83 protein-coding genes and 1 pseudogene (2 of these 84 only partly in view) are annotated in these 115,343 nt (G+C 52.7%); 41 read left to right on the top strand and 43 right to left on the bottom strand.

All coding sequences use genetic code 11. The annotated features are described in order from the left end of the window. Nucleotides 1-2,508 carry the 5' portion of a SusC/RagA family TonB-linked outer membrane protein gene (locus ACQ4MZ_RS18190; RefSeq protein ID WP_430847026.1) on the bottom strand. 729 nt of this gene lie to the left of the window's left edge, so only the first 2,508 of its 3,237 coding nucleotides appear in the window; its start codon is at nt 2,506-2,508; its stop codon lies beyond the left edge, outside the window. 281 nt (nt 2,509-2,789) lie between these two features. Here ACQ4MZ_RS18190 and ACQ4MZ_RS18185 point away from each other — a divergent pair, with 281 nt between their 5' ends. Genes ACQ4MZ_RS18185 through ACQ4MZ_RS18175 form a run of 3 tightly spaced genes read left to right on the top strand, consistent with a single transcriptional unit; the run spans nt 2,790 to nt 11,039 of the window. Continuing rightward, a complete protein-coding gene (locus tag ACQ4MZ_RS18185) occupies nt 2,790-6,902 on the top strand; it encodes a hybrid sensor histidine kinase/response regulator transcription factor (RefSeq protein ID WP_430847023.1) in 4,113 nt (1,370 codons plus the stop codon). A 35-nt stretch (nt 6,903-6,937) separates the two neighbouring features. Next, nucleotides 6,938-8,890: a sialate O-acetylesterase gene (locus tag ACQ4MZ_RS18180; protein ID WP_430847021.1), complete on the top strand. Its 1,953-nt coding sequence runs from the start codon at nt 6,938-6,940 to the stop codon at nt 8,888-8,890. Nucleotides 8,891-8,921: 31 nt separating this feature from the next. Further along, entirely contained in the window at nt 8,922-11,039 is a 2,118-nt protein-coding gene (locus ACQ4MZ_RS18175; protein WP_430847714.1) for an alpha-glucuronidase family glycosyl hydrolase, read from the top strand. 4 nt (nt 11,040-11,043) lie between these two features. Here the strand turns inward: ACQ4MZ_RS18175 and ACQ4MZ_RS18170 are convergent, their stop codons facing one another. The 11 genes from ACQ4MZ_RS18170 to ACQ4MZ_RS18120 form a co-directional block, all read right to left on the bottom strand. After that, nucleotides 11,044-12,684 carry a GH39 family glycosyl hydrolase gene (locus ACQ4MZ_RS18170; protein WP_430847712.1) on the bottom strand — a complete coding sequence of 547 codons (1,641 nt, stop codon included), beginning with the start codon at nt 12,682-12,684 and terminating at the stop codon, nt 11,044-11,046. Nucleotides 12,685-12,805: 121 nt separating this feature from the next. After that, on the bottom strand, nt 12,806-14,389 hold the full coding sequence (locus tag ACQ4MZ_RS18165) for an SLC5 family protein (RefSeq protein ID WP_430847019.1): 1,584 nt from the start codon (nt 14,387-14,389) through the stop codon (nt 12,806-12,808). A gap of 6 nt (nt 14,390-14,395) precedes the next feature. Further along, nucleotides 14,396-15,406: a GntR family transcriptional regulator gene (locus ACQ4MZ_RS18160; RefSeq protein WP_430847017.1), complete on the bottom strand. Its 1,011-nt coding sequence runs from the start codon at nt 15,404-15,406 to the stop codon at nt 14,396-14,398. A 133-nt stretch (nt 15,407-15,539) separates the two neighbouring features. Further along, nucleotides 15,540-16,976: a trehalase family glycosidase gene (locus tag ACQ4MZ_RS18155; protein WP_430847015.1), complete on the bottom strand. Its 1,437-nt coding sequence runs from the start codon at nt 16,974-16,976 to the stop codon at nt 15,540-15,542. A gap of 155 nt (nt 16,977-17,131) precedes the next feature. Beyond that, the gene (locus ACQ4MZ_RS18150; protein ID WP_430847013.1) at nt 17,132-18,817 is read right to left on the bottom strand and encodes a RagB/SusD family nutrient uptake outer membrane protein; all 1,686 of its coding nucleotides are present in this window, start codon (nt 18,815-18,817) and stop codon (nt 17,132-17,134) included. 17 nt (nt 18,818-18,834) lie between these two features. Further along, the gene (locus ACQ4MZ_RS18145) at nt 18,835-21,888 is read right to left on the bottom strand and encodes a SusC/RagA family TonB-linked outer membrane protein (protein ID WP_430847011.1); all 3,054 of its coding nucleotides are present in this window, start codon (nt 21,886-21,888) and stop codon (nt 18,835-18,837) included. A gap of 339 nt (nt 21,889-22,227) precedes the next feature. Then, a complete protein-coding gene (gene bioA / locus ACQ4MZ_RS18140) occupies nt 22,228-23,502 on the bottom strand; it encodes an adenosylmethionine--8-amino-7-oxononanoate transaminase (protein ID WP_430847009.1) in 1,275 nt (424 codons plus the stop codon). Beyond that, the gene (gene bioD, locus ACQ4MZ_RS18135) at nt 23,499-24,170 is read right to left on the bottom strand and encodes a dethiobiotin synthase (protein ID WP_430847007.1); all 672 of its coding nucleotides are present in this window, start codon (nt 24,168-24,170) and stop codon (nt 23,499-23,501) included. Before bioD ends, bioA begins: the two co-directional genes overlap by 4 nt. Next, nucleotides 24,160-25,278 carry an aminotransferase class I/II-fold pyridoxal phosphate-dependent enzyme gene (locus ACQ4MZ_RS18130; protein WP_430847005.1) on the bottom strand — a complete coding sequence of 373 codons (1,119 nt, stop codon included), beginning with the start codon at nt 25,276-25,278 and terminating at the stop codon, nt 24,160-24,162. The genes bioD and ACQ4MZ_RS18130 overlap by 11 nt, the downstream gene beginning before the upstream one ends. Then, complete coding sequence (locus ACQ4MZ_RS18125) at nt 25,271-25,879, bottom strand: hypothetical protein (RefSeq protein ID WP_430847003.1); 609 nt, start codon at nt 25,877-25,879, stop codon at nt 25,271-25,273. The genes ACQ4MZ_RS18130 and ACQ4MZ_RS18125 overlap by 8 nt, the downstream gene beginning before the upstream one ends. Nucleotides 25,880-26,038: 159 nt before the next feature. After that, nucleotides 26,039-28,240, bottom strand: coding sequence for an alpha-galactosidase (locus tag ACQ4MZ_RS18120; protein WP_430847001.1), 2,202 nt, complete (start codon nt 28,238-28,240; stop codon nt 26,039-26,041). A gap of 191 nt (nt 28,241-28,431) precedes the next feature. Between ACQ4MZ_RS18120 and ACQ4MZ_RS18115 the strand changes: the two genes are divergently transcribed. Next, the gene (locus ACQ4MZ_RS18115) at nt 28,432-28,857 is read left to right on the top strand and encodes a hypothetical protein (RefSeq protein WP_430846999.1); all 426 of its coding nucleotides are present in this window, start codon (nt 28,432-28,434) and stop codon (nt 28,855-28,857) included. Between the two features lie 10 nt (nt 28,858-28,867). On the opposite strand, the gene ACQ4MZ_RS18110 is transcribed toward ACQ4MZ_RS18115, so the two are convergent. The 5 genes from ACQ4MZ_RS18110 to ACQ4MZ_RS18090 form a co-directional block, all read right to left on the bottom strand. Further along, nucleotides 28,868-31,171 carry a glycosyl hydrolase family 95 catalytic domain-containing protein gene (locus ACQ4MZ_RS18110; protein WP_430846997.1) on the bottom strand — a complete coding sequence of 768 codons (2,304 nt, stop codon included), beginning with the start codon at nt 31,169-31,171 and terminating at the stop codon, nt 28,868-28,870. Next, a complete protein-coding gene (locus tag ACQ4MZ_RS18105; RefSeq protein ID WP_430846995.1) occupies nt 31,158-32,612 on the bottom strand; it encodes a RagB/SusD family nutrient uptake outer membrane protein in 1,455 nt (484 codons plus the stop codon). The genes ACQ4MZ_RS18110 and ACQ4MZ_RS18105 overlap by 14 nt, the downstream gene beginning before the upstream one ends. A gap of 36 nt (nt 32,613-32,648) precedes the next feature. Then, on the bottom strand, nt 32,649-36,053 hold the full coding sequence (locus tag ACQ4MZ_RS18100; protein ID WP_430846993.1) for a TonB-dependent receptor: 3,405 nt from the start codon (nt 36,051-36,053) through the stop codon (nt 32,649-32,651). 204 nt (nt 36,054-36,257) lie between these two features. After that, nucleotides 36,258-37,331 (bottom strand): FecR family protein, encoded by a 1,074-nt coding sequence (locus ACQ4MZ_RS18095; RefSeq protein WP_430846991.1) that lies wholly within the window; start codon nt 37,329-37,331, stop codon nt 36,258-36,260. Nucleotides 37,332-37,409: 78 nt separating this feature from the next. Further along, nucleotides 37,410-38,003: an RNA polymerase sigma factor gene (locus ACQ4MZ_RS18090; RefSeq protein ID WP_430846989.1), complete on the bottom strand. Its 594-nt coding sequence runs from the start codon at nt 38,001-38,003 to the stop codon at nt 37,410-37,412. Between the two features lie 153 nt (nt 38,004-38,156). Here ACQ4MZ_RS18090 and ACQ4MZ_RS18085 point away from each other — a divergent pair, with 153 nt between their 5' ends. Further along, nucleotides 38,157-39,356, top strand: coding sequence for a PQQ-binding-like beta-propeller repeat protein (locus ACQ4MZ_RS18085; protein WP_430846987.1), 1,200 nt, complete (start codon nt 38,157-38,159; stop codon nt 39,354-39,356). A gap of 25 nt (nt 39,357-39,381) precedes the next feature. On the opposite strand, the gene ACQ4MZ_RS18080 is transcribed toward ACQ4MZ_RS18085, so the two are convergent. The 3 genes and pseudogenes from ACQ4MZ_RS18080 to ACQ4MZ_RS18070 form a co-directional block, all read right to left on the bottom strand. Continuing rightward, nucleotides 39,382-41,454 carry a tetratricopeptide repeat-containing sensor histidine kinase gene (locus ACQ4MZ_RS18080; protein WP_430846985.1) on the bottom strand — a complete coding sequence of 691 codons (2,073 nt, stop codon included), beginning with the start codon at nt 41,452-41,454 and terminating at the stop codon, nt 39,382-39,384. A gap of 223 nt (nt 41,455-41,677) precedes the next feature. Further along, a pseudogene (locus ACQ4MZ_RS18075) lies at nt 41,678-42,700 on the bottom strand (alkaline phosphatase family protein); the annotation flags it as partial. A gap of 58 nt (nt 42,701-42,758) precedes the next feature. Next, nucleotides 42,759-43,031 (bottom strand): hypothetical protein, encoded by a 273-nt coding sequence (locus ACQ4MZ_RS18070; protein ID WP_430846983.1) that lies wholly within the window; start codon nt 43,029-43,031, stop codon nt 42,759-42,761. Between the two features lie 100 nt (nt 43,032-43,131). On the opposite strand from ACQ4MZ_RS18070, the gene ACQ4MZ_RS18065 reads away from it, so the two are divergent. From ACQ4MZ_RS18065 to ACQ4MZ_RS18040, 6 genes are all read left to right on the top strand, one after another. Beyond that, nucleotides 43,132-43,596, top strand: coding sequence for a GNAT family N-acetyltransferase (locus ACQ4MZ_RS18065; protein WP_430846981.1), 465 nt, complete (start codon nt 43,132-43,134; stop codon nt 43,594-43,596). Nucleotides 43,597-43,639: 43 nt separating this feature from the next. Beyond that, complete coding sequence (locus ACQ4MZ_RS18060; RefSeq protein ID WP_430846979.1) at nt 43,640-44,116, top strand: group II truncated hemoglobin; 477 nt, start codon at nt 43,640-43,642, stop codon at nt 44,114-44,116. 100 nt (nt 44,117-44,216) lie between these two features. Beyond that, nucleotides 44,217-44,795: an RNA polymerase sigma factor gene (locus tag ACQ4MZ_RS18055; RefSeq protein WP_430846977.1), complete on the top strand. Its 579-nt coding sequence runs from the start codon at nt 44,217-44,219 to the stop codon at nt 44,793-44,795. A gap of 168 nt (nt 44,796-44,963) precedes the next feature. Further along, complete coding sequence (locus ACQ4MZ_RS18050; protein WP_430846975.1) at nt 44,964-45,971, top strand: FecR family protein; 1,008 nt, start codon at nt 44,964-44,966, stop codon at nt 45,969-45,971. Between the two features lie 160 nt (nt 45,972-46,131). Further along, entirely contained in the window at nt 46,132-49,617 is a 3,486-nt protein-coding gene (locus ACQ4MZ_RS18045; RefSeq protein ID WP_430846973.1) for a SusC/RagA family TonB-linked outer membrane protein, read from the top strand. Nucleotides 49,618-49,647: 30 nt separating this feature from the next. Next, nucleotides 49,648-51,243, top strand: coding sequence for a RagB/SusD family nutrient uptake outer membrane protein (locus ACQ4MZ_RS18040; RefSeq protein ID WP_430846971.1), 1,596 nt, complete (start codon nt 49,648-49,650; stop codon nt 51,241-51,243). A gap of 74 nt (nt 51,244-51,317) precedes the next feature. On the opposite strand, the gene ACQ4MZ_RS18035 is transcribed toward ACQ4MZ_RS18040, so the two are convergent. Then, nucleotides 51,318-51,824 carry a DUF1569 domain-containing protein gene (locus tag ACQ4MZ_RS18035; protein ID WP_430846969.1) on the bottom strand — a complete coding sequence of 169 codons (507 nt, stop codon included), beginning with the start codon at nt 51,822-51,824 and terminating at the stop codon, nt 51,318-51,320. Nucleotides 51,825-51,950: 126 nt separating this feature from the next. On the opposite strand from ACQ4MZ_RS18035, the gene ACQ4MZ_RS18030 reads away from it, so the two are divergent. The 6 genes from ACQ4MZ_RS18030 (at nt 51,951) to ACQ4MZ_RS18005 (ending at nt 59,546) form a co-directional block, all read left to right on the top strand. Further along, the gene (locus ACQ4MZ_RS18030; RefSeq protein WP_430846967.1) at nt 51,951-52,946 is read left to right on the top strand and encodes a GlxA family transcriptional regulator; all 996 of its coding nucleotides are present in this window, start codon (nt 51,951-51,953) and stop codon (nt 52,944-52,946) included. A gap of 81 nt (nt 52,947-53,027) precedes the next feature. Further along, nucleotides 53,028-53,414: a BlaI/MecI/CopY family transcriptional regulator gene (locus ACQ4MZ_RS18025; RefSeq protein WP_106593925.1), complete on the top strand. Its 387-nt coding sequence runs from the start codon at nt 53,028-53,030 to the stop codon at nt 53,412-53,414. 12 nt (nt 53,415-53,426) lie between these two features. After that, the gene (locus ACQ4MZ_RS18020; protein WP_430846965.1) at nt 53,427-55,073 is read left to right on the top strand and encodes a M56 family metallopeptidase; all 1,647 of its coding nucleotides are present in this window, start codon (nt 53,427-53,429) and stop codon (nt 55,071-55,073) included. A gap of 94 nt (nt 55,074-55,167) precedes the next feature. Further along, nucleotides 55,168-57,615, top strand: a complete 2,448-nt coding sequence (locus tag ACQ4MZ_RS18015) for an outer membrane beta-barrel protein (RefSeq protein WP_430846963.1) — start codon at nt 55,168-55,170, stop codon at nt 57,613-57,615. 20 nt (nt 57,616-57,635) lie between these two features. Continuing rightward, nucleotides 57,636-58,634 (top strand): 2-hydroxyacid dehydrogenase, encoded by a 999-nt coding sequence (locus tag ACQ4MZ_RS18010; RefSeq protein ID WP_430846961.1) that lies wholly within the window; start codon nt 57,636-57,638, stop codon nt 58,632-58,634. Nucleotides 58,635-58,748: 114 nt separating this feature from the next. Next, nucleotides 58,749-59,546: an SDR family NAD(P)-dependent oxidoreductase gene (locus ACQ4MZ_RS18005; protein ID WP_430846959.1), complete on the top strand. Its 798-nt coding sequence runs from the start codon at nt 58,749-58,751 to the stop codon at nt 59,544-59,546. Between the two features lie 99 nt (nt 59,547-59,645). Here ACQ4MZ_RS18005 and ACQ4MZ_RS18000 read toward each other — a convergent pair whose 3' ends face one another. Beyond that, the gene (locus tag ACQ4MZ_RS18000) at nt 59,646-60,197 is read right to left on the bottom strand and encodes a TlpA family protein disulfide reductase (protein ID WP_430846957.1); all 552 of its coding nucleotides are present in this window, start codon (nt 60,195-60,197) and stop codon (nt 59,646-59,648) included. Nucleotides 60,198-60,256: 59 nt separating this feature from the next. Here ACQ4MZ_RS18000 and ACQ4MZ_RS17995 point away from each other — a divergent pair, with 59 nt between their 5' ends. Beyond that, nucleotides 60,257-61,378 (top strand): alpha/beta hydrolase family protein, encoded by a 1,122-nt coding sequence (locus ACQ4MZ_RS17995; protein WP_430846955.1) that lies wholly within the window; start codon nt 60,257-60,259, stop codon nt 61,376-61,378. A gap of 16 nt (nt 61,379-61,394) precedes the next feature. On the opposite strand, the gene ACQ4MZ_RS17990 is transcribed toward ACQ4MZ_RS17995, so the two are convergent. Then, complete coding sequence (locus ACQ4MZ_RS17990) at nt 61,395-62,579, bottom strand: thioredoxin family protein (RefSeq protein WP_430846953.1); 1,185 nt, start codon at nt 62,577-62,579, stop codon at nt 61,395-61,397. Between the two features lie 191 nt (nt 62,580-62,770). Between ACQ4MZ_RS17990 and ACQ4MZ_RS17985 the strand changes: the two genes are divergently transcribed. Further along, a complete protein-coding gene (locus tag ACQ4MZ_RS17985) occupies nt 62,771-63,145 on the top strand; it encodes a hypothetical protein (RefSeq protein WP_430846951.1) in 375 nt (124 codons plus the stop codon). A gap of 47 nt (nt 63,146-63,192) precedes the next feature. Here the strand turns inward: ACQ4MZ_RS17985 and ggt are convergent, their stop codons facing one another. The 3 genes from ggt to ACQ4MZ_RS17970 all read right to left on the bottom strand — a co-directional run bounded on the left by ggt (nt 63,193) and on the right by ACQ4MZ_RS17970 (nt 67,380). Continuing rightward, the gene (ggt, locus tag ACQ4MZ_RS17980; RefSeq protein ID WP_430847710.1) at nt 63,193-64,917 is read right to left on the bottom strand and encodes a gamma-glutamyltransferase; all 1,725 of its coding nucleotides are present in this window, start codon (nt 64,915-64,917) and stop codon (nt 63,193-63,195) included. 55 nt (nt 64,918-64,972) lie between these two features. Then, nucleotides 64,973-66,370, bottom strand: coding sequence for a Gfo/Idh/MocA family protein (locus ACQ4MZ_RS17975; RefSeq protein WP_430846949.1), 1,398 nt, complete (start codon nt 66,368-66,370; stop codon nt 64,973-64,975). Nucleotides 66,371-66,558: 188 nt separating this feature from the next. Continuing rightward, nucleotides 66,559-67,380, bottom strand: a complete 822-nt coding sequence (locus ACQ4MZ_RS17970; RefSeq protein ID WP_430846947.1) for a helix-turn-helix domain-containing protein — start codon at nt 67,378-67,380, stop codon at nt 66,559-66,561. A 211-nt stretch (nt 67,381-67,591) separates the two neighbouring features. Here ACQ4MZ_RS17970 and ACQ4MZ_RS17965 point away from each other — a divergent pair, with 211 nt between their 5' ends. From ACQ4MZ_RS17965 to ACQ4MZ_RS17910, 12 genes are all read left to right on the top strand, one after another. After that, the gene (locus tag ACQ4MZ_RS17965) at nt 67,592-68,899 is read left to right on the top strand and encodes a TolC family protein (protein WP_430846945.1); all 1,308 of its coding nucleotides are present in this window, start codon (nt 67,592-67,594) and stop codon (nt 68,897-68,899) included. Nucleotides 68,900-68,934: 35 nt separating this feature from the next. Beyond that, the gene (locus ACQ4MZ_RS17960; protein WP_430846943.1) at nt 68,935-69,987 is read left to right on the top strand and encodes an HlyD family secretion protein; all 1,053 of its coding nucleotides are present in this window, start codon (nt 68,935-68,937) and stop codon (nt 69,985-69,987) included. Beyond that, nucleotides 69,956-71,575 (top strand): MFS transporter, encoded by a 1,620-nt coding sequence (locus tag ACQ4MZ_RS17955; protein WP_430846941.1) that lies wholly within the window; start codon nt 69,956-69,958, stop codon nt 71,573-71,575. Before ACQ4MZ_RS17960 ends, ACQ4MZ_RS17955 begins: the two co-directional genes overlap by 32 nt. A gap of 282 nt (nt 71,576-71,857) precedes the next feature. Further along, complete coding sequence (locus tag ACQ4MZ_RS17950; protein WP_430846939.1) at nt 71,858-72,106, top strand: acyl carrier protein; 249 nt, start codon at nt 71,858-71,860, stop codon at nt 72,104-72,106. 14 nt (nt 72,107-72,120) lie between these two features. Continuing rightward, nucleotides 72,121-73,329, top strand: a complete 1,209-nt coding sequence (locus ACQ4MZ_RS17945; protein WP_430846937.1) for a cytochrome P450 — start codon at nt 72,121-72,123, stop codon at nt 73,327-73,329. 6 nt (nt 73,330-73,335) lie between these two features. Continuing rightward, nucleotides 73,336-74,745, top strand: a complete 1,410-nt coding sequence (locus tag ACQ4MZ_RS17940; RefSeq protein ID WP_430846935.1) for an MBOAT family O-acyltransferase — start codon at nt 73,336-73,338, stop codon at nt 74,743-74,745. 25 nt (nt 74,746-74,770) lie between these two features. Then, nucleotides 74,771-75,730 carry a hypothetical protein gene (locus ACQ4MZ_RS17935; RefSeq protein WP_430846933.1) on the top strand — a complete coding sequence of 320 codons (960 nt, stop codon included), beginning with the start codon at nt 74,771-74,773 and terminating at the stop codon, nt 75,728-75,730. Between the two features lie 31 nt (nt 75,731-75,761). Then, a complete protein-coding gene (locus ACQ4MZ_RS17930) occupies nt 75,762-76,373 on the top strand; it encodes an RNA polymerase sigma factor (RefSeq protein ID WP_430846931.1) in 612 nt (203 codons plus the stop codon). Further along, nucleotides 76,370-76,849: a hypothetical protein gene (locus ACQ4MZ_RS17925; protein ID WP_430846929.1), complete on the top strand. Its 480-nt coding sequence runs from the start codon at nt 76,370-76,372 to the stop codon at nt 76,847-76,849. The genes ACQ4MZ_RS17930 and ACQ4MZ_RS17925 overlap by 4 nt, the downstream gene beginning before the upstream one ends. A 19-nt stretch (nt 76,850-76,868) precedes the next feature. Continuing rightward, nucleotides 76,869-77,291 (top strand): hypothetical protein, encoded by a 423-nt coding sequence (locus tag ACQ4MZ_RS17920; protein WP_430846927.1) that lies wholly within the window; start codon nt 76,869-76,871, stop codon nt 77,289-77,291. Nucleotides 77,292-77,311: 20 nt separating this feature from the next. Further along, nucleotides 77,312-78,703, top strand: coding sequence for a S41 family peptidase (locus ACQ4MZ_RS17915; protein ID WP_430846925.1), 1,392 nt, complete (start codon nt 77,312-77,314; stop codon nt 78,701-78,703). Nucleotides 78,704-78,918: 215 nt separating this feature from the next. Beyond that, the gene (locus ACQ4MZ_RS17910) at nt 78,919-79,665 is read left to right on the top strand and encodes a hypothetical protein (protein WP_430846923.1); all 747 of its coding nucleotides are present in this window, start codon (nt 78,919-78,921) and stop codon (nt 79,663-79,665) included. Here ACQ4MZ_RS17910 and ACQ4MZ_RS17905 read toward each other — a convergent pair. Genes ACQ4MZ_RS17905 through ACQ4MZ_RS17895 form a run of 3 tightly spaced genes read right to left on the bottom strand, consistent with a single transcriptional unit; the run spans nt 79,640 to nt 81,800 of the window. Then, nucleotides 79,640-81,064, bottom strand: a complete 1,425-nt coding sequence (locus tag ACQ4MZ_RS17905; RefSeq protein ID WP_430846921.1) for a TlpA family protein disulfide reductase — start codon at nt 81,062-81,064, stop codon at nt 79,640-79,642. The two genes, ACQ4MZ_RS17910 and ACQ4MZ_RS17905, sit on opposite strands and share 26 nt — an antisense overlap. Nucleotides 81,065-81,090: 26 nt before the next feature. After that, entirely contained in the window at nt 81,091-81,318 is a 228-nt protein-coding gene (locus tag ACQ4MZ_RS17900; RefSeq protein ID WP_430846919.1) for a helix-turn-helix transcriptional regulator, read from the bottom strand. Nucleotides 81,319-81,329: 11 nt separating this feature from the next. Further along, nucleotides 81,330-81,800, bottom strand: coding sequence for a hypothetical protein (locus ACQ4MZ_RS17895; RefSeq protein ID WP_430846917.1), 471 nt, complete (start codon nt 81,798-81,800; stop codon nt 81,330-81,332). A gap of 152 nt (nt 81,801-81,952) precedes the next feature. Here ACQ4MZ_RS17895 and ACQ4MZ_RS17890 point away from each other — a divergent pair, with 152 nt between their 5' ends. After that, entirely contained in the window at nt 81,953-82,411 is a 459-nt protein-coding gene (locus ACQ4MZ_RS17890) for a DinB family protein (protein ID WP_430846915.1), read from the top strand. A 29-nt stretch (nt 82,412-82,440) separates the two neighbouring features. On the opposite strand, the gene ACQ4MZ_RS17885 is transcribed toward ACQ4MZ_RS17890, so the two are convergent. The 3 genes from ACQ4MZ_RS17885 to ACQ4MZ_RS17875 are packed head-to-tail and all read right to left on the bottom strand — an operon-like array spanning nt 82,441 to nt 85,164. Then, on the bottom strand, nt 82,441-83,406 hold the full coding sequence (locus ACQ4MZ_RS17885) for a hypothetical protein (RefSeq protein WP_430846913.1): 966 nt from the start codon (nt 83,404-83,406) through the stop codon (nt 82,441-82,443). Between the two features lie 18 nt (nt 83,407-83,424). Then, on the bottom strand, nt 83,425-84,606 hold the full coding sequence (locus tag ACQ4MZ_RS17880; protein ID WP_430846911.1) for an FAD-dependent monooxygenase: 1,182 nt from the start codon (nt 84,604-84,606) through the stop codon (nt 83,425-83,427). Between the two features lie 30 nt (nt 84,607-84,636). After that, nucleotides 84,637-85,164 carry a transposase gene (locus ACQ4MZ_RS17875; protein ID WP_430846909.1) on the bottom strand — a complete coding sequence of 176 codons (528 nt, stop codon included), beginning with the start codon at nt 85,162-85,164 and terminating at the stop codon, nt 84,637-84,639. A 106-nt stretch (nt 85,165-85,270) separates the two neighbouring features. On the opposite strand from ACQ4MZ_RS17875, the gene ACQ4MZ_RS17870 reads away from it, so the two are divergent. The 3 genes from ACQ4MZ_RS17870 to ACQ4MZ_RS17860 all read left to right on the top strand — a co-directional run bounded on the left by ACQ4MZ_RS17870 (nt 85,271) and on the right by ACQ4MZ_RS17860 (nt 89,752). Next, nucleotides 85,271-85,969, top strand: a complete 699-nt coding sequence (locus tag ACQ4MZ_RS17870; RefSeq protein WP_430846907.1) for a MarR family winged helix-turn-helix transcriptional regulator — start codon at nt 85,271-85,273, stop codon at nt 85,967-85,969. A gap of 219 nt (nt 85,970-86,188) precedes the next feature. Next, on the top strand, nt 86,189-87,205 hold the full coding sequence (locus ACQ4MZ_RS17865; protein ID WP_430846905.1) for a zinc-binding alcohol dehydrogenase family protein: 1,017 nt from the start codon (nt 86,189-86,191) through the stop codon (nt 87,203-87,205). A gap of 48 nt (nt 87,206-87,253) precedes the next feature. Continuing rightward, nucleotides 87,254-89,752 (top strand): glycoside hydrolase family 95 protein, encoded by a 2,499-nt coding sequence (locus tag ACQ4MZ_RS17860; protein ID WP_430846903.1) that lies wholly within the window; start codon nt 87,254-87,256, stop codon nt 89,750-89,752. Between the two features lie 101 nt (nt 89,753-89,853). Here the strand turns inward: ACQ4MZ_RS17860 and ACQ4MZ_RS17855 are convergent, their stop codons facing one another. The 6 genes from ACQ4MZ_RS17855 to ACQ4MZ_RS17830 all read right to left on the bottom strand — a co-directional run bounded on the left by ACQ4MZ_RS17855 (nt 89,854) and on the right by ACQ4MZ_RS17830 (nt 103,591). Next, nucleotides 89,854-92,037, bottom strand: coding sequence for an alpha-N-acetylglucosaminidase (locus ACQ4MZ_RS17855; RefSeq protein WP_430846901.1), 2,184 nt, complete (start codon nt 92,035-92,037; stop codon nt 89,854-89,856). Nucleotides 92,038-92,220: 183 nt separating this feature from the next. Then, complete coding sequence (locus ACQ4MZ_RS17850) at nt 92,221-93,837, bottom strand: RagB/SusD family nutrient uptake outer membrane protein (protein ID WP_430846899.1); 1,617 nt, start codon at nt 93,835-93,837, stop codon at nt 92,221-92,223. A 15-nt stretch (nt 93,838-93,852) separates the two neighbouring features. Further along, on the bottom strand, nt 93,853-97,209 hold the full coding sequence (locus ACQ4MZ_RS17845) for a TonB-dependent receptor (RefSeq protein WP_430846897.1): 3,357 nt from the start codon (nt 97,207-97,209) through the stop codon (nt 93,853-93,855). 146 nt (nt 97,210-97,355) lie between these two features. Beyond that, on the bottom strand, nt 97,356-98,561 hold the full coding sequence (locus tag ACQ4MZ_RS17840; RefSeq protein ID WP_430846895.1) for a FecR domain-containing protein: 1,206 nt from the start codon (nt 98,559-98,561) through the stop codon (nt 97,356-97,358). Between the two features lie 125 nt (nt 98,562-98,686). Then, nucleotides 98,687-99,283, bottom strand: a complete 597-nt coding sequence (locus ACQ4MZ_RS17835) for an RNA polymerase sigma factor (RefSeq protein ID WP_430846893.1) — start codon at nt 99,281-99,283, stop codon at nt 98,687-98,689. 171 nt (nt 99,284-99,454) lie between these two features. Beyond that, the gene (locus tag ACQ4MZ_RS17830; protein WP_430846891.1) at nt 99,455-103,591 is read right to left on the bottom strand and encodes a hybrid sensor histidine kinase/response regulator transcription factor; all 4,137 of its coding nucleotides are present in this window, start codon (nt 103,589-103,591) and stop codon (nt 99,455-99,457) included. Nucleotides 103,592-103,826: 235 nt separating this feature from the next. On the opposite strand from ACQ4MZ_RS17830, the gene ACQ4MZ_RS17825 reads away from it, so the two are divergent. Then, entirely contained in the window at nt 103,827-104,237 is a 411-nt protein-coding gene (locus ACQ4MZ_RS17825; RefSeq protein ID WP_430846889.1) for a hypothetical protein, read from the top strand. 66 nt (nt 104,238-104,303) lie between these two features. On the opposite strand, the gene ACQ4MZ_RS17820 is transcribed toward ACQ4MZ_RS17825, so the two are convergent. Together ACQ4MZ_RS17820 and ACQ4MZ_RS17815 are read right to left on the bottom strand one after the other, a co-directional pair. Beyond that, nucleotides 104,304-105,647 (bottom strand): hypothetical protein, encoded by a 1,344-nt coding sequence (locus ACQ4MZ_RS17820; protein ID WP_430846887.1) that lies wholly within the window; start codon nt 105,645-105,647, stop codon nt 104,304-104,306. 28 nt (nt 105,648-105,675) lie between these two features. After that, a complete protein-coding gene (locus tag ACQ4MZ_RS17815) occupies nt 105,676-107,103 on the bottom strand; it encodes a S41 family peptidase (RefSeq protein WP_430846885.1) in 1,428 nt (475 codons plus the stop codon). Between the two features lie 104 nt (nt 107,104-107,207). Between ACQ4MZ_RS17815 and ACQ4MZ_RS17810 the strand changes: the two genes are divergently transcribed. The 3 genes from ACQ4MZ_RS17810 (at nt 107,208) to ACQ4MZ_RS17800 (ending at nt 109,473) form a co-directional block, all read left to right on the top strand. Further along, nucleotides 107,208-108,356 (top strand): helix-turn-helix domain-containing protein, encoded by a 1,149-nt coding sequence (locus ACQ4MZ_RS17810; RefSeq protein WP_430846883.1) that lies wholly within the window; start codon nt 107,208-107,210, stop codon nt 108,354-108,356. Nucleotides 108,357-108,372: 16 nt separating this feature from the next. After that, nucleotides 108,373-108,960, top strand: a complete 588-nt coding sequence (locus ACQ4MZ_RS17805) for a Crp/Fnr family transcriptional regulator (RefSeq protein ID WP_430846881.1) — start codon at nt 108,373-108,375, stop codon at nt 108,958-108,960. A gap of 78 nt (nt 108,961-109,038) precedes the next feature. Then, complete coding sequence (locus ACQ4MZ_RS17800; RefSeq protein WP_430846879.1) at nt 109,039-109,473, top strand: DoxX family protein; 435 nt, start codon at nt 109,039-109,041, stop codon at nt 109,471-109,473. Here ACQ4MZ_RS17800 and ACQ4MZ_RS17795 read toward each other — a convergent pair. From ACQ4MZ_RS17795 to ACQ4MZ_RS17785, 3 genes are all read right to left on the bottom strand, one after another. After that, nucleotides 109,465-110,679, bottom strand: a complete 1,215-nt coding sequence (locus ACQ4MZ_RS17795) for an epoxide hydrolase family protein (protein WP_430846877.1) — start codon at nt 110,677-110,679, stop codon at nt 109,465-109,467. The genes ACQ4MZ_RS17800 and ACQ4MZ_RS17795 overlap by 9 nt on opposite strands. A gap of 76 nt (nt 110,680-110,755) precedes the next feature. Continuing rightward, nucleotides 110,756-111,298, bottom strand: a complete 543-nt coding sequence (locus ACQ4MZ_RS17790) for a Crp/Fnr family transcriptional regulator (RefSeq protein ID WP_430846875.1) — start codon at nt 111,296-111,298, stop codon at nt 110,756-110,758. A 19-nt stretch (nt 111,299-111,317) separates the two neighbouring features. After that, entirely contained in the window at nt 111,318-111,536 is a 219-nt protein-coding gene (locus ACQ4MZ_RS17785) for a hypothetical protein (protein WP_430846873.1), read from the bottom strand. Between the two features lie 100 nt (nt 111,537-111,636). Between ACQ4MZ_RS17785 and ACQ4MZ_RS17780 the strand changes: the two genes are divergently transcribed. Both ACQ4MZ_RS17780 and ACQ4MZ_RS17775 read left to right on the top strand, forming a co-directional pair. Next, entirely contained in the window at nt 111,637-112,722 is a 1,086-nt protein-coding gene (locus tag ACQ4MZ_RS17780; RefSeq protein ID WP_430846871.1) for a substrate-binding domain-containing protein, read from the top strand. 121 nt (nt 112,723-112,843) lie between these two features. Then, nucleotides 112,844-115,343, top strand: partial view of a glycoside hydrolase domain-containing protein gene (locus ACQ4MZ_RS17775; RefSeq protein ID WP_430846869.1) — the 5' portion only. Its footprint extends 494 nt past the window's final position; 2,500 of the gene's 2,994 nt are visible here — the first part of the coding sequence; its start codon is at nt 112,844-112,846; the stop codon falls past the right edge of the window.

Here is a 115,343-nt window from a genome sequence, read left to right as displayed (position 1 = left end):
GTAATCATAAATCACTGAAAGCGGCTGTCCGACAAACCATCCCGCGCCAAGATTGGCTTTTTCCTGCGGTGTGGTCAGCTGGGTGATTTTCTCGCGGTTGAAGAAATAGGTCGCGTCCACGCTCCAGTTGAACCCTTTCGGTTTTCTGGCAATCTCAAAAGTAACGGCCACTTCCAACCCCTTACCTTCGGTTTTCCCCAGGTTTTTCAGGGTAGAACCGGCGCCATTGCTCGGCGGAAGCGGTACCGACAGCAAAATATCCTTGGTTTTTTGGTGGTACCAATCCACCGAACCGGTAATGCGGTTATTCAAAAAACCGAAATCGACTCCAATATCGACCTGTGATGTCGATTGCCAGCTCAGGTTGCTCGCCGGGAGGCTCGTAACGGTGTAGGCCAGCTGCTGCCCGGCGGTACCCGTTCCGAAATTGTAGTAACCGGCCGATAATGCACCCAGTGTCGCATATGCGCCCACGTTGCGGTTACCCGACACGCCCCAGCCGCCACGCAGTTTCAGGTTCGAAACAAAATCCACACTTTTCATGAACCGTTCCTCGATCACATTCCAGCCAAGGCCGATGGCCGGGTAGTTGAAATACTGGTTACCGGGCGACAAAGTGGAAGAACCGTCCCTGCGCAAGGTCAAAGTCAGCAAATAGCGGTCGTCATAGCTATAATTGAGCCTTCCCATGTACGAAAGCAGCCCGGTTTCCGAAAAAGAGTTACCAAAATCCGAGTTCGCGACGGGCTGACCGGACGCCAGTGAGAAGTTGGATGTTTTGATGTAATCCGCCGGTACGCCCGTCACGGTGAAACGGCTGCCCAGTGAGTGGTTTTTGGTATATTCATACAATGCGGTGAAGCCCAGTTTGTGCTTATCGGCAAAGGTCTTGTCATAATAGAGCAAATGTTGGAGGTTCACATCCCAGTACTCGGTATTGCTGATCTCGGCGGTGGACGAGGATTGAACCGTTGCCGAATTGAAGTAAGTCAGTGGGCCGTTATAGCCATTGTAGTTCGACTGGCTGAAATTCAAACCTGCATTGAACCGGTATTTCAGACCCGGCAGAATGTTCACTTCCGCGTACAGGCTGTTAAATGTACGCACCGAGCGTGTGCGGCCAAGATACGAATCCTTCTTGGTTATGATCGTGAGCGGGCTCACGCCGGCGGCATCGATGGAGCCTTCGGACGGGAACATATTTACACTTCCATCCGCATTGTAGGGCGAAGCCAGCGGCGTCAGGCGCACGAGCCCACCCGGCACACCGCCCCCGCCGGGCGTGTTCTGGTAGGTAAGGGTATTGAGCGTGTTCAGTCCGATCTTGATATTCTTCCCGATCCGCTGATCGATGGTAGCGCGAAGGTTGAAGCGCTGGAAATTCTGATTAGGGATAATACCCGTTTCATTGAAGTACCCCAAACCCAGCGAGTATTGCGTGTTTTCAACGCCGCCCTGCATACCCAACTGGTGATTAGACATGAAACCGGGCTTGTAGATCAGGTCCTGCCAATCGGTGGACACGCCTTTGTCGAGGGCTTCCTGTTCTTTCGGCGTGAGCAAATAGCCCGACGTTCCCGGACTGGTACGGTTATATTTGGCCGCATCCGCTTTAAACTGGGCATATTCGGCGCCATTCATCACGTTGAATTTGCCCATGATGCGTGTCTCTCCGTGATAGCCGTCGTAGCTGAACACCGGCTTGCCGACCTTTCCTCTTTTCGTCGTCACGAGGATCACCCCGCCCGCGCCGCGCGAACCGTAGATCGCCGTTGCGGAAGCGTCTTTCAATACTTCCAGGCTCAGGATATCGTCGGGGTTGATGTCGTTCAAACCTCCGAATGGTATCCCGTCGACCACCACGAGCGGGCCGTCAAGACCATCGCTCGATCCGGAGCTGGTCGTGAGTGTACGGTTACCCCGGATCCTGATCTGTCCCTGGGAACCGGGCGTGCTGCCATTACTGATAATGGACACCCCCGCCGCGCGGCCTTTGAGCTGGCTGATCAGGTTCGGCGCAGGCACCTCTTTGAGCGTCGACTCGCTCACCGAAACTACCGAGCCGGTTACGTCCCGCTTACGCTGCGTTCCGTAGCCGACCACTACCACTTCTTCGAGTACTTTATGATCGGGTGCGAGCGATACGTTGATGACCTTCTGGTTTCCTACCACCACCTCTTTGGAGGCATAACCTACCAGCGAAAACACGAGCACCGTTTGCTCATTGTCCGGGATGGTAATCCTGAAATTCCCATTCTCGTCGGCGATCGTTCCGCGCGTGGTGCCTTTAATAAGGATACTCACTCCCGGCAGTGCATCGCTGGCCTCCCCGGTAACCTTTCCGGTTACTTCCACATCGGCAACGGCCTGGCGGACGTGCCTGTTCAAATCAGTTTCCGATGCACGGGCGCCGTCGGTGGGTGCCAACGTCATTGCCAGCATCAGCGGCCATCCCATGGTCGCTAATGTGCAGAGCCGGTTTCTCTTGTTCAGTAAAAAATAGCGCATTGGCTTGCAGGGTTTTTGTTGAAAATTTTTATTTGTCATTTTGACAATATATTTTTAGAACATAATGATTCCAATAATTTATGGTAACCTGACAATGGACAAAAGTAGTATGACCGCCACGCCGGCCGTGAGCACATTTGTTTAAACTATGGGAACAAATGTTCAAAAACGGGCTAAAAGTGGCGGATTCAGGGACAAAGTTGCATTTAACCCATCCCGGAGGATGGAGAAATACCCGTTTTCCTCGTCTTTACAGTAAATCACCTTTCATTGCACAAACCTTGATACGAATCCGGCCGTTGCTGCACTTTCTGATGAGCTTGCCGTTGCTGTTTGTATGCACCGGACGGGTGGCCGTTGCCCAAAACGAGCCGCCCCGTTTCACCGCCATTACCTCCATGGACGGGCTCTCTTCCAACACTGTAACCGCGGTCCTCAAAGACCGCTACGGACTGCTCTGGTTTGCGACCGACGACGGCCTCAGCAAGTTCGACGGTACGGGCTTTACCGTTTACCGGCATCGGAAAACCGACTCGACTTCGCTGAAATCAAACGACGTTTCGGCACTCTACGAGGACCGCGCAGGCCGCATTTGGGTAGGAACGATCATCGGGTCACTGCATTTGTACGATCGCCGGAAGGACTCATTCGTCAGGATCAAGACTCGTCACAGCATTAACTCCCTATGCGAGGATGCACAGGGCAAAATCTGGGCAGGTACTACACAAGGCCTTGTTATGATTGACCCGAATACATTGCAGATCCTGCCATTCACTTCCGTCCCGGGCACCCCGCCGCAGGTGGCAGGCAAGCACGTCCACCGGATTTTCCGCGACCGGGACCGGCAAATGTGGGTCGGGACCGGCAATGGGCTTTTCAGATTTGTAAGTAGACAAAACCGGTTCATCCCCGTCGATTACCGTGGTACCGAGGTCTATCAGGATGGGGCCGACTTCGTAACGGCCATCAGCCAGGATAGCTCTGGCAATATGTGGATCGGGACGCAGCGTGGCCTGTTTACCCTTTCTGCGGATGGCAAACCAGCACGGCGGTTCAGTTACCAGCCAGGAAGCAGCCATTCGATCAGCAACAATATGGTCTTTGCTATCGCCGCGCAAAGCAGGAACGAGGTATGGGTCGGCACGGACGGCGGGCTGAATATCATCGACCCGCGCACGGGGCACGTCACGCACCACACGCCCGACCCGCGTACGCCGTTCAGTATAACGAATAAGTCTATACGTGCCATCTTCACCGACCCCGCCGGTATTACCTGGTTGGGCACTTACAAAGGCGGCGTCAACAAATACGATCGTAACCTGACGCTCTTCGGGCTGAAACGCTGCGATCCCTACGACCCGTATGGCCTCAGTGCACCCTTTGTGACGTCGTTCGCAGAACATCCCGACGGCCGTATTTTTGTGGGAACGGACGATGGCGGCGTGAGCCTCTACGACCGCAAAACCAATCTTTTCCGCCAATATGCCATTCATGCCCGCAACAAGGCTGCATCGGCGGGCCTGGCTGTTCTTTCCCTGAAACTGACGTCACCGAATGCGCTCTGGATCGGCACATTTCAGGACGGACTATTCCGGCTGAACCCCGCGACGGGCGGGTACGATCAGTTCCTGCAAGGTCCGGAAGCCAATTCATTGAGCAACAACAACATTTTTTCACTGACTCTCGATAAAAAAGGGAAGCTGTGGATCGGTACAAATGGCGGAGGCGTCAACATATATCACCCTGAAACAAAGCAATTTGAAAGGCTTTTCACCCCCAACACCTCCCTGCTGAAACGCATTATCCCGCTGAATGCTTACATCCGCGACATTTTAGAGGACCGGCACGGAAAAATGTGGATAGCCTCTCACGGCACCGGCATCGCCGTTTTTGACCCTGAAAAACGGGTTTCGATCCTGCTCGACCGCGAAACAGCAGCACTTCCCAGCAACAATGTCCTCTCACTCCTGGAAGACAGCCGCGGCAACATCTGGGCAGGTACCGGCGGCGAAGGGCTCGCGCTATTCGACCCGAAAACACGCAAATTTGTCACATTCGGCGTCGACAACGGGCTGCCGAGCGGGATGGTCAACAAGGTGCTGGAAGACGCGCAGGGACGTATCTGGGTGAGTACCAATGAGGGAGTCAGCCTGTTGGATATGCATACAAAGAAATTCACCAACTACACTGCGCATAATGGCCTGCAAAACAACACTTTCGCATTGGGCGCGGGCCTGCGAACGTCCGACAATGTGCTGTTTTTCGGTGGTATCGCGGGTTTTAACTACATCGATACCCGCAGCCTGAAAAAGCACCAGGGCCAAAACCATGTTATACTCCGGGAGCTGAAAGTCGGGAACCGGGCCGTTACATCCGCCGATGCGGGCATGATCGACGCCGATATTTCCGTCGCGCAATCGATCCGGCTCGATTACAAGCAGAACTTTTCGATCGGTTACGGGGCGCTTAACTATACCAATCCCGAACAGACCAGCTACCGGTACCGCCTCGTGGGACTGCAAAATGAATGGCAGCAGGCCAGCCACGCTACCACGGCCAGTTACACCAACCTCAGCCCCGGCGATTACCGTTTCGAAGTACAGGCCAGCAGCGACGGCAGCGATTGGGGCTCTCCCCCCACGACCGTTGCAGTGACCGTGAAGCCGCCTTTTTACCTCACCGTTTACGCCTACATGCTCTATGTGCTGGCGCCCATTGTGGCCGTGTACCTCATGCGGCGACGTGGTATCCGCAAGCTGCACCGGAAGTTCAGAGACGAGCAGGCGCGGCGCGAGACCGAACGCAAACAGGAGCTCGACAGGTTGAAAATCAAGTTCCTGACCAATCTTAGCCACGAATTCCGGACGCCTATTTCGCTCATTCTCGCACCGGCGGAAAACCTGCTCGCGCAGGAATCGCCCCATCAGCCCCAGATTTCGGCGATCCGGCGCAATGCCAAACGGCTGCTCAATCTCGTGGACCAACTGCTGGATTTCAAGAATTTGCAGGAACAGGAATTGAAAGCCGATCTCCGCCGCGCCGATATTGTGCCTTTCGTCCGCGACGCCTGCGACTCGTTCAGCGACCTTTCGCAACGGAAACGCGTCCGTTTCACGTTCGACAGCTCCGTCGCGCATCTGCTGATCGATTTCGATGCCGACAAGATGGAACGCATTTTGTTCAACCTGCTTTCCAACGCATTCAAATTCACGCCGGAAGGCGGCGAAGTGGCGTTACAGCTGAATTGCGGAACCGACGACACGCAGCAAAACTGGCTGTATATCAAGGTATCCGACACTGGAATCGGCATTTCCCCGGAGCATTACGAGAAAATTTTCGAACGCTTTTTCCAGGACGATGCCGACGCCTCCGTGCTCAACCAGGGCAGCGGGATTGGCCTGTCGATCGTGAAGGAATTTGTGCAAATGCACGGCGGATTCATTACAGTTGGCAGCAATGGCGGCAGAGGCAGCGTTTTCACGGTCGGGCTTCCGTGCGAAACCTGGGTGTTCGACCCCGTCGAAATTGCGCCTGCCACCCCGCCCGCCGAACCTGCTTCCGCTGAAAACGTCCTGAAAACGACAAGCAAAGCCCTGCAAACCGGTTTCGACGAAGTGCCCCGGATACTGATCGTGGAGGACAATGCGGAATTCAGGCATTATCTTAAAGAAAACCTCGAACCGCATTACCGTGTGCTGGAAGCGGCCGACGGCAAAGAAGGCTGGCAAAAGGCATTGAGCTGCCATCCTGAACTGATCGTGAGCGACATCGCCATGCCCGAAATGGATGGGCTCGCGATGAGCGAAAAGATCCGGTCCGACAAACGGACGAGCCATATCCCGATCATCCTACTCACGGCATCGAGCGGGGAAGAGCAGCAGTTGAAAGGGCTGAGCTCCGGCGCGAACGATTACCTGACCAAGCCCTTCAATTTTGAAATACTGAATGTAAAAATCAATAACCTGCTGCTGCTCAACAGGCTCCTTAAAAATGTGTATTCGAGGCAAATACAAATGACAGGCCACGACGAGGCGATCGAATCCGGCGATGTGAAACTGCTGCGCGATATGCTTTCCTACATCGAGGACAACCTGAATTCGGCCCAGCTCAGTGTCGAAAATCTCGCGCGGCACGTGGGTATGAGCCGCGGCACGCTCTACACCAGGGTGCTGGAAATCAGCGGACAGAGCCCGATTGAATTCATCCGGTCGATCAAACTGGAAAAGGCAGCGCTATTGCTCGAAAAAAGCGATATGAACGTTTCGCAGATCTCGTACACGGCCGGGTTTGCTACGCCCAACTATTTCACGAAGTCGTTTAAGGCCAAATTCAATATGCTGCCTTCGGAATACAAGGCGATGAAACGACAGTCTATTTTACAAGTATCCCATTGAATTATAACACTTTAAATACCTTCGGACTGTTCCGCATGAAGCTTTCAAAATTACTGACCCCGCTCCTCCTGTGCACGGTCATGCCCCTGTACGCGCAGATCCGCCTGCCCAAGTTGATTTCTGATCACATGGTTTTACAACGTGACCAGCCGCTCAAAATCTGGGGCCGGGCTTCGCCGAAAGAGCATATTACCCTTCAATTTGACCGAAAAACCTATAAAACCTCGGCAAATCCAGCCGGAAAATGGGAAATAGCGCTTCCAGCGCACAACGCAGGTGCGGGTTACACGATGGTTTTGAAAGGCAGGAATGAAATCCGCCTGACCGATATCGCATTCGGGGATGTGTGGCTGTGCAGCGGGCAGAGCAATATGGTGATCAACATGGAGCGCGTAAAGGAGCGTTTCCCGAACGATATTGCTTCGGCGAACTTTCCTGATATCCGCAACTTTTTCGTGCCGACACTCACCAACCTGAATGGCCCGACGGAGGATTTCCCGAAAGGCGAATGGAAGACGGCCAGTCCCGAAAACGTGCTTAGCTTCGGGGCGGTCGCCTACTTTTTCGCCCGTGAAATTTATGAAAAACACCAGGTCCCGATCGGTATTGTCAATAGCTCGGTGGGAGGAACGCCCATTGAGGCATGGATCAGCGAGAACGGTTTCAAGGATATTGAAGACATTAAACAAATCATCTCGCAAAATAAGGACACGAGCTACGTGAATGCATTCGCCCGCGTCATGAACGCGGTCCCGCAGGAGCGCACAGTGACGGACGCGGGCCGGACGGAGCATTGGGAGAGCATTGAATATCAGCCCAAAGGATGGCGGAACTTCAATATCCCTGGTTACTGGGAAGATCAGGGCTTGAAGGCATTGGATGGCGTGGTGTGGTTCAGGCGAATAATCAATATTCCGCAAAGTTGGGCCGGGAAGCCCGTGAAACTGTACATGGGGCGCATTGTGGATGCCGACGAAATGTACGTTAACGGCCGGAAAATCGGCAATATTACCTACCAGTACCCACCCCGCCGGTACGAAATCCCGGGTGATTTGTTTAAAGCAGGGCAAAATGCGTTCGTGATCAGGGTTACCAATTCATCGGGCAAAGGCGGCTTCGTGCCCGACAAGCCGTATTTCATGACGACAGGCAGCGATACCATCGACTTGAAAGGCACCTGGCAATACAAAGTCGGGGCTGTTTTCCCTCCGGGACAAGGTACGCCGCCAGCGAGGCTCGTGCACCAGAACCAGCCGACGGCGTTGTATAATGCAATGGTCGCCCCGGTTCTGCCGATGAAAATCAAGGGATTCATATGGTATCAGGGCGAATCCAACACCGGAAACCCGGAGCCTTACAATGCATTACTCCCGGCGTTGATCCGTGATTGGCGGACGCTTTGGCACGACGACAAGTTACCTTTCCTCGTGGCGCAGCTGCCCAATTTCCAGGACATCGACTACACCCCGGCGGAAAGCAATATCGCCTTGCTTCGGGAAGCCCAGAACAAGGCACTCACATTGCCCAATACCGCCGTGGCCGTCACCATCGACCTCGGCGAATGGAACGATATTCACCCGCTTAACAAGAAAGATATCGGTAAACGGCTGGCATTGGCCGCCCGGAACCTGGCTTATGGCGAAAAGGATATCATCTATTCCGGACCCATGCTGAAATCATACGACATTGCAAACGATAAGGTCGTATTGACTTTCGATCACGTGGGCGAGGGCATTGTTGCATCTGACAGCGAGCCATTACGCTGGTTTGCCGTCGCGGGCGACGACCGAAAATTCTATTGGGCCCAAGCAGAAATACTGGGAAAAGACCGGATTACTTTGCGCAGCGAGCAAGTCAAGGCGCCGAAGCATGTCCGCTATGCCTGGCAGGATAATCCCGAAGGTGTCAATTTTTACAATGCAGCGGGGCTTCCGGCGTCTCCTTTTCGCACAGATGGCCAGGATGTGAAACATGCTCAAAACCATTGACCATACCAAAAAACTCAAAACCCGACCCACGATGTTTTCTCCACGCTTGCTCATTACCCGTTGCCTGTTATTTCTGATTTTTGCATTAATCTCAAACAATCACGCCTCTGCCGATGACGGCTACCGGCTCTGGCTGAAATACGACCGGATCTCAGATAATACGGCACGAACCGCTTACACCAAATCCTTCAATTTCATAGCCCTGTCCGGCAACAGCGACATCCTGAACAATGCGGCCAAAGAGCTTCAAACCGGCCTGACCGCCCTGCTCGGCAAGCAAATTTCGGTTGTAAAAACTCCGGTAGGCAATCAAAACGGCATCATCCTTACCGTCTCAACCAGCGCCGCGCCCGGCGACGGCTATTCGATTCAAATGCAATCGGGAAATACAGTAATTACCGCTTCGAAGGATGCAGGCGTATTGTACGGCAGTTTTGCATTGCTCCGGCATTTGCAGCAGCATTTGCCCCTCGAAAAAGCCGTGGGCCAAACCAGCCCGAAGATCCAGTTACGCATGCTGAATCACTGGGATAACCCCGAAGGAACGATCGAGCGCGGGTACGCGGGATCGTCGCTGTGGAAATGGTACGAGTTGCCCGAAACGGTAGATCCACGCTACACCGACTACGCGCGGGCCAATGCGTCGATTGGGATTAATGGTACGGTCGTGAACAATGTGAATGCGAGTGCGCGGTTTCTGACGGCCGAGTACCTGCACAAAGTGGCTGCATTGGCCGGTGTTTTCAGGAAATATGGTATTAAAACTTACCTGTCCATTCATTTTGCAGCGCCCAAAACGCTCGGCGGGTTGAAAACTTCCGACCCGCTCGACCCGGAAGCCAGGAAATGGTGGATTGAAAAAACAAAGGAGATTTACAGTATCATTCCCGATTTCGGAGGGTTTCTGGTGAAAGCCAATTCCGAAGGCGAACCGGGCCCACAGGATTACGGCCGTACCCACGCCGACGGCGCCAACATGCTCGCCGAAGCGCTTGCGCCGTTCAACGGGGTGGTGATCTGGCGGGCGTTTGTGTACAAGGCGGATCCTAATGCAGATCGGTTCAAAGCCGCTTATGATGAATTCGCCACGCTCGACGGGAAGTTTGCCAAAAATGTGATTGTACAGGTCAAAAACGGCCCGATCGATTTTCAACCTCGGGAACCATTTTCGCCGCTGTTCGGCAATATGCCCCGCACGCCGCTTGGCATGGAGTTCCAGCTCACGCAGGAATACCTCGGCTTCGCGACCCATTGGATTTACGAAGCCCCGCTCTTCAAGGAATGCCTTGATGCGGATACTTATGTAACAGGAAAGGGCTCGACCGTCGCCAGCATTGTCGACGGTTCACTGCACCATTATCCATTAACCTGCATAGCCGGGGTGGCCAATACCGGCTCCGACCGCAACTGGACGGGCCACCCGATGGCCCAGGCCAACTGGTACGCATTCGGGCGGCTGGCCTGGGACCATACCCTCAGCCCGGAAGCCATCGCACGCGAGTGGACGCAGCTCACCCTCACCACCGAAAGCAGGGCCGTGGCCACGATCGGCGATATCATGCTGCGTTCCAGGGAAATTTATGTGGATTACAACACGCCGCTGGGCCTCTCGCGCCCGTGGACCGGCAGCCATTACGCCCCCGAACCCTGGCAGAACCGCAGTTCCCGCCCCGACTGGACGGCCATCTATTACCACCGGGCCGATACCCTGGGCCTGGGATTCGACCGGACGGCCACCGGCAGCAATGCGTTGCAGCAATACCGGCCGGAAGCAAGCCGCGCCTGGCTCGATGCCGAAACCTGCCCGCTCCCCTATTTACTCTGGTTCCATCATATTTCGTGGGCTAAGAAGCTAAGCTCCGGCAGAACGCTCTGGGATGAGCTTTGCCACCGGTTCTATACCGGCGCCGATTCGGTATTGTGGATGCAAAAACAATGGGCCGGCCTGAAAACTTCCATCGACCCGGCCATCCATGCCGACGTTTCCGGTCGCCTTGCAAAGCAGCACAAAGAAGCGATCTGGTGGCGGGACGCCTGGGTGCTGTATTTGCAGACGTTCTCCAAACGGCCCATCCCCGCCATTCATCCCAAACCGGAAAGGACGCTGGAAGAGGTAAAGAGAAGTGTGAACACCTATTTAATGAGATAATAACTTACCATTTGAAATGCAGAAGCGATACGCCCTGGCGAGGTAGCAGCATTTCCACTGTGGCCTGGCCGTTTTGGGGTTCGATCCATTGCGGAGAGGTCAATAGTGCAAGCTGCCCGGCCTTTTCGAGCAGCCTGATTTGTTCTGCTGTCGGCTGTTTAGGTGAGCCCATCGCTTTCCAGGCTTCGTAAGAATTGCTGTTTTCTTTGTCGATACGGTAGTGGTAGAGTATCATTTTCTGCGAGGGTAAACCTTGCACCAGCACTTTGACGGCCGCGTCGGGTGCTGGTACATTGTCGTCGTGGTAATTCCACACCATAACCGCCGCTGAATTGGCACTTTTGGAAGCAATACCGTTGATATCGGCCTCTTTGCGGACGCTTTCATCCCTTACCCGTTTAAAATCGTAAGCCAGGTTCTGCTTCACTTCCACGCGGTTTCCTTCCATCATTCCAAACATCCGGAACACGTTCAGCACCGGCTTGTCGACGCCGTTGGTGGCCAGATCGCGGAAACCGCGGAACCAGGCCTGATCCTCAAACTCGAACGACCAGCTCACCGCACCCAGCAGATTCACGCCCCGCCCCTCGGCCAAGTCATATTTGCGGGCAAACGAAGCCGCCGTGTAGCTCGAATACATCGTACCGTTGCGGTATGCATTTTGCGGGCTCACATCCTCCGAACATGCCGCGCAGCCTTCCGGGTCGGATTCCCCGATGATGATCGGCAGCTTTTTGAGCGCCGGGTAGGATGCCACAATTTCGAAACCTTTGTCAAGGTCGCGCAGTTGCGTGCCCATGTTCATTTGCACATGCCCTTCCACGATCTTGGGTGCGCCTTTGGCATGGTAGGTGATGAAATCGATGGGCGTACCGGTTTTGCCGGTCACGTAGTTTTTGCCTGCTGTAACGTGGTCGAGAAATTTCCGCATAAATGTCTCGGACTTGTCCCAGGAGGGACCTGTTACTTCCGGACCGCCAATTTTCGCGGTAGGTAATGCCCGTTTGACGGCATCGGCCGTATAGTCGTAAAGTTTAATGTATTCGTCGACAGTTCCTTTCCAGTAGCCGATATTCGGTTCATTCCAAAGCTCCCAATACCAGCTTTCCACCTCCTTTTTGCCATAGCGGGCCACCGAATGCTTTACCCACTGATACACCAGTTCTGCCCATTTGTTGTAGTCGTTGGGAGGATAGGCCCAACCCAGGTAAATGTCATTGTAATTATCACCCGGCTTCCAGTGGTGACGGTACGGCTCGGGTTTCGAGGAAAGTGCCTGCGGCATGAAACCGATCTGGGCAATGGGTTTCATCCCTCTTTCAATATAAGTATCAAAGATTTTGTCGACGATCTTCCAATCGTACACCGGTTTTCCCTGCGCGTCTTCGGTGTAGGCATTGGTGGAGCCCCATTTGAGTGCCGCTTCGCCGTCGCCCGTCACGAGCAGGCTATGCGCACGTACGTAGACGGGTACCTTGCTCAATTGCGAGATTTCGGTAAGCAGCTTTTTCCCGTCCTTCATATAGGTATAGTTCGGCTCGTCGTAGCCAAAAAATGCCCAGACAGGTTGCATGGGGGCTTTTACCTTCGCCAGGTTCACATCGATCACGACGGGCTGCTGCTGGCTGAGAACGGGCGTGGACATTACTGTACCCAGAATAGCGGCACGGAACAGGGTAAATTTGGTTCTTTTGAAAAACATATGACGGCATTTAAAGCGATAAGGAAAGCGGAACGGGCACAAAATCTATCGGATAAAAACTGGTTTATCTGAATAGAAAATAAAGACACCCCATCACCACCCCAATGCTCGCCCAGCCCAGCCATACCTTGCTGCGGTTGTAATGCGGCTGGGAAGCGTAAGTTTCAGACAAAGTTGGCAACGATGGAACGGTTTGTTTTTCCGGGAAAAGCAGCGAGATCGCGGCCATGAAAATCATGAGAAAGGCGGTCAGCAGGAAGGTAAGCAGCATAAAATGCGGCCAGAATGCTTTGTGGGGAAAGTCGGACAGCTGCATTACGCCCACGCAAAGGCTGAGGGGTGAGCCGAGGTATAATGTAAGGTTGGCGGCGCGGCTGGTAGCTTTTTTCCAGATTACTCCCATTAAAAATACGGTGGTAAGCGGCGGCGCAAGATAGGTTCCTACGGCCTGCGAGAGGTCGAACAGCCCTTTATCGACGGTCGAGAGCAGGATCGACACCAGCATGGCAATGAACGACGAGCCGATGATCACCAGCCGCCCCACCGTCCTGAGTTTCCGCTGCGACGCATTCGGTTCGATGATTTTGGAATAAACATTCAATGAAAACACCATGCTGAATGCATTGATACCGACGGCGACATCATAGATCAATGCGGCAATGAGTGCGGCGAGGGTAATGCCTACCAGCCCTGCGGGCAGCAGGTTGGCCGTCATCACCAGGTACGCATGGTCCGGATTGGTGAGGTTTGGAAACAGAATGTAACAATAAATGCCGGGGAGCAGAAAAATGAAGGGTACCAGGGCTTTGAGGGCGGCCACGAGCATGGTTCCGTACTGGCCGTGTTGAATGCTCTTAGCAGCGAGGGTTTGCTGGACGATCGTCTGATCAGTGCACCAGTACCAGATTCCTACCACCGGATAGCCGAGCAGTACCGCATGCCAGGGGTACACGGGGTCGTCGGACGGGCGGAATATGGTCCAGAATTCCTTTGGGGACCGGCTGACCACCTCCTCTACTCCGCCGATGCGGTCGATGGCGATCACGCCCACGATCACCGCCGCGAGCGTCACCACAATGGATTGCAGCACGCCCGTCTGAGCAATGGCGCCAAGGCCGCCCGTGGCCGTGAAGCTCGTGGCGAGCACGGTAACCCCTACCGCCGCCATCCAAAACGGCACATCGAGGAGCTGCGCGATGACGAGCCCGCCCGTGAGCAGCACGAAGCTCACCGAAACGATGAGCGTCGAAATCATGGAGTAATAGGTTAGGAAAGTAAATGACCGCTGCCCGTAGCGTCGGAGGAGAAATTCGGGCATGGTACTCACTTTCGTAGCAAAATAATGGGGCACAAACACCATCGCGAGCAATAGTAGGAACCACCAGGCCAGCCAGTCGAAGTTGGCGGCCACCATGCCGGTGGTGTAAGCCATGCCGCCGTAACCGACGAGCATGACCGGGCTTACATTACTACTGAAAATGGACAGACCTACATTATACCATTTCAACGACCGGCCGCCGAGGAAAAGGTCGCTGGCCGTGTCTATTTTGCGTTTCCGCGAAAAGTAAATCCCTACTCCAACCAGAACGGCCAGGTAGAGCACGATAATGCCGGCATCGATACCGCTGAGAGCCACCTTTTCGCGCATGGGCCGTCACAATGTTTTTCTGCGGATGAGCACATTGGGCAGAATCACCTGTATCCGCTGCTTTTGCATGATCGATTGCCCGGCGAGCTTGCCCATCAATGCAAAGTCGGTGGAGTAAGTGGTAATGTCGACGAACTCCTTGGCCGGCTCGTCGTTGGCGGATAGCAGGCCGACGTCCACGCCCATGGTGAGCTTCTGGGCCTTGCATTCTTTCAGGATCGCCCACATCGTGTAGTTGTCGAGTGTGAAATAGGCCTTTCCTTTCTCCACCGAACCGGGCACGAACTCACTGACAATCTGCCCCTTAATAGCATAGTCTTGCAGGAACCGCTTGAATGAGGAAACGATCTCTTTCGGGTCGAGGGATTTGGGGGAATGATAGAAAATGATCTCGTCGAACTCCCTGATCTTGTCCACGAGCGCTTCGAGTACCGCGTAGGTAGAGCGCTCGAATTCCTGCGCGATGTAACTCACCTCACCGTCGAGCTGCTCGAACCGGTCGAATATGAGGAGGTTGCTGCGGGGAATCGTTTCGAGGATTTCCTTTGTTTTGCGGTGCGGGATCGGCGCCACCACGTACATGCCGTATTTCCCTTTGATCTGGAACAGGGTGCTTTCGAGCACATCAATGCTGCCGTGGTGGAAGAACACATCCAGATGCACTTTGCTGCCGAGCTCTTTCCGGAAATTCCGGTAGAAAAGCTCTTCGAATGTATCGAGATTATACATGATCAGGGCCACTTTCATGAACTGGCTGGTCTGCGCATTGGTAACATAGTACCCGATCCGGTTCTTGGATTCGACCACGCCCCTATCCACCAGTTCGCCGTACCCTTTGCGGATGGTTTCGCGGGAGAAGTTCAGTTCCTGGATCATCTGGTTTACCGACGGCAGCAGGTCATTCGGTGAAACGATCTTCTGGTCAATCGCATTGATGATCCCTGTGACGATCTGGTCGTGTTTGGAATAGGATGTTACTTCCCGCAATTCCCTTATTTTATCAAATATGCTCTCCATTCGGCGGTCATTACTGCGTAAAGCTAAAAAACTTATTTATTCACTAATGAGGTTGTATCACTTCGTTGTCACCCGGAGCGTACCGGTCCGCTCCGGGTGACGGCTTATTCACAATTTTGTACAACCTCGGAGATCACTCGATGCGCACCGTAACCTCCCGGTTACCAGCCACCGGAACATCCACGAACGACACCGTTCGCGATCCTTTCACGACAGTCTGGCTGGCTTTTTGCCTCTTGCCGTTCACGATGATAAACGGGTGCTTTCCTGCAAACATCACCCGCCATTGCAAAGTACCGTTGCCTGCATTGCGAAGCGAGGCCGTTTTAGCACTTTCGCCGACGGAAATGCTCCGTTGTAAAACAGGCAGATTTTCAATGGTATGCGTATCCTCCGCCCGTCCGTTGAACAAGGTCGTAACCCGGTTCACACGAGCATCGGCATCTATCCCCATGATACCCTGGACAACGCCCTGCACCGCTCCGTATGAAACCTCGGGATACTCGCGGCGCTTCGTGGCCGGGTCGGTCAAGTGCAGAATCTGGCTGCGGATTTGCTCAGGATAACCGTATTGCCCCAGTACATAGGGGAAATACGACTGGTTTTCCATGTTCCAGTCCCGCGCGAGGATCTGGTCAATCGTCTTGCGGGTGCGGGTGGTGTCTTTCAACACATCGAACCAGAGCAGGAAAGTTTCGCCCTCTGTATAGCCAAATACGCCTTTCGACGAATAGTAGGTGAAATATTTGCCCTCCTTTTCGCTCCACCATTTGTTTTCGATATGCTGCCGGTATTGTTCGGCTTTTTTATCAAAAGCAGCTGCTTCGGCGGTTTTGCCCTCCACACGCAGCATGTCCGCATAGGTTTGCATGCCGCGCGAAAGGGACGCAATCAGATCGACGCCCATTTTCAGGTCGCGGACGCCTTCGGAATAGGACGCGAGCCCGCGACAGCGGTGAAATGAATCGTCGTCATTATAGGCCGCCTGCGCATTCGGGTGCAGCGGCCGTGAAAGCAGGGAATCCGGCTGCAATACCCAACGCTCTACATATTCGCGGACCGACTTCCGGTGAAAATTGGCAAACTCGGGGCCGTTGATATAGCGCTTGTCGCCCGTCCACAAATAGAGTTTCCACGCCGCCTGCATCACATCGAAATTCGCATTGAGGTTATACCAGAATTCATCGTCGTTCCGGTAATCGGCCGGCGCAGGTTTCCCTTCTTTGTTGATCTCCCAATACGAGCACCAATCCTTGCTGTCGGAAATGTTTTTGGCAAAAAGTGAAAACATATTGCTGTTCGCTTTGCCGAGGCCGAGCATTTCGGCGGACATGCTCTGGTGCGCCACGTCGCGCATGCAGAATGCGAAGCGCGAAGGCAATGCGGCCTCGTACCAGTCGCCTACCGGGTCGGCCGGGTTGCCGCGGTGGCTCAGGGCCATTTCCTTCGCCCGGTCGAATGCGGTTTGCAATGCGGCGTCGGTCGACCGGAATTTTAACGTTTCGCTTTGCGCCATACAGCCGGGTTGAGAAGCCAGCCAAATGGCAGCCGCTGCGATGAATCTGATCATTCGTTTTGTTTTTGAATTAAAATACAATGTCCTGCTAAAATCTCCTCTTCTATAAAGTCGCGTCGGTGTATCGGGCCGACACCTATTGTCATCCTGGACGGACCGGTCCGCTCAGGCTGACAATAGGTGCAAATTCGCTCCTTACTAATACAACCTCAGTTATAATTCGGGTTCTGAACCAATGCAGGGTTCCGCTGCAACTCCGTCCGCGGTATCGGGTAAAAATACAACGCGGGAATCCATGTCCGTTTCTGCACAGTGGCCGATTGATAGGTAAATGTACCATCAGGCTGCCTGGTAATAATCACGCCCAAAGCGTCTTTCGACCCTATCTCGGCAATCCCCCAGCGCCGGATATCGAAATACCGGTGGCCTTCGAAGCAAAGCTCGATGCGGCGCTCCTGGCGGATCTTGTCCATCAATGCGACCCCGGATGCATTTACCGGCGGCATACCTGCTTTTTGGGCGCGTAATTTGTTCAGGTATGTTAGCGCTTCCCCGTCCTCACCCAACGCTGCGCAGGCTTCGATGTAGTTAAGGTAAATTTCGGAAAGCCTGAAACCGACCCATTGCGATGCGGCATAGTCCTGCTTCTGCCAGTCGACCGACTCATCCACCATTTTGCGGACCACATAACGCGTCTTCGAGGCGTTCCATGGCGAATACGGGCTCTGCGGTGAATCGTCCCCGCCTTCGAAAAACTGCGTCGGACGGCCTTTGAACTGCTGATTGTTAGCCAGAATCGTGGCATAAAACCGTGGATCGCGGTTGGCATAAGGATTCTTGGCATGTGCAGGGTTAGCCCAGCTGAATGCGGTCCCGTCGGCCATTTCGAATGCATCCACCATTTGCTGCAATACATTATAAGCGCTGTACCCTTCATAGCCATTCGGACTGAGGTCTCGGCTCACGGTATTGTACCGGTCGGCTCTTGCCAGGCCGCTGTAAACCCGTGCAAAAATCACTTCCGGGTTGAAAAAATCCAGGTAGGTCTTATTATAGGTACCACTGGCGGCGCTGCCATACAATGCATACGGCGCATCTTTGAAATCGATCACGGCCCTGGCGGCTTCTTTGGCCTGCTGCCAGAGCTTTTTGTCTCCCGAAGTGTTGAAATAGGGACTCGCCGCGTATAGCAGCAACCGTGATTTGAGAGCTAATGCCGCTCCCACCGTCGCCCGGCCTTTGTCGAGATCGGCCGGATAGGCCGCCGGCAACAGCTTGGACGCCTGCTCGATGTCGGCGAGGATAAAATCTTTCGTTTCGGTCCAGGTGGCGCGCTTTTCATTGAAATCCTTGTCGTTGACGTCGTACACCCTGGTGATTAGCGGTACGCCGCCAAACCGTTTCAAAAGCTCAAAATAGGCCAATGCCCTCAGAAAATGTACTTCCCCGCGCATGGTGCGTACGACCTTGCCATTGGAAACGGTATCCAGCTGACCTACGTTTTTCAGGAATACATTACATCTCCGGACAGCACCGTACAAATCCCCCCAGCGGTTCAGGGAATTGGAAGTCTGGTTATCCGGTGTGGCTTCGCCCTGCACGTAGCTGTTTTCGTTGGTCCAGTTAAAATTGCCGTACAGTTCGTCGGTCTGCGCGCCCCATCCGAAGCCGCCGTCCTTGTAGGCCAGTACGGTTTGGTCATAAATGCCGTTCACAAATACCTGTGTCAGGTTCGGATCTGTCCATACGTCCGAATCTGAATAGGCATTCAGCGGTTTCAGGTCGAGGACGTCCTTGCAGGAGTTCATGACCAGCATGCCGGCCGCGATGGTCATGCCTGCGAGCAGCCTTCCGGTCCAGCCGGATTGCGTTTTATGGTTAGTTTGAGATTTCATATATTAAATAATAAGGGTTAGAAGCTGATGTTGGCGCCCAGGTTCACGACGCGCTGCTGCGGATAATAGTAACCCGAGTTGTTGGGTATCTCAGGATCAAACGACGGCCCGAATTTGTCGATCGAGAACAGGTTGCTGCCATTGATATAGATCCGCGCGCTGTGCATTTTGGCCTTTTTCAGCAAGCTGGAAGGTACAGTAAAGCCCAACTCGACATTTTTCAGCCGCACAAATGCCGCATTGCGCAGCCAGAAATCGGAAGTGAGCGTGTTCACGCCTCGGGAAGCGCCGGTAGGGCCATTGAAATTGCGCGGGAACTGGTTATCCCCTTCTTTTTGCCAGCGGCCGTCGAAAAACTCCCTGGCCATGTTCAGTCCCGCGGGTGCGAGGTACGACTGCGCACGCGCCTGCCCCTGCACAAAGAGCGAAAGGTCCAGGTTCTTCCATGAAAGTCCGAGCGAAGTACCGTAGATCAGCTCTGGCGTCCGCACGGAAGATTGTCTAACCTGATCCAGTCCATTGATAGCACCGTCGCCATTGATATCCTTGTAGCGGATATCACCGGGCGCGGTATTGGCCGGGTGCGGGCTGGCGTCGATCTCGGCCTGGTTCTGGTAAAGGCCGTCGGATTCGTATACGAGCCAGGTGTCGATCGGGATGCCGGTTTTACGCTGGTAGGAAGGTACGCTGGCGGCTTCATCCATGAAAATGACCTTGTTGCGGGCGAAGGTGAGATTACCCCGGATATTATACCCAAAGCTCGTCCCGATCGAACCATTATAATAGGCTTCCAGCTCGATACCCCTGTTCAGCACCTTTCCGAGGTTCTGGTTGGGCAAGGTTAATCCCGTGTATGCGGGTACGGACTCGCTGCGTGTAATGAGGATACCCGACCGCATGGAACGAAAATAATCAATGGTCAGGCCGAGTTTGCCTTTGAGAAACTGCGCATCCAGCGCTATGTCGGTGGTGGTGGCTACTTCCCAGGTAATGTCCTTATTAGGCGTCGGGCCGGGCACGAGCGAACTTACCTGCGAAGCAGTCGGGCCGAGCGAATAGCCATAGCCGGTGCCGAGGAGGTAGGTTTGAATGTAGTTGAATGCCGAAACGACATCATTTCCCGTCTTACCCCACGAACCGCGCAATTTCAGCTCGGTAATGCTTTTGGAATTGAAAAAATCCTCCTGCGAAATGCGCCAAGCCGCCGAAACCGCCGGAAAAAAGCCGTAACGTTTTCCTTCGGGAAAGTTCTGCGAGCCATCGTAGCGCATGTTGTAGTCAAAAAGGTATTTGTTCTTGAAACCGTAGGAAGCGCGTGCGATGAAATTGTTGCGGCCGGTTTGAGCCGCGGTGGAATTGTTCTGCTGACCTATCAGACTGCCCGCCGAAAGCTGATCGAGCGAATTGCTGAGAAAGTTCGAGCGGAATGCGCTGATTTCGTCGGCATTTCCTTCGAAACGCTCGTATGCCGCAAAACCTTCCACGGAATGGTCGCCGAACCGGTTGTTATAGCCGAGCCGGATGTTCATCAGGTTTTGTTTCAGCGTACCCCGCACCTCCGACAGGCTAGGTTTAATGGCCGAGTTGATCTGCACATAGTTACCTGTCGCGCCATCGTAGCGGAACGAAGGGGGTGGTGTTTTGGTAAATGCCTTTGTTTTCGAAAAGGTAAGGTCATAGGCATAATAACCATCCACAAACAGGCCGTCGACCACTTTGGACAGATCCCATTTAAAATAGGTTTTGGTTTGCAAAAAATCGTTGGTAGCGCGGTTGTAGCCCGCTTCTCCGCTGGTGATGTACACCATGCTGTTGTTAGGCCCGCCGCCGATCCCCGGCCCCACGAGGCCGTTCGGGTAAATAGGCACGAGGTACGGGTAAGCGAGCCACAGCTCCCGGAATATCGCCCCGGCATTGTAGTTGCCCACTGCCGAGTTGCGGAACTCGTTTCGGTACAGCACGTCCACGCCGATTTTCAGGTTGTCGATAACGGCAATATCCACGTTGGCGCGCGCCTGGGCCTGCTTGTAAAAGGCGGCGTCTTTTTTATAAATGCCATCCTGCTTCTGGTACTGGCCCGAAAGGAAATAGGTAACCTTGTCGGTACCACCGCGGAGAGAAATGACCTGGTTGTGCTGCAATGCCTGCTTTTTCATGGTCGCGTCCCACCAGTCGGTGCTCGGGAACGATAGCGGGTCGGAGCCGTCGCGGAACTTCTGCAACGAGGCGTCGGGCCAGGTGGGTTTCTGCCCGATCATCTGGTCGTACTCGTTGGTCGCCAATGCGTATTCGTAGGAATTGAGCATTTGCGGCACGCGCGTCGCCTGTGTGAGTGACCAGTTGGTACCAATGGACAATACCGGTTTGCCGGCCTGACCGCGCTTGGTCGTGATCAGGATCACACCGTTGGCCGACCGCGCCCCGTAAATCGCCGCAGTAGCGTCTTTGATCACCGTAAACGACTCGATATCCGCCGGATTGAGCCGCGCAAAGCCCCCCGAGCGATCGGGAATACCGTCGATCACGACCAGCGCGCCGGTGCTGCCGAGCGTCGCCTTCCCGCGGACGAAAATCTCCGCATTGTCGTTACCCGGCTCGCCGCTCCTTGTGTTGGCGATCAGGCCGGGTACACGACCGGCAATGGAGTTGGTGAGGTTACTCGCGGGCGATTTTTCAAGTTCAGTGCCTTTGATCGTCGATACCGAACCGGTGAGGTCCGCGCGGGTTTTGGTCCCGTACCCTACCACCACCACTTCGTCGAGCGCTTTGGTGTCGGCTTCCAGGAGCACGTCGAGTTTGGTCTGCCTGCCTACCTGTATTTCGCGGGGAATATACCCGATGTAGGAAAAGACCAGGACCGCATCGGCGGAGGGCACATTAATCGTAAAATTTCCATCGGCATTAGTTGACGTGCCGCCATTGGCACCCTTGATGATCACACTCACGCCGACTAGCGGGCCGGAAGCATCCGTTACCCGGCCCGAAACCGGAACCTGGGCCCTGACCGCCGAAGCGCCGAACAACAGCAGCACGGCCAGAAGCAGTGGAGAAAAGCGGGTAGAAAAAATCATGTTAAAAAGGGTTATGAAGTGAGACACGAGCCGTTCAGGCCGACCTCCGGATGCCGCCCGACACAACTACTGTCTAATTTTTTATCAAAAGAACACAATTTTTAACTAACCTATACTATTCTATACTATTTTTTATAAAAATATTTTTAGAAACGACCAACATGTTGCCTACGCAGCATTCAAAGATTAAACACCTGTCAATTAGTATGAAAAAGACACTTTTAGCTAACGCACTACCAAAATCTCAACCACTATACTATTCTATACTCGAATACAAGCATGAACCGACTTGTGAGTTGAAGGAAAATAGCAGCGTACAGTCCCGTACGCTGGCGAAGGCTATTCCAATACCTCAATAATGGAATTATAGATGTATTGAAGATCGGCATTACTGATGCAATACGGAGGAACGAGGTACAGTACGCATCCTAGCGGACGCAGCAAGATACCCTTGCCGAGCAATGCCTCGAAAACATGCCGGCATTGATTCCGGAAGTACGAATCCTTCCCGTCATGACCCAGGTTCATAGCCAGGATCGTCCCGCATTGCCTTACTGTATGGATGGTCGCGTGCGACGCCACCCGTGTGCGAAACGCTTCGTGCCGGGCGGCAATTCGTGCAATGGAAGCTTGTGTCTCTGCACTTTTGAGCAAATGCATACTGGCCAACGCTGCCCTGCATGCCAGCGGGTTGGCGGTAAAAGAATGCCCGTGGAACAATGTGCCGTATACGTTGTCGGTGCAAAATGCCTGGTGAATAGCCTCCGTGCAGGTAGTCACGCCCAAAGGCATAGTGCCGCCCGTGAGTCCCTTGGAAAGGCACATGATATCCGGTTTTTCGGTGAGATGGTCGGCCGCGAACATGCGCCCGGTACGTCCGAACCCGACGAATATCTCATCCTGGATTAGCAGGATACCTTTGGAGCGGCAATAGCGCATCAGCGCATCCAGGTGGGCGGCCTCGTACATCAGCATTCCACCCGCGCCCAGCACGAGTGGCTCGTACACAAAGCAGGCGATCTGATCCGCATGCTGATCGATTAATGCCCTAATTTCCGGCAGGTTATCAGTGGTGGGAAGGTCGATATGGACGACGTCGAAGAGCAAGTCTGCGAAGGGTTCCGTCCAGCCGCTGCGGCCGCTTACGGCCATCGCCCCGAAAGTATCGCCGTGATATCCCAGCCTGAAGGCCAGGACTAGAGGCTTCCGTTCGCCCCGGTTGTAAGCATATTGCAAAGCCATTTTCAATGCTACTTCCACTGCGGTAGAGCCGTTATCCGAGTAAAAAACCTTGTTTTGATTTCCAGGCAGCTCCGCTAGCAATGCTTCCGCGAGCGCTATGGCCGGCGGGTGGGTAAAGCCCGCGAAAATAACGTGTTCCAGCGTACGCAACTGCTCCGATACCTGGTCGGCAATATAGGGATGGGCATGGCCGTGCAAATTAACCCACCACGAAGAAATGGCGTCGATGTAGCGCTTGCCGGTTTCATCATATAAATGCGCCCCCTCGCCGCGCACGATGGCCACGGCTTCGCCGGCTGTCTTGATGGCTGTAAACGGGTGCCAGTTCACCGCACGGTCGCGCTGCCCCCAGGTAAGGTTTTGGGTATTCATAGGTTAATTGTTTTAATCAAAGGGTAATCGGTGGTCGGACTACCGTGCTCACGGCTTAAGCGGCGGGCGGCACGGGCAATGCTTTGCGCATTCAGCGTTTTGAAATCGGGAATATCGATTGCGGTAGTCTGAATATCCGGGTAAGAAAGCAGCACACGGCGGGTGTCTTCATCAAACGGGCCGTTGAAAATCAGGTATTTTAAGGGAATAGACCTTTGTTGGAGGGCTTGAATAGACAACAAGGTGTGGTTGATACAGCCGAGATAATTCCGGGCGACCAATGCGACCTCCACGCCAAGCTGCTCTATCCAGTCGATCATGCATAAGTGGTCGTTGACAGGCACATACAATCCGCCGGCGCCTTCTATAATCAGGTTGTTCCGGGTTTCGGGGAGTACCAGGTTTTCCGCAGAAATGAATTTCTGTTCCTTCCGGGCCGCTTTGTGCGGTGACGCGGCCAGTTTCAGCCGGACCGCTTCCGGGTGCGTCACGGTGCCCGGGCTTGTCAGTTCCGAAACCGTTTTCCGGTCGGTTTGATCCAGCCCTCCCGCTTGCACAGGTTTCCAGTAATCAGCTTTCAACCATTCCGTCAGTACGGCGGAACAGACTGTTTTCCCTACATCCGTGCCGATTCCGGTAACAAAAAGGATTATACGGTCAGTTGTCATGGAGTTCTTTTAAAATGGCTGTGAGCTGTCGGATCTCTTCGTTTGTATTGAAAGCGTGCAAACTCACCCGCAGACGTTCGGAACCTTCCTTAACGGTAGGTGGCCGCACCGCAAACGTGAACAGCGATTGACTTTCGAGCATTTCCTCCACGGCCGCCAGTCTGGCAATGCCCGGGCACGGGACCGCCTGAATCGGGCTCCGCGCACCCGAAAACGTGGGTAGTCCGGCTGCGGAAAAGTGCCGGATCCGGTCTTGCAGGTCTTCGTGCAGGTGCGGATTCATTTTCAGAAAAGTATAATTGTTCCTGATAGTGACCGCAAAAAGGTCGGGCAGGCCAGTGGTGTAAATGAACGGGGCCGCGAAGTTAATTAGGTAATCTATGACCGTTCCGTGGGACAAAATGGCTGCCCCATGTGCGCCCATGGCCTTCCCGTACGTAACAATGGTCGCGAATACGCGCTCCTGCAAATGCGCGTCGCACACGAGACCGTACCCGAAAACACCCATGGCATGCGCTTCGTCCACAATCAGCGAAGCCCCGTAACGCCCGGCGAGCGCGACCAGGTCGTGAAGCGGCGCAAAATCACCTTCCATCGAATAGAGGCTTTCCACGGCGATCCAGCATTTGCCTTTCGCTTTGGCCAGCCGGTTTTCCAAATGGTCCAGGTCATTGTGCTGAAACCGTATTTTACCGGCAAACGAAAGCCGGCACCCGTCCAGCACCGAGCGGTGAACAAACTCGTCGAGCAGGATGGTATCATTCCTTTTCGGGAGGCAGGAAAACAATGCCAGGTTGGCCATATATCCCGACGGAAACAGCAGTGCCCGTTCGGTTTGGTGTTCCGCAGCGATAAAATCCTCGACGGACAACGTCAATGCCGAGTTCCCGCTCACGAGCCGCGACCCGGTGCCGCCGCGGAGCCATTGCGGATTATCATGTAGGGAAGCCAGCAGCATTTCGTGGCAGGCATTGTTCGATGCAAGGCCCAGATAGTCGTTGGAATAAAAATCGGCCCCCGGCTCCCTCGTTCGGAGCGTTCGCAACATTCCTCGTTCCTCCCGGTCGGAAAGGGCCTGCGACAGGCGTGCCAGCAAGTCGTCACGCATCGGCCAGCTCGCTTTCCAGCCGGCTCAGCCACCGGTTAAACAGCCCTTCCTCCATTTGCTGCAATACTTCCGCGTGTGTCTGCCAGTCTTCCGAGAATTGGCTCAACTGCGAAGTCATTTCTTCCAAATGCCCCTCCTCTTCCGCGATGATCGATTTTACCGTCACCGGATGGGAAGCCGCCGAGAGCGCATGCTGGTAAACCGGATACAGTTCATCGGCCCTTATCTCAATAAGATAGGTAACAAACAGATAAGCCGCATAGCGAAGCTGCGCTCCCTTCAAACCGAACACGCTTTTGATATATCGGCTGCATTGAATATCCAGCATGGCGAGGTATTGGCGGGTGGATACCGCTGCAAACAGGTAAGCATCCGAATAGTCGGGGCAGGATGCCGGAGCGAGTTTCGAGATCTGCTTCTTTAAAATATAGGCGTGCCTGTGCTCCTCGGCGGCGTGTTTTAACTGTATGATCTCCACCTGCGTACGGTCTTCACAAGCGGATATCTTTCTCGCACCGGCATTTTCAAGATATGAAAGGGTGTTCAGCCAGCGGGCATGCAGATGGTCCTGCTGTACTATTCGTTGGATCAGGTTATACATAGCTCATTTTTGAGCCAAAAGTATATCCCAACCGGACGCTCCGGGTGTCCCGGTTTTGATTTTAAAGGTAGTCCGGAATTGTTCAAAACAAAGGGACAAGCCCGCACAACCGGCGAACCTGCCCCTTTCATCGAATGTACCGCTGTCGGCAGGTATGCTCTATTCTACCACCAGCCAGGTATATCCCTCCGCCGGGATCTCCACCTGGTAATCTACCTCGTAGTTCCGGCCCACCTTATAGGATTGCGACGCACCTTCCTTGACGCGAATTTTCACCGATTGATCCTTGCCCGTGTAATACACAGGCAGTTTCACATTCCTGGTCATCTTCTCGCCGGTCGGATTGTAGAGCATTACCAGCGCTTTCACCGGCAGCTCCGGGTTCACGTGCATGATACCATCCCAGTCGCGGCCATCGGCACGACGCAGGTGGATGATGTCGGAATTGAGGATATCGCGGTACTTTTTATACCAGCTGATCACATCGCTGACAGTCTTTTTGGTTTCATCGGTATCGTACAGGCGGGGACCACGGTAACACGCCTGCACCCCTGCGCCATAATATTGCATCATCAGCTGCTCATACGCATCGAGATGTTCCGACAACGGTTCAAGCACCGCCTCCGGCCCACCGCCCTGGTATTTGGTCAGCGGCACAAAGCCCCACACCATGGAAGGCGTTTCGTTCCAGGTAGCATCGAAGATATTCTGGCGGTTCAGGATCTTCTGCTGCTCGCGCGGGAGTGAGAAGTTCACCTCCCGGTAGCCGAGCGCTACTTTGTTGGTACCGTCCAGGAAATACCAGTCGGGTGCATTTACGTAAATACCGTTTTCGGCGCACCAGTGGTAAAGCCCTTTTTGAAGCGCCATTTGTTTCCATTGAGAGTCGGCCAGACCTTCGTGGCCCGGGTGCGAGGTGGATGCACAGACGTCGCCCGGGTAAGGTCCGTCATTTTCAAAAATATCAAAACCGGTGTAGCTCATGAATTTTTTGAGTTTGTCCAGGTAGGCCAACCCCCATTTGCTGCCGAGGCAAGGCGCATTACCGAAGAATGCACCGCCGGTTTTGCCGGTTTTGGGATTAATCACATCGTCCTCTTCGCTGATCTTCCGCGAACTGAAAAGCGAATAGCTGCCGATCAACACCTTTTTACTGTGGGCATAATCGGCCAGGTCTTTCCATTTTTTGAGGTTTTCGGCAGAAATGTCCTCCATATTGCAATGGCTCCCGAAGCTGAGGATCAATGCTTCGTAACCGGTCGCGGCGCATTGGTCGATCGCTGTGCGCACCTGTTCGTCGTTTTTGCTCACCAGGTGCATAAAAATCGGGTTAACCGTCGTCCAGGGCGCGATGGTCCTGTACATCTTACGCACGGCCATTCCCTTGCGCTCGCGGTCGTAGCTGTCCATCAGCAGCTCGTAGGTGCGGATTGATTCCAGCTTTTCCCCGGCTTTGAGCCGTGTCCCCATCGGCACTTTCGGATGTACTTCCAGCAGGCAGGGCGTCTGGTAGTCGTAGTTGACCTGGGAGGTGTAGCTTTTATCCACTTTCCAATGCGTCGCCTGGTCGCTGAGCCCGTAGCGCATGGCATTGTTGAATGCGAAGTTGTTTTCGATGTACAAACCATTCGGCTTGGCCATTTCTTCCGGCTTCCCCACTACAGCGCTCTCCTCTTCCGTCACGGCCAGGATCTCGTTCACGACCTGGTCCACCGTTACATCTCCCTTGCTTTTATTTTCAATCGTCACCCATTTGGACACCAGCGGGATACCGTCAAAAATCGCGTAATGCACGTACACATCCACGCCCGCCAGCGCAGGAAGTGATGAGCCGAAACGAAATGTCACTTCGCTTCCCGTTGCATTTTTCCTGCTTCCGGCCCACATCGAGGTCTTCCATTGCAGGTAAGGCACTATGGGCGAGATTTTAAAATCGACATAGTGAAAGGCGCTATCCGACACTCTCAGCTGGTCGATCCACTGCGGGAGCAGGTATGCGTTCTCTTTTTGGCCGTATAAACCACCCACGTTGTAGGCGACGCCATTCAGTACTACTCTCGCCTCGGGTTTCACCGCGCGGAGGAGCTGCTGCCCGTTGGTCAGGTTCTTGTATTCAATGCAAGCCAAGTCGGGCTTCAGGCGGAACACTCTGCGGACCAGTCCGTTGGACATCACAACATCGCTACCATTGGCCGACTGGTCGATACGCGCTTGGGCAGTGCCAGCGTTGATGAGCCAGTCGCCGGGCGCGGGGGCGCCGGACGCCGGAACGCCGGCCGCCGAACTGACCGTTTGCGCCCCGGCGGCCGGCGCCCCCGCGGAAAAACTGAGCAAACCGAGTGCTAAAACAAGGTATTTCATAAAAGGTAATTGGGAATTTGGTTAAGGGTGGTTTAGCTATTTCACTGACAAAGTGAATGAGAAATATGCCAAATACAAAAGATTCCCACGATTTACGGAATTCCCCGTTTTTCTCCCGGCATGATTTTTGTGTTAAAATAGATCTTGCCGATTGCCACCTGCCATTTTAACTTCTTTCACGTCAGACACTTATGAAAAATCTATCCATTTGGCTTGCATGTGCCAGTTTGCTGGTACCGGCTGCCGGTATGTGCCAGGTCGCCCAGGGCCTGTTGGTTTCCGCCGCCGATGAGCGGCCTGTTAAGGGAGATGCCGGGTATTTCTTCGCTTTAAGGCAGGTACCCTTGTCCGAAAAACATTACATTTTCCTGGCGGATCCGCTGAAAAGAGCTGTTTATGTAGACGGCGGCAAGAAAATCCTGTTAGGCCACACTATGACCGTCCGCAGCGCCAAAGGCTTCGATATGTACTTTTCCGCAGCCGATTACAATCTCATTCTGACGGTGAAGGAAGCAAAGGAAATTGTGGAGGGAAGTATCGGATATAAGGGTACGTTATCAGTCCGGCACGGTTCTGAAAAACACAAACTGGCCGTCCATGGTTTTCAGAACCACTGATAAATGTGGTTTAATGCACCAACTCGACCTTCCCTCCCGCCGGTGCACTGAACGTGATCACCTTTCCGTCGTCTTTTATCTTACGCACGCCTTTGGTCATCGTTAATTTGAGACCCGAGGCTGGCAATTTCAATGAAAACGTTCCCGCTTTCTCGGCCACAAGGCTGATTTGGACAATCTTTCCTTCTTTCCTCCGAGCACTCACCAGCACCGCACCCTCGGCACGGAGGTTGCTGAACGCGGCATTCCTCCAATCCGCCGGCAATGCAGGCATAATCTCGATCGCATCGCCGTAGCTTTGCAGCATCATTTCCTGTAAACCCGAGGCAAATGCGAAGTTCCCTTCCAGCGTGAACGGGCGGTAGGTGAATTTGGAAAGTCCGGATTTTGTCTGGTCACCATTGGCGTGGAAGCTGTTCGGTAAACAGAATGCCCTTGCAAAAGTTGCGAGTGCGTCCCTGGCCCCCGCTCCGTCCCTGGCGCGCGCTTTCAGGTTGGCGAGCCAGGAGTAGGAATACCCGCACCACCAGTCGGGCCCCACTTTATCGAGCAGGGCAATCGTGTTCGTAATCGTTTTTCGGGCCTGCTCCCCGTCTTCCCATCGGATCAGCCCCAGAGGATGAATGGCCATCAAATGCGAAAAATGCCGGTGCGACTCGTTGTAAGGCAAAGTGCGGGCAAACATCAGTTCATGATTTTCTGTCCGGGCAAAATCCGGGAATTCAGCCAGAAGCTTGCGCCATTTTCCGGCCTGCTCCTTATCGCCTAAAACCTCTGCCAACTCGGCACCGGCCTGGAATGTGAACTTGATGATCGCCAGATCATAGTTGGTCGTTTCGGGGAACCACGCTTCCAGGCGATTGTCCCTGATCTCCGGGCTCGAACTGATCGGCAGGTGCCGTTCGCCTTTTTCGTTTTTGATCGTAATATTTTCAAACAGCATACAAGCCTGTTTGAACCACGGATAGGCACGTGTTTTCAGGAAAGCCTTATCCATTCCATACCGCCATTGCAGGTAATAATGGTGGGCCAGCCAGCCCGAAACCGTCGGCGAAAGCGAATACTGGATCCAGCCGCCCATCTCGGTACCGTCCAGGGTCGTGACGCCGGGTACGGCTAGTCCATCGACCCCAAAGTACAGCTTCGAATAACGCAGATAGTTCTCCTTGTTTTCGTCGAGGTGGTCGAGGTAACCCAGGGCTTCTTCCAAATGGTTACCGCTGTATGCGGGCCAGTAACTCAGCTGCGTGTTCAGGTCGTGGTGGTAATCTCCTTTCCAGGGTGGAATGCGGCCGTTATCGGCTGTCCAGACGGCCTGCAAGGAGATCGGGGGCGCACCGCGGCGGGCCGCCGCTCCGAATTTGTACTGTTCCAGATACCATTGCTTTTCGATGAGCGGGTCGGGCACGGCAATGGACGACATCCCCCAAAAACGCTTCCACCAGGCCTGATGCGACGTCATCGCCGTAGCATAGGTTTGTGTCATCGCATTTTGGGTTAAGGTAGCCGCCCCGGGTTTTACAGGGGCTTTGGGATAATGCGAAGAAACACTCCATACGCCCTCCACTACCCCATTTTGCAATGGCTTCCAACGCACCGCAACCTCATAGCGGAACCCGCCCCAGCCTTCCTGCCGGTAGGTGATGCTGCCCGGCCCGGGGGTAATCGTACCCTGCTTGTAGCCCAGGCGCACGAGGTCGTCACCCACGAGGGAGTTTACCATACCACCTTCCTTCACCGCTCCGGTATACTTCGGCGCCACGATCTGCGGCAGCATTTCCTGCTGCACGTTTTCAAACCGGAACCAGCCCACCGGCTCGGTGGCGTGCACAAATGTTTTCAATACAACCCCATTCGACCATTCCACCTCGGCAGTGGCCAACGCGAGCAGCACCTCGGCCCGTTTCACCTCCCATCCGTCGGGCAAATCGAACTCCAAAGCTCCCGCCGGAATCTTGGACGGAGCGGGCTCCCGGTCGTAGGGCGCATCGAAATACTGCTGGACCGGCTTGTAATCCTTTTTACGGACCTGTTCCTGAACCCATTTATACCTGAACTCCTCCCGGTGGAGACCGGCCATTGGGCGCATATCCCACACATCGGCTCGATCAAGCGAAAAGCGCAGCTTGCCTTCCCGCTCCCAGATCAACGCCCCGATGGTACCATTGCCCAGCGGAAGCGCCTCGTCCCATACTTTGGCCAGTTGTTCAAAATGAAGATTATGCTGCTTCACCGGTTGCGCGTGGACCGTGGAAAACGGCCACACGCACGCCAGCAGGATCGGAAGACAAATTCGGCGCTTAATATCCCTCATTTTGTTTCAATGCTTTGTTAATATCCATTTCGCTTTGCGAGAACGGCCAAATATAGAATTTATCGTCCCATTTCAACCGGATGTTGCTATGGATCAGCTTATCGTTGATGTCCTTCCCAATGCGCCAGCGAACGATGTCGAAAAGCCGCAGGCCTTCGAATGCGAGTTCCCGCCTGCGCTCCTTACGTACGAGTGCGCGGGTGAGCGTGGTGAGTGCCGGGACGCCCGCGCGGCTGCGGATCGCGTTCACGTACGAGAGCGCCTTGGCGTCGGTAGTGGTGCCCCCCGCCTTTTCCATTTGCGCCTCGGCGTTCATCAGATAGATGTCCGAAAGCCGGAAAAGCACAATGTCGTGGCCGGTCAGAATGTCGCGCTCGCTGGGAATGAAGCGCCCGGGATCCCAGATCGCCGCAAATTTGATCAGGCCGTAATTGGTAGCTGTGAACTCGGTCTGGAATTTAAAACCGTCCTCCCGTTCGAATGTCGTTTTATTGGGTGAATAGTAATACCACTTTTTCAGACGAAGGTCGCCGGTTTCATATTCGTCGATCAGGTCCTTGGTCGGTGCGAGGCCGCCCCAGCGGAAAAACTCCACTTCCTGCCCCCCGTCGCCCGACTGACGCCCATCCCGGGTTTCGATGTATTTAATGGAGAAAATGATTTCCGGACAGGATGCCTGTCCTTTGCCTTTAATGAACTGGGATTCCAGGTCGGTCGCCAGCGAATATTTGTTCGACAAGATGATAGAAGAGGTCAGGGAAATCACATCATCCCATTTATTCTGAAACAATGCAATGCGCGCCTGCAATGCTTTGGCACTTGTTTTCACGGCATGTCCCGATTTGTACGCGTCATCGGGCAGGTTGGCCACGGCGAAATTCAGATCCTCCTCGATGAATTTGTACACCTCCTCTTTGGTCGATTTGGCGATGTTTAACTGCGCTATGTCCGAAGGCACTTCTTTATAAATCACCACGCCGCCCCAATGCTGCACCAGCTCGAAATAGAACATCGCCCGCAGGAACCGCGCCTCGGCTTCGTAGGCCTTGGCCGCCGCGTCGGGCAGGGCCACTTTTGTGAAGTTTTTGAGGAAAGTGTTGCAGCTGGCAATGCCCGTATAGCACGACGTGTACAGCGCCCTCGGTGCACCCGAGTTGGCCGGATCGAGCGTCCCGGACTGCATAAGGCGGATATCGCCGTAATGCTGTGCCCAGCCGTTGTCGGCCGCGGCATCGAAATAGCTGCGGTGCCAGGTGAGGTAAGTGCCTTTCAAACGGGCATAGCATCCTGCCAACCCCATTTGCACATCGCCTTCCGACGTCCAGAACTGCCCTGCGGCGATTTCCTGCGGCGGGTTTTTATCCAGAAAATCATCGCTGCAACCGGTCAGCGTGGCTACTAACAAAGCCGGCAAGAGAATATGGTTCAGAAAAGTTTTCATATGGTGTATATCTTTTAAATCATCTTTTTATACCAATCAGAATCTCAGGTTCAGGCCCACCGAATAAACTTTCAGCTGCGGATACTGCGCATGCCAGCCGTCTCCCGCCCGCTCAGGATCGAGGTCGGGGTATTTGGTGAATGTGAGGATGTTGTCGCCTGTGACGAACACTTTCAGGTGATTGATACCCACCTTTTTCGTAACCGACGCCGGGATGGTGTAGCCGATCTGCAAGTTTTTCAGGCGCAGGTACGACGCGTCTTTGAGAAAATACGTCGAGTTCTGGGCCGTTCCGCCTGTCATAGGCGCATATCCCCAGCCATAGATGGCCGGCACGTCGGAATTTGGGTTGGTGACCGGATCGTAGGCATTGAGGAACTTGGGATGCGGGGACGAGCCCTGCGAGAATGGGTCCTCGCCAAAGAAATAAGTCCTGACCTTCTGGCCCTGAACACCCTGGAAGAAAACTGCGAGATCGAAATTTTTCCATCGTACATTTCCTCCGAAAGAATAAATAAAGCCGGGATAAGCGCCTTTCACACGAATGCGGTCGTCGCCGTCGATCTTGCCATCGTTGTTCTGGTCTTTGAATTTAATATCACCCAGTTGCGGGTTACCAGGCGTAACCACCGCTTTGAGTTCTTCTTCGGACTTAAAGAGGCCTATGTATTCGTACAAATAATAGTCGCGGTAAGGCAAGCCTTCCTTGATAATGCGATCACTGTACGCCGGTGCGGGATATTTCACAACTTTGTTGCGGTTAGCCGATACCTGCGCATTAATACCATATTCCACCGAACCAAACTTGCCTTTGTGCCCGAGTTCAACCTCCATACCATAATTCCGCAGAGCACCGTAGTTGATGGTAGGGGCCGACATTCCGGCGCTGGCAGGGATAATGGCTCCCGCCAGGATTCCGGTCGTCGATTTGTTGTACCAGTCGATCGTACCGTAGATCAGGTCATTTTTAAGGTTAAAATCGAGTCCGATGTCTGCGGTTTTGGTTTCCTCCCATTTTAGTTCGCGGTTGCGATAGGCATTCTGCTGAACGCCCTGATTTAAAGCTTCGTTAAATGCGTAAGTTGTTGTTGCATAAGTCTCCTGCCACGGATATTCCCCGATATTGGCATTACCCAGTAATCCGTAAGAAGCCCTGAGTTTCAGATTGTCGATCCAGCTGGCTCCGTCACGGATAAACGCCTCTTCACTGATCCGCCAGGCGGCCGAAGCCGAAGGAAAAAAGCCCCATCGACTGTCTTTGTAAATCCGTGAGGTACCATCATACCTGAAATTGGCTTCGAGCAAATACTTCTGTGCGAATGCGTAAGTAGCGCGCCCGAAAAGCGACTGGAAGGCCCATTCGGTCAAACCGCCGGTGGTAGTTTGGTTCAAAGGCCCCATACCGTCGAGCTCATACATATTTTTCACAGGAAATACGCTGCGGGTACCGCCCAGCCAGCGGTATTTCTGCTCTTCCTGGCTGTAACCTACCATGAGCGAAATGTCCTGCCGGTCGGGGTTCCAGTTCCAGTTTACCGACGAGTAAAAGGTATTCAGCAGCGTCCGGTAATTGCCGTTGGTCACGCCTAACGCTTCTGGCCCAAACGGGGTGCCTTTCTGGTATACATTGGCCCCGCCGGCCGCGTATTCGCTTTCGGGAAGATAATAATAGGCATCGGCGCCATAATGATAAATATTGCGGAACTGCTCGGCAAACCGGGAAGCATATTTAGAACTCCATTTCAAACCCATTTTTTCCGTTTGCAGGAAATTCACGTCCAGCCAGCCTTGCACGTTGGCTTGCCAGTCTTCATAATCCCGGTAGGTTTCGTTTGCGATCCAGAAAGGGTTCCGGTTGTTCTGCGTTCCACCAACGCCGGTCGGCACCGCTTTGTCGGTATAACGGCCGCTGCCGTCGGGGAGATAAGGCTTCACGAGCGGCGCCTGGGTCATGGTCATGAGCACAAAACTCTGGTTTTCATAATAGGGAGAAACCGATTTGCCTTTCATGTAACTCACGTTGGTACCCACTGTAATGTACTTGTTGATCGTCGTCGATAGGTTGGCCAGCCCGTTGAAACGCTTGTAGTTATGACCCATCAGCACCCCTTTCTGGTCGATAATCCCGGCCGACATATTGTATTTAAATGCATCGGAACCGCCATTCACGCCGACATTGTGCTCCTGCATCGGGGCCGATTTCCAAACGGCATCCGCCCAGTTGTAATCCGGGAACATGTCCCTGTTGCGGTTGGGATCCTTGTACTTGTCGATCAGCGACTGCGGAAAAGGCACCGCGCTGACGGCATTACGGGCTACGGCCTTATTGAAAAGCTCCATATACTGCGCCGAGTTCCAAATCTGGTTGGGCACACCTGTGGGCGACTGCGTGCGAAGCGACATATTGTAGGTCAGCGCCGGTTTGCCCTTCTTTCCCTGTTTGGTGGTTACGAGTATTACGCCGTTCGCCGCCCGTGCCCCGTAAATGGATGCCGATGCGGCATCTTTCAGCACCGAAATGCTCTCGATATCCGACATAGGCAACACGTCCAGCGAACCGACCACGCCGTCCACCAGCACCAGCGGGCTCGTGTTGGTTCCCCAGGAACTCGCCCCGCGGAGTTGCAGCGAAACACTCTCGCGGCCGGGCATACCCGTGCCCTGGCTAATGCGCAAGCCCGTAACCTGTCCCTGCAATGCGGCAAGGCTGTTGCTTACCTGGCGGCTCTGCATATTGTCGACGTTGACAGTCGCAACTGACCCGGTGAGGTTTACTTTCTTTTGCGTTCCATAACCCACCACGACCACCTCTTCCAGTGCTTTTTCGTCTACCTTCATGGAAACGTCCAGGGCTGTACGTTCCGCGGAAACCAGTATTTCCTGCGAAATATAGCCCACCGATGAGAATACAACCGTCTGCGCGCCATCGGGTACCAGGAGGCTGTAACTGCCATCGGCATTCGTTACGGCACCGCGCTGGCTGCCTTTGATCACGATATTAATTCCAGGCAGACCTTCCCCTTTTTCGCCCGTCACCTTACCTACCAGCGACCTGTCTTCCACCACTGTGGCATACGTCGGCGCATCCGGGGTCAGGCCCGGGTCTGCGACATTGATTACTTCCGGTTGAGTGCGCAGTACGATGCGGTTGCTCACCTGCTTGTAGCTGATTTTGTTGGGTAGCAACAACTTGTCGAGCACGGCGGCAAGGGGTTCATTCTGCGCATTCAGGCTCACCGTGAATTTCAATGGCAGCATGCGCGAGTTGTAGGAGAACTTGATTTCAGCCGCTTTTTCCAGCTGCTGTAATGCGCTGCCCAGGGTAGCGCGGTTGAGATTCAGCGTAACTCTTTTTTCCAGCAGGTTCTGACCGGCCAGCGGTCCGGCCATTGCCAGCTGGGCTACGACAATCAAAAGGACGATTTGTTGTAACGACTTCATTAAGAGTTGACACAATAAGCGTTTGGCAGTCAAAGTTTTCTTCATAGATTTGACGGTTTATTGTTTCGATTCGAGAGAAAAATTGGGCAATAACACCCCACTCCCAGGGCGTAATGCAATCGGAGTTGTGGATTTCGGGAGCCGGGCTGCTGCAACCAGTCCGGTTCTTTTTGTATACAGGTTGGTTAGTTCATAGGCGAGCCATTAATTACAGCCGGTGGATTCTACAATCACGTGGTTTCCTTCCATGCGGAACTGCGTACCGGAGCTGATACTTTCGCAGACGATTTTCAGTTTCGACAAAAGTGGTTCGTCGGACAACGAGGTGGAAAGATAACAGTCACGCAGGACGTCGTGGGGATAGTCGATCGTGATGCCGTAGGCACTTTCCAGGGTCGAGAAAATCGTCCCCACGGGCGCATCGGAGAAGTCGAAATTCAGGTATTCGATAGCCCTTTTTGGAATATCTTTGTTTTCAGGCTTTTCAAAAAGGCTACTGGATTTTACGTAGCTCACCGACTGGTTGGGAAGCAAAACCACATTCTCGGCTGCTTTGCTATCTTTCGGTTGAATCTGACGGACATGTACTTCACCCGTTTTAACAAAGACCTCCACCTCGGGTTGATCGTCGGCCGCCTTAATGCGGAAGCTCGTACCTACCACTTCCGTCACGATATCGTTGGTATAGACCAGGAAAGGGCGCAGCCGGTTTTTGCTGACTTCAAAAAACGCCTCCCCCGACAAATGCACCTCACGTTTTTCTACTGCAAATGTCCGTGGATAGCTCAGCTTCCCGCCAGGTTGAAGAATAATCGTACTGCCGTCTTCCAGGTTCACCAGGCGAGGCACTTTGGAATCGTTGTAAATCCCGATATCCCTGCTTCCCGGTAAGGCAGCCGAGGACTTGCGTACAGCAATGTCCGTTTCACCGGGATTTTGACGTGAGGCATACCAACCCAAACCGAGCGCAAATACCACAATCGCAGCCGCCACACGCCACCAGTTCGCAAACCTTAGCGGCCACACGCGATGTTCTTCCTCATGGATCCGCCACCAGGTCTCTTCGAGCGCCTGATCGGTTTCTCCGGCCGTAGCCGCGGGAGCGTCGCTTCCGATCGCCAGGATCAGGTAACGCGCTTCCTGTACCAACCGTTGTTTATCGGTATTTGCTTCGAGCCATTGCGCCCAGCCGGCCTGATCACGCCCGGTGATCACCCAGTCCCGGAACAATGCGTCATCACAAAATTGCGTAACGGTAGTATAGCTTTCTCGCTGCATGAAGTAGTGGTTTTTCAGGCAGGAGAGGACAGTACCGCCGGGCGATACTCACCTATTTTTATTTTTTTGATAAAAAATTTAAAAATACACACATAACAGCAGCGCAAGGGTGTGCATTTCTCCTACCCAAACTTCCCGGATATGCTTGATTCCCCGGTGGAGCAGGTTGGAGGCGGATTGAGGATTGATCTGCATCAGCCGGGCGATCTCGTCGATATCGAGCTGCTGGTGGTAACGCAGATACAGCGCCTCGCGCTGGCGTGCGGGAAGCTGGTTGAGCAGGGTATTAAGCTGGCGCACCTGCCGGCGCGTCTCCTCGTCGGAGATCATTTCATCGAGCGGTGTAAACTGGAAAGAAAACTCGCTTTCACCAATATCGCGCGAATGCCTGAAAATGCGATCGCGTTCGAGGCGCCGCGCGATACGCCTGCGAACGCCTGCGAGCAGGTAAGCCCTCACCGAATCGGGGACAGCGAGGTTTCGGCGGTACAGCCAGATTTCCATGAACGTTTCCTGCACGCAATCCCCAGCCAGTCCGTGATGGTCGGTCAGTGACTTGCCGTAACCGAGCAATGAAGGGTAATATTTCCGGAAAAGGGTCGTATAAGCTGCCTGGTCGTCGTCCTTGATCAGGCACCAAAGTTGTGAATCCGGAAGCGTAGAGTCTGACATTTATCAGGCCGTGGGTTAGGACAATTATAGAATATTTGTGCATTTTACTCATTTTGCAAAGAATTCAAAAATGCCCTGAAATTTTATTGTACCTATATGCTTTGGCTACTTTCATATAACTTGCGGGCACACTAATCCTTTCTTTAAACAGCCATGAAAAAACAATTGAACCTCTTCCTGCTTTGTTTAATCCTGATTATCCCGGCCTTTGCCCAGCAACCGCTTCTATGGAAATTTTCGACCGCCGGAGGCATTCACGGGGCACCCGCCGTAACCGATAAAGTCGTTTATGTCGGTAGTAATGATATGAATTTATATGCCCTCGATAAGGCTACGGGCAGGCAGCTCTGGAAGTACGCCACAGCCGGGGCGATCAGGTCCACGCCGGCGGTAACCGCCAGCAAAGTACTGTTTAACAGCGCCGATGGCAACATTTATGCCGTGGACAAGAAAAAGGGCACGCTGTTATGGACGTTCAAAACAGGTGGCGAGCAGCACTACGACCTTTGGGATTATTACCTTTCGTCCCCGGTCGCAGTAGGTAATGCATTATACGCCGGGAGCGGCGACAGCTCGGTGTATGCGATCGATCTCGAGTCGGGAAAATTGCGCTGGCGATTCAAAACGGGGGGCGTCGTACATGCCTCACCGGTAGTGCGGAACGGAAAGGTTTTCATCGGCAGTTACGACGGATATTTTTATGTGCTCGACGCGCAGAATGGTAACCTGGCCTGGAAGTTCAAGACTTTAGGCGATCCTGGATTTCCAAAGGGTGAAGTTCAGCGGGCCGCGTATGTGGACGACGACCAGGTCATTTTCGGCAGCCGCGATTTTTATATTTATTGCTTGAATGCCCAAACCGGCGAACAGAAATGGAACATGAAAGAAAAAGGCAGCTGGGTGATCGCCACACCCATCGTTCATAAAGGGAACTTGTTCGTGGGCACTTCCGATACACACCAGTTTTACTCGATGAATGCCGAAACCGGGAAAATCAATTGGATAATGCCGCTCAATATGCGGGTGTACGGGACGGCAGTGGTCGTTGAAGACAAACTGGTATTCGGTTGCTTCAATGGCAGGGTTTATTTCGCCGACCCTGCAACCGGGAAGGTGATCAAAACCTTCCGGACAGACGAAAGCAAGAAAAACCACGCGCTTGTATACGACGACACCGACCATTTCCGCAAGGATTTCGATATGTATGGCGACAATTACATCCAGGCCGAAAAGCATATTCTCTCGCTGGGCTCGATCCTCTCGGGTCCCGTTGCCACCGGCGGAATGCTGTATTTTGGCGATGCTAACGGGTATTTTTATGCGCTGGATATACGGAAAGTGCTTAACGAGTGATAAACGACGCGGTAGAGACCACCGATCAGTCCGGTAACTCCACGAAAAAGGTGGTCCCGGTACCGCCCACAGATTCGAACCAGATCTTGCCGCCATGCGCTTCCACGATTTGCTTACAAATGGAAAGCCCGATCCCGAAGGACTGTTCGCCTGCCGTCCCCATCCTTCTGGCGTCATTGGTCGAAAGAAAGATATGTCCTTTGAGCTCATCCGGAATCCCGATACCGTAATCCTGGACGCTGAACACGGTCTGGTTCGAACTCTTCTTCAAATTCACATGAATGGCGCTTTCCTGAGGCGAAAACTTAACGGCATTGCTCAGCAGATTGGAAAACACCCGCCATATCTTTTCCCGGTCGACGGGCACCATCGCTTTCTCGTAATCGTAGTGGATCGTCTGCCTTTTTTCCTTTCCCTTATAACTCAGCATATCGATGCACGATTGCACAATTTCCGCCAGGTCTTCCTCGCTTTTGCTGATCTTCTTTTTATCCGGTCCCGATTGTAATATCTGTCCGATCAGCCCGAACGCCAATTGTCCCGACTGCTGGATCGCATTCACGAGCATTGCCTGTTCTTCGGACGGGGACTGGTCCCAGAAGAGCACATCGGCACCCGAGATCATGGCGGCAATGGGGTTCCGCAAATCGTGCGCGACGATCCGCAGCATTTTTTCCTTCTCCACTTCGGATTCCTCCAATGCATTGACGGTGTCCTGCAACGCGATATTACTTTGCGTGATCACCCCATTCAGCTTGGTCACCGCACGCAGGTTCGCAATCGTCTTCCGGGTATTTCGCCAAATCAGGTAAACAATGACGGCCATCGCAAAGGTAAGGAGCACCGAGAATTGAAGGATTAAATTTTCGCGTTCATCCTTTTGGGCCGCCAGTTCCATTTCATGCTCGCGCTGAACCTGTTGCAGCAAATGCCCGACGTTATTTTTGCTTTGGGCATTTCTTTTCAGCTTCCCGTTACGCTCGGCTTCCACGTTAGCCAGAAATAGTTTGCCAGCCTCTTTGAAATCGCCACGGCCATACAAAATAGAGGCCTGCATGGTGCGATACAAACTATTCGCGGCCGGGTTATTGGCGGCGCCGGGCAAGCGCCTCAGCGAATCCAGCTGGGCCTGCGCCTTATCATACTCCCTCGAATCGATGTAAATTTGTGCCAGTATCTGCCGCGACTCCCGCTCAACGTCGATCGACCAGTCGATTTTCGGATCGTGTTCGAGGCATTTTTTGATCAATCGTTCCGCGGTACGGTTATCGCCTTTCAATGCATAGGCTTCTGCCTTGTTTCTTAAAATGACGATCCGTGCAAACCGGATAAAGTTCTGCTCTTTCGGAAACCTTCCGGCATTCCGGGTGATAAACCGGTCGGCCTGGTTAAAATAACCGAGCGCCTTCACCGGTTCATTGATCAGCATATAGGCGATGCCGATATTTCGCATACTACCCTGTTTTTCAATGAATTCCAATTGAAAATTCTCAGGCTCCCTGCATTGCGCCAATTCCTTCAGTTCGTGCTGCCAGTATTCAATGGCCTGATAGTAATTCTCTTCCTTGAACGAAATATTGGCGATCCTGCTGCTGTACCGCGCGCATTCGCATATTTCTCCCTTTGACAGCAGAAATGCCTTGCCTTTGTAATAGTTGCGGTAAGCCTGATAATATTCCTTCTGTTTCAGCAAATCATCACCCTTTAACAGTAGAGCTCTAGAATAATCGATCGGGTTTTCCTCTCGTACGCGCGTGGACGCGAAGAGCCCGAGCAGGCTGTCGGAATAAGCGAGCGCGGCGGCGTCCATCGTGGAATCGCGATGGCTCAGGACCTTCATGAATTTGAAATAAAGAATACTGTCGTGGATGTTCTTTGCGGGCAGCCTGGCCATGAACGAATCGAGGCTGGCGATCGCTTTCCGGCTCCCGGTTACCCGCGAGGACCGGTCGAGGCTATCAATCCAGGCTTTCAACTGGACGTCATGACCGCTTTTCTCCGACTTCCGGCACCCCGCGAAGTTCGCGGCTAAAACGAGAAAAATCAGAATAATCCTACACCGTAAAGGGGGCAACAGCAGGCCAGATTGGTTGTTCATCGCTTTCAGATGGATTTCTCTTTACAATGATACCGGGAGATACAAAAGCATATGCGTTTTGTACAATTCACCCCTATTTTCCAGTAGGTTGATGAACAGATCAGGAGCGAAAAGTCAGCAAAAATCTACACAATTCGTACTGAAAAATTGTAGAAAGAATTCATTCAGGCCAGCAAATTAAGAGACCGGCTGCTATCCCTTTGCGGGGAGAACAGCCAGCCTTTTAATCATCGTCCTCCTCATCCTCTTCACCTTTCCCCAGCCGCACGAAAGCTCCGCGGCGCGGTGCAGGCATGACACTATTTTCGCCTCTGACGGTCTGCCAGACAATCTCACTGAAAACGAGGTCGTCGATGGCATCCGGTTTGGAAAGGTCGAACTGAACCGATTTTTGGGAATTTTTATTCGCGGCCACATTTCGTTGTTCCAAGTCCACATTAGCTGGCCTGGCAGTGAAAGGCGTCCCATCGGCCTTTGGGCTGAAACATCTCCACATAGGCGTTGCGGCGGCATCGTACTGGCTCATGGGTTTGAGGCCGAGAATCAGCTCCACGGTGCGAAGCATACCCGAAGTAGAATACATGGTGTGGTCTACAAATCCGCGCTTCACCATGCCGCCCGCCACAAATGCAATAGAACGGTGCGCATCGACGTGGTCCGGTCCGTTCTGCGCATCGTCTTCCAGAATAAATACCACCGACTCTTTCCAAACCTTGCTTTTGGAAAGATGATCTACAAAACGGCCGACGGCCAGGTCGTTGTCCGCGACAGCGGCATAGGGCGTAGGCTTACCCACGGCTGCGCCGGAAGTATGGTCGTTACCGAAGCGCAGTGTATTCAATTGGGGTAATGCATTACGGGCTACCAGACTATCGAAATCCTGTTCCCAGGCTTTTTCACGATCAATATCCTTATAACCGAGATCATATCCTTTGAAAGTCGGGCAGAACCTGCCTTTCAGAGTGGCGATATTGGGTTTCTCCTTGTCGGCAAACCATCCGTAGGTCCGGAAGCTTACGCCCGCCCGCAGGCAGTGGTCCCATATGAACCCGTCGCGCGGGTGTGCGATCTCCTTCTGACCTTCGAAGTCGTAGGTACCACCGCGGCCGCCATAGCTGGTGACCCAGTTTTTTTCTACATAATCGTTGGCATAAGCCGCAGAGGACCAGTTGTGTCCATCCGCACTTACTTCTGCATCAACATAAAAGTTATCCAGTAGCACGAACTCCTTCGCGATGGCATGCTTTAACTAATTATTAAGCTCCTCTATTCATCGATTCAGTGTCATTAGTCCGGTATAGCCGCTATGGAACGCATGCCAGTTTGGAAGAGTGTACCTGCGCTCCCAATCCATAAAACTGCTGAAAGCTCATGATCAGCGGCCGCCATTTATCAGGATCCACATGATCGGGATTCTCATCGGAAACAATCGAATCGTCTAAATGGACCCGGAGAATTTTTAATTCCAGCGTCACGCTACGGATGTTCCCGATACCCGTTTCGGCGGCAAACGGATGAATCGCGACGAACGCCGCTCCCAGGTGTACAGGACATTCCAAATCCCGCGGGGCCTTCACGATCGTGGAATGATCGGGGGGAATCCGGCCCTGCCGAAACCCGTTTCTTGCGGAACTAAAAAGTGATAAATTTGGGCATAAACGTTCTCTTACCGCTGAAATGACCATTCGTCCTTACCAGTCTTCCGATTATTCCGGGTGTATCCGGGCATTCGAAGGCAATCATCCTGAGTTTTTTGCAGATCATGAAAAGGCAGAGTTCCAAGATTTGCTCAATGGCTTGTCGGGCTCAGATAACGAGGATACGCCCTTCTATTACGTGGTAGAAATCGAGCGTCAAATCGCGGCGTGCGCAGGATTTTATTTTCCAGATAACCAGCCCGGCACGGCCGGACTTGTGTGGGGCATGGTAGCGCGGGAATTTCATCGCAAAGGTATCGGAAAGCAGCTGTTAATCTTTCGTTTAAACAAAATTCAGGAACTTTGCCCGGGTGCGTCCGTAATCCTCGATACCACACAACTGAGCTTCCCGTTTTTTGAAAAACTGGGATTCCGCATTACCCAGATCACCCGGGACTTTTATGCGCCGGGCCTCGACCGCTACGATATGATTCTGATACCATGACTGGTTCCAATACAAGTAAAACAATACTTCCAAATTATTTGCCATGACGCAAAACACCTCAATCCCCACATTATTCGACTGGGCCGGCGGAATGCCCGTCTTTGAAAAACTGACACATCTATTCTATCAAAAAGTCCTGAAAGACCCGCTTCTGGAACCGGTCTTCAAACATATGTCACCCGATCATCAGGTGCATGTGGCGCATTTCGTTGCCGAGGTGCTGGGTGGCCCGGAGTGGTATAGCACCTCGGAAGGCAGTCATTTCAAAATGATCCAAAAGCATTTGGCCAAACATCTTACCGAGCAGCACCGGCAACGCTGGGTTTGGTTGCTTCTGGAGACGGCCGATGAAATCAATCTTCCCGCTGATCCGGAGTTCCGTTCCGCATTCGTGGCCTACATCGAATGGGGTACACGGATCGCGGTTATCAACTCAAACAGTGACGACCTGCAAATGAACCCCGATGAACCAATGCCTAAATGGGGCTGGGGCGTGCCGGGAGGTCCGTATCTGGGATGAATCAGGACGCCCATCAATGTTGCACGAGGAGTAAATATGAATATCAAACTAAAAAATATAACTTTGTCAAAAAACGTAAACTTGACACCTCTTTACTGAAATGCCGGACAGCCCACGAGTTTCTGACCAGCAATTGCTGGAAGCTTTATGCTCAGGGCAGGAATGGGCCTTTACCGCTATTTACGACGCGTACTGGTACCCGATGTACAAAGCCGCATTTCACAAAATCGGACAGCGGCACATTGCGGAAGAGATTGTGCAGGACATTTTTACACGCCTCTGGAACGAGCGCGCGAACCTGCGGACCACCACGCTGAATTATTACCTTTTTTCGGCCGTGCGGTTCGAAGTAATCGACCACATCCGGAAGGCCGGGCCGAGAAGCCGGTACCTGGCCTATTATCAGGCATTCGCAAGCCAGCATGAGCATTATACCGAAGACGAAGTCGCTTACAACGAACTGCTCCGCAACATCGACGAAGGCCTCAAACCATTCCCCGCCAAAACCCGCGAAATGTTCAAACTGAGCCGGGTCGAGAACTGGACCGTTGCCCAGATCGCGGAATTCATGCACTTGTCCGAGAAGACGGTCGAGTACCATTTAGCCAAGGCTTCCAAGGTGGTCCGCGAGTACCTGAACGAAACCCTGCTCCTATTGCTTCTAAGCATTTTCTCCTGACTCCCATTTCCAAGGTGTTGGATTTTTAAAGGAAGTTTGACTCCAAATTCTCCACTTTACATAAATTTTCAAAGGTATTTTAAAAACATTCAGGGACTACCCCTGATCAATACGGTTTAGAGGTTGAATCAGGCAAACAAGCATCCTGAACCAGCCAACCCTGAACCTATGAGTTACGACGAAATTGAAAATCTGCTTTTGAAGTACCGCGAGGGCAAGTGCACTCCCGCGGAAAGAGAACGCATCCATGTCTGGTATGACCAAATGCAAAGCGGCACACCGCAAACCGAACTCTCGGATAGCGAAAAGTCGGTCCTGAAAGCCCGGATGTGGAGTGCCATCCAACACGAAAGAAAAGCATCCGGAAGGATCAGAACATTTTTGCCGCGCCTGTCGCCTGTCGTTGTGCGCATGTTGGCGTCGGTTGCGGCTGTATTCATCGTGTCGCTGTGGTTGTTCGAAGCAAACCGGGGAGACCAGATTTCAACCGCTAACAACACCACCCGGCCCATGCGCGTCACACTGGGCGATAGCAGTGAGGTAACCCTCGCGCCCGGGGCCCGGCTCTCCTATCCCCGGCAGTTTTCAACCTCGAGACGCGAAGTTCAGCTCAAAGGCGACGCGTTTTTTAGTATTACCAAAGACAGCCGCCGCCCGTTTTTCGTGTACAGCGGAAAGCTTGTGACCCGCGTGCTCGGAACCAGTTTCTGGGTAAAAAAGGGAAAAGAAGAGCGCCAAATGCAGGTTGAAGTGGTATCCGGGAAGGTCTCCGTATTCGAAAACGAGAGCATCGGCACCAAAGAACCGGCTTCTCAAACGAAGCACCCGTTGCACAAAGGAGTGATCCTGACCCCGAACCAGCGCGTGACTTACTTCGAGGAGAGCGGACATTTGATGACGGGGCTCGTGGACAAACCGGTACTGCTCGCCACCCACGCGGAGCTGCCCCCGGCGATTTTCAAGAACATGGTATTACCCAAAGTTATTCAGCGGCTGGAAGATGCTTACGGTGTGGATATCGTCGTATCGGGCCAGGCCGCGAATGAATGCACATTTACCGGTGACCTCACCAATATGTCGCTGTTTGACCAACTAGACCTGATTTGCCAGTCGAACGACGGCTCCTACCAGGTTCAGGGAACGCGCATTGTGGTTTCGGCTCCCGGCTGCAAGTGATTTTTGTTTCACCTAAATACCGTCGTATGCATTAAACCTGTCCCAAAGTCCAAAAAGAAACCGGCAGAAAGCTACCCTGCCGGTCCGTTGTCCCACTGCCGGAAATCCGCCAAGATGCGGCAGCAGGGTATTCATTAGTTATAAAAAACCTTTCTAAACTATGAAAAAAAACCGATACCGAAAAAACCGGGCATCGCTTTGCTTGCTCATGAGAATTTCTTTGGCCCAGCTTATCTTTTCAATCGTCTTTTCCAGCCTCACCTACGCCGCGCACGTGAGCAAGGCACAGGAGGTACTGGAACGGAACGTAACGCTCCATGCCGACAAAGTGGAACTGGCGACGGTACTCGACCAGCTGGAGCAGAAAGCGAACGTAAAATTTGTGTACAGCAATAAGGCCATCCGCGCCGGGCGCCCGGTCGCGATCCATGTCGTCAACCAGAAACTGGCGGCTGCATTGCAAACGTTGCTGGTACCTCTTCAGATTTCTTATCACGTCACTCCGTCGGGGCGTATCCTACTCAAAGCTAGCAAGGAACAGCAAACCCAAAGTGCCGGCCAACCCGCTGCACAAATGAGGGACATGCCCGCACAGGTGCTGAAAGGCAAGGTGAGCGACGAAAACGGCGGCGGCCTTCCGGGCGTGAGCGTGCGCCTGAAAGGCACTCAGCAGGGTACATTGACAGACGCTTCCGGTAACTTCGAATTCGAGGTCGGCAACCAGGAAGCCGTGCTGATATTCAGTTTTGTAGGCTATAAAACGCAGGAGATCGCGGCTGGCGACAGGGCGGTGATCAACGTATCGATGGTTCCGGACGACAAGTCACTGAACGAAGTAGTCGTAATCGGTTACGGAAGCTCGCGGAAGCAAGACGTGGTAGGTTCGGTGGATATTGTTTCTTCCAAAGACGCCGGTGCCACCACCGCTACCAACCCTTCGCAGCTGCTGATCGGAAAGTCGGCGGGTGTGCAGGTGCTGCAATCGAATGGCACGCCGGGCTCGGATGCCCAGATCCTCATCCGCGGTACCGGGTCTTTCACTGGTGTTGATCCTTTGTATGTGATCGACGGTATCCAGGGCAGCAAAACGATGTTCAATACCCTGGCAACCCAGGACATTGAGAACATCACTATCCTGAAAGATGCCTCATCCACAGCCATTTACGGCTCTGCCGCTGCCAACGGCGTAGTCATTATCACGACCAAAAGAGGCAAATCGGGTGCGCCGCGTATCAATTTCAATACACAATGGGGCGTTGCCAAAGCCTGGAAAACGCTGGATTTGCTCAATGCTTCGCAGTACATCGACCTCCTGAAAGATTTCGCGGCCACTACCAATTCCGCCCTGCCGCCGAAGTTCAGTACTTCGGAAGTGACCACCGATCGTACCGACTGGCAGAAAGAGATCTTCAGATCGGGGCTCGTATCCCAAAACGATCTGAATATCAGCGGTGGCAGCGAAAAAGTGGCTTACAATTTTTCATTGGGTTATATCAAACAGCATGCCATTGTCAGGAATTTCTCCAACAGCAGGCTGAATGCGCGTTTTGCATTGGACGAAACCCTGGGCCGTTTCCATTTGGGGCAAAACCTGAACATCCGCTACACAAAAGACGACGGCCAGGTGGCCAGTATTTCCGACGCGGTTTACTACGCGCCCTACAAGCCTATTTACGATCCCGCGATTCCGGGCGGCTATTCCAACACGACCAACGTCGACGATTTCAGCAATGGTAACAACCCGCTTGCCGCCATTAATCTGAACCACCCCGTTAATACCGGGTTTGTGTTCTTTCCCCAGGTTTTTGCCGAAGTAGATATCATTGCCGGCTTGCGATTCCGCACGCAGCTTTCGGCCGAGATCGGCGGTGGCAAGAACCGGAGCTATCAATACGGCTACACCGGGGGAAACAACCTGACTAACCCGCAACAGGCGACGCTGGGTTTCAACAACTATTCCTTTTACACGCTCGAAAACTATTTTTCCTATAATAAAGTAATCGGAAAACACAGTGTTTCGGCGACGCTCGGTAACAGCTACCTCGATCCGGGAAATTCGTCGGGCCTGAATGCGACCGGGACCAAAATCCCGAACGACGCCATTCAGAACATCAGCGTGGCGCAGTCACAGGCCGTTACGGGCTCCAATTATGGCTATGCACGCTCGTCGGTGATCTCCTACTTTGCACGTTTGGGTTATACTTTCGACGACAAGTACATTCTTACAGGTAGCTTCCGACGCGACGGTGCTTCGAACTTCGGTGCCAACAACCGCTTCGGAAATTTCTACGGATTGGGTCTTGCCTGGCGCTTTGTCGATGAAGCATTTATCAAAAACAATCTGAATTTCCTCAGCGATGGCAAGATACGGGTCGGATTAGGCAGAACGGGTAATAACACGATCCCTACCACTGGCGTGACCTCTGTGCTTACTTACAGCGGAAGCCCCAACGGTAATCTCGTATATTCACTGGGTACCAATGAAGGATTTAACCCCGGTACGACCATTAACACGCTGTCTAACCCGAACATCCGCTGGGAATCTACAGACCAGACCGATATCGGTCTCGACCTCGGCTTTCTCAACAACCGCCTGAGCGTCACCGTTGACTGGTACAACCGCAAAAGCTCCGGTCTGCTCGTGAGCGTGCCGGTTTCCGGAAGCACCGGGGCATCGGGCAGCGGTGGGCAACCCAGCAAGTATGCCAATGCAGCCAGTGCGCAGAATAAGGGCGTTGAGTTTTCAGTCGGCTACCGCGACCAGGCCCGTGGCGGGTTCCAGTACAATGTGAGCGCGAACCTGGCCTACAACAAAAACATCGTCAACTCGCTCGGAAGCGAGTTTGCTGCGCCTATCCAGGCAGGGGCATTCAGTAATCTCCCTACATTCACCTACACGGCTGCGGGTTCGGCGATCGGGTCGTTTTTTGGTTATGAAGTTTCTCACGTAGCCAAAGACCAGGCGGAAATCGACGCATTGAATGCCAAAGCGGCCGAGCAGGCCGGCGACGCCACTACCAAATATCAGGCGGGCCTGCTTCCCGGAGACTTTATTTTCAAAGACCTCGACGGCGATGGTAAGGTGACTTCCACCGACCAGAAAATCCTGGGTAACCCTATCCCGAAAATCGTGTACGGTTTCAATGCCGGTGTGAACTACAAAGGCTTCGATCTGAATGTGGTCGTCTCGGGGGTTTCCGGTTTGAAAATTGTGAATGCATTTAAGTTCGTAACCGAGAATGAATCGACGGGCCACAATGCTTCTACCGAAATCCTGAAAAGATGGCGCAAGCCCGGCGATGTGGCCGAGCTCCCGCGCGCGGGACAAAGCGCAACAGGCGACGGTAACCTGCGCCCGTCCGACTGGTGGCTCGAAAACGGCGCCTACCTGCGTCTGCGCAACGTAACGCTGGGCTATACCCTGCCCAAAGGCGTGATCGAAGGCATTGGCGGCGGCAAGGTATTCAAGAGCATCCGCGTGTACGCCGCAGCGCAAAACCTTCTGACTTTCACCAAATACAAAGGTTATGATCCCGAGGTAAGCACCCAGAACGGCGGCAGCTTCATCTTCTCGCGCGGCATCGACGACCGCCAGCAGTTGCCGCAGCCAAGAACATTGCTTTGCGGCTTGCAGCTTGGGTTTTAATGGTTAGAAGAAAACTTACTTGAAGTGAACATGAAAAAGATCATATATTTTCTGACAGGACTGATTGCCGCTTTCCAGCTGGCCGGCTGCGATGAATCCAAACTGGAACTGGAAAGTCAGAGCGCCTACGATTATAACACTTATTTTACCTCTTCCGAAGGATTGAACCAGGCCGTCGTCGCCACTTACGCGACATTGCTGCACAATGGCCTCTGGGCACGGGAGTACTACTTCATTTTCGATTTGCTCGGATATGAAGCCAAGAAAACGACCAACCTGCAAGGCGACATGGCCCAGCTTGCCGATTACTCGTTCGGCACGAGCCAGGCCCAGATCGGCCAGCTTTGGAACAGCCTGTATCGGCTGATCCTCCGGTCGAATGTGGTAATCGACCGGGCGGGTGTGTGGAACCCCACCGCTGCAGCCGACCAGCAGGCTGCCAAGCAATACATCGCCGAAGCGCGGTTCCTGCGGTCATACGCTTACTTCAACATTGTCAACTTGTGGGGTAAAGCGCCGCTGATCACCGCCTACGACAGCACCGTAGCCAACAACTACCCTTCCCGGTCATCGGCGGAGGCGATCTGGGCTACGATCGAAAACGACCTGAAACTGGCAGCGGCCGATTTGCCAGTGTCGTACGACGCGGCCACCGGCCTCGGCAGGGCGACCAAAGGTGCGGCCGTAGCATTGCTGGGCAAATCCTATTTGTATCAGAAAAAGTGGGTACAGGCCGAAACCACATTGGCGCAGCTGACGGCCGCTCCTTTCACCTACTCGCTCGATCCGTCATATGAGAACCTGTTCAGCTCGACGAACCAGAGCAGCCCCGAAAACATTTTCCAGATCATGAATGCCAAATGGACCGACTGGGGCATTGGTAATCAGTACTACGTCTTCGGCGGGCAGGAAACATGGGGCGGTAAAGCCACCCACTCCGACCGCGCGCAGGAATACGGTTTCAAGGACTGGTTCAATGTGTACGTGCCTACTACGACTGTTAAATCGTTCCAATATCCTCACCCGGCTACCGGCGCCCACTACGTGGACCCGCGTGCGAAATTCACTTTCTATGGCAGCAAGGAAAGCGGCGGCGACACCCAGTATTGCCAGAAATGTGCCGGCGGCCCGATCGACTTCCCGTTCAAGGCGGACGATCCTCAGGGATATTATGTTTGGAAAAAATACCAGTATTATAATGAAGTAGCCTCCTACGGCGGGCCGCAAAGCTCCATCAACGGGCAGGTGATCCGTTTTGCCGATGTACTGCTAATGCTCGCGGAAGCGCAAATTCAGCAAGGCAAAGCCGGTGCCGATCCGCTGGCGCTGATCAACCAGGTTCGCAAGCGCTCGGGTGCCGTCGCGTACACGTCCCTGGGCGCTCAGGCCGACGCGATGAAGCTCATTATGCGCGAACGCCAGGTAGAACTCTGCGGCGAACAAAGCCGGTATTTCGACCTCATCCGCTGGGGAATTGCTAAGCAGACGATCAACGCGCAACGTGCCGCCGAGCCGGGTGACGGCAAGCAGCCTTTCCAGGACAAAAATGTCCTTCTGCCGATCCCCGACGTAGAGAAGAACTACAATCCCAACGTGGCCAAAGACATAGCTAACGGCTGGAACTAGTCGGCACATAATCCTGAAAAACCACAGTGTAAAAGAGCTCAGCTTTCCGAACACTGTGGTTTTTTATTGCCTTCTCATTCGAAGGCGAGCCCGGAAAGTTGGTGCCCGGCGGGATTTGTCAAAGGATCGACAGCTCCGAACTGTCGTAAATGATGGTCCGAATGCTTGTAGGCAAATATCCCAATTTCCTCCCGCGTCATTCTGCCGAAAAAATCATGAATAAAACCCGGATTGGAAAAGTGCTCATAGGCGGCAATACACCGGATCCAGGCTTTCTTTTGCAGTTCCAGGTCGCCATCCAGCTCTTTGACGATAAAGGGCCGGCTGCTCGGCGCGTTCTTCTGAATGGGGCGGTCGTCCTTTACGAACGTTTTCAGGGCCATCCTGCCAAAAATCCACCCGATTAATTGCTGTTTATATTTCGGTTGGTGGACGCCCAATACCCACTCGTCCCAGATGGTACAATGCTTCGTCATTTGGTACACATTCATTTTACCCCACTGCGCCGCATTGTTTTTCTCGAGTGACTGTATCCTTCTGATCAATTCATCCCGGGTGGCCGCATCAAAGATCGTTTTCATCGTTTGTTTCGTTTTGTGATGATGCAAAACTAGCACGGGCCGAAAAGCTGACCGGCGTGTAAAAATGACAATCAAAGGTGTATTTTGTGCCATCTTTGTCATAGCTTTGAATAAACCTGCTGACCTATGCGTACAAGACACATTTCTGTAATGGTGTATGAAGATGTGCTTTTGACGGCACTGTCGAGCACCGTCGCATTGCTGACCGGCGCAAAGGATGCGGTCGTCAGAAACGGCGGAACGGCCCCTTTTGAAATAGACCTTGTGGGCGTGCATCTTCACGATGTGCAGCTCAGCTTCCCCGTGCAATTTCATTGCGGGAAAACGCTGGCCGATGATTTTGAAACGGACGTGATCGTTGTACCACCGATGAATGCCGAGGGCGCCGATATGGATCAACTGTTGCTAAAATACAGCAAGCTCACCGGCTGGCTGGCGGAGAAATATCATCGCAAGGCGCAGATCATCAGCCTCTGTACAGGCGCCTATTTTGTTGCGGAATGCGGCTTGCTGAACGGCATGCCGGCCACGTCCCATTGGGGCGCGATGGACGACATGCGGAAAAGGTATCCCCTCGTCAATTTCAGGCCCGAACGGATCGTTACCCAGTCGGAGGCCATTATTACGGGCGGCGGCGGCTTCTCGGCACTGAACGCCATCCTGTATTTCATCGAAAAGACTTGCGGAAAAGAGACCGCCATTACGTTGAGCAAGTACTATGCCCTCGACTACGGCCGCACGTCGCAAAGCATTTTCACGATATTCTCCGGCCACCGCGGGCACAGCGACCAAGACATTCACCGGGCACAAACCTACATCGAAAACGAGTTCAAGACCGACATTTCGGTCGAACAGATTGCCTGCAAAGTGAATATGAGCAAGCGGAATTTCATCCGCCGTTTCAAAAGCGCTACCACCCTGAACCCGATCGAATACATCCAGCGAATCAAGATCGAAGCCGCCAAGAAATCCCTCGAAGCCGGCGAATCGAACATTGCCTATGTTACCTACGACGTCGGGTATAACGATCTCAAAACTTTCAGGACCATTTTCAAACGGATCACCGGCCTCACGCCTATCGAGTACCGGAACCGGTACAATACGGAAACGCTGTTGCGTTAGGGTTTTTAAAATTAATTCACCCTACCATTTGCATCGTACGATTTTAATCGTACCTTTGGTATGTACTTAATTTTCATAGCCATGAGTTCCGAAAAAGCCGAACCCACAAAAGCTGAGCTCGATATCCTGACCATTCTCTGGAAGAACGGGCCTTCCACCGTGCGCTTTGTGCACGACCAGCTGAATACGTTCAAGGAGGTGAACTACACCACCACCCTCAAACAAATGCAGTTGATGGCCGAAAAAGGCATGCTCTCGCGCGATGAGCGCAGTATGAAACATGTTTACGAGGCGGTCGAAGAAGAGCAAAAAACGAAAGGCCTCCTACTCGACCGCTTCGTCGACCATTTATACGGCGGCTCGGCCAGCAACCTGGTGATGCAGTTGCTGGATAACAAAAAAGCTTCCAAAGCAGAGCTGGACGAGATTCGGGCGGTTTTGGACCAATTGGAAAAAGGGAATTCCTAAATCAAATCAGCCATGAAAAATCTGCTCACTTCCGAAACCACCTACGCCCTGATCCGGCAGATCGGGGTGGCGTTGGGCCATTCACTCTGGATTGGTGCTGCTGCGGCGTTGCTGGCAGCGGCCGTGGTCGTTTGTACCCGCCGCAGCCGGCCGGAGATTCGCTATAACCTACTGACCGGCTTGCTTTTGCTCTTCATCGTGGGTACCGCAGCTGCATTTGTGCTGTCGGATTCCGCTGTTTCCGCGGAAACGCAGGCCCCTGACACTCATGCAACCTATATGGTTCATAATGGGCCATTTTCGATCCAGGAAATATCGCATTCACAAAGCATAGTCAGCATTGCCACAGGCTTTCTCGCGCAAAACATTTACACGATCACGTGGCTCTGGGTTTTCATTGTACTGGTCAAAATTTCTGGGCTTGCGCTGGGGCTTTACCGTTTGCATCAGCTCAAAACGCAGCAGGTTTACAGCATAGGCAGCTACTGGGAGCAACGCGTGAGTGAGTTTGCCCGAACCATGGGCATTGCGCAGCATGTGAGGATATTTCAGTCCGGCCTGGTGAGAGTTCCGACGGTACTGGGGCATTTCAAACCCGTGATACTCGTACCGCTGGGCGTGATCACGTCCATTCCCGCGGATCAGATCGAAATGGTGCTGCTCCATGAGCTCGCACATATTCGCCGCCTCGACTTTTTCGTTAATTTCCTGCAACGGATCATCGAGCTCCTTTTCTTCTTCAATCCCGGCATTCTCTGGATTTCCAGGCTCATTCGCGAGGAGCGCGAAAATTGCTGCGACGACATGGCCCTGAGGCATTCCGGAAACCAGGCGGTTTATATCCACGCCCTGCTGTCATTCCGTGAATACCAACTGAACGAAGACGTATACCAACTAGCGTTCTCAGGAAAAGGCGGATTGGTACAGCGCGCCAAACGCATTGCCTCACGCACTAACTCGACATTGGGAGCAGCGGAAAAAACCGTGTTGCTGGTCGCAATGCTGGCATTTTTCGCGCTTTCTGTCCTCTTTGCACAGTCCGACGGCCTGCAAACGAGTCCCAAAAAAAGCAATGCAAAGCCCGTTCAACGAGCCGATAATGCAAAAAAACCTGCGCCCAGCCAAGGGAACCAAATTTACCGACAGCCAGGCAACGCCAAACAAGATAATACTGACAATCAACCCATTAACAAATCAAACACACAACAGAAACAGGCCATACAGAACCCAGAGGGAGTTGCAAACCACCCCAATCTGACGCGACCGGACACGCTTCAACCTTTGCAAAAGACAACAGGCCCGCTTAACCGGCTGTCTGCGCCGCTGGATATCGACTCTTCCGCCAATGTGCGCCTGGCGCCTGTGCAATGGCAGCCTTACACGCAAACGTATAAAGCGCAGCCCTTGCAGACGTACCGGACCGAATACCGGCCCAATCCAGTCCGCATCAAGCGCCAGGCGATCAACGACAAGATCATGGACGCTATCGAGCGGCAGGGCATCGAAATTTCCCGTAACAATATCGATTTCAGGATCACCAATCATGAGCTGGTCGTGAACGGCGTAAAACAGCCGGAATCGGTTCTCAAAAGCGTACTGGATGCGGTGCTTCCGAAACCTGACGATGTGATCGACTTCACCTACGGGAGCCACCATTAATCCGGATCCGTACACGCGTATTCCAAAAACTTACTTTGGGTAAGACGGGCAAACTATGCCTGTCAGTCACGAAACACAACCTTAACATCACATTATGAAAACGATTGGCCGGGTGAGAACCACCCTGTGGATTGCCGTTGCCCTGCTGGCGGCATGGGGGAATGCATTTGCCCAAATGAAGGGGAAAGTAGTCGACAGCGGCAACGCGCCACTGGAAGGCGCCGTCGTTTCGGTGCTCTATGCCGCAGATTCCAGCCTGGTGAAAACAGTGATTACTGCGCGGGACGGTACATTTTTTATTACAGGCATTAAAAACGGGCGCTATTTCGCAACCGTCGCGATGATGGGTTTTCAAAGTTTTAGCGGAAACCAACTGGATATTTCCAACGGGCAAGAGACGATTGACCTCGGCACCATCCTATTACGCCCCGCCAACCTCAGGCTCGACGAAGTAAAAGTTACCGGGCAAAAGAATTTCGTGGAATACCAGATCGACCGGACGGTACTGAACGTTGATGCGCTGATTTCGAATGCCGGTGCCAATGTGCTGGAAATACTGGAAAAAGCGCCGGGCGTAATGGTCGATCAGAGCGGCGCTATCAGCCTCAAAGGCCAGGCGGGCGTACTCGTGCTCATTGACAACCGCCCTACTTACCTTTCGCAGGCGGCATTGGCAGCCTACCTGCGATCACTGCCGGCCAATTCCGTCGAAAAGATCGAGCTAATCACGAACCCTCCCGCACGCTATGACGCGGCCGGGAGTGCGGGGATCATCCATATCAGAATGCGCAAAAACAAGGTCCGCGGCCTGAATGGCAGCATTACGCTCAGTCCGGCAAGATCGAAATACTGGCGGCATAATGAGAACCTGAATCTCAACTACCGCAGCAACCGCTTCAATTTTTTCACCAATGCCAGTTTCAATAGCACCGACCAGTGGCGCCGGCTCGATATTGAACGCAAGTACTACGGCGAAAACGATGCATTACGGTCGTCGTTTGACCAAACCACTCTTTTTTACCCCAAAAGCCGGACTACCAACCTGAAAACCGGGCTCGATTTTTACGCCAGCGAAAAGACTACCTGGGGCCTCGTGTACACGGGCGCATACACGCAGTCGCGCGAGCATAGGCCCGTGAGCAGCGTGGTCAGGAATGCCGCCGGTGTGGCCGATTCCCTTATCCGGGCCGACAACAGCGACAGGAACTGCTTCCGGCAGCATGGTATCAACCTCAATTTCAGCCATCAGTACGACAGCACCGGAAAGCTGCTGACCTTCGATCTGGATTACATTGACTACCGCATTCGCGCCCGCCAGACGTTTATCAACGATTTCTTCGAGGGCGACGGTGCCTTCAAAAGACAAGAAAAAATCACTACCGATCTTCCCTCTTCCATAGCCATTTATTCAGCCAAAACTGACTACGAACACCCGCTGCGAAAAGTAAGGGTTGGGGCAGGCTTTAAATCCAGCCTGGTCCGAACCGACAATGCGGCTAACTACTTTTTGCACCAGGGAGAAACCGTTGCGGTCGATTACGACAAAACCAACCGCTTCCGCTACACCGAAAACATCAATGCCGCGTACCTGAACTTCAACAGGGATTTCAAGAAGCTTTCGCTCCAAACTGGCCTGCGTGCGGAAAGTACGAATGGGTACGGGCATCAGCTGGGCAATGCGGTAAAGCCGGATTCGTCGTTTACACTGCATTACACCAGCATTTTCCCAACGCTTTTCATCAGCTACAAACTCGACACCAACCAAACGCACCTGAATTTCTCCTATGGTCGCAGGATCGGCCGTCCCTATTATCAAGACCTGAACCCTTTCGTTTTTTTACTGGACAAATTCTCCTATTTCGCCGGCAATCCTTACCTGAAACCGGAACTCGGCAACAGGTTCCAACTTTCGTTCAATTATAAAAGCAGGTTCAATTTGTCGATCCTCTATAACTACACCCGGAACATGCAGGGCGAGGTAATCGAGCAGGCAGGAAATGTTTTCATCAGCCGGACGGGCAATATCAGCAGGCTCATCTGGGGTGGTATCACATTGACTGCCCGGCTCAAAGCGGGCAACTGGTGGACCTGCAATTTTTACGCCGAGCTCATCCGTAACAACTTCCGCGGCATGCCCGGCAACCCCGACCGCACTACCGGCTCGACCTACGGCTACATCAGTCCCAACAACCAGTTTCTATTCAAAAACGGGTGGAGCGCCGAGTTAAGCGGGTTTTACATTACCCGTAGCCAGAGCGCGCAGTTCGACAAGCACGATCTGTTCCTCGTCAATGCGGCTGTGCAGAAAAAAGTGATGAAAGACAAAGGCATCGTCAAACTCTCACTCCGCGACGTTTTCAGCTCGCTGGAACCGAACGGCCGCATTCTCAACATTCCCAACGCCCAGGCCAGTTATTACAACGATGCCGACACGCGAGTGCTGGTAGCATCGTTCACGTACAACTTCGCCAAAGGTACTTCCGGCAAACGGAAACGGAACGTCGGCGGATCGGGGAGCGAAGAGCAGCGGGTTAAGAACTAAATATCTTCTATTTTTACGATATGAAAATCCTGTTCTTCTCCGCCAAGCCATACGACAAGCAGTTTTTCGATGTGTACAACCGTTTCCACGGTTTCGAAATCGAATATCTGGAAACGCATTTGGGACCGCATATCGTCAATGCCGTAGATGGACAGGAGGCGGTTTGCGTGTTCGTGAATGACAAAGTGAATGCGGAAGTGATTGCCATCCTGGCCGAAAAGGGTGTGAAAGTGATTGCATTACGATGTGCCGGGTTTAATAATGTGGACCTGGAAGCCGCCCGCCTGCACGGGATACGCGTATGCCGTGTGCCCGAATACTCGCCCGAGGCCGTGGCAGAGCATACGGTGGCCATGCTGCTCACCCTCATACGCAAGACGCACAAGGCCTACAACCGCGTGCGGGAACAGAACTTTTCATTGAACGGGCTGCTCGGTTTCAATTTACACGGCAAGACGATCGGCGTGGTTGGAACGGGCAAAATCGGCGGCGCGTTTTGCAGGATTATGAAAGGTTTCGGCTGTAAAGTCGTGGCTTACGACCTCTACCCGAACACCGAACTCCAACTGGCGGGAATCGAGTACAAGCCGCTGGAAGAGGTACTCCGCTCGGCCGATGTCATTTCCCTGCATTGCCCCCTCAATCCCGTCACGCATTACCTGATCAATGAAAGTACCCTGGCGACAATGAAGCCCGGCGTGACGCTGATCAACACGAGCCGCGGCGGGCTGGTCAACACCACCCATGCGATAGAAGCCCTCAAGAGTAAACATCTGGCGAACCTGGCTATCGATGTTTACGAACAGGAAGAAAAGCTTTTCTTCAAAGATCTTTCGGAAAGCATTATCGAGGACGACACCATCCAGCGCCTGATGAGTTTTCCCAACGTGCTTGTGACCGCCCACCAGGCATTTTTCACCGAGGAAGCGATGATGGAAATCGCCCAGGTCACTTTACAAAACATCGACCGGATACTTCACGGACAGGAACCGGAGCAAGCGGGTGCGGTACTTGTCTAGATCCACCGCCCTGCGCTTTTCAACAAAGTAAATTGAACTTCCCAGCAAAACGAAGCAGTTGCCGAGCGACGAATTTTGTATTCGCAATCAGTTACTCATTCAAAAAAAGCAAAAATGGATTTTCAATTAAGCGGAAAACGCGCGCTGGTGACAGGGGCGAGTTCGGGGCTGGGTGAGGCAATCGCCCGGATGCTGGCAGACGAAGGCGCGACGGTCATTGTGCACGGACGGAACGAACAACGCGCCAATCAGGTCGCGGAAAACATGATAAAAGCAGGCGGCAAGGCAGAAGTGGCAATCGGCGATCTGGCAACGGACGAAGGCGCCGATGCGGTCGCTGCAACAGCGTTACAAGGTGGCGCCGTTGATATCCTCGTGAACAACGCGGGCGTGGTGAGCCACAAAAACTGGTCGGACGCTACGGCGGACGACTGGATGGAGGTTTATAATGCGAACGTGGTTTCCTATGTGCGGATGATCCGCCGTATCGTGCCACAGATGAAAGAGCTGGGCTGGGGCCGCGTGATCCATATCGGCGGCGGGCTCGCCGTTCAGCCGATCAAGGAACAACCGCATTACAATGCGACCCTGGCCGCACGGCATAATTTATCGGTTTCGCTGGCCCGGCAATTGAAAGAAACCGGCATCACTTCCAATGTGGTATCTCCGGGCGCTATTATGAACCCGATGGTGGAAGAATGGCTCGTCAATGCCGCTCCCGGGTTTGGCTGGGGCACCGAGTTGGATGAAATCAAATACAAAGCCGTGCAGGACCTGATCCCCAATGACACCGGGCGGTTTGGCCTCCCCGAAGAAATCGCCGGGGCGGTTCTGTATCTCACCAGCCCACTGGCCAACTACGTGAGCGGAGCGGTGATCCGCGTAGACGGCGGGACTGTCAGAAGTTTATAAAAGATATTGCCAACTACTGGCTTAACCCATTTCAAGAGGTGATCAAAAGATTCGGACAGGCCGCTGATTACCTGTCCGGACCTTTTGCTTAGGGCGCTGCTAATTCCTGGACAGACTGGTCAGATATGGAACAAGCGTCTTGGCGCCCGGCACCAGTTTTGTGTTCAGCACCATCCCTGATTTGCCGAGTACCATCGCCTGCGGTATGAAATTAATGTTGTACTTCTTGAGAAATTCCGAAGTTCTTCCGTTCGTGACCCGATAATTAAGGGAATAATCGCTAATCCGTTCCTCCCGCGAAGCCTTTATCCATTTGTCATGGTCGGAATCTAGGGAAAGATACACATAAGCGACCTCCAAATCTTTTACATCCGCCCTGACTGCTTCCGAGGCCGGCATCAATTCGCGGCATGGCGCACACCAGCTCGCCCAATATTCAATAAAAATCACTTTCCCTTGATGTTGTCGCTTTACATCATCCAAGGTCAATACATTACCCGAAATATCTTGCAATTGAACGGAATTAGTATCTTTTAACAAAAAAGATCCCTCTTTACCTCCCGAATACGGATTTGGCATCTCGGACCCGATTGAAAAAAGCATTAAATTGACGACGGCAATTCCAAAAGCGAGCATAAATTTTGAAGCCATATCCATAAATTTTTTGCTGAAACATATTGACTTTTTAAATATATCCTAAAAAGTTTATCATGAATAAAAAAGTTACCCTCGCTATATTTTTCACTTTGATAATCGGTTGTGTTGCCTATATTATTTTATCTCAAAAGGCTGTCGTAAAAAAATCACAGGAGCCGGCTCCACCATTTCCGTATTATAGCGAAAACGTAACCTTTCAAAATACCGAAGCGGACATTTCGCTCTCGGGAACTCTCACCGTACCGGATAAGAAAGGCAGTTTTCCTGCCGTGGTATTGGTCACCGGCAGCGGCCCGCAAGACAGGGATGAGACGGTTTTCGGCCATAAACCATTTCTTATCATCGCGGATTATCTCACTCGCCAGGGTTTCGCAGTCTTGCGCTACGACGACCGGGGAACTGGTAAATCAACGGGCCATTTTCACACAGCAACATCAGTGGATTTCGCGACGGATGCCAAAAGCGCGATTGCCTATTTGAAATCAAGAAAAGAAATTAACCCCGATAAAATCGGCCTGGTCGGGCATAGCGAAGGCGGGCTGGTAGCAGCCATCGCCGCAGCGCAATCGGGGGACGCCAATTTTGTTGTTTCTCTGGCCGGGCCGGGCGCTATCGGCCACGAGATAATGGCGCTGCAAATGGAATTGATCGCACGCGCAGGCGGTGTGGATCAGGAGGGAATTACATTCATTAAAAAGATCAATAGCGAAGCGCTTGAAATACTTAAGAATTCACCGGACACCGTTGTATTACGGGCCAATCTGAATGCCTATATGTTACCGAAAGCGAAGAATTATCCAAGCCAAATGCTCCCGCCGGGTCTCACAGCGGAGCAATTTTTTAAAAATCAAATTAATTCAATGTGTGGGCCGTGGTATCAATTTCTATATGATGTGAACCCTGCGCAATATTTTCAAAAAGTAACATGTCCGGTTCTGGCTTTGAATGGATCGAGAGATTTGCAAGTAGACGCACAACAAAACCTCCCCGCTATTTCAAAAGCATTAAAAGAAGGCGGCAATTTAAATGTGACGGTAAAAGAATTACCGAATCTCAACCATCTTTTTCAGGAAAGCAAAACCGGTCATCCCAGTGAATATGCAGGTATTGAAGAAACCTTTTCGCCCAAAGCGTTGGCCATCATATCGGATTGGCTTACCGTTCAAACCAGATGAAGAATCAGGCAGATACCTATCTATTGGTAGCCGTCAGTTCGGTGATCAATTCCCTTGCATCACTGCCATCTTCACCTTGATCTGCGGAAATTTTCAGCGCTTCCTCTGCGGCTTTAAGAGCCGGCTCTTTGTTTCCCAATTTCTTTTGAAGCTGGGCATAGATACACAAATGCTCGTAGTTTTTGTTCAGATCCAGAACCTTGGCCATGATCTCGACACCCGTTTTCAATGCCTCAGGATCTTTGGCAAAGGTTTTAAGGTAAATGCCCGTTTCATACATGGTTTGCCAGTCTGTTGTGCCAATCGTATTTCCATATTGCAATGTCGACCGGCCATAGTTGAGCCAGTCGCGGCGCCCGCCATAGAAGTAAATTTGCAGGAGCGATAGTGTTTTCATGCTATCTGCAAAATGATCGACGGCAACCTTTCTCAGCTCGCTCATTAATATGAGATCGTTGGTCCTGCCGGCTATGTTTGCAGTGCGGGTCATAATTCTTTGCGTAGCTTTTTCGACATCTGCTTTACCAAACAGGCCCACAAATTTCTGCTGGTTTTGCAGGAGATAAAGCGTCGCCGGCGATTTAAAGCCAAGATCGGCCGCAAAAATGAATCTTAAATTCCGTTCCGATCCCAGTTCGTCAGCCGATTGCGTGGCCAGATACTCCTCCGTTACTTTTTCCTTCGGATTGGCATCGACCGTATAATACGACAACGCGTTACTCAAATGGAACAGCAATTCCGGCGATTTGTCGCCTTGTTCGTACCTGGCCAGCATCGGAAACAATGCGGTGTTCGGGTCGGAGGCATTCCGGCCGTCCCGGATGAAATCGGCGGCCGGTTTGGCACCCGAACTCTGGTGGAGTTTCTGACCGTCCTTAGTCAGGAACAAATAGGTAGGAAAGCCCTTAATGCCGTACTTCTTCGCCAGCGCTTCCCCCGCTCCGCCGTCCTCCACGTCGATTTTACAGTTGATAAAATTTCCGTTATAGTAACCGGTTACTTCCGGATTGGGAAAAGCTTCTTTCTCCATTTGCCGGCAATATCGACATGAAGTTGCCCGGACATACAAAAAGATCGGTTTTCCACTTTTCTCTGCATTTCGAAGGGTTTCTTCCCAGGAAGTAGCAACAAAATCAATTCCCTGCGCCCGGCAAGCAGGCGCGCCAAGAATCAGCAGTAGCAAGTAGAGGGTTCTTTTCATAGCTGGTAGCAATGTGGAAGCTTTACAAAGCTAATCTAAAAATTAATTTATCAACCAGTTACATCAATGGGCCGCTACACGACCGAATCCCATGCTGCGAGGGGCCGAAAATAGGATCCGACAATAAAATCAGGATTTCTTTTTATTTTAGAACGTCTATCGAGGGTTTCAAACTTAAACTTCTGATTCAAATGAAAACAAAGCATTATTATCTCCTGATGGTTATCGCAATCGGACTTGTTTCCATTGCAGCGAAAAATGCAGCATTACCGGCGGATCTTATCGGTACATGGAAATACCTGATCAGCGACGTCCCGCCGGAATACGAATCGGGCTTTTTTACATTTGAACAAAAGGATGACAAAACCACCGGATATGTAGGAGACACCGAAAAGCAGGAGATGAAAGAGCTGACGATAGATCAGGAAAAAGTCGCGTTCACCGTCGAGAACCAGGCAGGGGTCTTCAAATACAGTTTCATGCAAAAAGGCGATACCCTAACCGGCATCGTGTCTTCCCAATACGGGGATTTCCCGATCAAAGCCGTGAGAGAACCTAAGAAATAACGGAAGTTGGCCCGGGGAACGTTTATACAAGCACGTTCCCCGGAACATCAATATCCTGCAACCTGCCCGTCTTTTCGCATTTCGGACGCGCCGTGGTACACCTTTTCGGCCTGATCGACCAGGATGGCCTGGTAACCACCAAAAAAATCCTTATCCGCCAGTTGGTGGCCTTTGCGCACTAATGCTTCACGGACCTGCGCCGGGATGCCACTTTCGAGCGCCACTTTTCCCCCGTCCGACATCACAGTTCCAATCGGTTCGCTGCTACCCGAATGCGCAAAACGGGCGGCATCGCCGGCTTCCTGCACATTCATGCCGAAATCCAGAATGTTGCAGAGGATCTGCAAATGCCCCTGCGGCTGCATGGCGCCACCCATCACGCCGAAACTAAGGAACGGCATACCGCCTTTGAGCACAAAACCCGGAATGATAGTATTAAATGGCCGCTTCCCCGGCGCGTACACATTGGCATGGCCGGGCGCGAGGCTGAAACTGCTGCCGCGGTTATGCAATACAAAACCCAATCCGTCGGGCACCAACCCGCTGCCGAATTCGAGCATATTGCTTTGGATGAGCGACACCATATTGCCTTCGGCGTCGGCTACGGTGAGGTACACCGTGTCGCCGTCTTTCAGTACCGACTGACTTGCCTGCAACTTCGCAGAAGCCCTGTCCGGATTGATCAGCGCCCGGCGTTCGGCGGCATATTGGTCGGATAGCAAGGCCTGCAACGGGATTTTGGCAAAATCCGGGTCAGCATAATAGCGGGCGCGGTCCTCGAATGCCAGCTTTTTGGCTTCGATCAGCAAATGCAGGTACTCGGCACTGTTATGACCGAGCTTTTTCAGATCATAGGGTTTCAGGATATTCAGCATTTGCAGCACGGAAATACCCTGTCCGTTCGGCGGCAGCTCGTACACGTCATAACCCCGGTAATTCACCGAAACCGGTTCCACCCAGGTACTTTTCGTCGCAGCCAGATCCTCCTTTCGGATAAACATGCCTGTTTTGCGCGCATAGGCATCGATCCGGTCGGCTATTTCGCCTTTATAAAACACATCTCTCCCCTGCTTCGCGATCTTTTCATAGGTAACGGCCAGATCCGGGTTTTTGAAAACCTGCCCATGGCGCGGCGCGGCACCGTTAATGAGGAATGTCTTACCAAAATTTTCAAATTCTGTAATGTCTTTCTGTTCTTTCAGGCGCTTGTACGCGACATCCCACGAGTAAGCGATCACCTCGGGTACCGGCGCGCCTTCCCGCGCAAACGCGATCGCAGGTGCAAGGACCTCCGCCATTTTCAGTTTGCCAAAACGTCCGTGCAATGCGAACCAGCCGTCCACAGCGCCGGGCACCGAAACGGACAGTGGTCCATACAGAGGCATTTGTGTCCCGTCGCCCAGTACAGATTTCAGTTTCTCATACGTAAGCCCCTGAGCCGAGCGGCCGCTTGCATTTAGTCCGTAGAGCTTTTTATCCCTGGCCGACCATACGATCGCGAATAAATCGCCGCCGATGCCGCAGTTGTTAGGCTCAATTACACCCAATGCAGCATTCGCCGCAATGGCTGCATCCACAGCCGTGCCGCCCTTTTTGAGGATATCGAGCCCGACCTGCGTAGCGAGCGGATGGCTCGTGGTGACCATGCCGTGCATAGCCAGCACCGGGCTGCGCGATTCGAAATTGGACCCGCTGACACGATCGCCACGACCCGTCTGTGCCGAGGTGTGCGTCAAAAGGATGACCTGGGACGCCAGCAGCGTCCCGATCATCCGGAAATTCATTTTAATCATGGGTAGTAAAATTCAGGCGGTTACGTGCCGGCGGTCAGGATACTTTGCCGAGTTTCATCGTTTCGGGGTCCCAGTTCACCACGGTATTCTCGAAATAGCTTTTGTTGGAAAGCAATGCCGGCCCCGCGGCACGGAAACCGAAAACGGCATCTTCCAGCACTTTCTTATTGCTGCGCATGGCATCGAAGAATATCGCGAAGTGATCCAGCCGGTCGTCGTAGCCTTGCGGCGCCCTATATTCCTGCATGTCGGGCTCGGACATCTCAGGGCGCGAGGGGTACTTATTATTGTAGTCTGCCAAAAACTTGTCCTGCAATGCTTTCGGGAACGTATCGATTGTGTAGCCCGGCGCTGCGGCCATCTTCTTCCGCTTGACCGTTACGGTATTCCCTGAAAGCGTGATCTGCCCGTCGGTACCGACAAACCGGAAGCCCGATCCGCCACCGGAGCCATCGGCAAAATTCACCCGCAAAGTAAGGTTGAATGCCGGGTGCGATGCCGTTTTGGGGTAGTCATAAATGCCCAGCATGACATCCGGGACATCGCGTCCGTCTTTCCAGTACCGCAAGCCACCGCTGGTCATAATGCGCGTGGGGCCTTTGGAATCAAGGATATAATGCATTCCTGAAAACAAATGCACGAACAAATCGCCTGCTACACCCGTGCCGTAATCCTGGTAATTGCGCCATCTGAAAAAACGCAGCGGATCATACGCCATTTTCGGGGCCTTATCGCTCAGGAAGCGGTTCCAATCGACGGTCTGCGGCGAAGCGTCAGGCGGGATGGAGTATTGCCACGCACCTTGTGCTGAATGGCGATCGTAATATACTTCCACGAAATTCAGCTCGCCAATGGCGCCCGACTGGTAGAGTTCTTTGGCTTTGGCATAAATAATGGAACTCACGCGCTGGCTGCCGACCTGAAATACCTTACCCGAATCGGACGCTGCCTTCATCATGTCATACCCTTGCTCGATCTTGTGTACCATCGGTTTTTCGCAGTAAACGGCCTTTCCGGCCTTCAAAGCCTGGATACCGATCTGCGAATGCAAATGGTCGGGCGTGGCGAGGATGATCGCATCGATGTCCTTGCGGCTGAGGATTTCGTTGTAGTCGCGGGTCGTTTGAATGTCATCGCCGAACAGCTCTTTGGCACGCACAAGGTGCCCGTCGTACAAATCGGCCACGGCCATGAGCTTCACGCCCGGCACTTTCAATGCGGTACGGGTGTCGCCCATTCCCATGATGCCAGTACCAATACAGGCGATCTGTATGTTATCGTTGGCAGCGAACCTGGGCTTCTCCCACGGAAGCTCCCGCGAGAAGATGCGCTCGCCTGCAAACAGAGGCCCCGATGCGGCGGCGGTCAACAGGGCTCCGCCGGTAAACTTTTTGATAAAACCTCTCCGGTTGTTGTCATTGTTGCTGGACATGATGCATTATAAGTTGAGTTCAGGAAATGATGTACAAAATGGTGAACGTATGGCACGCGTCTACACCCATGAATGTCGCAATAATTGTCTGATGCTCCGGAAGATAAAATACTTTTCCCACAAACCCATACACCCGTCCGCCACGCCTTCGATCACCTCATCGGCGACCCAATTATTCAACCGTGCCGTTAAAACAACTTTTCGTGTGACAGATCATTCATCTTCACATAATCGGACGGGCGGATTCCGACAACTTTGTAGAAGGTAGTGCTGAACGTCGGGACACTATTATAACCGACCAGCGCCGCCGCCTCTTTCACCGACATCCGCTCTTCAAGCAGAAACCGCAACGCGCGCAACATCCGCTGGATGGTCAGGTACTGGACGAACGACATGGCCAGGTCTTTGTGAAACAACCTGGAAAGGCTGCGTTCACTGAAACCGAAACGGCGGGCGAGCTCGGGGAAGGCGATCGGCTCTTGCAGGTTGTCCTCCATAAATCGTATCACCTTGTCGAGGCGCTTGTCTTTTGCGTAAGGCAATGCAAGCGGCAGGTTATACATGCTGATTTCGGGTAAAATGTATTTCAATGCCATCGCGAACCAGTAGCTGCTCTTGTCGCCCTCGTTGATGTCCCCGCTCCATTGGTTACTGAAAATCACCATTTGCAAGAGCAGGTCGTTCACCGGATAAATGCCTGTCTCAAAGTAAAAAGGCTTGTCGTCGGATTCCACCGGAAAATACAGGTTCCGCATGATCACGTCCGGCGAGCCGGGATGAATGCTGTGCTCCACGCCGGGAGGTATCCATATATAATGCCGGGCCGGCAGAAAATAGGTCTTTTGCGGTGTCACCACATGCACGATCCCGCCCTGCGTGTAAAGAAACTGGCCTTTATGATGCGCGTGCGGGGCCACGTCGTTTTCGCCCATCAGGTCATGCATGCAATAAATACTGCGAGGCTGTTTATCGACCTCTGTAAGGTAGTACATCCGGTCGATTTTAGGCATGGCGTAAATGGATAAATATTTGACTTTGCAAGATAATAAAGCCACATCAAAACGTCGCACCTTTGCTCAACAATTTAAATCACTCATAAGTCCTATCGCAATGAGACCTGCGGCCAATATCTGGCAGTTTACACTTCGCAAAGTGCAATTCATAACAAAATCTTCTTTAAGAAGTCATTACTCATTATCAACCCCTTACAAACCAGGCCCCGTGACAGCCAGTGCGGTATTTGCGGGTGCGCTGCTCCTCTCCTCCACCACGCAGGCGCAAACCTCCCGGCGATTATCACTGCCTGAGGCATTGAAAATCGCGGTGGCTAATAACCGCGACATCCGGCACGCACGGATCAAAAGGGAGGTGACCGAGGCCGACATCGACGAAAAGAAAGAGCTGCGCCTGCCGGAAATCGACTTTCACGCATCCTACGCCCGCATTACCGACCTGACGGAATACCGCCACGGCCTGAACGACAAAGTTGTAACCCATACCATCCCCGTGATTGCCGACCTCACCGGCTCCGCAAAAATGCCGCTTTATACCGGGGGAAAGATCCGGTATGCCATTCAGAAAGCCCGACAGCAGGAAGAGATTGCCTCGCTGACAGTGCTGAAAACGGAAAACGATGTAAAAATGGAAGCGACGGAGCTGTTTTTCAGCGCCTACAAAATGATGGAGCTCGACAAGCTGCTGCAGGAACATATCCGGGAAGAGGAAGACCGGCTTGCCGAGGTACGGTCGTTCAAAGCGCACGGTACCGTCACCCGGAACGAAGTACTACGGGCCGAATTGCAACTTTCCGATATGCGCCTCTCGCGCACAACCAATCGCAGCAATATCGAAATCGTGCTGCATGACTTGCACACTTTGCTGGAAATGCCGGAAGCGGTTTCTCTCGAACTCGACACAGCCCGCCTGCTTGACAGCACCGTACCGGCAGAAGATTTGCATTCCTACCTCCGCGCAGCGCTTACGAAAGATGAAATGCGCATTTCTGAAAAGATGGAGGCGGTTTCCGAAACCGAACAGCGGATCACACGGGCTGCTTACCTGCCTAATATCCACCTGTTTGCCTCCTATGGTTTCAACTATCCCAACTACATGTTTTTCCCGCCCGATCCGTACCTCTATACATTGGGACGCGTGGGGGTGGAAGCTACTTACAGTCTTTCCAATTTGTATAAAAACAAGACCCACACGCACATCGCACGCCTGCGTACGGAGGCACAGCACGCGCAGACAGACATCGTTAAAAACCGGGTAATGGACAGTGTATTCAAGCACTATACCGAGTTGAAGGATCTGCTCGAAACCATTCCCGTGAAAGAAAAGGCCGTGACCCAGGCGACCGAAAACTACCGCATTGTAAAACTCAAATACCTGCACCAGCTCGCGCTGATCACCGAAATGCTCGACGCCGACAATGCGCTCCTCCAAGCGCGTTTCGATCTGCTGACCGCCCGCATTAATACCACCGTCAAACACCGGCGGCTGTTGTACGCATCTGGTCAGTTGCCGTGAGGCCCCCTTACTCCCATATTTCAAAACATATTCTCATGAAAATCCGCAAAACCCCGGCCGAGCACGGCCCGTTCCATACCGCCATAACTGTCATTGCCAGCGCGATCGCATTGGCTGGCGCTGGGCTGGGCATATGGTTCTTAATCATTTACAGCAACTACGAAGAAACAAACGACGCGCAGGTCGACCAGTATGTAACCCCCGTCGCTACCCGGATCACTGGCTATGTACAGCAGGTACGGTATGAAGAAAACCAGTTTGTGCACCGCGGCGACACGCTTATCGTGATCGACAACCGCGAATACCGGGCGCATTGGGGCATGGCTACGGCCGAAATCAGTAATGCCCGGCACCATGTTTCGGCCGCCCGTAAAAACGCCGCATCGACCCAAAGCCATGTAGCGGTGGGTCAGGCGCAACTGGACGCGGCCCGGACGCTGGTTTGGAAAACGAAGCTGGAATATGAACGCTACGAAGCCCTGTTGCGCGAGGAAGCGGCCACCGAACAGCAAGTGGAGAAAGTACGGGCTGATTACGAATCCGCACAGGCGCATTACGAAGAAGTGACCAGGAACATCCGGGCGTCGGAGCTGGCGACTTCGGAGGCGCTCGCACAGGTGCCGGTGGCCGAATCAATGATGGAGGTGAGGAATGCGGCAGCCGACAATGCAGCATTGTATTTGTCGTACACGGTCATTACGGCGCCCTACGACGGCTGGGTAGGCCGGAAAACCATCCAGCCCGGACAACTCGTGAAGGAAGGGCAAACGCTGGTATCGGTGGTGAGCCGCGAAAAATGGATCACCGCTAATTTCAAAGAGACGCAGATCGCCGATATGTCGGTCGGGCAGCCCGTTACTTTCAAAGCCGACGCTTCCCGTGGCCGCACTTTCAATGGCCGGATCGAGTCGTTTTCACCTGCAAGCGGCGCGCGGTTCTCCATCCTGCCGCCCGACAACTCCACCGGCAACTTCGTGAAGATCGAGCAGCGCATTCCTGTACGCATTGCACTAACCGACCCCGGTTCGCAAACTGCCTTCCTCCGGGCAGGCATGAATGTCACCGTTACCGCTGCCCACCAGCATTGATACCGTGAGCAAACAGCCTGTTTTCAAGAGCTGGGTACCCGATTGGCTCATCAAATCGGTGCTGATATGCTGCATGCTACATACGATGGTGCTGCTCGGGTTATACACCAGTAATATGACCTATTCTGCCAGCTTCCTGGACGTCGAGCCGGAGGATCTGCAATTTGCGATGAGCGTCACCTACGGTACGTTCCTCGCTACATTGCTCGTCGAGAACCGCATTTTCCGGTATTTCCCGACCCGCAATTACTTTATCGCCATCTATACGCTCGCCGCGCTTACATTCGTCGCCTCCGCATACACGCACGATTTTGTCCTGTTCCTCATGCTCAGGGCGGCGGAGGGCGTTCTGATGGCCCTTCCGTGGGTACCGCTGCGTATTCTATTGCTTACCCGCTTCAAATCGAGGAATGCGACCATCATCGTGTTTTCATTCACTTATGGAATGCTGCTGATGGCCTCTCCTTTCATCATGAACATCGCCGTATGGCTGCTCGAAAATTACGACTGGAACTATATGGCCTATGGCTCCGCATTTTTCCAGCTCCTTTGCGTTGCATTGGTGTTGCTCATCTTCAACGGGCACCGTTTCCACCGCAAAACACCGCTCTTCCAGATCGACTGGGCCAGCCTCGTGTTGGTACATGCGGCCATTCTGTGCGGGGCGTTCGTGCTCGTGTACGGGGAGAAAAGATACTGGTTCGAATCGCCGCTCATTGTCGCGGCATGCGGCGGCGCGGCCGTTACCTCCGCCCTGTTCATTTTAAGGCAACAGCTTGTAAAGCGCCCGTGTTTTGATTTCGCGGTGTTCCGCTATGCCAACCTTCGTACAGGCTTGCTCCTTTTTATTGTTTTCTATATTTCGAGGGCTACGCTCAATCTGTGCCATCATACCATGACAAAAGTGTGGAACTGGGATCCGGTAAGAGTCGCGCACATCCAATATCTGAATGTAGCCGGTAATGCGGCCGGTATACTGATCGCCGCGGCATGCATGTCGCGCTCGGTTGCTACCCGGTATATTTTCATGCTGGGCTTTTCGATACTGGCCATTCATCACCTATGGTTCACGTTCCTGTTCGTACCGGATGTGTCGCTAACGGACATTGCCGTGCCCTACCTCCTGCAGGGTGTCGGTGTGGGTGTGATCTTCGTGCCGCTGGTATTGTTCACCGTGTCCTCTACGCCTTCACATCTGGCACCGTTTTCAGGGACGGTCGGCGTTACCGGCAGGTTTTGGGGCAGCACATTGGGTTTTTGTATCATGCAAAATGCGATGGTTAACTTGCAGCAAAGGCATTACAATAAATTACAACTAATGCTAACCCCCGAAAGCGCCGAAACGCAGCATTGGCTGGCCGGCTCAACGGCCCGATTCGTCGCAAAAGGCTTTTCGGAAGATCAGGCGATGGGCCTTGCATTCCGCCAGCTCAGTCAGCGCCTCACCACCCAAACCACGCTTCTGGCCGAAATGGAAATTTTCACCTACGTGGGCTATGCAATGCTGGGGGCAGTGGTACTACTAACGCTCAATGGGCATTTGCGGCAGACATTCGATATTTTGAAAAATAGGATTTGGGGTACTTAATAGTAATCAGGCGGCCGGTAGAATGCCAGCCGCCTGATTACTATTACTCGTCACCGCCACCGAGTGCCCGGTAGCGGTCCGTCACGGCATTAATTGCTGAAAGCCTGGCTAGAATATTAATCGGTAGTTTCGAAGGTACCTGCGCAGAAAAACAAGTCCTATACCGGTTACTAACTTTACCGGCGTCAAAATCGCATTATCGGGCGCCACGGCTTTTTTAGCCCGATTTTTGATAGTACATTACTCAATTATTACCATTTGTACACCCTACTTGACGCCCTCATGCCCAAGACCTTTACAGAAATCTCCGAATGGATCACCGCCAACATTTCAAAACACGCGGGAATAGATCCTTCCGAAGCTGCGCCCGATACCGACATTGTTAATTTTCGATTAGATTCTCTCATTCTCGTCAACATCACAACGGAGCTGGAAGAATACATCGGAATGGAACTAAGCCCTTCCATTTTTTGGGAGATGCGTACCATCGCGGCCACCAGCCAATGGATTGCAGAAAACCAGGAAGTATAAAACCCGTTTCGGTCATGCAAACCCCGCTCATGTCTGCGACGTCGATCTGGTCGTCGAAAACCGAGGTCAGCCAAAATTATTCCGGGCTGATCGCCGACATCCGCCAGTCGGACCCGCTTCATTTCAATATGTACGGCGACCTGGTGGCGATGGATTATGCCAATGTAAAGAAGATCCTGTCCGATTCGGAGAACTTCAAAAACTTCGACTTTACGGAAAGATTCAAAATCGTGTCGGCCCTCTCGGACAACGACCCCGGCCTGCTCGAATTCGGCGAAAGCCTCCGGTACTGGTTACTATTTATGAATGGCGAAAAGCACGCGGAGCACCGCCGTTTCGTGAACCAGAAGTTTTATCAGGCCGATTACGAGAAGATCACCCTCGACGCGATCCAGGAAATTATCTCCGGACTCGACGGAAAAGACGAAGCTGACATTGTGGAAATAGCCCGGCAGTTCAGCTTTCTGATCATCAGCAAGATTATCCAACTGGAAAAAGCGGATTACGATTTCATCCAGAAGTTTTCCTACGTCATCACTTTTATTTTTGAAAAAACGCTGTCCGTTACCGAGTTGCTGGAATGCGCGGCGATGTCGCGGGAGTTCCACGGCTACCTTTCCGAAACCTTTACCCGGCAGGAAACGGAGGCTACCAACAGCCTCCTGCTCGAAATGCGGGAGATCATGGGGAGCGAAAGGGCCTCGCAGCTCATCGGCACCTGGGAATTCCTGGTGAATGCGGCGACGGAAACCACTACCCTGCTGCTCACTAAAAGCATCGGGGCTTTGATGGAGAACCGCGATAAAGTGATCAACTGGAATGCCCATAACGAATGCGCCATTGCCGTCGAAGAGCTGATCCGCTACGTAAGCCCCGTAAACTGGATCCCGAGGCAGGTGGCACATAACATGGAATTCGAGGGATTGAAGCTTCGAAAAGGCCAAACCGTACTACTGGGCCTGGCTTCCGCCAACCGTGACCCGGCCGTGTTTCAAAATCCGGATACGTTCGTGCCTACCCGAAAACCCAACCCACATATCGGTTTCGGCTTTGGCATGCATCATTGCCTTGGCGCGCGGTTATCCAGGTTCGAAATGCAGAAGTTCCTGCCCCGTTTCCTGGCCGCGTTCCCTGATATCCGTTTACACCCGACCCAAAGCCCGGAATGGGATTCCAAAATCTTTTTCAGAGGGTACAAGCGTTTACCCGTGCTCTTAAAATAAAGGGGCATGATCAAGTTCACGGATTTCTCCTATTTACTTTTACTGTCTCTCGTTGTTGCCGCGTATTATAAAGTACCGGAGGCCAAAAAATGGGTTTTTCTGCTGGTCGCCAGTGTATTATTCAATCTCAGCTGGAGTGGAAAATACCTGGCCGTGTGGCTCGTCCTCGTCCTGATCTGCCATGCATCCGGGAAGGCACTGGCCAACCAAGCGTATTCCAAAAGACACCGGAAAGCAATGCTATCGCTCTCGATCGCGATCTGCCTTTCACCGCTTTTATTTTTTAAATACCTCGTGCCGGTCCATAACTCGATGTCGCTGGTAGCCCTCAACTGGATCGCGCCCATTGGCATTTCCTATTACACATTCCTGATCATCGGATATCTCTACGATGTGTACCGCCGGTACATCAAGCCGGAAAATCACCTCGGCTATCTGATGATCTACCTCGGATTTTTCCCCACACTGCTGGCCGGCCCGCTGGAACGCACACGCCAGCTCGTCCCGCAGCTCCGGGCTCCCAAACCCTACGAGCCGGAGCACATCAAGGCGGGCATTTACTTTATTATCTGGGGTTTATTTAAAAAGATCGTCCTTGCTGCCAGGCTTGCCGACATTACCAGCCCCGTTTTCGACCGGCCCGATGCTTACACCGGCATTTCCGTCACACTGGCTATTCTGCTCTTTTCCGTCCAGCTCTACTGCGATTTCTCGGGCTACTGCGACATTGCTACCGGCTCGGCGAGGTTACTGGGAATCAGGCTAAGCAAGAACTTTTCCAACCGGTACTATTTCACCCCGTCGCGGACGGAATCATGGAGCGCCTGGAATATCACGGTCACGTCCTGGTTCCGCGACTACATCTTTTTCAACATCAGCAAAGGGGTCACCAACCAGAAACGGCTCGAATTCAACCGCCTGCTCACCTTCATCATTACCGGGCTCTGGCATGGGCCAAGCTGGTCGTTCGTGATCTGGGGATCGCTGCAATGGGCCTATATCAATTTTGAAATGCGCACTAAAGACTTCTGGCAGCGCTTTTACGCCAAGCTCAACCTTTCCACCGGCACGCAGGCGCATTATGTGTGGCGTGTGGTCGTGAGGCTCCTCACCGGCACCCTCATCATGGGTTGGTTCCGTGCCGCGGAGCTGAGCAGCGGCGTCCGGCTGTACAGTAGTATGTTCGGATTTAGATCCGGCACTACTTCCCTGCTGACATCCAGCTTGTTATTGACCGTCGCGTTATTCCTCGTGATGGATTTTTTCAACTACAAAATGGGCGAGAAGGAAGATATTGCTTCCTATATGTTGAAGAAAAGCGCACTGTACAGGACATTGTCGGTGCTCCTGCTGGTCCAGCTCGTGCTGATATTCGGAAGGCCTTCGGTGGGCAATTTTTATTACATCCAGTTTTAATGAACCATTACCCGACACCGGCATCATGATCGTCAAAATTATCAAATGGATACTGCTGCTGGTCGCATTCAAAGTGGTCGTGACGCTGATCGTCGGGCAGCTTTACATCGATCCCCGGCGCGACATCCCGGCAAGGGCGCAGCTTTGCCGCGCGTTCGGTCCGAATGTCGTTTTCATCGGTACCAGCCGCACCCAGTATGGAATCGACCCGGCATTTTTCGACTCACTAAACCACCAGAAAACACGGAGTTATAATTTTGGCATATTCAGCCTCTCGCCTTACAGTTCCATTCAAATCGCGGACGATATGCTCTCTGCGAGCCCGGCCGTAAAAACGATCTACATCGAGCTGAGCGCGCTCGATTATAGCACCGTGGCATTGCCTCCCCAGCAGGTTGTGCGGGATGCCATTTTCCGGGCCCGCGTGCTCGCCGGCTGCTCACACATTGGTTTGCAGGAAAAAACCGGCAGCTTCCTGGCGGGCCTCAACACCACATTGTTTCAAATGGTGTCCATTGCGCCGCAAGTACTGTCCGTCAAGAAAGCGCTCAACCCCGGCACCGATCCAATCGAAGGCCGCGCCAACCTGCTTACAAATGGTTACCAGCCTGTTACAGCGGCTCTTTTCAAGACGAACGAGCGGATCGCAGCCAATAAAACCTCGACCGAACAAATGCTTGCCCTTCGCCCGCAGACGCAACGAAATACCTATTTCATTTCCCGGATCAACCAGCTGATTACCCGCGCCACGCGGTTGGGAAAGAGAGTTATTTTCTATTATCCCAACAACATTACCCGGGGTGAGCAGCAGATACTGTCCCAGGTAGCACCATTTCTGCCGGAGGAAAATCTGATCCGGTTACCAAACCAGCCTGAATTCAATGGGCTTTTCAAACCCGAAAACCTGTTCGACGCGCACCATCTGAACCGGAACGGAGCGGCGATATATACCCGTTTTTTGCAAGAGGAGTCCGCCAGGCGGTAAAAATCTGTCGTTTTTGCAACTTTTAAAGGCCATGGCTGTCCAATCCGTAGCAATGGATCAGAAAGAACATCATAAGCCGACCGACCGTACACTGGTGGAACGCGTGCTCAGTGGCAACACGAGGGCATTCGGGACCATTATCAGGGATACCGAAGGGCTCGTCGCGCAGATTGTGTTCAAGATGATCGCCGACCGGGAACAGCGGCGGGATATTGCCCAGGACATTTACCTGAAAGTCTTTCAAAAGCTGGATAGCTTCCGTTTTCAATCCAAACTCTCCACCTGGATTGCGAGGATCGCTTACAATACCTGCATCAATCAGCTGGAAAAGAATAAAACCTCCCCCATTGAAAACCAGTATCCCATACCGATCGACAGGGAGGACGAGTACGAGTACCCCGACGGGCAAGACTTGGAGGAAAATCTCATGGGCGCCGAGTTTACCAACCTGCTCGCATCGGAAATGGAAAAACTTCCGGCCCTATACAAGCTGCTGATCACCCTTTACCACCATCAGGAACTGAGCTACTCGGAGATTGCGCAGATCGTGGCATTGCCGGAGGGTACGGTTAAAAGCTACCTGTTCAGGGCTCGAAAAATGTTGAGAGAGCGAATACAAATGATTTACAACAAGGGCTTATGAAAACAGCAGATCATTTAACAGACATTGAAATTCAGCAATATGCGCTGGATGCAAGAAGCTCCGGCATTGCGGCGGCAACACATATTGCCCAATGCCCGCATTGCTCGGGGCGGGTCGCATTCTATCAAAAAATGGTCGGCGGCATGTCGGCAATGCCCGCGGAAGCATTTGATTTCGACCTCGCAAAGACCGTGCTCGCCCAGCTTCCGGCAAGAAAGCGCAGGCATGGCCCCGAGCGTGTGTTCATCGCGTGCGTATCGCTCGCAGGCGTAATCGCGGCCGTTGGTTTGTTTTATTATCTGAATACGAGTTTGCTGAATGACCTGCTCGGAAACAGCGAGGTCCTAATCTACGGCACAGTATGCTGCTTACTTTTTGCTTTCCTTCTCGCCAACCGTTGGCACGAGTATCTCAGCAAAATACGCTGGCTCGACGCGACGGAAAGTTTGCAACATTTCCGGGCCGCGGCGGTCTAATCTACAAACGGCTTCAAACATGAAAAAGATATTATCGATCATTTCCCTGGCTTCCCTGGCCGCCCCCGCGAGCGCGCAGACGATGGCAAATACCTACATCGACCGCGACCAGGTTGCATTGGGCATAACCGTGTTGTTGGTGGCGCTTGTGCTGGCTTTCCTGCTCGAACTCACAAAGCGGTATTTCCAGTACCGGTTGAAAGAAAAGGTACTGGAATCGGGCGTAAGCGAAGAGTTTGCGACGCTCCTCTTGCAGCAGGACCGTCGGCAGGGCGTGCAAACCTGTATCAAATGGCTTGCCATTTTCCTTGGGATGACCGTAGGATTTACCATTATCGCCCTTGCAGGCCTTGCCCCCTGGGCCGCGCTTGCGGTGCTATCCCTGTGCCTTTCGGGCAGCTTTGCGGGCTATTATTTGTTCCTGAAAAAATCTGATCACTAGATTCTTTAAATCAACCCGTTATGTTATTTCAAACAAAACCCATTCGCTGGGAAGGGATTCTTATTGCCCTTACCATGCTATTCACCATTACTGCCGGATCTGCCCAGGTTACGTCCAAAACCGATTTCAACCAGCCTTTGGACGCCGCATTACTCCGAGAAGATTTTCAGGCTTTTCGGAAAGTGCTCACCGACAACCATCCGGATATGTACCGCTACCGGTCCCGTAAGTCGCTGAACCGACTCCTCGACAGCTGCGAAGCCGCCATCGACGCCCCGATGAACCTGATTGAATTTGGAAATCTGATCCGGTTCGCCGTCAGCGCGCTGGAATGCGGGCATACCAGCGGCAGCCTGCCCGGCGAAATCATGGAAAGCTACGCCGCGTCCGTGCCCATGTTTCCGCTGAAAGTCCGATTTACCGGCGATCGTGCATTTGTGCTTTGCAGCAGGGAAGAAAATGTGCCCGCCGGAGCCGAAATTTTGTCGATAGACGGAAAATCCATGCAACAAATCCACCGGAAACTCATGCAATATCTCCCCTCCGACGGCAAGATCCAGACCAAAAAGAATGCGACTTTGAACAACGACGCGTTCCTGTTCCTTTACAACTTCATTTACGGCCCCAGGACGAGCTACCGGGTAACGGTGGCTACACCCGAAGGTCAATCGCGCGACGTTACCTTACAGCCCGCGCTCTTTGAAAACACCAGATGCCCCGCATACAAAACCGGAAGCGACCTCAGGCTGCTTGACCTCTCCTACCCGGGCGGCTCGCGCGCCCTGCTGACGATCCGCACATTCAGCAAGCAACAGATAATGAATGCTCGCCAGGATTTCCCGGCCTTCCTGGAAACGACATTCGACGCATTGCGCCAGAAACAGATAAGAAACCTGATCATTGATTTGCGTGGAAATGGCGGCGGGGACGATGTATACGGCGCATTGCTGTATTCGTACCTTACCGGAGAACCATTCCGCTATTTCTCGGTTTTGCGTTCGCTATCCAAGCCCGTAATGACCGCCCACGACCACCCCGGCCTGGCCGTGCAGCAACCTACCGGGTTACATTTTGAGGGAAACGTGTTTGTACTGACCGACGGGCGCACATTCTCCACCGCCGCCGACTTTTGCGCCATTGCCAGAAGCAATGCCCGGGCGGTTTTCATCGGAGAAGAAACCGGCGGAGGTTACGAAGGGAACAATTCGGGCGGAACGGTGAGGATCAACCTTCCGCATTCGGGCGTGCAGGTCGCCGTGCCCACAATCCGGTATTCCAACGCCGTAAAACCTGCCCAAGAGCCAGGGCGCGGCATTATTCCCGAGTATATCATTGTTCCGTCGATTTCAGATATTCTTACTAAAAAAGACCCCCAACTTCAAAAAGCGCTTGAATTGACTGCCGGCAAATGAAAATCGGAGCGGCGGGCGGTCAACATTTCGGTGATAACGGAGGCCGGCCCCGGCAGGTACTCATTCCCAGCGACACAAGCGCACTAATAATCCATATCAGTTTCACGGATCTTATTTTTATTTACTTAAAAACAAATACCCATCGCAATCTAAATTTATTCCCATAACAAAAACAAAATTCTGCCGTTACATTTTAAATTTAAACCTCGCTGCCTGTGTTCATTAAATCTACGGTATTTCCTTTCCGCCAATCGCAATTCGCCTGTTATATTTCGGGAATCCTCATGCTTTTTATGGTCGCTTGCGAAAAGCCGGACGAGCATGTTGCCGTCCCAATCTATTTCCCTTTAACCGCTGGCTCTTACCGCATTTACGCGGTAGACGAAGCGATTTATTCGACAGGCAACAAAGAACCGAAGGTTGCCAGCTGGTTTGAAAAAGAGGAAATAACCTATTCCAAAAAGGATTCAAACGGCGTTTCAGAATGTCTTATCTCCTATTCAATGCGTACTAAACCCACGGATTACTGGCAAAAGACCAAAGAATATAGCGCCTTTGTTTCCATTGATAAAGTAATGCAGAATAAGGATAATGAATTAATTACTTCGCTTGTATTTCCTTACAGTCCGGCTGCTAAATGGGACCCTTACCAGCATTTCTCTATGAATGACGAGGATCCCCGGTATGGTCATTTGTCTTATTATGACAATCTCGATCAGCCGCTGCAAATCGATTCGCTTTATTTCCCAACTACTTTAAAGGTCACCGAACGTATTGATACAACCGGGCCCGTGCTTTATCGTTTGGGATACAAGTATTACGCGGCCGAAGTTGGATTAGTTATGGATGTGCAAACCGACTACGATTACCTTCAAGTGAACGGAGATCTTGTTGGCTACCGGATCATAGACAAAGGCGTCCGGAGGATCCGGAAGATTATCGGCTATGGCGTGCGGAAGTAGAAGCGATGGCTTCTTCGATTTGCTTTCTGAGCCTATCCGGATTGTTTGCCGGCTGAACGGTGTGAAAGCGACCAACGGGGTCAATGATATAGGTAGTCGGATAGGCATTCACATTGTACGATTGAATGATCGGGTGCCCGCGCAGCTTATTCTCTGTAAAAACATGGTACCCCTCCACCCCGAACTTCTGAATTGCCCTCTTCCAGGTCGTTTCATTATCCACTGACACGGTTAAGAATACAACCCGGTCGTCTTTTTCGAAATGTTTCTTGACTGGCTCAATGGATTTAAAAAGTGCATGGCACGGCCCGCAGCTGGCAAACCAGAAATCGAGGTATATAGTCTTGCCACGGAACGAAGCAAGATACACCTTTTCACCAGACAGATTTTGCACCGAAAACTCCGGTGCTTTGTCCCCCACCCCGAGCCGATTCCTTGCAGCCAGTAACTCCAGAATATGTTGTTTCAATTGATTATCGGTAAGCAGGCCGGCAGCACTCGACACAACGGATTCGTTCACCTCGCGCGGAGCCGTTGTGATGTCCCATTTGAGGGTCATGAACAGAACGGGTGTACGCAGCTTTTGAGGAAGCATTTCGATCAATAGCTGGTACTTTCGCTCTTCAAAATTGCCGGTAACCGGCCGAACGTTGTCTTCAAGATGGATGGACGCGAGGCTTTTGACGGCGTCGACGTAGAACCTGGAATCGTAAAGTGCTTCGTCGTAATGCAGCAACTTTTTCATTTGTGCTATGGACGTTTCGCTCAGTTTTTCCCGGTGATTGGTTATAATGTTATTGTAGGAGTCCCCGAAAACAGTTACCAGGCCGCTTTGTTTAGCCTGTTGTACAGTAGCAGCCAAAGCTCCGAGTAACCTCTTGACACTTTCGATGCTCATCGAATTTGCAGAGAGTTCGATTCGGGCATGAATAGCATCCTGTAAACTATCCATTGCCGCAAACATATCATCCAGAGGATACCTGCGCCCCTTCGCAGCGACGCTAATGGTGCGTGCGACACGTTTGAAATCCATCATCGAATGCACGATTTCGAACTTCTCCCTTCCTTTCCCTGTGTAAGAAATGCTGTTCGCAAAATCCAGCCGGTCGTAGGTAATAACAATACTGTCGCCGGGCTCTATAAACCCGCCAAAATAGTTGGTCCCATCACTGAAGCTGAGAAATGTAGATTCCGTTATTTCAAATTGATAACTGAAATGTCCGTCTTTCACGGGTACGACTACACCGGCGGGATTGCTCGTCAGCTGGTTTGAAACGACGGTGCAAAGAAGATTTTCCTCCGCTGCATTGCGGGCGTGCCCTCGTACATGTACCAGGCCTGCAAGAGCCTGGTGCACGGAAAAAAGTAGTGTAAGACACCACATAAAGAATATTTTCATAGCTAATAAATGATTGACCTGCACATTTACTCATTCACTTCCACCGGGTCCGGCTCCTCCGTCAGGATAAATATCTCCTCGACCGGCTTGCCGAAAACCCGCGCTAACTTGATTGCCAGTACCGCAGAGGGGATGAACTTGCCGGTTTCGATCGCATTGATTGCCTGACGCGATACATCCACACGCTCGGCCAGTTCCGCCTGCGTCATACGCCTAACGGCACGCTCTACACGCAAGGTATTTTCCAGTTTCATGTCCCGGGCACTCAATCCTGATCCGCATTGAAATAGACACTCGCGTAATAACGAAGCGCGTAGGTCACCAGAAAAGTGCCACTAGCCATCCCCAGAATGCCCTGAAATGTATTTTCCATTTGATAACCGGGTGTAAAATAGAAATACGCAAAGGCGATCAGTCCCACCAGAAACTGCGCGATTACCGCAAACTGAATGGATTCCAGCCGGATCTTGTAAAAGTATTCATCCTGCTCTTTCGTCAGAAATACCAGGGCGCCCCCGAGAGTGAGCATGCATAGCGACACCATTCCGAACACTGCATTGACGTCCCAGAAATTGGCAGGATAAGGATAAGAACCATCGGGTTGCGTGTAGCCCGGCAAAATAACCCGGTAAACGTTGATCAGTCCTTCGCAGGACGCAGCCCATAAACATAAAAACCCGGTAATGGCCAGAAAAACCCCGGCTGCCCGATACCGCGCTGAAAGTACTAGTGCCATATTTCTCAAAGTTAAGTGACACTGCAATGTAATATACAGTTTACCAAAAGTAAAGTATACTTTACAAAAATTTATTCAAATGTGCCGGAAATTGCCCCGGTGAGGGAAGTACAGTATCTTACAGTGTTTCCTTTCTTCCATAAACAGCAGCTATGAAAGCGTTCTTCACTCGTTTCTTCACCTTCAACAACTGGGCAAACAAGGTTATTGCCGACTTTATTTCAGCCAACGACATACAGGACGAGCAGGTATTGCGAATTGCCTCCCACCTCGCACACGCGCAACGAAACTGGTATTTCAGGGTAATAGGGCAGCAAAACGACGTTCCGCTTTGGACACCGCTGCAACCATCGGCCATCGCCGCGCAGCTCGCCGAGAACGGTACGCTCTGGCTCTCGCACCTGAGTGAATTGCAGGACGACGACTTTCATACCAAACTGGCCTATAAAAACATGGCCGGGGATCCGTACCTCGATAACCTCGCGGACGTGCTCACACATATCGTGAATCATTCCACATATCACCGCGGACAGATCATCAATCTGATACGCGGGCTGGGTATGACGCCGCCCGGAACAGATTTTATCCTTTTTGCAAGGCAGATCCCCTGAGAACCACTTATAAGGATTGAATATAGGTCTTAATCAACGCTATCCCGACCGAATCGGGCACGGTTGTACCCAACTGCGGCATGCGGATGTTGGGGTTCGTTGCCTGTATCCGGTGTAGTATATGGTCTTTCCGCGCCTATTCGCGTGGCCGAAAATGGAACTTCGTACCCTAAAAACAACCGGGTACTTTCAGCGAAGCCAACGGACGAGTGGCAATGCGCGCAGTTGACGTCCAGGTATGCACGCGCACGTTGATCCAGGGCGATGGAAGGGTCCTGCCAGTCGGGCAGCGGCGCCAGCAGATCGTTGGGTTGGAGAGTCAGCAGACCGGCCTGCCGGAAATACAGCAGCTGATTTTCGTGATTGGGATGATCCGTCAGGGCTATGTTCAGGTTCCTCGCTTTCGGGCCGATGGGCGTAATGGATCGGCCCGAACGATGGCAGGAGGAACATTCTTCACTGGATGGAATGTGGTAGCGCAGCGTTTTACGAAGCCCTCGTTCATTCACCCAGCTCACAGTTTCGTCTGCTCCGCCTTCCAGCAGGAATGCATCGGTTTGGGCAGCATTCCATTTGTATGTTCCCACATTCCATTGCCCTTTGACCTTCACCAGGAGCCGGGTTTCAATCAGTTGTTTGCCGGCAGCAGGCTTTCGTTTGTCAGGGTAGTAAAAGAATGTCTTGACCAGGATCGAACTATCCGGAAAAACCGCTTTGCCGGATGAATCAAAGGAAAATCGCGTCCCTTCCGGTAAATGCAGTAAGCGCTGTTTTTCGGCATAATCGGTAAAAAGTTGGGTTGCCAGGTAATACCTGTCGAAACCGGCAGCGGGCCGTTCGATCGACCCGTCCGGAAATATGCCGTAATCCGACAGTTTGGGCGGTAGTGTGGCAGTATTCGCAATTGGCGCCATATTACCGAAATCACATGAACCGACTCCCCCGGCCACACCGCATAGCAGAACGATCGCGCAGTTGATCAAGCAGGTTTTCATGGCTTTTCAGCGTTGGAATTAAATCAGTTTCTTATGCCAGTCGACCCGGTAGCCGTATACCCAGTCCATTTTCCGCGCTTCCAGCTTCACGAAAAAAGGAAGCAGCAGATCGCGGAAAAATTGTTGAAAGCGGTTGGGAACAGTCTTGCTATCCCCCACTTTCCGTGCCTGTTGGATGATCGCCTGCACGCGCGCTTGGCGCAGCGATTGAAAACGGGCAAATGCGGCTTGTAAATCAGCAAGGTCGCGAATGCACTGGGCCAGCACCAACGTATCTTCCAGCGCCAGCGATGCGCCCTGCCCGATATGCGGGGCGGTAGCACGCGCCGCATCGCCGATCAGGCACACACGCCCTTGGTGCCACTGGTCCAGAAACGGTATATCGTAAATCGGGTAAATTTCAATGGTGTGGGCTCTCTCGATAATCGATACGATAGGTTCCGGGTCGTTCTTGTGCAGCGCCACCAACCGCTTCTTCAAAACTGCCAGTTCCGACTGGCTCAACTCATGACGCTGGGGTGCCGTTTTTTGAGCGATGTTGTTGAACCACCAGATTTCACCTTGCGTCGAAACCGCATATGCGAAGAAACCGCGCTCTCCAAACGTCATGCGAATGGCATCGGCCGGAAGCGCAAGCTCATCGAGCCGGGTGAATCCCCCCGTCGACAGCAGACCTGTATATTCGGGTTCAGGTGCATTAGGAAGAATCGCACGGCGGACGGCAGAATGAATGCCGTCGCAGCCGATCAGCAAATCGCCCTCTGCGGTAGAGCCGTCCGCGAAAGAGACCGTCACTGCCCCTTCAGGTTGCGCGATGGACACGAGCCGCTTGCCAAATTCGATCGGTATACCGGCCCGCTGAGCCGCCCTCCGCAAGGCGCCATTGACCAAGCCACGTTTCACCTGGACCGTCTCGCTGCCATAGCGCGACCGCTGTTCGGCATTATCGATAACTCCAATGGCCTTATTACGCGCATTGAAAAACCGGATCTTGCCGGGCGTATAATCGATCAATATCTCGTCGAGTGCGATGTATTCCTTCAAAATATTCAGCCCGTTTGGAGAAATCCCCAGGAACGCGCCCTCGGTATCGTCCGGCACTTCCCGTGCTTCGTAAATGACCGCCTGTACGCCTACCTTTTGCAGCGCCAGTGCCATGGCGGGACCGGCGATCCCGCAACCAATGATTATAGCTTTCATGATATCAATATGTTTAGCTGCTGCAGACGGTTATACTTGCGGGACAGCATTACCGGTCGTTTTCGCCGTCCGGTTAAGCGGAATGAGTATAAAAGAAAGAACCATAAATGCCGCCACGCGGACCAGGTTCATCTCCCGCCAGCGTGCAGCTTTTTGCACGAGCATTTGATCGACGGCATCTGTGACGGGTATTTGCTGAAAGAAAATGATCACCGGAGCGAAATACAGCAGCGTCCAGGCTCGCACGGCTATGTGCGCTACGAAGACCACCAGTAATATCTTCCGCCGGGCAGGTATTTTCCAATTCAGAATAAGAGCCGCCAGAAACGTTAGTTCGTGCAGCGAGTGGGCGACGATCCAGAAAACTTTAAAGTTTAATCCGTAAGGGCCGTGAAACAAATGCAGGGACGCCGGCGGCGCGGCCGTCCACACCGGAACCAGCACTGCCGTTTCAAATAATTGCGCACCGTTGAGCAACAGATAAGCCACTGTGGTGACTAACATCGAGGTGTTGGCCGCGGTGTGATCCGCAGCCGAGGTTTTAAGCGAAATTTCCATTCAAATGCATCGGTTCAGTTGTTATAATGACAAAATTATATCGATTTAGATATATAAACAACGAAACCGACTATTTTATTTACATTTACAGCAAAAACGATCCATTATGAAACCAGTTGTCGAATTGATCAGTGAGTGGGATAGTTACCAGGAAACACATCCGGATGCTACGGTGGCCGGTTTTTGCCGTCATTACCTGGCTATGGTGGAAACCAAAGCGTCGGGCGAGGGCCTTTTTTCCGGCATCGAACCGCCGGACATGACATCCACAGTAGCCAAGCTGGTTGGCCGGCTGGGCGCCATACTCACCACCTATTCTAAACTCGCGTTAAAAGAAGGAGCGGAAGTGGAACTGGATTGGTTCTATTGCCTGAATGCCATTTTCCATCAGGGAGAGGCCCGTAAAATTGACATTATCACTTATAATTTTCTCGAACAGACGACCGGCATCGATATGCTCAACCGGTTGAAAAAAGCCGGTTACATTTCCGAAAGGGCCGATCCTTCCGATAAGCGCGCCAAGCTCGTACAGCTCACCGCCGAAGGAAAGCAACTGCTGTTCAAGCTCTATGAGCGGCTGTATTTGCCAGCCTACTTGCTGTTTGGTGAAATGTCAAAAGGGGATGCTCACTTAATGGTGAACCTGCTGGGCCCTATCGAGCAGAAGCACGGAAAAATATTAGAAGAGAACCGCGCCAAAGGCTTCGCCGATTTGCTGACGGAGATATTAGGTGTTGAAAAAATCGATGAGATAAACCGGTTCCAGCAAAATCAGATTACGCAGTTCGCTGCCGGCAAACCGTGACGAGGCATCATGCTTTCGCCCAGGTTTGCATATTAAGATCCATATACCCAAAAAAGAAGCCTTTTGGAGTTCACGATGTTAATATTCCTTACAATTCAGTTAATGTTTTGCGCAATCTTCCTATCCAAATACAATTCCTTTGTATTGTTATAAACCAAAGACCCAACAGAGGTAACTACCATATTATCAGCGCCTGTACAGCTATCCCCGGCTATCATCATGAAGACATTAGTTTGTGAATCTCCCGGAAATTTCCGGTACCACGAGTCCGAAATCCCCGCTCTGACGGAAAATCACACGATCTTAAAAATCAAAACCATCGGCATCTGCGGTACCGATTTGCACGCATTCGAAGGAACACAGCCGTTTTTCAATTATCCGAGAATACTCGGCCATGAGCTCGCCGGTGAAATCGTGGCAACGCATGGAGCACCAGGCTTTTCCGTGGGAGAAGCCGTTACTTTCCTACCCTATTTCCACTGCGGGCATTGCATCGCCTGCCGCAACGGTAAGACCAATTGCTGCACGAGCATGAAGGTTTTCGGGGTGCATATCGACGGCGGGATGTCCGAATTCATTTCCGTACCGTCCGACAAACTGGTTCATGCGAAAGGGCTTACGTTTGAAGAACTGGCATTGGTCGAGCCGCTTGCAATCGGTGCTCATGCCATCCGCCGGGCCGGAGTTACGGCCAATGATACAGTACTGGTCGTGGGAGCAGGTCCCATCGGTTTGGGAGTGATGGAATTTGCCCGGATCGCAGGTGCGAAGGTGATCGGCCTGGATATCCATGCGGGCCGGCTGCGGTTCTGCGAAGAGAAAATTCAGCTGGAACACGGCATCAATGGCTTAACGGAGGATGTGGCCCGGGAATTGGCCCGTCTGACCGACGGCGATATGCCCACGATAGTTGTCGACGCCACCGGCAGCCTCAAAGCCATTAACAAGGGGTTTGAATACTTGTCTCATGGCGGAACATATGTACTCGTGGGCCTGCAAGGCGGGGAAATTGCTTTCAGCCATCCCGAGTTCCACAAGCGGGAAGCGACGCTGATGAGCAGCCGGAATGCTACGAGGGCCGATTTCGAATACGTTATCAGTTGCATTAAAAACGGGCTGGTAACCCCTGCGAACTACATTACTCACCGCGTCGAATTCGGCGAGGTTAAGTCCGACTTTGAAAGCTGGCTCGATCCCGCCACGAACGTGATCAAAGCCATGGCATTCATGGATTAACCCCGCATCCATAACCCAAAAACTATCTATCTTATACGGACCTTTTTTATGAATCTTTTACCCAGAAAGTTAATTGCTGTCTCACTTTTGGGGCTTTGGTGTTTCGGTTCATTCGCGCAGAAGCCTGCGGAACTGAAACTTTGGTATAAACAGCCGGCCGTCAGATGGGTGGAGGCACTGCCGGTTGGGAACGGGCATATTGGCGCGATGATCTTCGGAGGCGTAGAACAGGAGCTGCTGCAACTCAACGAGAGCTCGCTCTGGTCGGGCGGACCAGTGAAAACGAATGTGAACCCGGCCTCGGCGTCGTATCTCCCGCAAGTCAGGGAAGCGCTTTTGAAAGAACAGGACTACCAGAAAGCCAATGCATTGCTGAAAAAGATGCAGGGGCTTTACACCGAGTCATACATGCCGATGGGTGACTTACAGATCAGGCAGGATTTTAAGGACAAAAAGCCAACGAGCTACTACCGGGACCTGGATATTGCCCATTCCATCGCCAGTACGAGCTTTACTGTCGACGGGGTCAACTACAAAAGGGAAATTTTCACCTCGGCGCCCGACAATATTCTGGTTATCAGAATATCGGCTTCAAAACCAAAACAGCTCAACTTTACGGTTTCGGCCAGCAGCCAGCTGCATTACAAGCTAGAAACCGCTGGCAAAGAGCTCGTCGTGAATGGCAAAGCTCCCTCGCACGTTAATCCGAACTACTACAATCCACCCGGACAGCAGCCGATCATCTACGACGATCCCAATGGCTGCAACGGTACACGGTTTCAATTCAGGATCAAAGCGGTAAGCAAGGACGGCATTATTTCCACGGACACCTCGGGGATTAAAGTGAAAGATGCGACCGAAGTGTTTGTATACCTGTCGGCGGCCACGAGCTTCAACGGATTTGATAAATGCCCTGACAAAGACGGGAAAGATGAGAAAGCGCTGGCCAAAGGTTACCTGGACAAGGCGCTAGCCAGGCCCTATACCGATCTCAAAAATCGACACGAACTTGATTATCATACCTATTTCAACCGCGTGAAGTTCGAGCTGACGGATCACACACCCGACAACCCCAATCTGAAACTGGCGTCCGACGAGCGCCTGAAAGCCTACTCAAAAGGAGATTATGATCCGAAGCTCGAAGTGCTTTACTATCAATACGGAAGGTATTTGCTGATCTCGTCTTCACGTCCAGCGCTACCGGGCGTACCCGCGGGCCCGCCTGCGAACCTGCAAGGCATATGGAACAAGGAAATGCGGCCGCCTTGGAGTTCCAACTACACGATCAATATCAACACGCAGATGAACTACTGGCCGGCAGAGGTGACGAACCTTTCGGAAATGCATATGCCCCTGCTCGCTTGGATCAAAGACCTTTCCCAAACCGGCAAGGTGACGGCAAAGGAATTTTACGGTGCACGTGGCTGGGTAGCACATCATAATGCAGACATATGGAGGCTATCCAACCCGGTCGGCAATGTCGGGGATGGCGATCCGGTGTGGGCCAACTGGTATATGGGTGCCAATTGGCTGTGCCAGCACCTGTGGGAGCACTACCGGTTTTCGGGCGACAAGGCATTCCTGCGTGACAAGGGCTATCCGCTCATGAAGGAGGCAGCGCTGTTTACGCTCGATTGGCTCGTGGAAGATCAGGACGGTTACCTGGTGACAGCCCCTTCCACTTCCCCGGAGAACAAGTTCAAAGACCCCAAAGGCGGGGAAGCGGCCGTTTCGGTAGCTACTACCATGGACATTTCCATTGTGTACGATCTGTTTTCGAACCTCATCGAGGCAGCGGATGTGCTCGGCAAAGATCCGGAATTTAAAAAGTTGCTGATTGAAAAAAGGGCTAAACTCTACCCACTGAAAATAGACAAGCGAGGCAGGTTGCAGGAATGGTACAAAGACTTTGAGGAAACCGACACCTTGCACCGCCACGTATCGCACCTGTTCGGACTGCACCCGGGACGTCAGATTTCTCAAAACACGCCGGAATACTTCCAGGCAGCCAGGAAAACGCTCGAAGTGCGTGGCGACCATGGAACCGGGTGGAGCAAGGGCTGGAAAATCAATTTCTGGGCGCGGCTCCTCGACGGCGACCACGCCTACAAGCTCATTCGACAGCTGATGAAATACACCAATGAAGGCAATAGCGAATACAAAGGCGGCGGGACATACCCTAACTTTTTCGACGCCCACCCGCCTTTCCAGATCGACGGAAACTTTGCGGGAACTGCGGGGATGTCTGAAATGCTGATCCAGAGCCATTTGAAAGAAATACACCTTTTACCGGCCCTCCCCTCCGACTGGAAGGAAGGCAGCATCAAAGGGCTCCGCGCACGTTCCGGGTTTGAAGTGGATATAAACTGGAAAAATGGAAAGCTCGCGAGCTCTGTCATCAAATCACTGGACGGACAAACGTGCAGGATCAAAACCGATGCACCTGTGAAGGTAGCCGGCGCCACCACTACGAAGACCGACGCCGGGTATATAACCGAGTTTAAGACCGTAAAAGGCAAAACCTATCAGGTTCTGGCTGTTAACTGATTGCATTCAGGTCTGTATCTGAAATCAATATAAAAGTCTTTTCAATAAAACAGCCCGGTTGCGATCAGTAACCGGGCTATTTTCTATTGGTAGTAATGTGGTTAATGCCTCGCGCCCGTACGATAGGCATCGCGGATCTGGCGCTGGTACTTTGCATGCAGCATCGCGGCCACTTTCGCGCTATTTCCCTTCGGCTCGACAGGATAGTCCTTTCGCGTATTCACCCATTGCCACTCCCATTGGCGGATTGATTTTTCAAAACCCTGCCAATCAGGCGTTGTCTTGGATTTCATTGAATTCTCCAACATACCAAAGAACCGCTCCCACCTCACCTTATAAAAGTCGTTGAGCAGCCCGCTCCACTGGCGGTTGGCGTATTCATGCAACGGACTGTCCGCATCGCCCCATAGCGTGATCAGGTCACGGGCATTTTGCTCGTAAAGTGCCTTTTCTGCAGGCGTAGTCCCCCATTGCCTCGCCGAGGCAATCCACGGGCCGAGCAAAAAGTCTTTGCGGGTCGCCAGCAGCAGGTCCAGGTCTGTGATCAGTTCAAGAAAAGCGCGGCTGTTTTTTTCAAAAGCTGCTTTATCTCCGCTGCGAAACGCCTCCACCCATCGTTTCTGAACGACCAATGCATAATTGGCCAGTACCTGTCGCGAAATGTCGGTCAGGTCGTAGAGGAAACCTTCGGTATGAGGCCCCTTCATCCCCGCTTCCATGAAGAGCTCCCAGGCCGGAAGCAGGTCGGCAGGCGGGTAGTTCAGCTTGGTCCGGGTCCATACGGTGGTAGAGTCCAGCGTAGGCCTGCCGGTAATGATCGACTCGGCCCCGTCGCGTATTTCCATGCCGTTGTAAGCAGTGCGCCGGAGGATTTGCCACGCCTTTACCAGCCGCTCGTCGTCTTTCCCATACCGGTTGCGTGCATATTTGGGAAGCCAATCATCGAGGTCTATGGGCGTTGTCCGCCAGGTGTGGTCCATCATCAGCTCGTAAATGACGGGATTCTGCTCGATGGCCTCCATCGTCAGACCAATCCCTTCCATGCGCTTTTTGGCGGGGTCGTTCCAGGCGGCCGCCGGTCCCTGGGCTACGCCATCCATTCGTCCGAAGAGGTTCACATTGCCGCCGAAGTTGTTGAGCATGTTCCATATCCAGGGCTTCCCGTAAAAAGCGTCCGTCCGCTTCCAAACCGGCTCTATTTCCGCGGCCAGGTCCAGCAACAGCATCCGGTCGTCGGGTACCGCATTGAGCAATGCTTCAATCTGCGGCGCTTTCCAGAACTTGCGGTCGCTGTAAAATAGCCAGCCCTGCATTACCCACACGGCTTCGGGGTCAGCCTGCTGCATCCCCTGGTAAATACGCTCGCTGAGTTTGGAAAGGTAAGCGGGATCGTCGGTAGGTGGCTCGTTTTCATTGAATGTATCAGCCGAATAGAGGTGGTCGGTGCCGTAAAGTTCTTTTTGTTTATCCAAAAAACGCTTCCCTATCTCCGCAAAAAGCGGGTCTTGTGAGTCGAGAATGTAGGTATCCCCGAAACCGTTGGTCCAGTTGGTCGCTTTCAGCTGGGCGTTGGGATATTTCTTGCGGAACGCCGCCGGAACGTGCCCGGTAAATGCGGGCAGCACTGGTTTCATCCCCAACTCCCGTTCGCGCCGGACGATCTGCTGTTGCAAAGTCTTGTGGCTTTCCATCCAGCTCAGCGGCAACGGACCACCCCAGCCATCGAGATTACCCATCCAGAACCAGCCAAAATAGGCCGGACCGCTGAAAAAGTCTTTGAGATCCTCTTCTGTAAAACCCATCTCCTTGTACACCTGCAACCACACATACTCTTCCCCGGTAATGGCGAGCGGCATGTTGATGCCATGCAGGGCCATCCAGTCGATCTCCTTCTGCCAACGGTCCCAGCCCCACCAGCTCATGCTGTAATTGAAAGTGCAGTAATTGAGATTATAACGATACCGGTACACCGTTTCCTTCCGCACTTTGGTCGGCACGACGGGTAATTGGGCAGGCAGCGTCAGGTTTGTACCATTCCAGGTAATCTGGCAATGCACATATTCGGTGAGGTAATGGTATAAGGCAGAGGCTATCGCTACGCCGCTGGAACCACGAAGGACGATTTTACCCGCTTTACTTTCGATTTCAAATTCATCCTTACCCGACCCCGAATGCAGTTCCTCTACCTGAAAATGCGAAGCGTGCGTTGGGACCACTCTCTGTATCAGGGAACTTGCGGGATTGACAACCGCCTGGGCGATGGAAGTCTTCGCGAGAACACTCATCAAAAAGGTAAGACAAAACCGGTTGACCCTTCCCAACCATCGAGGAGAAGAACCACCATTACGGAAATGATTCATTTTAAAATACGGAATGATTGGCCTGTCGGCAGCTGAATGCTGCGACTGGAACGATGTGAATGAAAGCATTCTCCGTACCCGAAATGCGGCTACGGAGGATGTTGTAAATCAATAACCCGGATTCTGGACCAGGGCAGGGTTGAGTTGCAGCGCCACTCTTGGGATCGGGAAAATGCGCTTGTTCACGTCCGAATCGGTTTTGTAGCCCCATTTGCCCTCGAACTTCCCGAAACGGATCATGTCATTCCGGTGCCAGCCCTCCGAGACAAATTCACGCGCTCTTTCCGCGTAAATAAATTCAAGATTAACGCTCGTTAAAGCCGGCGAGGTGGTCCGCTGCGCCCGCAGCTCATTCACCAGCGACAATGCGGTATGACCAAGCGTCGGACTTCCGCCGCGCAGTATCGCCTCGGCTTTCATCAAAATAATATCAGAATATCTGAAGACGGGGATATCATTGTTCTGATTCCGGTTGAGCGAACTCGCATCGGGGTAAAACTTCATATTGCGGTACCCCATGTGCCAGGCGATTTCATCGTTACCCGCGTCAAAAGAAGCTACGTCCTGACGCAGTACCACTTCCGGCGTCAGTTTCACCTGGTAAGTGTAGGGTGCTGACGGATCGCTGCCTTTGTAAAACTGATCGTAACCGATTTTGGTCGTCGTCACAGTCAGCGGGGTGACGCCGTCGTTCATATACTGCAACCCGGTAAGCCATTGCTTGTTACGGATATCGCCTTCGTCATTGAAATTGGCGTAATATTCCGGCAGCGTACAAGCACTTCCGGCAGGCGTATACGGCAGGTTGAACTTCTTAACCATGCTTCTCGGAATGTCGTACCGCGCGCGGATGTTGACGCTTCTGAATGGGAAAGTATTGGTTTGCGCCGGGTCGTAAGGAATCGCGAAAATAAACTCCTTCATCTGAGGCCCGTTGTTCGGATAGAACATGTTCAGATAACTGTTTCTGGGCTCCAATGCATACAATCCCGAACCGATCACCTTGTCGCAGGCGGCAATGCAGTCGTTATACCGGTTTGTGCCGGTGTAGTACTCGGCGTTCAGATACATTTTGGCCAGCAAGGCATAGGCAGTCCATTTGTTGGGCCTTCCGTATTGAGACACGCCCGATACATCGTTCAGATTGGGGATCGCATCCTGGATTTCTTTTTCGATAAAATTGAAAACTTCTGTCCTGGGCGAGTTGGTTTTGGGTGCAAAATCACCGTAAGTCGTATAGATAGGCACATTCCCAAAACTATCCATCATCATGAAATAGGCTAATGCGCGTACCATTTTGATCTCCGCCAGGCTCGTTTGCTTCGCTGCGCCGTCGGGCATTTTCTGTTCCAGAATGGAGAGCGTCTGGTTGGCGACGCCGATGATGGTCGACAACCAGGTCCAGTGGCCGTTCACATAGCCGTTGTCCACCGTCCAGGTGTGCAGATGCAAAGTCTGGTTTTGACCGCCGTCGTACCAGTTCCCTCCCCGGGCGGGCATAATGCCCTCATCCGTGCTATATGCCGCGATCTGATAGGCTTCCGCTCCGAAATTCCCCCTCAGTGCCACATAAACAGGCCCGGCTGCGGAAATGAATTGTTCATCCGTACTCGGGAAAACGTCGGTCGTCAGCGCGGTCGTGACCGGCACGTCCAGGTCGTGGCAGGCAAACAGCGCGGTTGCCGCCAGCGTTGAGAAAACTAGTTTTATATATGAATTCTTCATGATCCTGCTTCGATGTTAGATGGAAATATTCAGACCGAATAGAAACGTACGGGTCTTCGGATAGAAGTTGTTGTAGTCAACGCCCGGCGCAATGCCACCCTGGTTAACCTCCGGATCCACACCTTTGTATTTGGTGATGACAAACAAGTTGTTGACGGAAGTATAAACCCTCAGATTTTTGACATACGGCCCCAGCTTCTTGAAATTATAGCCCAGCGTAGCATTATCGAGCCTCACAAAACTGCCGCTTTCCAGGAAACGCGACGAGTAAACGTAAGCATTGAAATCACTCACCGGTTCGTTGGCCACTTCCGCGAGAATATTGGCATACTGCGCAGTACTCGGCCTGAACAGGTCGGCGCGGGTCGCATTGAAGATCTTGTTTCCGAATACACCCCTCACGAACACGTTCAGATCGAAGTTTTTGTACCTCAGGCTGTTCGTCCAGCCCATCATCAACTTGGGTTGCGAGCTACCCAGGTAGTGATAGTCTTTTCCAACTACCGGCGTGGTCGTCAGGCTACCGTCTGCGGCTACGAATTGAGAAACGCCCGCTTCATTTTTTCCGGCGTACAGGAACGAAAAGAATTGTCCCAACGGACGGCCCGCTTTCAGGATCTGAAGTGACCTTCCCGACTGCCCGCCGCCCTCGGGACGCGACAACAATACGGAATCTCCGCCCGCAAAAAGGGGATTCGTAAGGCTGGTGATCTCGTTTTTATTGTGCGCCAAATTGATTCCGCTCGTCCAGCTGAAATTAGTCCGGTCCACTATTTTCGCATTAAGGTTGAACTCAACGCCTTTGTTATTCACGCTTCCGCCATTTGCTACAATGCTTCCCGATGGCACCAGGATCGGATCCACCGTGTAGGAATAGATCATCCCAGTGGTGTTTTTATCATATACTTCGAGTGAACCGTTTACCCGGTTGCCCAGCACGGCAAAGTCGAGACCGACATTGGTCGTAGCCGTTTTCTCCCATTTCAGATTAGCATTTTCGGACTTCGTCGGACCGTATGCACCTGTGAGTGAGCCATTGTAGTAGTACGTACCCAAAGCGCCAGAGATGAATTGCGCCGTGTAGGCATTGAAGCCGGTGGCATTACCTGTAACGCCGTAGCTGGCTCTCAGTTTCAGGTCACTGAATACATGCTGGCTTTCCATGAAACCTTCCTGGCTGATTCTCCACGCGGCACCTACCGAAGGAAAGTAACCCCATTGATTATTGGCCCCGAACACCGAGCTGCCGTCCCTTCTGACCGACCCTTGCAGCAAATACTTGCTTTTATAGTTGTAGTTGAATCGGGCAAAATCGGAAATCAGCTGCGTTTCCTGGTACACGCCATCCGGCCCGAAGCTGATCTGATAGCCCGACGTGCCGTACGGATTGCTCAAAGCGAGGTTATTGTAGGTGACGTTATCGACCGGGAAATTGCTGGTAGTCACCTGGAAGCCTTGCCCTACCTTGTTGTTCTGCCACGAGTAACCTACTACCGCATTGATGGAATGATCGCCGAATTCCTTGTTCCAGGTCAGGTAAGTTTCCAGGATTTTACTGGTATTCTGGTACGAACTCCTGTTTGCCTGCCCGTTTTTTCCGAATGATTGAACAGAGTGGAAACCCAGGCCCGGATCCGGGTTATCGTACATATTATTGTAATTGTTCGTAAAATATTTATTGTAGTACGTTCCCTGCAAGGCATTGGTATTCAGGTACGAGATATCCAGATTGTAAGTCAGCCCGAAAGGCAGCTCCACCTGCGTTTTAAAACTTCCGATGAGATTGTTCGATTTCGTATTCATCTCACTGTTATGGATCATCGCCACCGGATTGTAGTAGTTGGTATTCTGAAAATTTTCAAAATAGGAACCGTCCTCTTTTCTGATCGGCGAAACAGGCAGGTAAGAAGTGGATTGCAACAAAACAGTATTACGATAAGGAATATCGTTGGCATTACTATGCGAGTTTGTAACCGAGAAGCCGAATTTCAATTTGTCCTTCAAGGCACGCTGCTCAATGGACAAACGGCCGATGACGCGGGTCAGATCACTGTTCAGCAGGATACCGTCTTTCTTCACGTAGTTCAAACTCGCGGCGTAAGTCGTGTGTTCGCCGCCGCCATTGAAAGACAAGTTGTGATTGGTGGAAACCGCGGTCTTTTTCTGGATAGACGACTGCCAGTCTGTATTGGCCCCTTTGTCATCCGCAGGCGTAAAGCCGATGCCGTTTTTATCCAGAAAGGCCCTCAGCTGGTCCGCGGTCATCATATCCAGTTTGTTCGAAACCTTCTCGATACCCACATAACCGTTATAGGAAATCTGCATCGTCCCTGCTTTTCCCTTTTTGGTGGTAACCATGATGACACCATTGGCGGCGCGGTTACCATAGATGGCCGTTGCAGCCGCGTCTTTCAACACATCGATGGAAGCGATATCATCCGGCGCAATGGTGGCAATATCGGCCCCGGGCACACCGTCGATCACGTAAAACGGCCCCTGCGCGCTGTTAATCGTGGACGCACCGCGCATCACCACCGCCGCCGGCTTGTTGGGGTCCCCGCTGGCAGTGATGTTCAGTCCCGGCACTTTCCCCTGAAGTAACTGTCCTACATCGGTAATGGCGCCGTTATTGAGTTCCTCCCTTTTGACCGTACTGACCGCACTCGTCAGATTTTTCCGCGACTGCTGACCATAACCCACTACTGCCACCTCATTCAGGGTAGTGTTGGCTTCCTTTAATGCAACCGAAATGTTCGTTTGCTTCCCTACCAGAACTTCCCTGGATTCAAACCCGATGTAAGAAAAAACAAGTACATCCGTATCCGTTACGTCGATCGAAAAATTTCCGTCGGCATCCGTCACCGTCCCGAGTTTGCTGGCCTTCACAACGACGGTCACGCCTACGAGCGGCTTTCCGTCCGAGCCCATAACCTGCCCCTTGATCAGTTGCACGGCTTTGGGGGCCGGAGGTGCTATCTTCAACTGCTTTTTAGCCTGCAAAACCACCGTTTTGTCCACGATGGAGTATTCCAGCGGCTGGTTGACGAAGCATTTCGCCAATACTTCTTCGAGCGTGCTCTCCCGCATGGAGATCGTCACCCTCTCCGACTTCTGGATTAGTTCCGTTTTATACCAGAACGAGTAGCCGCTCTGTTTTTCGATTTCCTTCAAAACCCTTTCCAGCGGTGCATTCTTCGCCAGGATGGTGATCTTCTGCGAAAAGCTGCTGGCGCTTACCTGCATGCAGAATGCGAGCGAAAAAATAAAGATCAGTTTCATAACCAGAATGGCCCTGATAAAGGGAGAGCGGGGCGGTCCTTCATAGGCATACAAGGCCCCCAGCCCCTTTTGGATAAAAGAGTTGTGGTTCATACTTTTGTCTTGAGAGTTGGTACTAAACAGTAGGACAATTGTTTACGGATGCCAGGCTCTTGCAGGATCGGGAGCGGTTGCAACGTTCCCGTTCTTTTTTTGCAGACACCGGCGAAGTAGTCGTTATTCGGTCATAGGCAGGAGGTTTACGGTGTCACAATAATGGTTTTATCTTCAATCCTGAACTTCACCCCGCTCAATGCAAGGATTTTCAGCAGTTTGGATACATTGGAGTTGCGCGGCAGCCGGCCCGTAAAATTCTCTCCGCGGGTATTTCCTTCATACTGCACCTCTACGTCATACCAGCGCGATACCTGCCGCATAACGCTTTCCAGGCTCTCGTTTTCGAACTGGAAATAGCCGTTTTTCCAGGAAAGCTCCTTGTCTGTATCCACGCCTTCCACTACCCTCACGTTCCCCGTCCCCGCATTGATGCGCGCCTGTTGGCCAGGGGCGAGCAGCGCTTCGCTGGTGCCGCGCGACACTTTTACCGCCCCTTCGAGCAGCGTCGTCCGCATTACCTTCTCGTCGTCGTAAGCCATCACATTGAAATGCGTACCCAGCACGGTGATCCGTGTTTCACCATTTTTCACCACGAAAGGCATATGCTTGTTATGCGCCACTTCGAAGTATACCTCGCCGGTAATCTCCACATTCCGCTGCTTGCCGGTGAATGCGGTCGGGAAGCGGAGGCTCGATGCGGCATTCAGCCATGCGCCCGTTCCGTCGGGCAATACAATGTGGAATTGGCCGCCCTTGGGCGTAGTAACGGTATTGATCACCGGCACGGCCGCCGCCCCCTGCCCGGATTTGTACACCAGCTGCCCTTTACCCGCTTGCGTTACGCTCGTACCGCCCTGGCTCGCGAGTAACCCGTTACCTGCGCTGTCCAGCGTGATACTCGACCCGTCACCCAGTGTCAGCACGGCTTTGTTGCCGCCCGGAGGCAGGTCGGCTGATTGCGTCACGGCCACCTTCTGCTGCGCCAGTTGCACCTTACCCTGGTAGCCTTTCCACCAGTAGAGTCCCAATCCGATCAGAAGCGCCGCCGCCGCCAGCTTAGGCCAGAGCCAGGTAATGCCGCGCGCCTGTTCCGGCTCATCGAAGGTTGTTTCCTCTGACGGGAAAATGTTCGACAGAATGCGGTCCGATACAGCCTCAGGCATCGGCTCGCGGGGTTCGAAAGTATCCCAAAGCCGTTCCAGTCCCCGGGCAATGCGTTCATCGTCGGGGTTCAGGCGTATCCATTCTGCCAGCTCCCGTTTTTCAGAAACAGCAAGCGTTCCGTCCATCAATTTGCCTATCAGAAGGCCTATCCGCTCGTCGTTCATAAAATATCTCCATTCCGGCATTGATCCTTATTTAATTCGGCCATCCGGCTATTTGTTTCAAACAAAAGCAAGCGGTTACGACCGGTTGCCAAATGAAAGACAATCGGGAAAACGGCAGGGACTAGTCTGCACCGAAAATTTTTGATTTATTTTTTTAAAGCGAGTAGAGCGGTCACGACGAGCAGTGAATCGGCGTGGCGGCGGAGCTGGTGGCGAATGGTCGCCATTGCCTGCACCATGTGGTTTTTGACGGTGTTGGGCGAGATTTTCAGGAGTCCGGCAATCTCTTCATGGCTTTTGCCTTCATCGCGGCTCAGCCGGTAGATCGTCTTCTGCTGAGGCGGCAGCGCCTCCACGACGGATTTCAGCACTTGCTCCACCTCCCGCGCAGCGAGCATATCCTGGGCATTGTTACCCGCCTGGTCGCCATCCCGGAACATCTCTGAAACGATCGCCATTTCGTGGGCTACACGCTTGAAATGATTGAGTACCTGATTTTTAGCCATCCGGAAAATATAGTTTCCGAAGTTGTCGATGGAAGCCATCGCGGCACGTTCCACCCAGAGCTTCATAAACACATCCTGGACGATATCCTCCGCCAACATTTCCGATTGCGTCAGCCGCAGCGTGTAGCTGTACAGTTTGTGCTTATGACGGTGAAAGAGTGTGACAAAAGCAGCCTGACTTCCCTGTGCAACAGAAAGCAAAAGATTCTTTTCCCGATCCAGATAAGCCTCACTCAAACGTTATACAGAATTAATACCTAACAAGTAACCAAAAGGCAATATATTATTCTAAAAATCCATTACAATTTAAACAAAAGTATAGGATAGCGCAAACAAAACAAAAAGCATAACAAGCACGGAACCGCACACATCCGCTTCTTGCCCGGCACCACAGCTGGTTACTTCCACTCACTCGCGGGCCCCGCCCGACGCCTCCCGTTTCAGTGCCTGCATGAATTGCAATGGCGACTTACCATATTCCTTCTTGAATACCCTCGAAAAGTTGGAGCTGCTTTGCAAACCGACACGGTCAACGACCTTGTTGAGCGGGATGTCTTCGTGGGTCATTATCTGGATTGCTTTTTTTAACCGGATCGTACGCACGAAGTCCCCGACGGACTGATCGGTAATGCTTTTGATCTTTTGGTACAGTTTGGTCCGGCTGGTGTATAAATGCCGGCAGAGGAAGTCGACATCCAGGTTCGGGTCTTCCATATGATCTTCGATGAGCTTCAGCAATGCCTGGAAAAACTCCTTGTCTTTCTCCGAATGCACCAGTTCGCTGGCCTCCGAAAGATAATTGTTGGTGAATTTTTTGCGAAGTTTTTCACGCTGCTCGAAGACGTTATTGACCGTCAGCATTAGCAGGTCAATGCTCAGCGGTTTGGAAAAATAAAAATCCGCGCCCGATTCCATTCCCTCGATCTTGCTGGTGAGTGCGTCCTTTGCCGAGAGGATAATGAACGGAATATGGCTGGTTTCAAAACGCTCCTTGATCTGCCGGCAAAGCTCGATGCCGCTGATACCCGGCATCATCACGTCGCTGATAATCAGGTCGGGCACCTTTTCCGCGGCCAGCTTCATGGCTGTATCACCATCGGCGGCCTCGTATATAAAATACTGCTGCTCAAACCTTTGCTTCAAGAAAATACGCAACTCGGCATTGTCATCCACGAGCAGGATGCGTTTTCCTGACTGGACACCCTCCTGCCGGCCCGAAACGGGATCGGTAAGAGGTGCCAGGATCGAATGATCAGTAGGTTCGAGCCGCACCTCCGGCTCGAAAGTGGATGGCGCACGCTCCGTCTCAGCCCAGTTTTCTTCGCCCAGTGGTATCCCGATGATAATCTCGGTGCCCTTGTAGCGCTCGCTGTACACATATATGTCGCCCTTGTGCAGGTGCGTAAGGCTCTTCACGAGCGCAAGCCCCACGCCCGAGCCCAGGTGGTCGCTGCTGATGCGGTAGTAGCGATCGAAAATCCGGGTAATGGTATCGGCCGAAATACCGATACCGGTATCTGCTACACGGAAATACAGGTACTTTCGGGCCCGGTGCGTCTGGTGCAGCAGTTCGAAACCCGTCTCGAACGACCGTTTGAATCGGTTGAGGTCGGTAAAAATTTCAAAGGTGACCTCTCCCCCATCCTGCGTGTATTTGAACGAGTTATTCAGCAGGTTCAGCAGTATCTTTTCCAGAATCTGGGCATCGAAAAGTCCCATTAACGGCCAGTGGGTTTTCTTCTGCGTATGGTCGATGAGATTCAATACAATGTTCTTGCTGGCTGCCACACCATCGAACTCCGCTGTCAGCTGCTTGCAAAACTCACTGACTGCCAGGGGCCTCACCTGCAATTTAATCAGACTATCGGATACTTTTTTGAAGTTCATCAGTTCGCTGATGAGATTGATAAGCCGCTTTGCATTCCGGTGCATGAGCTGGTAGGAATGCCCGAGCGCGGCGTCGTTGTTCCGGCTTATCAGACTTTCCAGCGGGCCGAGTATCAGCGACAGCGGCGTGCGGAATTCGTGCGAAACATTGGTGAAGAACATCAGCTGCTGCTGGTAAAATTCTTCCCGCTGGCGGTGTATTTCCTCCCGCTCCTGTTCGGCTACCCCGCGCACCTCTATTTCCCTTTTGAGCCGGTGCCAGCGTGCCTGGTAAAAGTAAATACCCGCCAATGCGGAAATGGCCAGCAGCGCGTAGAGTGCCTTAGCCAGGTCGGTCTTCCACCACGGCGGACTGATGTTAATGTTGATTTCCGCGCGGCGCCTGCTCCATATGCCGTCGTTGTTGGTCGCTTCGAGCACGAGCCGGTAATTTCCATAACTCAGGTTGCTGTATCCGGCCCTGGGGTTATTGCCATCGGTGTAATTCCAGTCGTTGTCAAAGCCGATCAGCTTGTAGCGGTACCTGCATTTAAGCGGGTTGGCAAAATGCATGGCCGAGAAGGAAACGATGAAGTTATTCTGCTGATAATTGAGCTGCACATTCTCACCATAGCCGATGGCCTGGCTCACCACATCGTCCGTATCGGCCGATCCGTCGATTTCAGGCCGCCGGTTGTTGATCAGGATTCCGGTAAAAACCGGCTTGGCGGCGATGGTGTTGGGGCGGATTTGCTGCGGATAAAAATAATTCAGGCCGTTGATGCCCCCGAAATACATTTTCCCGTCGGCCGCTTTGAACGACGACCTGATTTTGAAACTGTTCCCCTGCAAACCGTCGTTTTTGTCGTAACGGATCAGTTTCCCCGTCTTCGAATTGAGGCATAGCAAGCCGTTTCCTCCCAGCCAGATGTTATCGCCGTCGATCTCGATGCCTTCCACATCATTGAAAATGCCATGGTTCTCTCCAAAATGCTCGATACGTGTGGAGCGGTCGCGCTCACGCAACGAGAGTCGGTGCAGCCCGCCCCCGATCGTGCCGATCCAGTAGGTACTGTCATTCTGCCTGCCTATCACAGCGCTGTAATCCGAACTGAGCGAATGAGGCTGCGACGTCGCCCGGTAACTGATGGTCCGCAAAACGCGCCCCTGCGCATCGACCGTAATACGTTTCACGCCCTGCCTGGTCGCGACAAACAATTCCGGTTTGTCCTTTTCAGCCAGAATAAAATGTCCTTCGTCATATTCCCGGACGCGGTATCTCCCTGTCGCGTCTTTCCATATCACCCCGAGCTTTTCGAGATTTCCGTACCAGATGTTTCCGTAGTAGTCGGCCACCAGCGTGGTTATCCCGAAACTGGGAAACTGTTCATGGCCGTCGGGCTTCCATATTGTCTTTTTGTCGGGCCGGAGAATATCGATTCCCGACTCGGTACCGATCCATAAGTTATGGGCGGCGTCAAATGCCAATGCGGCGACATTATCATTCCGCAGCCTGACGGACGAATTCACGGCATTATAATTGGTGTGGGCTCCCGATTTTCGGTCGTAAAAATCCAGGCCATCCGCATTGGTACCGATCCAGAGATCGCTTCCATCTTCATAAATCGAACGTACGTAGCTGCCGGTCAGCGAATTTGCCTGCCCGGGATCATGCCGCATCGTATAAAAAAGCTTCTGGTTCAGATCGAAATAATTGAGCCCTCCACCCGACGTCCCGACCCACAGGCAATCCGACCGGTCGATATAAACGCGAACGACGGCGGTGGAATTCAAGCTGCGCGGCGCGGATACCTCGTCGATTTTCTGGATCATATTCAGATTGCCATCCAGCCGGATCAATCCCGTGCGGGTATTGACCCAGTAATCCGGGCCATTACCTGCCGCTATCCCGACGATAGGCGTACATTCGGCGCAGGTGAATTGCTTTTTAACAAAAGGCAATTGCCCGCCGCCCGCCAGCAGTACCTGGTTGCCGGAAGCAATGAGCAGATTGTTCCGGTTATCGAAAAAAATTCGCCTGAGACTTTCCGACGGCAAACCGCTCACCGGCACCTTGACAAACCGCCGCTTGCCTTCGAGCCGCCAAAGCCCTTTGTCGCTCGCAAAATGGAGGACGCCGTTCCGATCGGGCTGCATATCGAAAAAACGAATACCGGCAGGGACGCTCAGCGGCAGCTCATCCAAGGTAGTACCGACGATCCGGTACAACCTGATTTGACTACCGGTCAAGCCGTAGATCAGGTTACCGGTCGGTTTGAAGAACTTCCAGAAAACGGGGTTCTTGCTGGTTTTCCGGATTGTGTAATCAATATACCGCTCATTGGCGGGGTCGAAGCATTGCACTCCGTTTTCGGTACTGAGCCAGATCTTGTCTTCGCCATCGGGGTGGAGCGCGATAATGCGGTTTTTGAATGCATTCTGGAGCGGCACATTGGTATTGTAAAACTGCTGAACCGAATAACCATCGTAACGATCGAGGCCAAAATTGGTCCCTACCCAGATATACCCCTTCCGGTCCTGCGCGAGGTCGTTTACATCGGTATGCGACAAACCTTCGTCCACCGTGAGGTAGCTGAACTTATAGGGGAAGCCCTGCCCAAAGACATAGCCCGGAACAATACACACAACCAGCCACAGGGATATTAACAGGCTCCTCATCAGATTTTATACAATCACATATTCGGTGAATACCATATCCGGGCAAAATTCCGTCTTAAACCGGATTTGTGCAACCGTTTGACGAGCCGTTTTTTTGAAGAAATGAACAATTTGTCAAGAAATGTGTATGATCTGGCAATGATTGTACCCTGCTGAAAGTGGTTATTTGCAACGCATTTGTTTTGAACAAATTAATCATCAAATCATCACATAATAGCACTAAGATCCACAATTTATGAACACCCTCGCTATTGTTCCGATACTGGGAAAAACCCCGCTCGGGCACGCTAAAATTGACTCCCAAAAACCCTTAACCAGTCTTTTATTCAAGCGGCTTTATCTTTCCATCCGGCAACAATCGCCGTGGAAAGGTACGCTGGTAATGGACCTTACCAATAACCCCAACTCAAAGGACAGCAAAACCCAGGACGATTTCAGAACCTACCTGGCCGCGAAGGAATCGCTGTCCGAAATGCAGATCACCCACAAGCAGGCATTCGCCCAGCTTTATGCCCGTTGGCTGTCCGAGCTGGGCCGCCAACCCGACCGCCTGCGTATTATTTACGACAAAGACGAGGGATTCATTGAATATCCGGTCAAACTGGTGATGCAGGGAAAAGAAAAAGTGGTCATCCAGGTTCAATAGCGCCGTTCAACGTCATTCTCCATCAGGCCCCGGCTGCATGCAACGCGTCTGCGTCGGGCGGGGTTTTTAATGCACTTCTACCCACATTCCGAACTGGGCCGCCAGGTTAGCCGCCAGATAAGGGCTGCCCATCTCCCATCCTCTGGTTTTGCCATTGAGTGCTACATAGGCCGAAAGCCCCTTGCCGATGGCATGGAACAGCCTGGCGCGGACTGCTCCGCCCGTCAGATGTTCCTGTTTCAAAAACGATTCGGGCTGTTGCCAGCCTTGCAGCGTGAGGTCGGCGCACCATTTATCGGCGAGGCGGTGGTTGGCCACGCCCAATTCAATCCCGTAATATCTGTGGTCGTGGTTATCGTAGCGATATGCGCCGAATAACAGATCGCGATTGCCGACCTGCACGGGTAAGATCAGCGAAATGCTATTGCCAAAATGGGTAGGCGCGTACTGCGTGAAGAAGCTGAAAGCAACGCCCCGCCCCAATCGTATCCTGTTGATCATCAATATTGCAGGATTAAGGTAGTTGAGCAGTGAGAGCTTTTTTTGCCTGAGCAGAAAGGCCTGGGTCTCCTTACTCAACTCCGAAAACCCTACCCGTCTGTTGACACCCTCCCCGCCTTTGAATCTGGTCCGCTCGGTAAATGCGGTTTCCGGACTGAACATATCATAAGCCCAGGCTGTCAGGTCAGCGCCGGCAAAATCACGCTCCGTTTCCAGCGGGTTTTCGAATGTCGGCGACCATACTTTGGCCGAATCGCTCCCGGGGCTGGTTGAAAACCGGAAATAGTTGTGCACATACCAGGCATTGTAGAGCACCAATGCCCCTTTGGGCAACTTCCGCTTTTTGTAAAAATCCTCCACTACAATGCGCTTATTAAGCAGTACTTCCGATTGCACGCCGGCGGTGTACGCATAAAGCAGCGCGTTCGGGTTCGTTTGCTTCAAAGCTGACAATGCGGCATCGGTAATCCCGTAAACCGTCCCGTCCCACCGGTTTGGAAACCAGTTGCCGTTTTTGGAGGCGATTCTGTTCACGCCCAGCACCGTCCGGTGAAACTCCTCGTGCGCCCATTCCCCAAGCGGGATAGGCAGTTCGCTCGCAAAACGCGAAAAGCCGAGCGTCATGCCGTATTTGAGAATACCATTCCAGATCCTTTTTCCGGGAGACTTCGGGCGCACGATGGCATCGCTCAGGGCGTTTATTCCCCAGAATGAAAGCTCGTACATCCCCCTGGCATATTCGAGGGACTGGTCCATCGACACGTAGCGCTGCGAGAGGTCGGTGAGCTGCGGATAGTCCACCAGCGGGACGGTAAGCCGGAGCTTGTACTGCAAGGTGTCCTGCGCCTGCGCGGGCAAATGCGCGGCCAGCAGCGCCAGTGACGCCGCAATTAAAACTTTGATTTTCATGGCTGATTTATGGTGATTGGGTAAAAATTTACTTGGCAAGTAATGCATCGGCCGGGTCGCGGCCTGAGAGCAGGCCCTCTCGCGAGGGACTCAGGGTGATATCGGGTATAATGCCGCGGGAGATACCGGATTCGGGCCTAACGGCCATGTAGTAGCCCGCAAGCGGAATACCGAGGTCCAGCCCGGTAGCAGGCAGTTTGTAAATTGCGAACGTGCCGCTGTTGTCGCCCTGATAGGCCCCGCCCGACTCTTCACCTATGAACATGCCCCGGTTTTCGTTGCGTGCGACGGCCAGAAACTCCGATGTAACAGAATAGCTCAGTCCATCCAGCAGGAATGTAACATTTCCGGTATAAGCCTGCCGGTGAGGGCGGTGCATGCCGAGGTTCTGGTGCTTTCTGAACAACAACCGGCCTTGAGCGTCTTTCCGGATAAACCATCTGGCCAGCCCGATAAACCGCGGCAGGTAGACATTCCCCCTATTCGGAACATCCCTTTTACGTTTCACTTTCACTTCAATGCGATCGTAATACCGGAAGTCGTTTCGGGCAATGTGCGCATACAAATGTTTTCCTAACCCATCGTTTCCGCCTTCATTGCCCCTGACGTCAATGACCAGCCGCTGCACCTTGCGGCTGCCGATCTGCACAAATGCCGAATCCAGAAACCGCCGGAAGTACTTGTCGCCCTGCTGCGGGTAGAACGTCGCAATCCGAAGTTTCGCTACGGTATCGGAAGGAAAACTGAGGTGATTATAACTGATCAGATAAGAGGCATTCCGGTTCAGCTCGTGCCAGGCGTCGGTGCTGATGCCCGCCATCCCGACGGTCGTTTCCTCCCCTTGCTCATCGGCCAGCACGATCGTAAACTGCTCACGGCCCGACTGAATGAAATCGGCGTACCAGGCGCTGAAATACTGCTGGATTTGTGCATCGGCCGAAGTTTGTACGTGCGCATCCACAAACAACTGGGCACGTAATGCATGCAGAACTGAATCGATCGGTTGCCCGTTAATGCGTTTCACATATTTCCCCACAGCCTCCGGGTGCTGCGAACGTATCACCAGCGTTTGTCCGCTGTTGTCAAATCGCACGATTATGGGGATGAGATTATCGGTAAAAAAATAGAATGGAAATCCTTTCATGGGCGGAAAAAACTTGGTGTGCCCGCAACGGATTTTCGTCAGGACCGGATTCACCATCCTGAAAAAAGAAATGAAGGAGGTCGAGTCACTGCTGGCTATTACGTTTCTCACCGAATCGAGCGCATGCAGGACTTCCTCACGCGGCCCGAAGCGTCCAAAGCCGGGGTGAAGGGTTACCACCGCAGCGCGAACCATTTCCAGGTCGGACAGCAGGGCGTGGGAAGGATATTTTCTATCGGGCAAAGATTGTGCACCGGTTGCTAAGTATATAGCCAGTTGCAGGAATGCAGTGAGTAGTGTACGAAGTTTCATTTTAAAATTTTCCGCAATTTTGGCTAAAAACGGGGTGTACATCGTCTTTCCCGACAAGTTCATACCTCTTTAATATCCCTGTTTCGCGCATTTACCTTCCTGTTTTGATCACTGCAATACTTCTTTCAGGCATTATTCAAGGCGGGTTTCTGGCCCTTATGCTGCTGAGAAAACCGTCCAATCAGGTCGCCAACCGGATCCTTGCCGCACTCATTCTGGTGCTGATGAGCCACCTTTTCCTGATCTGCCTGGACGTTAAAGATCTGTTTCTTCTGTACCCGCATTTCAGCAGGCTGTCGTGGCTTTTGCCGCTTCTGTACGGTCCGCTCATCCTGCTGCTGACGCAAAGCATTACCGATCCCGATTTCAGGCTGCATCGCCGGCAATGGCTGTCACTCCTGCCTTTTGGTGTTTACTTCTTCGTGCTGCTCCCCTATTTCGCCTTACCGGCGGCCGACAAGCTCGCTTATCTTTCTAACCCCCGGCTTGTCGCGCAACAGGATTTTGGCTGGATGAACACGCTCACCAACTACCTGCACGTGGGTTTCGTCGTGGGTGCATTGGCGACGTTCTACCGCAACCTCCGCAAACGTACCGACCATTTTTCGAACAGCGAGCTGATCGACGTCCACTGGCTGAAAGAATTTCTCTGGATCGTGCTGTCGGTGGTGCTCTTTTCCGTGGCCACATTTTACGGCCGGAAGTACCAGCTCGCCTACCTCGAGAGCATTTACCCGGCGCATTTCCTGCTGGTGGTGGTGCTGGTCTACTGGATCGCATTCAAGCTGCTTCACGAACAAACTGCCCTGACGCCCGTTCCTGCGCCGCCGCAGGCGCATCCCGCACAGGAGGCGGAACCCGCGATCAAGTACGCCAAAAGCAGCCTCACCGATGCGCTCAGTGAAGATATTGCCCAACGGGTCACCACCCTGATGCATTCCCAAAAGGCTTATCTGGACAATAATCTAACGCTCGCAGAACTTGCCGCGCGCCTGGACATCCCCCGGCACCAGCTGTCGCAGGTGATTAATACTGCATTTGGCGTAAATTTTTTCGAATTTGTCAACCAGTACCGGTTACAGGAATTCAAAAGCCAGGCGCTTGATCCCTCCAACCAGCATTTATCGCTGCTGGGTATCGCGCTGGAATGCGGTTTCAACTCCAAGGCGACCTTCAACCAGGCATTCAAAAAGCTGGAAGGAACCACGCCGTCCGATTTCGTAAGGAAGAGCCGGGAAAGTGTATTGAAATAACCATCAGCGAGACGTCATGCAATCACAGCTCATTCTTCAAAACCTGGCCGATTCCATCCAGCTTGACCCAGTCGAAATAGATCTTTTCCTGTCGCTGTTGCAAGCGCAAAAACTCCGCAGAAGGGAATATCTCTTGCAGGCTGGCGAGGTGTGCAGGTACCAGTCCTTCGTAGTCTCCGGCTGTTTGAAGGTCTCTTACCTGGATCCCGCCGGTTCGGAGCACGTGGTGAAATTTGCGCCCGAAAACTGGTGGGCGGTCGACCTGGAAAGTTTTGCCCTCCAATCCGGCGCTTTTTATTCTATCCAGGCGGTTGAGGATACAGAGATACTGAAAATCAGCCGGACAAACATGGATCTGCTATTGGATCGTGTTCCCAGATTCGAGAAGTTCAACCGGCTTATGTACCAAACAGCGTACATCGCTTTGCAGCGCAGGCTTACCCAAAACCTCGCCAGCAAGGCCGACGAGCGTTACCAGCAATTTCAATTAAAATACCCCGGCCTGCAAAACCGGATCGCCCAGAAAGACATTGCCTCGTATCTCGGAGTTACTCCCGAATTCCTCAGTTCGATGCGCCGTCGTGAAATGCGTGTGCATTTTTAACACAACGCATTTCTTAATCTACCTTAAGAGTTTACGCTTTTTTCGGGCCTTGCTTTGTGAAACTAAATTCAACAATGAATGGATCAAAGCATTGCTTACACAAACACCGACTGGTCGGGCCTTTTGCTGCGCCTGACACTTGCACTGGTCATGTTCCCCCACGGCGCCCAAAAAATGCTGGGAATTTTCGGCGGATATGGATTCAAGGCAACGATGAGCTTCTTTACGGAATCCATGAAACTACCGTCGCCCATCGCATTCCTCGTAATTGTCATCGAGTTTGTCGGGCCAATAAGCCTTCTTCTCGGCTTAGGCACAAGGCTCTGGGCGACGGCACTCGCGGTCGTCATGATCGGGGCCGTCTGGACGACGAGCGGCCAACACGGTTTCTTTATGAATTGGTATGGGAACCAGGCCGGGGAAGGTTTTGAATACCATTTGCTGGTCATTGGCCTCTGCCTGTCCCTGCTGATCTCGGGCGGCGGACAATATGCGCTCGACCGGCTATTCTGAACGAACGTCGTTCGCAGCGATTTGACCCAACGATTGGAGGATAGCAGCGAAAAATTGTCTGATATCCTCCACCAGCAAGTCGGGGACTTCCATGGCCGGAAAATGGCATCCGCTTTCGTAAAAAGACCACCTGTCCGGCTCGCCCAGAAAGGACGTCAATTTTTTCAGCAGGCTTTCGTCTTCTTTTTTACCAAAACAAGCCATCGCGGACGGCACCTTCGGAGGTGCCCACTGACTGGCTTCCTGTGCGCCGTCACCGCCCCAATCGAATGCCATACTCATGTTTTCAGACAGGATGGCCGCGCTCGACGCACCCAACTGATTGAACCAGTATAAGGAAACATTGGTCAGCATGAGATCCAACCCAATGGCGTCTTCCGGAAGGTCTTTATCGCTGTCGGTCCATTCCTTATACTTTTCGACCATCCACGCAAGCTGCGCTACCGGGCTGTCCGACAAGGCAATGCCGATCGTGTCGGGTCTGGTCGCCTGAATGTCCAGGTAGGCCGTATCGTCTTTTTTATAGCGCTTCATGCGTTCGAGCCCCGTTTTTTCCGCGTCCGTGAACGCCGAATCATCCGCAGGGAACATGCCTAACCCGGCAACCGCAAAAAAGTCTGAATTGATGTGCGTTCCTATGAGGTTATACGCAGCCACACCCGACATGATCCCCGCGATGCCGGCACCCATATCGCCGCCATGCACCGCGAATTTCTCGTAACCGAGCCTGTTCATCAAAGTGGTGAACGTCTCCGCGATCTTGAACATATTATAACCCTTCGTTTTGACAGGTATCGAAAACCCAAAACCGGGAATCGAGGGAATAACGAGGTCGAATGCGATCTGACCGGGATCCTGCGGATTCGATAGCGGCTCGATGATCCGGGTAAAATCGGCGAAGGATCCCGGCCAGCCGTGGATGAGCATTAATGGAACGGCATTGGCCCTGGCAGACCTGATATGCAGATAGTGGATGTTCTGCCCTTCGATTTCGGTCATGAAATGCGGGTACCGGTTCAATTCCGCTTCCTGTTTCTCCCAGTTGAACTGGTGCTGCCAATAATCGGCAATCTGTTTCAGGTAATCGACCGGAACACCTTTTTCCCATCCGGTTTGAATAGCCGGGGCGGCCCAGCGGGCATTGGCGAGTCTTTGTTTGAGGTAATCGACTTCCTGGCCGGAAATCTGAATTTGGAATGGCTGCATGGTTTTCGAATTTTGAATGTGAAATTGATAACATGACAAAATTCGGCACCGCGCGTCCGGCAGACGATAACAATTGTTAATAAACGCTACGCCGGTTCCGGATCCGGCTCAACGACACGGAGGTAACACCCAGGAAAGAGGCGATGTAATGCTGCGGCACCCTTTGCAATATTTGCGGATATTGTTCCAGCAGCTCGCGGTACCGCTCCTCGGGGCTGTTTTTAATCCTGGAAAGAAACAGTTTTTCGACGTATAGCAATCGCTGGTGCGTTTGCTCTTCCATCGCCTCGCGGATCAGCGGGGAGGCATCGATAATCTCGGAGTAGTCCTTTTTGGTAAGGGTATGAAGCACACAGGGTTCGAGGGTTTCGATCGCATACAGGCTTGGCTGGCTGTACCGGAAGCTTTCGGCCGAAGAAACACCCTCTCCTTCAAAGAAAAACTGGAAAGTAATGTCTTTGCCGTCTTTATTGAACGAAAGCCTCAGGCAGCCCTTCTCGATAAAATAGACTTTTCTGGCAACCTCTCCCTCTTCGAGCAACACGGTTTTTGCCGGAATCTGCTCCCTCCTGAACAAGTGACCGAATTTAGCCCACTCAGCCTGAATGTTTTGCTCCATGAATTCCTGATTTTCCGGGTTAACGCTTGCCGGTCGCGTCCCCTATAAAGAGAATATCCCGATATCTGATTTCCGCGAGGGCATTCAGTTTCCACCTGACCAGCTGCTTTCGCCAGCCCGTCGCCTTGTCAAGCTCATTTCCATATTCGTCCATTACCCGTTTTTTGATCGCCTCGCGGAGACCACTCCGCTGAGCGGGACGCGGATTTACGAAAAAACCATTGTTATCGGGAAGCATATTGATCCGTATTTCGATTTACATTGTGTAAGATACGTTTTTACAAGTAATATTACAGCTTCCTCCCCTTTTATGGGATTGATAAACCGCATCTAGCTTCATGGACCAAAAGACAATACGAATCAAAGACATTGCACTTAAAGCTAAAGTATCCCCCGGCACGGTGGACCGCGTCATTCATAACCGGGGAAAAGTGGCGGAAAAAGTCAGGATCCGCATTCAGAAAATCATCGACGAAAGCAACTACGAACCCAACCTGATGGCGCGTGCGCTCGGTTCGAAAAAGCAGTACCGGTTTGCAGCCCTGATTCCGGACCATCAGATCGATTCGTATTGGCTGGCCCCCAAAACCGGCATTGAAAAAGCGGCCGGTGAACTGAAACAATTCGGCGTTTCGGTGCGTCAATTCATTTTCAATCCCTACGATGCGAAGGATTTTGTCAAAAAAGCGGAAGAGCTGACGGCCACACACCCTGAGGGTATATTTCTGTCGCCGATCTTTTACCACGAGGTACTCCCATTTCTCGCACAATGGCACGACAGCTCGGTCCCGTTTGTGCTCTTCAACACCGAGATATCCGACCACGGGCCATTGAGCTACATCGGGCAGGATTCGTACCAGAGCGGGAAGCTGGCTGGGAAACTCATGCATTATGGCCAATCGGAACCATGCTCGATCCTGATCGTGCACATCGACGAGAAAATTGACAATGCGGCCCACTTGCTCAAAAAAGAGGAAGGTTTGCGGGACTATTTCGGACAGCAGCGGGGCGGTTTCAGCATTACGACGATCGAACTCGACAGCTCCGATCCCGAAAGTTTCAATAATAGGCTCGGCGAAGCCGTGAACGGCATCGCCGACCTGCGGCATATTTTCGTGACGACTTCTAAAGCGCACCTAGTCGCCGCGGAGCTCGAACGGAGGCAATTGGGCGATATCCGCATTATCGGCTATGACCTGTTGCCTGCCAACCTGCATTACCTCGAAAAAGGCAGCATCGGTTTCCTGATCAACCAGAACCCGGAACGGCAGGGCTACCTGGGTATCCGGCAGCTGGCAGACTTCCTGGTGTTCCGCAAGGCAGTCGCCAAAACAAAATTCCTGCCGCTGGACATCATCACGCTTGAAAACCTTCGATACTACCTGGAAGAGGACGTCATGAACACGGCAGAAAAGCTCGTCTGACCGGCCGACAGCATGAGCGACCGGGCCATTTGTAACCGATAATTGCAGTAACGTAGATCAGCAAAATTAAAATTTTACAAAAGTGTGTACGCACACACTTTTATTTGGTAGTTTCGTATTTATGAAACTGACCCTACCGCTTCTTTTCATCTACCTGGTCTCGTTCGGACCGGCCACTGCACAGGAACTTCCTTACGTTTCCGACAGCAATTCATGGAATCCCGACTCCCTGGGAAACGTCCGTGCCGTGATCGACGTGAAGCAGAAAGGCGCCGCTGCCGCGAGGGCCAGGATCGACTGGCGCCGCCGCGACCGGCATACCGACAGCGAGGTGATTGTGGTGGACAGCTCGACCAATCGCCGGGTTTTGAATGTAAAAACGGACCATATCAGCCGCGAATCAGGTGAGGTCACTTTCGAACCGGAATCGGGCGCGGGGACCTATTATATTTATTATTTGCCTTACAAAGTCCAGGGGCGAACCAATTACCCAACAGCCAATTACCTGAAAAGGAGCAACACAGCCTCTGCGACGTGGTTAAGCAGCCTCAAAAATGCGATACCGGCGAAAGTCCGGCATATTGAAGCGGTCAATGGAATGAGCAGCCCCTACCCGATGGAAGTGATCGCAAAATCGGGTGAAATCAAAAAACTGCTGGCGGCAAATGCTTCCCGAAAATACCTCGTGTTTCCCGAAGACCGGATGCACCCGATCCGCATGACGGACGATCTGCCGCAGCGCTGGATCAAGAAAGGTGCCAACCGCGCATTCCACGACGAAGCGCAACCCGGTGAAAACTACACTTTTCAGCTTGGCGTATATCCAACATCGTTATCGCTGAATAATGTCCGTATCCGCTTTTCTGATTTAAAGCAGGGCAGCCTGGCCATTATTCCTGCCAAAGCATTCTCCTGCCTGAACACCGACGGTACCGGCTGGGATGCGCAACCGGTTAAAAAGCAGGTATCCGTCGCCAAAGGTAAAGTACAGGCGCTCTGGTGCCTGGCCGACATCCCCGCGAACATCCCTGCGGGCGCCTATACAGGCAAGGTTTACGTTACGGCCTCCAATGCCCCTGAAACGGCTATTGATATTGCCCTGCAAATCGGCGGACCGGTGCTGTCCGACAAGGGCATCAGCGATCCGCAAAAGCAAACCCGACTGGCATGGCTGAACTCGACCATGGCGCAACAGAACGACGTAATCAGCCCCTACCTGCCCTTGCAGCGGCAAGGCAATACAATTTCGCTTTTGGGCCGGAGGTTTACCGTCGGCAGCAATGGACTGCCTGAGCGCATTGAAACCTATTTTACACCGGAAATGACCGGCCTCTCCACCACGCCGAAAGATGTACTGAAAGCCCCATTCCGGTTTGTAGTTACGGCGAAAGGAGGAAGTGTTGAAAAATGGGCCGATCAGGGCGTCCGCTATACCGAACAATCGCCCGGCACAGTGGCCTGGACGGCTGCGGGCACATCCTCGCACCTGCGTATGGACGTGACGGGGCATATCGAATTCGACGGTTTTGTGGCCTATGATGTTCAGGTAACGGCACTTTCGGACACTGAACTGGACGACATTTACATGGATATTCCCATGAGTCCCGATGCCGCCCGTTACATGATGGGTCTCAACCTGAAAGGTGGCAAACGCCCCGCCTCCTACGACTGGAAATGGGAAGTGGCTACCAAAAATCAGGACGGCGCGTGGATCGGCGATGTCAATGCCGGGCTCAACTTCTCCCTGCGCGACGAGCATTACGTTCGCCCGCTGAATACCAATTTCTACCTTCAAAAGCCCCTTCTGCTGCCCACTTCATGGGGTAACGCCAACAAAGGAGGCATCCGGATCTCGGAAACCGACGGCCAGGTATTGGTCCGGAATTACAGCAGCGCCCGAACCATGAAAAAAGGGGAAAGGCTGCATTACAATTTCACCCTGCTCATTACGCCATTTCACGCGCTGGATACCGATGCCCAATGGAAAACACGGTTCTATCACCGTTACAACGATCCCGACTCGATCAGGGCGAAAGGTGCGACAATCGTCAATATCCACCACGCGACGCCCATTAACCCTTATATCAACTACCCTTTCATCGAACATAAGGCGATGAAGGCGTATATCGACAAGGCTCATCGGGATGGTTTGCAGGTGAAGATCTACAACACAGTGCGCGAGCTGTCCAACAGCGCGTACGAGCTATTTCCCCTGCGCAGCCTCGGGCATGAGATCTTCTCGCCGGGCAAGGGATTGGGCTATGCCTGGTTGCAGGAGCATTTGGGCGACGATTACATTGCCGCCTGGTATGTCCCTGAAATCAAGGATGCCGCGGTGGTCAATTCGGGTATGAGCCGCTGGCATAACTACTATGTGGAGGGCATGAACTGGCTGACGCAAAACGTGGGAATTGACGGTATTTACCTCGACGACGTAGCTTTCGACCGCACCACCATGAAGCGCGTCAAGCGCGTGCTCACCCGCGACGGCCACCCGGGCTACATCGACCTTCATTCGGCCAACCAGTACAACAAAAACGATGGGTTCAACAACAGCGCGAACCTGTACATGGAGCATTTCCCCTACCTGAACCGCCTCTGGTTCGGAGAATATTTTGATT

This window comes from Dyadobacter sp. BHUBP1, from assembly GCF_050587785.1.
Classification (GTDB): Bacteria; Bacteroidota; Bacteroidia; order Cytophagales; family Spirosomataceae; genus Dyadobacter.
The sequence above is the reverse complement of the archived record's forward strand: the minus strand, read 5'-3'. Positions and strand labels throughout refer to the sequence as shown.

What these genes read in the sequence shown, in the direction of transcription:
- ACQ4MZ_RS17890 (WP_430846915.1), top strand. Translation starts at nt 81,953, where the DNA reads ATGAAAGCGTTCTTCACTCGTTTCTTCACCTTCAACAACTGGGCAAAC.
- ACQ4MZ_RS18065 (WP_430846981.1), top strand. Translation starts at nt 43,132, where the DNA reads ATGACCATTCGTCCTTACCAGTCTTCCGATTATTCCGGGTGTATCCGG.
- bioA (WP_430847009.1), bottom strand. Translation starts at nt 23,502, where the DNA reads ATGAATACCCAAAACCTTACCTGGGGGCAGCGCGACCGTGCGGTGAAC.
- ACQ4MZ_RS17855 (WP_430846901.1), bottom strand. Translation starts at nt 92,037, where the DNA reads ATGAGTGTTCTCGCGAAGACTTCCATCGCCCAGGCGGTTGTCAATCCC.
- ACQ4MZ_RS17885 (WP_430846913.1), bottom strand. Translation starts at nt 83,406, where the DNA reads ATGAAAACCTGCTTGATCAACTGCGCGATCGTTCTGCTATGCGGTGTG.
- ACQ4MZ_RS18110 (WP_430846997.1), bottom strand. Translation starts at nt 31,171, where the DNA reads ATGAGGGATATTAAGCGCCGAATTTGTCTTCCGATCCTGCTGGCGTGC.
- ACQ4MZ_RS17875 (WP_430846909.1), bottom strand. Translation starts at nt 85,164, where the DNA reads ATGGAAATTTCGCTTAAAACCTCGGCTGCGGATCACACCGCGGCCAAC.
- ACQ4MZ_RS17845 (WP_430846897.1), bottom strand. Translation starts at nt 97,209, where the DNA reads ATGAACCACAACTCTTTTATCCAAAAGGGGCTGGGGGCCTTGTATGCC.
- ACQ4MZ_RS18150 (WP_430847013.1), bottom strand. Translation starts at nt 18,817, where the DNA reads ATGAAATCTCAAACTAACCATAAAACGCAATCCGGCTGGACCGGAAGG.
- ACQ4MZ_RS17860 (WP_430846903.1), top strand. Translation starts at nt 87,254, where the DNA reads ATGAATCTTTTACCCAGAAAGTTAATTGCTGTCTCACTTTTGGGGCTT.
- ACQ4MZ_RS18120 (WP_430847001.1), bottom strand. Translation starts at nt 28,240, where the DNA reads ATGAAATACCTTGTTTTAGCACTCGGTTTGCTCAGTTTTTCCGCGGGG.
- ACQ4MZ_RS17925 (WP_430846929.1), top strand. Translation starts at nt 76,370, where the DNA reads ATGAAAACAGCAGATCATTTAACAGACATTGAAATTCAGCAATATGCG.
- ACQ4MZ_RS18125 (WP_430847003.1), bottom strand. Translation starts at nt 25,879, where the DNA reads ATGTATAACCTGATCCAACGAATAGTACAGCAGGACCATCTGCATGCC.
- ACQ4MZ_RS17870 (WP_430846907.1), top strand. Translation starts at nt 85,271, where the DNA reads ATGAAACCAGTTGTCGAATTGATCAGTGAGTGGGATAGTTACCAGGAA.
- ACQ4MZ_RS18000 (WP_430846957.1), bottom strand. Translation starts at nt 60,197, where the DNA reads ATGGCTTCAAAATTTATGCTCGCTTTTGGAATTGCCGTCGTCAATTTA.
- ACQ4MZ_RS17995 (WP_430846955.1), top strand. Translation starts at nt 60,257, where the DNA reads ATGAATAAAAAAGTTACCCTCGCTATATTTTTCACTTTGATAATCGGT.
- ACQ4MZ_RS17990 (WP_430846953.1), bottom strand. Translation starts at nt 62,579, where the DNA reads ATGAAAAGAACCCTCTACTTGCTACTGCTGATTCTTGGCGCGCCTGCT.
- ACQ4MZ_RS17800 (WP_430846879.1), top strand. Translation starts at nt 109,039, where the DNA reads ATGGATCAAAGCATTGCTTACACAAACACCGACTGGTCGGGCCTTTTG.
- ACQ4MZ_RS17940 (WP_430846935.1), top strand. Translation starts at nt 73,336, where the DNA reads ATGATCAAGTTCACGGATTTCTCCTATTTACTTTTACTGTCTCTCGTT.
- ACQ4MZ_RS17780 (WP_430846871.1), top strand. Translation starts at nt 111,637, where the DNA reads ATGGACCAAAAGACAATACGAATCAAAGACATTGCACTTAAAGCTAAA.
- ACQ4MZ_RS18105 (WP_430846995.1), bottom strand. Translation starts at nt 32,612, where the DNA reads ATGAAAACTTTTCTGAACCATATTCTCTTGCCGGCTTTGTTAGTAGCC.
- bioD (WP_430847007.1), bottom strand. Translation starts at nt 24,170, where the DNA reads ATGACAACTGACCGTATAATCCTTTTTGTTACCGGAATCGGCACGGAT.
- ACQ4MZ_RS18005 (WP_430846959.1), top strand. Translation starts at nt 58,749, where the DNA reads ATGGATTTTCAATTAAGCGGAAAACGCGCGCTGGTGACAGGGGCGAGT.
- ACQ4MZ_RS18060 (WP_430846979.1), top strand. Translation starts at nt 43,640, where the DNA reads ATGACGCAAAACACCTCAATCCCCACATTATTCGACTGGGCCGGCGGA.
- ACQ4MZ_RS17985 (WP_430846951.1), top strand. Translation starts at nt 62,771, where the DNA reads ATGAAAACAAAGCATTATTATCTCCTGATGGTTATCGCAATCGGACTT.
- ACQ4MZ_RS17930 (WP_430846931.1), top strand. Translation starts at nt 75,762, where the DNA reads ATGGCTGTCCAATCCGTAGCAATGGATCAGAAAGAACATCATAAGCCG.
- ACQ4MZ_RS18095 (WP_430846991.1), bottom strand. Translation starts at nt 37,331, where the DNA reads ATGCAGCGAGAAAGCTATACTACCGTTACGCAATTTTGTGATGACGCA.
- ACQ4MZ_RS17935 (WP_430846933.1), top strand. Translation starts at nt 74,771, where the DNA reads ATGATCGTCAAAATTATCAAATGGATACTGCTGCTGGTCGCATTCAAA.
- ACQ4MZ_RS18130 (WP_430847005.1), bottom strand. Translation starts at nt 25,278, where the DNA reads ATGCGTGACGACTTGCTGGCACGCCTGTCGCAGGCCCTTTCCGACCGG.
- ACQ4MZ_RS17820 (WP_430846887.1), bottom strand. Translation starts at nt 105,647, where the DNA reads ATGAAAATCAAAGTTTTAATTGCGGCGTCACTGGCGCTGCTGGCCGCG.
- ACQ4MZ_RS17950 (WP_430846939.1), top strand. Translation starts at nt 71,858, where the DNA reads ATGCCCAAGACCTTTACAGAAATCTCCGAATGGATCACCGCCAACATT.
- ACQ4MZ_RS18100 (WP_430846993.1), bottom strand. Translation starts at nt 36,053, where the DNA reads ATGAAGTCGTTACAACAAATCGTCCTTTTGATTGTCGTAGCCCAGCTG.
- ACQ4MZ_RS18025 (WP_106593925.1), top strand. Translation starts at nt 53,028, where the DNA reads ATGAGTTCCGAAAAAGCCGAACCCACAAAAGCTGAGCTCGATATCCTG.
- ACQ4MZ_RS18180 (WP_430847021.1), top strand. Translation starts at nt 6,938, where the DNA reads ATGAAGCTTTCAAAATTACTGACCCCGCTCCTCCTGTGCACGGTCATG.
- ACQ4MZ_RS18165 (WP_430847019.1), bottom strand. Translation starts at nt 14,389, where the DNA reads ATGCGCGAAAAGGTGGCTCTCAGCGGTATCGATGCCGGCATTATCGTG.
- ACQ4MZ_RS17905 (WP_430846921.1), bottom strand. Translation starts at nt 81,064, where the DNA reads ATGAAAATATTCTTTATGTGGTGTCTTACACTACTTTTTTCCGTGCAC.
- ACQ4MZ_RS18010 (WP_430846961.1), top strand. Translation starts at nt 57,636, where the DNA reads ATGAAAATCCTGTTCTTCTCCGCCAAGCCATACGACAAGCAGTTTTTC.
- ACQ4MZ_RS17790 (WP_430846875.1), bottom strand. Translation starts at nt 111,298, where the DNA reads ATGGAGCAAAACATTCAGGCTGAGTGGGCTAAATTCGGTCACTTGTTC.
- ACQ4MZ_RS17850 (WP_430846899.1), bottom strand. Translation starts at nt 93,837, where the DNA reads ATGAAGAATTCATATATAAAACTAGTTTTCTCAACGCTGGCGGCAACC.
- ACQ4MZ_RS17900 (WP_430846919.1), bottom strand. Translation starts at nt 81,318, where the DNA reads ATGAAACTGGAAAATACCTTGCGTGTAGAGCGTGCCGTTAGGCGTATG.
- ACQ4MZ_RS17975 (WP_430846949.1), bottom strand. Translation starts at nt 66,370, where the DNA reads ATGTCCAGCAACAATGACAACAACCGGAGAGGTTTTATCAAAAAGTTT.
- ACQ4MZ_RS17840 (WP_430846895.1), bottom strand. Translation starts at nt 98,561, where the DNA reads ATGCCGGAATGGAGATATTTTATGAACGACGAGCGGATAGGCCTTCTG.
- ACQ4MZ_RS18050 (WP_430846975.1), top strand. Translation starts at nt 44,964, where the DNA reads ATGAGTTACGACGAAATTGAAAATCTGCTTTTGAAGTACCGCGAGGGC.
- ACQ4MZ_RS17920 (WP_430846927.1), top strand. Translation starts at nt 76,869, where the DNA reads ATGAAAAAGATATTATCGATCATTTCCCTGGCTTCCCTGGCCGCCCCC.
- ACQ4MZ_RS18045 (WP_430846973.1), top strand. Translation starts at nt 46,132, where the DNA reads ATGAAAAAAAACCGATACCGAAAAAACCGGGCATCGCTTTGCTTGCTC.
- ACQ4MZ_RS18090 (WP_430846989.1), bottom strand. Translation starts at nt 38,003, where the DNA reads ATGTCAGACTCTACGCTTCCGGATTCACAACTTTGGTGCCTGATCAAG.
- ACQ4MZ_RS17915 (WP_430846925.1), top strand. Translation starts at nt 77,312, where the DNA reads ATGTTATTTCAAACAAAACCCATTCGCTGGGAAGGGATTCTTATTGCC.
- ACQ4MZ_RS18035 (WP_430846969.1), bottom strand. Translation starts at nt 51,824, where the DNA reads ATGAAAACGATCTTTGATGCGGCCACCCGGGATGAATTGATCAGAAGG.
- ACQ4MZ_RS18160 (WP_430847017.1), bottom strand. Translation starts at nt 15,406, where the DNA reads ATGGAGAGCATATTTGATAAAATAAGGGAATTGCGGGAAGTAACATCC.
- ACQ4MZ_RS18040 (WP_430846971.1), top strand. Translation starts at nt 49,648, where the DNA reads ATGAAAAAGATCATATATTTTCTGACAGGACTGATTGCCGCTTTCCAG.
- ACQ4MZ_RS17895 (WP_430846917.1), bottom strand. Translation starts at nt 81,800, where the DNA reads ATGGCACTAGTACTTTCAGCGCGGTATCGGGCAGCCGGGGTTTTTCTG.
- ACQ4MZ_RS17825 (WP_430846889.1), top strand. Translation starts at nt 103,827, where the DNA reads ATGAACACCCTCGCTATTGTTCCGATACTGGGAAAAACCCCGCTCGGG.
- ACQ4MZ_RS18175 (WP_430847714.1), top strand. Translation starts at nt 8,922, where the DNA reads ATGTTTTCTCCACGCTTGCTCATTACCCGTTGCCTGTTATTTCTGATT.
- ggt (WP_430847710.1), bottom strand. Translation starts at nt 64,917, where the DNA reads ATGATCGGGACGCTGCTGGCGTCCCAGGTCATCCTTTTGACGCACACC.
- ACQ4MZ_RS18145 (WP_430847011.1), bottom strand. Translation starts at nt 21,888, where the DNA reads ATGATTTTTTCTACCCGCTTTTCTCCACTGCTTCTGGCCGTGCTGCTG.
- ACQ4MZ_RS17960 (WP_430846943.1), top strand. Translation starts at nt 68,935, where the DNA reads ATGAAAATCCGCAAAACCCCGGCCGAGCACGGCCCGTTCCATACCGCC.
- ACQ4MZ_RS18080 (WP_430846985.1), bottom strand. Translation starts at nt 41,454, where the DNA reads ATGAACAACCAATCTGGCCTGCTGTTGCCCCCTTTACGGTGTAGGATT.
- ACQ4MZ_RS17795 (WP_430846877.1), bottom strand. Translation starts at nt 110,679, where the DNA reads ATGCAGCCATTCCAAATTCAGATTTCCGGCCAGGAAGTCGATTACCTC.
- ACQ4MZ_RS17880 (WP_430846911.1), bottom strand. Translation starts at nt 84,606, where the DNA reads ATGAAAGCTATAATCATTGGTTGCGGGATCGCCGGTCCCGCCATGGCA.
- ACQ4MZ_RS18020 (WP_430846965.1), top strand. Translation starts at nt 53,427, where the DNA reads ATGAAAAATCTGCTCACTTCCGAAACCACCTACGCCCTGATCCGGCAG.
- ACQ4MZ_RS17865 (WP_430846905.1), top strand. Translation starts at nt 86,189, where the DNA reads ATGAAGACATTAGTTTGTGAATCTCCCGGAAATTTCCGGTACCACGAG.
- ACQ4MZ_RS18030 (WP_430846967.1), top strand. Translation starts at nt 51,951, where the DNA reads ATGCGTACAAGACACATTTCTGTAATGGTGTATGAAGATGTGCTTTTG.
- ACQ4MZ_RS18015 (WP_430846963.1), top strand. Translation starts at nt 55,168, where the DNA reads ATGAAAACGATTGGCCGGGTGAGAACCACCCTGTGGATTGCCGTTGCC.
- ACQ4MZ_RS17815 (WP_430846885.1), bottom strand. Translation starts at nt 107,103, where the DNA reads ATGAAACTTCGTACACTACTCACTGCATTCCTGCAACTGGCTATATAC.
- ACQ4MZ_RS17955 (WP_430846941.1), top strand. Translation starts at nt 69,956, where the DNA reads ATGTCACCGTTACCGCTGCCCACCAGCATTGATACCGTGAGCAAACAG.
- ACQ4MZ_RS18085 (WP_430846987.1), top strand. Translation starts at nt 38,157, where the DNA reads ATGAAAAAACAATTGAACCTCTTCCTGCTTTGTTTAATCCTGATTATC.
- ACQ4MZ_RS18170 (WP_430847712.1), bottom strand. Translation starts at nt 12,684, where the DNA reads ATGTCCACGCCCGTTCTCAGCCAGCAGCAGCCCGTCGTGATCGATGTG.
- ACQ4MZ_RS17785 (WP_430846873.1), bottom strand. Translation starts at nt 111,536, where the DNA reads ATGCTTCCCGATAACAATGGTTTTTTCGTAAATCCGCGTCCCGCTCAG.
- ACQ4MZ_RS18155 (WP_430847015.1), bottom strand. Translation starts at nt 16,976, where the DNA reads ATGATCAGATTCATCGCAGCGGCTGCCATTTGGCTGGCTTCTCAACCC.
- ACQ4MZ_RS17805 (WP_430846881.1), top strand. Translation starts at nt 108,373, where the DNA reads ATGCAATCACAGCTCATTCTTCAAAACCTGGCCGATTCCATCCAGCTT.
- ACQ4MZ_RS17970 (WP_430846947.1), bottom strand. Translation starts at nt 67,380, where the DNA reads ATGCCTAAAATCGACCGGATGTACTACCTTACAGAGGTCGATAAACAG.
- ACQ4MZ_RS17945 (WP_430846937.1), top strand. Translation starts at nt 72,121, where the DNA reads ATGCAAACCCCGCTCATGTCTGCGACGTCGATCTGGTCGTCGAAAACC.
- ACQ4MZ_RS18115 (WP_430846999.1), top strand. Translation starts at nt 28,432, where the DNA reads ATGAAAAATCTATCCATTTGGCTTGCATGTGCCAGTTTGCTGGTACCG.
- ACQ4MZ_RS17830 (WP_430846891.1), bottom strand. Translation starts at nt 103,591, where the DNA reads ATGAGGAGCCTGTTAATATCCCTGTGGCTGGTTGTGTGTATTGTTCCG.
- ACQ4MZ_RS18055 (WP_430846977.1), top strand. Translation starts at nt 44,217, where the DNA reads ATGCCGGACAGCCCACGAGTTTCTGACCAGCAATTGCTGGAAGCTTTA.